The sequence below is a fragment of the Streptomyces sp. CY-1 genome (assembly GCF_047218265.1).
Classification (GTDB): Bacteria; Actinomycetota; Actinomycetes; order Streptomycetales; family Streptomycetaceae; genus Streptomyces; species Streptomyces niphimycinicus.
The window spans coordinates 9,081,564-9,195,927 of sequence record NZ_CP178393.1 but is presented as its reverse complement, the minus strand read 5'-3'; the positions used below and the strand labels follow the sequence as shown (position 1 = coordinate 9,195,927).

Genomic DNA, 114,364 nt, shown 5'->3' with positions numbered 1-114,364 from the left:
GGCGGTTCGCTGTAGCGCAGGGTCCGCGCCAGCGGCCAGGTGAGCTGGTAGCCGGGGACCTCGCGGGGCGGGTGGGACATCGGCACGTTGACCAGCCCGACGCTCCAGCCCTGCCGGGCGAACCACTCCCAGGCGGTGTCGCAGCCGTAGTCGCCGGTGCCGACCAGACGGTCCCCGTAGACCGGGTCCTGGGTGTCGAAGAATTGGTAGATGCCGTGGCCGCCGGGGCGGCGCGCGGTGACGAACGTGCTCCAGCCGGGCGCGGTGTGCGCCGGCCAGGTGGTGGTGGTCGGGCCGTGTGCGCTGTCGGCGAGCAGCCTGCCGAGCACCGGCAGCGCGCCCTCGGCGACCAGCGGCTCGATCAGATCGAGGCTGCCTCCGTCGATGCCGAGCACGACGGCCTTGGGTGGTGCGGTATGCGGCATGGTCGGTCCCCCCCTGCTCACCGCTTATGGAGCCACGGTATGCAGGTCGACAACTAAAGTCAAACATCCGCATTGACTTTGGTCATCACGCTCGCAATCATCGAGGTCATGAGCGCTACCTCCGCTGTCGTCTTCGACCTGGACGGCGTCCTGCTCGACACCACCGAGAACATGCGCCGCGCCTTCGCCGCCACCTGGCGGGCCGCCGGACGGCCGGGCGATCCGCCGTTCACCACGTTCCTGGCCCATATGGGCGCGCCGCTGCCCCGGATCCTCGAAGCGCTCGGCCTGCCCACCGAGTCGGCGGCGGTCTACGCGGCCGAGAGCACCCGCCATATCGAGCTGGTCACCGCGCACCCGGGCATCCCGGTGGTGCTGGCCTCGCTCGCCTCGGCCGGGGTGCCGACCGCCGTCGCGACCGGCAAGACCTACGAACGCGCCATGCAGGCGCTCAGCGCGGCCGGGATCGCCCACGGCCTGGACGTCGTGATCGGCAGCGACCAGGTGACGCGGCCCAAGCCCGATCCGGAGATCGTGCTGACCGCGCTCGCCGCACTGCCCGACGCCCCCGGCGCGGCACGGGCGTTCTTCGTCGGCGACAGCGTGCTGGACATGCGCTCCGGCCGGGCCGCGGGCGCCACCGTGGTCGCGGCGGGCTGGGGACAGACCGCCCCGCAGACGCTGCGCGCCGAAGGCCCCGACCACTACGCGGGGACCGCCCTCGACCTGCTCGCCGTGTTCGGCCTGCCCTCCCCCGTACGGGAGACGTCGACGGGAGCCCACGATGTCTGAGCCGCTGCCGCTCAGCGGCCCGGATCCGGCTCAACTCGGCCGGCGCCGCCCGGAGATCGCGCCGCCGGCCGAGATCGAGGGCTGATGCGCCGGGTCGTGGTGAGCCCGCATCCCGATGACGCCGTGTGGTCCTGCGGCGGGATGTTCGGCGCGTGGGCGGCGGGCGCGGACGCTCTCACCGTGGTCACGGTCTTCGACGGCGGCCCCGCGGCCGCCGTCCGCCGGGCCGAGGACGCCGCCGCGCTGGCCGCTTGGCCGGTCCGGGCGGTCGGCCTCGGCTTCCCCGACGCCGTGCACCGCGAGGACCGCTACCCGGGGCCGCTGTCGCGCCGCCGCGCCGTACACCCCGACGACGCGGGGACGGCCGAGGCGGTCGCGGCAGCGCTCGGCCCGTATCTGCGCGAGGCCGACCTGCTGCTGCTTCCCCTCGCGAGACGCACCCATGTGGACCATGTCATCGCGCGTGTCGCCGCCGAGCGCGCGGCGGCCGGGACCGGCGTCCAGATCGCGTACTACGCCGAGTTCCCCTATCGGCCGCCCCCGGCGGGCGGTCTGGGCATGGCGGTCACCGAGCACCGGGCCGACTTCTCCGCCTGGCTGCGCGGTGCCCTCGCCTACCGCTCCCAGGTGACGGAGATGTTCGGCGGGCCGCTGCGGTTCGGCCGGGCGCTGGCCGGGCACGCCCGCACCCCGGCGGTGTGGCGGGAGCACCGCCTGGCCGCTCAGGAAGGCTCCACGGCCGCGAAGTAGGCGGCCGGACTGCCCGTCAGCAGCAGCGGCAGGGCGCGGACGTCGGTGGTGTCGTGGAGCGAGGCGAACCGCTGGTGGGTGACTTCATGCTGCTCCCAGCGGTCGGGGCGGGCGTGGGTGAGATGGACGCCGGGCGCGGCCCGGTCCACCGTGGGCCGGTGCCCCGCCGCCAGCAGCCGCACCCCCAGTTCCAGGTCCTCACAGCCCCAGCGGGTGCCGAAGCCCTCGTCGAACCCGCCCGCCTGGTCGAACGCCGCCCGCGACAGCGACAGATTGGCGCCCACGCAGGCCAGCCAGCCCAGCCGGGCCGGGACCGTCCCGGCGGCCACGGCCAGCACAGTGGCCTCCAGGTTGTTGCGGACCAGCCGCTCGCCGCCGTTCAGCACGGCGGCGGCCGCGACCGGGTCGGGGCCATGGGCCGCCAGCCAGCGGCGCGCGGCGGGGAATTCCATCAGCGGACCGTGGACGAAACCGGGCCCGGTGCCGTGGGCGGCGTGCGCGGACAGGAAGCCGGGGCCGGTGAGGATGTCGTCGTCCACGAACAGCAGGCGGCTGCCGATGGCCGCTCGCGCACCGGTGTTACGGGCGGCGGCGCGGCCTCGGCGCGGCCCCTCGACGACGCGGACCGGCGCGTCCGCCGGGACGGCCATCGGGGCCTCACCGTCGTTGACGAGGACGATCTCGGCCGAGGGCGGTCCATCGGCCAGCAGACACGCCAGCGTGGCGCGCAGCGACTCCGGCTTGTCCTTCGTCGGGATGACGACGCTCAGCCCGTTCATACGGCCGTGCCCTCCGGCAGGGCCAGCGGACGGCCCGACGCCCGGTAGGCGGCCTCCAGCAGGTCCACCACGGCGGCGGATTCGGCCAGCTCCGCCGCCCAGTCCAGGGTCCCGGAGGCGAAGCCGACGATGGCCTCCACCTGCGCGTCGTACTCCCGCCCGACCGGGTCCGGCAGGGTGACGCGGCGGTAGGAGTCGGGCCCCCAGGCGGTCAGCGCGGGCTCGGCCACCCGGTTCGGGCTGAACCCGAACGTCCCGGTCAGCACCCGGCGCTCGCCGCCGCCCTCGACGGCGAACCGGGTGCGGTCGGTGGCGACCTCGCTCTCCCAGGCCGCCCGCAGCACCAGCCGGGCGCCGTCCTCGAACTCGGCGCGCACCGTGCCGTCCACCTCGACGTCCACCGGACCCGTACCGGCTCGGTCGCCGCGCCAAGTGGCCCGCCCGGGGGTGTGCCCACCGGGGTGCTCGCCGCCCGGTGTGCGCAGTTCGGCCGCCACCGCCACGAGCGGGGGCCGGCCCAGCAGCCCGAGCGCCACATCGGCCAGATGCCAGCCGAGGTCGAGCAGCGCTCCACCGCCCGCCGTGGCGCGGCCGGTGAACCACGAGCCGGGGCGCGGCACCCCGCCCGCGCGCAGCCAGCTCGCCCGTACGGTCAGCGGCCCGGGCGGCAGAGCACCGGCCAGGCGCCGCACATCCTCGCGGCGCACGGCGGCCCGGCTGACCAGCAGCCCGACTCCGCGCGCCCGCTCGGCCAGAGCGTCGAACTCCGCGCGGCTCAGGCACAGCGGCTTCTCCACCACCACGGGTATGCCGCGCTCCAGCACGGCGGAGGCCAGCGCGGCATGGGTGTGATTGGGGGTGCCGATCACGACCACGTCGGGGCGGGCGTCCAGGAGACCGGCCCAGGACGTGGCCGCCGGGACACCGGCGGCCTCCGGGTCGTGGACGGCCGCCAGTTCCAGGCGCGGATGGCGGCGGATCCGCGGCAGCCAGACCGTCCGGTTGACCCAGCCGTATCCGAGCAGGCCCACTCGCAGCGCTGCGGTCACCGCGTCACCACGGCGTCACCGGCCCGCGCGGCCAGGGCGGCGACCACGGTGGCCACGCGCTCCACCACCCGCGGTTCGGCCAGCAGCACCCGGTGGTGGATCCACAGGCCGTGGGCGCCCAGGTCCTCCGCCACCGCGCATCGCTCGGCCAGCTCCGGTACGGGCGTCGTGGGCACCGGGCCCGCGTGGAAGGACCCGGTGCGGTAGACGGGCGGGAAGTTGACGCACGCCGGGACGCCCGCCGCCGTCAGCCCCGCCACCAGCGCGTCGCGTGCCGCCCGGCCCGCCGACGGGTCGAGGGCCAGCAGGTACATGTAGTGCGGGTTGACGTCCATCCGCGGGTCGCGGGCCTGAAGGCGCAGCCCGGGCACCTCGGCCAGCAGCGCGTCGAGCAGGGCGGCGCGCTGCTCCCGGATCCGCGTCTGCCCGGCCAGCCGGGCGAGTTGGGCGCGCAGGATCGCCGCCGTGAACTCGCTGACGCGGTAGTTGGAGCCGCCCGTCATGTGCTGGTAGGTGGTGTCGCCGCGGGGCCGCCCGCAGGTGTGCATCAGATACGCCTGCTCGTACGTCTTCTCGTCGGGCAGGGTCAGCGCCCCGCCCTCCCCGGCGGTCATCAGCTTGCCGTTCTGGAAGCTGTAGCAGGCGACCGTGGGGAACGCGCCGACCGGCGTCCCGTCCCACACCCCGCCCTGGGCGTGCGCGGCGTCCTGGATGAGCGCCAGGCCGTGGTCGGCGGCCAGGTCCCCCAGCCCGTGCATATCGGCGAGATGGCCGGCCATATGGACGGGGATCACCGCGCGGGTCGCCGGGGTCAGCGCGGCACGGACGGCTTCGGGTGTCAGGCAGTACGTATCGGGGTCCACGTCCGCCGGGACGGGGATCGCGCCCACGTTCTGCACGGCCAGCGAGGTGCTGATGAACGTGAACGCGGGCACCACGACCTCGTCGCCGGGCCCGATGCCGTGCAGCCGGAGCGCCAGTTCGAGCGCGGCGGTGCCGTTGGTCACCGCGAGCGCGCGCGACGCTCCGTTGTACGCGGCGAACTCGCGCTCGAAGTCCTCGTTCTCGGTGCCCGCCGCCCGCCACCACTGTCCCTGCGCCAGGACACGGTCCAGCGCCGCGCGCTCCGTGTGGTCGTGCTGGGGCCACGGCGGCAGGTCGTCGGCGTCGATCGGGCGGACGGGGGCCGGGGGCGCGGCTGTCGGGTCGAGGGTCACGTCAGAGTCCTTTCGTCGCGGGAGTGCGTCCGGGCGTCACCATCGCGCGGCTCCGTCCACCAGCAGCGTCTGCCCGGTGATGTAGCCGGAGCGCGGCCCGGCCAGGAAGGCCACGGCGTCGGCGACCTCCTCCGGCGTGGCGAGGCGGCGCAGCGCGATGCGGTCGGTGACGGCGCGGTTCTCCTCCTCGGTGTAGAGCGAGGAGCCGGGGCCGGGCTGGACGGCGCCGGGCGCCACGACGTTGACGGTGACGCCGAAGCGGCCGAAGTCCCAGGCGGCCGACGCCGCCCACGCCGACAGCGCGGCCTTGGTGGCCGCGTACTCGGCCTGGCCGGGCATCCCGACGCTTCCGGCGCGGGATCCGACCAGCACGATCCGGCCGCCCCGCTGGCGCAGCATCCCCTTGCCGACGAGCCCGGCCAGCCGGGTGACCGAGTGGACATTGACGTCCCACAGGCCGTCGTCGTCGCCGGGGGTCAGGACCGAGCGGCGCAGTGTCCTGCCGTGGGCGCACACCAGGACGCCGGGCACGACCCCGCGCTCCCTGATCCGGCCCATCGCGGCGGCCGGATCGGTCAGGTCGGCCTGGACGGGGTCGAGCGCGCCGATCTTCGCGGCGAGTGCGACCGCCCGGTCCAGGCCCTGGTGGCATACGGGCAGGACGGTCATGCCCGCGTCGGCGAGGGCATGGCAGATCGCGGCGCCGAGCAGGCCGCTCGCGCCGGTCACCAGCGCCACACGCGGACCGGTCACGGCCGCTCCCGGGCGGCGAGCAGCAGTGTGCAGGCGGGGCGGCCGAGGTGCAGGGTCCGCCGGACGGTCAGCCCGGCGGCGGCGAGCCCGGCGGTGGCCGCCGCCTCGGTGGGCCAGGCAGTACCGCCGTGGGTGAGCCAGTCCAGCCGGGTCTCCGGGGGGACGCCCTCGGGCGCGTCCAGGAACACGTCGTCCACCAGCAGCCGCCCGCCGGGGGCCAGCCGCTCGGCGACGGCACGCAGGTCGGCCGCCGGGCCGTGGATCGCGTTGGCGAGCACCACCAGGTCGAAGACCCCCTCGGGCAGCGGCCCGCGCCCGGCGTAGGTGCCCTCGCCGGCGACGTGGCGGTAGACACCGGGCCCGGCGGACACCTCCAGGAGTCTTTGGCCCGCGGCGAAGCGGGCCAGCGCCAGGCCGCTGCGGGCGCGGCGGTGCGCGGCCTCTCCGTGCAGGGCCGTCTCATAGACCTCGCGCAGCCGCTCGGAGGGCCCCTCGCGGTCGAACGGGCGGAGCGCGGCCCCGGACCGGACGACCTCCGCCAGGGCCTCGCGGGTCACCCACGACCGCGACAGCTCCGCCTCCAGCGCGACCAGCGCCGTATCCGCGCCACCGGTGCCCCCACCGGCAGTGGGGACGGGGTCCTCGGGGCGCAGCAGCCCGGCGTCCTCGGCGGCGCGCAGCAACTCGGCGCAGGCCGCCTCGTCCAGGCCCAGCCGCGCCGCCAGTTCCGGCGCGGTCCTCGCTCCTTCGCCGAGCGCCTCGACGATGCCGAGGTCCACCAGGGTGAAGAGCAGTTCGCTGCGCTTGTAGGCGGTGGCGGCGGCGACCAGGGCGTCCCGGCCCGCCAGGGTGAGCGCGCGCGGCGGAAGGGGTTTGCCGACCCGGCCGCGCGGCACCTCGCCGACGCACCGGACACGGTCGGGCACCTTCTGCGGGCCGAGCAGCGCCTTCGCATGCTCGCCGAGGCCGGAGACATCCACGCCCGGTCCGCGCACATGCACCACCTCGGCCTGGAGCGCGACCGAGGTGCCGTGCCGGACGGGGTAGACGCGGGCGTCGGCGATGTCCGGGTGGCGGCACAGTGCGGCCTCGATCTCCTCCGGCGCGATCCACCGGTCCCCGCGCCGGATGGCCCGCGTGCGGCGGCCCAGCAGCCGCAGCCCGGTGGCGGGGTCGTAGGAGGCCAGGTCGCCCATGGGGTGCCAGGCGCCGCCGTCCACCCGCACCAGCAGCTCGCCCTGCGCACCGGGCCGCATATCGGCGCCGTCCGGGGCGACGACGCGGAACTCCACGCCGTCCAGCGGGAATCCGACGCAGCCGGGCGGGCTGCCGGGCGCGCCGCTGAACAGCGCCCCGGTCTCGGTGGAGCCGTAGTTGCGGGCCAGGCCGATCCCGAACGCGGATGTGAACCGCTCCTCCAGCGCCGCGTCGACCGGGCCGGCGCCGACCATGGCCAGGCGCAGCGCGTTGTCCGGCACCGCTTTGCCGGTGCGCCGCGCGAGCAGGCGCGCGATGGTCGGGACGAGCGCGAGCACGGTCGCCCCGGCGGCGATGTGCTCCGCGCAGCGGCCGAGCGCGGTCGGCGGGACCACGGCGATCGCGCATTCGGCCTCGAACGCGGCATGCGCCCAGCCGAGTGCGTAGGCATGCCACAGATGCAGCGGCAGCAGCAGCGTGTCATCCGCGCCCAGGCCCGCGTACCGCGCGTGCCGGCGCCCCTCCGCGCGCAGGGAGTCCGTCGAGCGCGGGACCAGCTTGGGCGCGCCGGTCGTTCCCGAGCTGGGCAGCAGTACGGTGCCCGGCGGGTGGCCCGAGGACGCGGGGGCGCCGGTGACCGTGAGGCGGTCGCCGTCCACGACGACGAGGCGTCCGCCCCCGGCCGCGTCCAGGAGTCTGCGGTGCTCGGCGGGCGGCGCGTCGCGGTCGAGAAGCAGCACCACGGCCCCGGCGTCGATCAGCGTGCGGTAGGCCGCGAGCCATGGGCCGCCGTTGGCCCCGGCGAGCGCGACGGTCGTCGCGGGCTCGACGCCGTCGAGCCCGTCGAGCCCGTCCACTCCGTCGCGGCCGCCCGCGGTGATCGCCAGGTCAGCCACCGCAGCTCACCCCGTCGCGCCCCTCCTTGTAGAGGCGCTTGCGCTCGGCGATCAACTCCCGGATCACCGGCGGGGCGTAGGTGGGGGCCTGACACAGCTCGTCGAGGGTGATCTCGTCCTCGAAGTACATCGACAGGGTGTCCCAGGGCGTGAAGCAGCCCTTGCACGCGTTGAGCCGGGGCCGCTCGGCCAGCAGCGCGGTGTACAGACCGGTCTCGCCGACCCGCCGCAGCGACTCGGGGTGGTCGTCCTCCAGCAGATTGCCCATATTGGAGAACCAGATGTTCGGGCACGGGGTCACCATGCCGTCGCTGAAGGTCGAGATGACCAGGCGTGGCAGATGGCAGCGGAAGGTCCGCTCGCCCTCCCGCAGGAACGACAGCAGCCGGTCGAAGTAGGGGCGGGGCGGCAGCACCGCCGCCAGCTCGTCGTAGCGGTCGACCAGCTCCTCGATATGGACGATCTGGTCCGGCCGCATCGCGAACCGCTCGGAGTCGGGGCCCCGCACCGGGAACGGGAAGAAGGTCGGCGGGCGCTCCCGGTCCGCGAGCCAGCGGGCGAACGCCGGCGCCTCGGGGGCGCTGCGGTCGTTCAGCACGCCGTAGATCTCCACCGGCAGACCGCTGTCGAGGATCGTCTCGATCCGGCGCAGCACCTTGCCGTGCAGCGATTCGGTCTGCACCCGGTGTGAGTTGCCGGAGAACAGGTGGCTGTCCAGCGACACCTGAAGCACCACGTTCTTCCAGCCGCGCAGCTCCTCCAGATGCTCCTCGCGGACCAGCACCCCATTGGTCTGGACGATGAGCACCTCGTGCCGGGCGGCCTGCTCGCGCAGATAGTCCATGATCCCGGCGACCAGGAAGATCTCCCCGCCGGTGACCTTGAGCATCGGCGCGCGGAATGTGTCGTCGATGCGCCCGGCGATGAGCGGGAGGCGGCGGCCGAGGAGGCTGCCCTCGGCGTAGCGGTCCCGGGTCGGCGGCCCGAATATGAGCTGTGCGTGGTGCGACTGCTTGAGGTTGCTCTGGCCGGTGAGGCAGTACGTGCAGCTCAGATTGCACGAGTCCTCATTGATGACCAGGTCGTTTCCGAGGAGTGTGTCGATCACGGCGCGTCCTTCCGGCAGCGGACACCCAAACGATAACTTTAGTTGGTGACTATCGTCAATACACCGAACTGCCTCCATCCCCCGCAGGTCAAAGGATGGCCAGGGGGCGAGAATCCGGCTACAATAGTCACAGCCATGAGAGCCGAACACAGTCAGCAGCCAGAGTTCGGTCAGCGTGTCCGGCGGCGACGCGAGGAGTTGGGCTTCTCCCAACGCCGACTCGCTGGCGACATCGTGACCGCCAGCTATATCTCCCTCCTGGAGTCCGGTCAGCGCTCCCCCACACTCGACCTCGTGCTCCATCTCTCCGAGGTGCTCCAGATGCCGCTGGAGGAGCTGACCGGCCGTGACAGGTCCTCCGCCGCCCCTGCCGAGCCCGGCGGCCTCGACCTGGTGATCGCGCGCTCCGCCGCACGCGGCGCCGCCGAGCTGGGCGACCACGCCCACGCGGCCGAGCTGCTCGCGACCGCCTACACCACCGCGGTCGAGCGCGGCACGACCGCCCTCCAGTTCGACCTCGGTCTGGCGCTCCAGGAGGAGCTGCGGTCGGCCGGGCGGCAGCCCGACCGGCTGGCGCTGCTTGAGCGCCTCGCCGATCAGGAGTGGGCCAGGACCGATCCGCATCTGCGCGTCGTCCTGTTCACCGAGCTGGCCACCGCGCAGCGCGACACCGGGCGGCTGACGGACGCGCGCAAGTCGGCCTATACGGCGCTGGGCGAGATCGGCCCGGCCGAGCTCACCGGCGCGTTCGAGCATGTCCGGCTGCTCGGCATCCTGATCTCGGTGCTCTGTGAGCTCAATGACCTCGGCCAGGTCGAGCTGCTGCTGAAAGAGATGCTCTCGCTCGCCGAGGGCCACCGGCCGCCCGTGCGCGGCCGGGCCCACTGGGTCTCCAGCATCGCGTACTCCCAGCTCGGCATGGCCACCGCCGCGCGCCGCCATCTGGACCTGGCCCGCGCCCAGCTCACCACGCCCGACACTCCGGTGCGCGACTGGCTGCGCTTTATGCGGTCGGCCAGCAATGTCCTGCTGGACGACGGCGACCCCGGCGCCGCCCTGCCCTGGCTTCAGGCCGCCGAGCAGGTCGGCCCCATGGTCAACGCCCCCGACGAGACCACCCGGATCGTCGCGCTGCGCGCCCGCTATGAACTGGCCGTGGGCGCCGCCGCCGAGGTCGTCGAGGTCTACCCCCGGCTCAGCGCGGGCTCCGCGCCGCTGACCGGCCCCGATCTGGTCCGCGCCAATCTCATCCAGGCCGAGGCGCTGGCCGAATTGGGCCGTACCGAGGAGGCCCAGGCGCTGCTGCGCCGGACCGCGGCCCTCTGCGACGAACTGACCGCCTATGAGCTGGCCGTCCGCGTCTGGAAGCGCATCGACACGCTTCGCTCATGAGGATATGCGTCACCGATGGCGCGGTGAGCGGATCGCGTGCCGCCCGGCGGCGGGCGGCACGCGTCCCGTTCGGCGGGCGCCCGCTCAGCGGATGCCGAGTTCGCCGAGCACCCGGCGCTGGGCGGAGCTGGGCTTGGCCGGGAAGTAGAGGTAGCAGACGCCTCCGGTGCCCGAGACCACCTTGCCGTTCGCGTCGTAGCGCTTGGTCCGCAGCCAGATGTTCTCCCACTGGCGCCGCTTGTAGATGTGGCGGACCGCGTCGTTGCTGGGCGAGGCCGGGTCGTTGGCGATGATGTCGCCGTCCGCCGTGAAGCCGATGACGGTCATCAGATGGCCCGAGGTGCCGTATCCCGCGCCGTCCAGCTCCGTCTTGAGGAAGGACTGCGAGGTGATCACCGGAATGCCGGCGCCGATCAGCTTCTCGGCGTCGGCGAGCGAGCCGAGCCGGGTGACCACGCCCTGCATGTCGCGGTAGGTGGCGGCGTAGGCGGCGTTGAACGGCCAGTTGCCGCAGCCGTCGTACTGGTAGTCGAAGGTGGCCCGGGCGGCGTGGCAGACCTGCGGATCGGCGTAGTCGGGGTTGACCCAGGACAGGTCGGCGGCGGAGGGCTTACGGCCCCAGTACTCGATGATCATCTGCGAGGAGGTGGGGCTGCACCATGCCTCGCCGCCGTTGTCGTACTCCGGGTACTGGCCCTTGTGGATCTCCTGCGAGTAGCGCGGTACGCCCAGTTCGCGCCCCTTGGGCAGGCTCGGTGTGGAGGCGGGCACCTCGAACCGGTCGGGGACGTCCGAGCCCATCGCGCCGATGCGCCACACCGTGGGGGTGAGCTTGGTGCCGGGCTTGCGGTAGAGGGTCAGCCGCACCTGGTACTTCGCCAGCCGCAGCCCGCTCGCCGGGTCGTCGATGGAGAAGGTGTCGGTCCACACCGAGCTCTTGTCGTCGCTCTGGTCGTCCACCGAGGTGCGCCGGATGGAGGAGGCGCCGTCGTCGGAGGCCCAGCGGCCCATGACGTACCAGGGGGTCGCGGTGCCGTCGGTGTAGGTGCCCTTCAGCTCGATCTGGATCCAGGTGCCGGCGGGGGTGCGGGCGTTCCAGGAGACGATGGCCTCGGTGGCGGGCACGGAGAGCGTGCGCACCGGGGAGGTCCAGGTGGCGTACTCCCAGGCGGCCTTGGTGCCGGTGTGCGGATCGGTGTAGTCCACGCTGCCCAGCGGGCGGGCGAGCACGATGCCGGGGCGGGCCCCGGCCTCGGCGCGCACCCCCTTGGCGGCACCGGCCAGCCAGTCGGCGTGGCCGCTCCAGCCGTGGTACTCCGCGACCCGGGCGGCCTTCGAGCCCGCCGGGGCCGCGGCGGCCCCCTCCGAGCTCGGTGTCGCGGCGGCGGCCGGGCGGGCCGTCCCGGCGGTCGCGGCCGCCGTGGTGACGGCGGCGGCGCCGGCGACGCCGAGCGCGGCGGCGAGCACGGAGCGGCGAGGCGTGGATCCAGATCTGGTCATGCGGGGTTCCCCCAGTCGTCGTCCAGTCCAGTGGGCGGCGGGTGCGCGACAGTCGCACAACTATGGCCGCTGCGAGTGGTCTCAGGCCAGTGATTCCCCCGCTACCCGCGCCATCAATATTGGTGTGAACCAATGGAGTGAACGAACCGGAAGGGCCGTATGGTGGTCCCCGATGCGAACATACCCACCGGTTGGCGGCCTGGACGCGCTGGCGCGGCGCCTGCGTGCGCTGCCGCCGTCCTGCGGACCGGTCCGGCTGGTCGCGGTCGACGGTCACGCCGGCTCCGGGAAGACCACCTTCGCCGGGCGGCTCGCCGAGGCACTCGGCGGCGCCCCCGTGCTGCACACGGACGACTTCGCCACCCATGAGCAGCTCTTCGGCTGGGCCGGGCGGCTGCGGAACGAGGTCCTCGCCCCGCTGGCCCGGGGCACGGCCGCGCACTACGCCCCGTACGACTGGGTGGAGCGCCGCTTCGCCACCGCCCGGCGGCGGCTCGATCCCGCGCCGGTCGTGCTGCTGGAGGGCGTGGGCAGCGGCCGCCGGGCGGTGCGCCCGCGGCTGGCACGGCTGTTGTGGATGGATCTGCCGGAGCGGGACTCCTGGCAGCGCGGACAGTTGCGGGACGGCCCGGAGCTGTCCGCATTCTGGGACGGATGGCTGCCCGCCGAGCGTGCGCACTTCGCCGCCGACCCCTCCCGCCCGTACGCCGGAACGTTGGTCGTGCAGCGAAAGGAGGGGTATGAGGTGCTACCGGGACCCGCGGCGAACGACGGAGACGCGCCCTGGCCTCACACAGCGTGAACCGGCGCTCCCGACCGGGCCCGAGGCCCGCACCCGACGCATGACGCGTACCCCAACTCGGCTTGACCTGGGGCCCATACAGGTCTTACGTTCTCAATGTGCGACTCGTACGAGTCGTCCCACAACGCGAAGCCCCCGGTTGTTCCCCCGTGATCGGGGGCTTCGTCCTGTCCGGGGCCGGTTTTCCGCTGCTTTGCGCCGCCGCCCCGTCACCCTGGGTGACGAACCGTTCCGGTCCCTGTGCGCCCCTTACACGCCTCCGCGCACACCTACCCGGCCTTGTGTGATTGCGACGAACAACAGTGCGGCACCCTCGGCCCATGCGCGCTGCGCAGGTACGATGCGAAAGGGGCATTCGCCCCTGCGGCATCCACGGGGGCTGGGGTTGTGGGGGACGTGATGGATTTCGGCACGCAAGGTTCGCACGCCCCGGCCGACCTCGCCTGGCTGCGAGCCGTCGACGCCTACACGATGGGCGCGTACGCACAGGCCGAGGAGGAGTTCCGGGCCGCTACCCGGCTCGATCCCGGAATGGCCGACGCCTGGCTCGGACTGCACGCGCTGCGGGCCGACACCGCGGCCGCGCTGCTGCGGATGTACCGGCACCGCGACCGCTTCGGCGAGCAGCGCGCCCGCCACCGCCGCACCCTCAACTCCTGGTACTGGCTCGGCTGGTGGGTCCAGCCGGTGCTGGAGACCAGCCGGGACCTGCTGCTGGCCCACGCCTCGCACTGGCTCGACGGCCGCCATGTGCCCGAGCTGGACCGGGCGCTGGCCGGCTGCCCGCCGGTGGAGGCCGATCCGCAGGCCCGCTTTCTGCACGCCTGCCGCGCCTATCTGGTCAAGGACTGGGAGCAGTTGGTGCGCCACACCGAGCCGCTGCTGGACGATCCGTTCCTCGGCATCGAGGCGGGTCTGTTCGCCGGGATGGCGCGGGTCCGGCTGGAGATGTACAGCCAGGCAGAGCCGCTGCTCGCCGCCGCCTTAATGCGCTGCCGCAGCGAACAGCCCCAGCGCAAGGAGCTGCGCTACTGGCTCGCCCGCGCACATGAGGGCACCGGGCGCAGCGCCGCCGCGCTCCCCCTCTACCGCGCGGTGCACCGCATCGACTCCACCTTCATGGACACCTCGGCCCGGCTCGCGGCGATAGCCGAGTCCGACGGGCTGGACGAGCCCGCGGATCTCGCCGCCGTCTCGCTGGCCGGGGCCGGTGGCCAGGACGCCGGCGACGGCCGGGACACCACCACCGACCCCGCCGATACGCTGCCCGCCGACGGCCGCGATCCGCGGGCCGCGGCCGAGGGGCCCGAGGGCCCGCCGCTGATGGGACCCGCCGTGGTGGGCGCGGGCGGCACCCGCGCCCGGGCCGGTCTGCCCGCCCAGCCCGGCCCCTCGGATCCGGTACTGCTGGAGAGCGCGCTCCAGGAGCTGGAGCGCATGGTCGGCCTGGAGCCGGTCAAGCGGCAGGTGCGGGCGCTGTCGGCGCAGCTCCATATGGCGCGGCTGCGCGCCGGGCAGGGCCTGCCGGTCCAGCCGCCCAAGCGGCACTTCGTCTTCTCCGGCCCCTCCGGCACCGGCAAGACCACCGTGGCCCGCATCCTCGGCCGGGTCTTCTACGCCCTCGGGCTGCTCGGCGGCGACCATCTGGTGGAGGCCGGGCGCGCCGATCTGGTCGGCGAGTACCTGGGCCAGACGGCGGTGAAGGCCAATGAGCTGATCGACTCGGCGCTCGGCGGGGTGCTCTTCGTCGACGAGGCGTACTCGCTGTCCAACTCGGGCTACAGCAAGGGCGACGCGTACGGCGACGAGGCGCTCCAGGTGCTGCTCAAGCGCGCCGAGGACAACCGCGACCGGCTCGTGGTGATCCTCGCCGGCTACCCCGAGGGCATGGACCGGCTGCTGGCCGCCAACCCCGGCCTCGGCTCCCGCTTCACCACCCGCGTCGACTTCCCCAGCTACCGCCCGCTGGAGCTCACCCGCATCGGTGAGGTGCTGGCGGCGGAGAACGGGGATGTGTGGGACGAGGAGGCCGTGGAGGAACTGCGCAGCATCAGCGGCCATGTGGTGGACCAGAGCTGGATCGACGAGCTGGGGAACGGGCGGTTCCTGCGCACGCTGTACGAGAAGAGTTGCGCGTATCGGGATCTGCGGCTCTCCGGGTGGAGCGGTACGCCCACGCGCGACGACCTGGCGACGTTGCGGCTGCCGGATCTGATGCAGGCGTACGGGGAGGTCCTGTCCGGTCGCGGTCCGATGTACCGCGACCCCCAGGACCCGCCCCTGGGGTAGCGCGCGCCTGCGACGGGCGGGGCTCCGCCCCCTGGACCCCGGAGCTGAAATCAGCCCCTCCGGCGATTGAGGAGCGGGGTCCGGGGCGGAGCCCCGGTTGTGGGAAGGGGCGGGTAGGGGAAAGGCCCGCCGCAGGCGCTAGCGCGCGGTCAGCCGACCATCGCCCGCTCCTCCTTGGACAGGGCGGGCGCCGCCTCACCCCTGGGCTCGGCCACCCGCTCCCGGGCCCCACCCCGATGCGCGGGGTCATGCACCTCGCCCACCAGCTTCTCCAGGACGTCCTCCAGAGCCACCAGCCCCAGCACGGCCCCCGACCCGTCCGCGACGGCCGCCAGATGGGAGGCGGCCCGGCGCATCGCGGTCAGGGCGTCGTCCAGCGGCAGCTCCGCCCGGAGCGTCTCGATCGGATGCCAGACCCGCTGCGGCACCGCCCGCTCCGGGAACTCCAGCTCCAGGACGTCCTTCACATGCAGATAGCCCATGAAGGCGCCGCCGGGGCCGCGCACCGGAAAGCGCGAGTAGCCGGTGCGCACGGTCAGTTCCTCGATCTCCCGGGGGGTGACCGAGGGGTCGACGGTGACCAGGCCCGCCGGGTCCAGGAGGACGTCGGTGATCGGGCGGCTGCCCAGCTCCAGGGCGTCCGCGAGCCGCTCGTGCTCACCGGGGTCGAGCAGCCCGGCCTGCCGGGAGTCCTCGACCAGATGGGTGAGCTGCTCGCTGGTGAAGACGGCCTCGACCTCGTCCTTGGGCTCCACCCGGAACAGCCGCAGCACCAGCCGGGCGCACGCCCCCAGCAGCGCGGTGACCGGCCGGCACAGCCGTGCGAAGCCGACCAGCCCGGGGCCGAGCCACAGGGCGGTCTTGGCCGGCGCCGCCATGGCCAGGTTCTTCGGCACCATCTCGCCGATGAGCAGATGGAGGCAGACGACCACGGCGAGCGCGATGGCGTAGCCGAGGGGGTGCACCAGTTGCTCGGGCAGATGGACGGTGTGGAAGACCGGCTCCAGAAGCTGGGCGACGGTCGGCTCGGCGACCGCGCCGAGGGTCAGCGAGCAGATGGTGATGCCGAACTGGGCGGCCGCCATCATCTGCGGCAGGTTCTCCAGGCCCGTCAGGACCGTACGGGCGCGCCCGGAGCCCTCGGCCGCGCGCGGTTCGATCTGGCTGCGGCGCACCGAGACCAGGGCGAACTCGGCGCCCACGAAGAAGCCGTTGGCCAGGACCAGCAGGGCTGCGAAGAGAAGCTGTACCACACTCATCGTCCGGTCCCCTCCCCGGCCGCGGCGCCGGCGCTCACCTTCAGCGGCGTACCCGGCTTCGTACGGACGATGCGCACCAGCTCCGCCCGGTGGTGGCCGACCTGGCGGACGGCCAGTTTCCAGCCGGGCAGCTCGGCGGTGTCGCCGGGGACGGGGATCCGCGCCAGCAGATCGGCCACCAGCCCGGCCACGGTCTCGTACGGCCCGTCGGGCGCGTCGAGGCCGATCCGGCGCAGGGTGTCGACGCGGCAGCCGCCGTCGGCGTCCCAGGCGGTGCGGCCGTCCTCGGTGAGGGCCTGCACCAGGTCCGGGGTCTGCGCGGCCTCGTCGTCGTGCTCGTCGCGCACCTCGCCGACCAGCTCCTCGACGATGTCCTCCAGGGTGACCACCCCGGCCGTGCCGCCGTACTCGTCGACGACCACGGCTATCGGCTGTTCGCTGCGCAGCCGCTCCAGCAGCGGCTGGACCGGCAGCGTCTCGGGGACCAGCAGCGGCGGCTGGGCGATCCGGCTGACGGAGGTGCGCAGCCGGTCCCCCGCGGGCACCGCGAGGGCGTCCTTGAGGTGCACCATCCCGATGACCTCGTCCAGCCGGTGGCGGTAGACGGGGAAGCGGGACAGCCCGGTGGCCCGGGTGAGGTTGAGCACATCCACGGCGGTCGCCGAGGAGTGCAGGGCGCTGACCCGCACCCGCGGGGTCATCACATGCTGGGTGGTCAGCTCGCCCAGGGACAGGGTGCGGACGAACAGATCCGCCGTGTCCTGCTCGATCGCGCCCGCCCGCGCCGAATGGCGGGCGAGTGAGACCAGCTCACCGGGGGTGCGGGCGGAGGCCAGCTCCTCGGTGGGCTCGACGCCCAGCGCCCGCACCAGCCGGTTGGCCACGGTGTTGAGCAGGGCGATCACGGGCCGGAAGAAGCGGGCGAAGGCGTACTGCGGGCCCGCGACGAAGCGGGCGACCTGTAGCGGCCGGGAGACCGCCCAGTTCTTGGGCACCAGCTCACCGATGACCATCTGGACCGCGGAGGCCAGCAGCATGCCGAGGACGACGGCGATGCCGGAGACGGCGCCGTGCGGCAGTCCGACCGCCTCCAGCGGCGCGGTCAGCAGATGGCCGAGCGCGGGCTCGGCCAGCATGCCGACGATCAGCGAGGTGATGGTGATGCCGAGCTGGGTGCCGGAGAGCTGGAAGGACAGCTCGCGCAGCGCCTCGACGACGGTACGGGCGCGCTTGTCGCCCTCGTCGGCGGCTCGCTCGGCGTCCGGCCGCTCGACGGTGACCAGGCCGAACTCGGCGGCCACGAAGAAGCCGTTGGCGAGGATCAGGACAAGTGCCGCACAGAGCAGCAGGAGGGACAGGGTGGTGCTCATGCCGCCGCCTTGTGGTCGGCGGCGGCGCAGGTACTACAGGACGATCCGTCCATCTGCGGAGGGAGTCACTCCTCGGGTCGCAGGGGAGCCCGCCGGGGCGCACGGGGTGCGTGCGCACAGGGAGAGGCGGGGCGGGGCACCGTTCGGCCCCGGCAACAGGGTAATCAAGGATGGGGCGTGACGGGCAGGCCCCTCACGCCGTTGGAGTGCCGATCAGTTTCCCGGCCGGTCCGGCGGGACCCGCCCAGCAGGGGCGGAAACGGGCGAAAAGGGGCAGCTCAGCACTGCTGGGGCCGGGCAGCCCGGCCGGGCGGCTCAGTCCATGGCACGGCCCGTGCCGTGTTGCTCGGCGAGGGCGCGCAGGGCCCGCGCGTCGCTGATGGCCCGGGCCTTGGCGATGCCCGGCTGGATGCCCATCGCGGGCAGGCTGGTGCCGTCGGCGAGGTCCAGATAGACCCAGGGGTCGCCGGGGCGCAGATTGACCCGGAGCACCTCCGCCCACTCCAGCCGCCGCTTGGTGGTGAGGTTGACGACGGTCACGCCGCCCTCCTCGGCCACCACCTTGGGGCGGCTGAGCAGCGTCAGCACCCCGAAGAACAGCAGCCCGGTGATGATGAAGCTGGCCTTCTCCCCCGGCCCCAGCCGCTCCAGCAGCAGCGCGACGACCGTGAGGACGACCAGGACGGCGACGCCGACGGTCATCAGGACGGCGCGGGTCCTGGTCGGCCGGAAGGTGACGGGCAGGGCGGGCGGGGGCGCGGCGGCGGACACGTGGGTCGGCCTCTCGGATGAGAAGGGAACGGGAGGGAGGGCGGGGCGGGCCGTCAGAGGCGGCAGGCGTGGATGCCGGTGGTGAGGATGGCCCGGGCCCCCAGGTCGTAGAGCTCGTCCATGATCCGCTGGGCGTCCTTGGCGGGGACCATCGAACGGACCGCGACCCAGCCCTCGTGGTGCAGCGGGGAGACGGTGGGCGACTCCAGGCCCGGGGTGAGCGCGACGGCGCGCTCCACCTGCTCCACCCGGATGTCGTAGTCCATCATCACGTACCGCCGGGCGACCAGGACGCCCTGCATCCGGCGGAGGAACTGCTGGACCTTGGGGTCGTCGCCGGGGGCGCCGGTGCGGCGGATGACGACCGCCTCGGACTCCAGGATGGGCTCGCCGATGATCTCCAGCCCGGCGTTGCGCAGAGTGGTGCCGGTCTCGACCACATCCGCGATGATCTCGGCGACACCGAGCTGGATGGCGGTCTCGACGGCGCCGTCGAGGTGGACCACGGCGGCGTCCACCCCGTTGTCGGCGAGGTGCTTGGTGACCAGTCCGGCGAAGGAGGTGGCCACGGTCATCCCGCCGAACTCGCTGACGTCCTTCGCGGTGCCGGGACGGGTGGCGTAGCGGAAGGTGGACCCGGCGAAGCCGAGCTGCATGATCTCCTCGGCCTTGGAGCCGGAGTCCAGCAGCAGATCACGGCCGGTGATGCCGATGTCGAGCCGGCCGGAGCCCACGTACACGGCGATGTCGCGGGGGCGGAGGAAGAAGAACTCCACCTCGTTCTCCGCGTCGACGAGGACCAGCTCCCGGCGGTCCTTGCGCTGCCGGTAGCCCGCCTCATGGAGCATCGCCGACGCAGGCTCGGACAGTGAACCCTTGTTGGGGACGGCGATGCGCAGCATGAGTGCTCTTTCCTTCGGTTGCGAGGGTGAGGGTGTGCGGGGGGGGTGTCAGAGGTGGGCGTAGACGTCGTCGAGGGTCAGCCCCTTGGCGACCATCATCACCTGAAGGTGGTACAGGAGCTGGGAGATCTCCTCGGCGGTCGCCTCGTCGCTCTCGTACTCGGCGGCCATCCACACCTCGGCGGCCTCCTCCACGACCTTCTTGCCGATGGCGTGCACACCGGAGTGGACCAGTTCGGCGGTGCGGGAGGTGGCGGGGTCGGCCGTGGCGGCCTTCTGCTGGAGCTCGGTGAAGAGCTCCTCGAACGTCTTCTTGGGCATGGTGTGCGTCATCCTACTTGGGCCGTGCGACACCCCTCAGCGCCAGGGTTCGGCGACCGACCGCAGAGTGGTGGCGGTGGCGACGGCCGCGGTGACCGCCTCATGGCCCTTGTCCTCGCTGGAGCCCGCGATCCCGGCCCGGTCCAGGGCCTGCTCCTCGGTGTCGCAGGTCAGCACCCCGAAGCCGATGGGAACGCCGGTGTCCACGCTGACCTGGGTCAGCCCCTGGGTGACGCCCTGGCACACATAGTCGAAGTGCGGGGTGCCGCCGCGGATGACGACGCCCAGGGCCACGATCGCGTCATAGCCGCGGCCCGCGAGCACCTTCGCGACCACCGGCAGCTCGAAGCTGCCCGGCACCCGCAGCACGGTGGGCTCGTCGATGCCCAGCTCGCCGAGGGCGCGCAGGGCGCCGTCGAGCAGCCCGTCCATCACCTTCTCGTGCCACTGTGCGGCGATGACGGCGACGCGCAGGTCCCCGCAGTTCTTCACGGACAGTTCGGGGGCGCCCTTACCGCTCACGTCTCTCCTCGGTGCTTTCGCTGATGTGCTGGTGTACGGGGGTATTCGAGGTGGTCACTGGTTGCCGCAGGCGGAAACGGGCTCGGCGCGGTCGCCGTCCAGCCAGGGCAGGTCATGCCCCATCCGGTCCCGCTTCGTCCGCAGATAGCGGAGATTGTGCTCCCCGGCCTGGACGGGCATCGGCTCCCGGCCGGTGACCCGCAGCCCGTGCCGGACCAGCCCGGTGGTCTTGTCCGGGTTGTTGGTCATCAGCCGCAGCGAGCGCACGCCGAGGTCGGCGAGGATCTCCGCGCCCGCGGCGTAGTCCCGCGCGTCGGCAGGCAGGCCGAGCTCCAGATTGGCGTCCAGGGTGTCCCGGCCCAGCTCCTGAAGCTCGTACGCGCGCAGCTTGGACAGCAGCCCGATACCGCGCCCCTCGTGGCCGCGCAGATACAGGACGATGCCGCGGCCCTCGGCGGTCACCCGCTCCAGCGCGGCGTGCAACTGGGGGCCGCAGTCACAGCGCAGCGAGTGGAAGACATCGCCGGTGAGGCATTCGGAGTGGACGCGGACCAGCACGTCCTCGCCGTCCCCGATCTCGCCCTGGACCAGCGCGATGTGCTCCACGCCGTCGGACGCGCGGTAGCCGAACGCCCGGAAGTCGCCGAAGGCGGTGGGCAGCCGGGTCTCGGCCTCGCGCCGCACCAGCGGCTCGGCGGGCTTGCGGTACGCGATCAGATCGGCGATGGAGACGATCGCCAGGTCGTGCTTGCGGGCGAAGGCGACCAGGTCGGGCAGGCGCAGCATCACCCCGTCCTCCCCTGCGATCTCGCAGATCACGGCCGCCGGGCGCAGTCCGGCGAGCCGGGCCAGGTCGACCCCGGCCTCGGTGTGGCCGTCGCGGGCGAGCACGCCGCCGGGGCGGGCGCGCAGCGGGAAGATATGGCCGGGGCGCACGAGGTCGCCGGGGACGGTGCCCGGGTCGGCCAGCAGCCGCAGGGTGGTGGCCCGGTCGGCGGCGGAGATCCCGGTGCTGACGCCGTGCTCGGCGGTGGCGTCGACCGAGACGGTGAAGGCGGTCCGCATGGACTCGGTGTTCTCTTCGACCATCTGGGGAAGCCGGAGCCGGTCGAGGTCGGTGCCCTCCATGGGCGCGCAGATGAGTCCCCGGCACTCGTTCATCATGAACGCGACGATCTCCGGGGTGATCATCTCGGCGGCGGCGACGAGGTCGCCCTCGTTCTCCCGGTCCTCGTCGTCCACGACGACGACGGGGCGGCCCGCGGCGATGTCGGCGATGGCCCGCTCGATGGGGTCCAGGGCCAGTTCGTCGGGCCAGTGCGCGGCTCGCAGGGGAGCGGCCGGGGCGGCCGGACCGCTCGGGTGCGGGTCTGTGACCGCGTATGCCTCGCTCATGCTGTGGCCTCCTTGTCCTGCGTGCCGTTGCCCTGCGGGCCGTTGTTCCGCGGGTTGTTGCCCTGCGGGCCGTTGCCGTTGTCCCGTCCCAGCAGCCGTTCGACGTACTTGGCGAGCACGTCCACCTCGAGGTTGACCGGGTCTCCGGCCTGTTTGACGCCGAGCGTGGTGAGCGCGAGGGTCGTCGGGATGAGGCTGACGGTGAAGTAGTCGGGGCCCGCGTCGACGACGGTCAGGCTGATGCCGTCGACCGTGATGGAGCCCTTCTCGACGACATAGCGGCTCAGCTCGGCGGGCAGCGAGATCTTCACGATCTCCCAGTGCTCGGAGAGCTTGCGGTCCACGATGGCGCCGGTGCCGTCCACATGGCCCTGCACGATGTGGCCGCCGAGCCGTCCGCCCAGCGCCATGGGGCGCTCCAGGTTGACCCGGGAGCCGATGTCGAGCGCGCCGAGGCTGGAGCGGTCCAGGGTCTCGGCCATGACGTCGGCGCTGAACCGGGTGCCCTCCGCGTCCTCCATGAGGTCGACGACGGTGAGACAGACCCCGTTGACGGCGATGGAGTCGCCGTGCTTCGCCCCCTCGGTGACGACGGGGCCGCGCACCTGGAAGCGGGAGGCGTCGCCCAGGTGCTCGATGGCGACGATCTCACCCAGTTCTTCGACAATTCCGGTGAACACTTCAGTTCTCCTCGGCGAGGGGGGCGGGGGCGACGGGGGCGGCGGTGACGCGCAGATCGGGGCCGAGCCGGGTGACGTCGGCCGTCTCGAGGCGCAACGCCTGCGCGATGGTGGTGATTCCGGCGTCGGCGAGGGCGGCGGGGCCCGCGCCGAGCAGGACGGGAGCGAGATAGCCGACGACCTTGTCGACGGCGCCCGCGGCGAGGAACGCGCCGGCGAGGGTGGGCCCGCCCTCCAGCAGGACGGAGCGCACCCCGCGGCCGTGCAGCTCGGCCAGGAGCGCGGGGATCGCGAGGCCGCCGTCCGCGCGCGGCAGCCTTACGGTCTCCACGCCCGGCCGCCGGGGCAGATGGGCGGTACTGGCGTCCTCGGCGACGGCGAGCAGCGTGGGCGCGGCGTCGTCCAGGATCCGGGCGCCGGGCTTGATGGTCGCGGCCGTGTCCACGACGACCCGCAGCGGCTGGGTGACTCCCTCCCGGTCCCGTACGGCCAGGTGGGGGTCGTCGGCACGCAGGGTGCCGGAGCCGACGACGACGGCGTCGGCCTCCGCGCGCAGCCGGTGCACATCGGCGCGGGACTCGGGGGAGGTGATCCAGCGGCTGGTGCCGTCGGCGGCGGCGCTGCGGCCGTCGAGGGTCGCGGCGAACTTCCACAGTACGAAGGGGCGGCCGCGGCGCATCGCGGTCAGCCAGGGCTCGTTGACCGCCTCGGCCTCCTCGGCCAGCAGCCCCGCCTCGACCTCGACCCCGGCGGCGGCGAGGGTGGCGGCGCCGCCCCGGGCCTGTGCGGTGGGGTCGCCGACGGCGTAGTGGACGCGGGCGATCCCGGCGGCGATCAGAGCCTGGGAGCAGGGGCCGGTGCGGCCGGTGTGGTCACACGGTTCGAGGGTGACGAGGGCGGTGCCGCCACGGGCCCGCTCCCCCGCGGCGCGCAGCGCGTGGACCTCGGCATGCGGACCACCGGCCCGCTGGTGCCAGCCCTCGCCGACGACGCGGCCACCGGCGTCGAGGATGACGCAGCCGACGACGGGGTTGGGGCTGGTGTGGCCGAGGCCGCGGGCTGCGAGCGCGACGGCATGGCGCATCGCTTGGGCTTCGGCTGCGGTGGCCACCGGGTCCTCCTGCCTCTTCGGGCACGGACTCCGGGGCTGTCGAGATGACAAGGAAACGGGAACGCCGCCGCCGGCACGCCAGGTTCGACAAAGGCCCGCCCCGCATACGCGAGAACGGACCGCCGAGGCGGCGCACCGGTGATGTCGCTACCGCCGCGCACTGCCTCCCATCCGGACTTTCACCGTCGGTCCAGGAATTTCACCTGGTCAACCGGCCGCTGGCGGCGGACGGGTCGCGGACTGTAACCGCCGGTTCGGATTTTCACCGACCCCGGAGTGCGCTGACGTCACTGGTACGCCCTTAGTGTGCCATGGCCATCGGCGCAGGTGGGAGGCAGGACCAATGTGGCCTCCCTCACCCGCCCCGGGCCGGGGGGCGTTTCCCCTACCCCATCCCTTCCCGAACCGGGGGCAGGCCCCGGGCCCCCGGCAGCCCCGGACCGACGCGTCCACCACCGGCGACCGGGCGCGGACCCACACCTGCCCCGGTCACCTCAGAGGCGCCGGGACCTCAACGGACTCATCGGCGTCCAGACCGGCCCCGAACGGGTCCACAACCCCGGCCCCGGGGGCCCGGACCAGCGCCTCCGCGACCGCCGGTCCGAGGACCGCCGCGGGGACGCCCTGCCCCTGGCGCCTGTCGGACGCCGGGGCAGGGCGGCATGCGCGGCGTTCAAACTGGTCCCGAACGGGAGCCGGGGGCCGGGGGCCCCGGTTCGGGGAGGGGTGGGGTGGGGTGGGGGAGAAAGCCCGTTGCCCCACTACCCCTGCGCGATGCTGTCCAGTTGTTCCACCGCCGGCCGCAGGGCCCACAGGTCGCCGCCGGGCGGGGCCTGGAGCTTGTCCACCGCCGCGCGGGCCTTGCGGTCCCCGGCGTCGGCCGCCGCGTGGACGATGTCGCTCGCCGCGTAGGCGCGAAGGTCGAGTTCCGGATACGGCCAGGGCGCGCCGCCGGTGGCCGCCGGGAGCAGGACGTCGACCGCCTTGAAGAGGTTCGCGCCGCCGGGCCCGGTGTAGTGCCACAGGTCCACACCGACATGCTTGCCGATGGCGGCCATCCGCGTGTACGCGACGAGGTTGAACGTCGAGTAGTGGAAGCTGCGGGTGCGCTCGAGCTCCTGCGGCTGCGTGCCGTCGGCCGCGATCTGGGTGTCGATGCGCTTGGTGCGGGCGTCGCGGAGCACCTGGCGGGCGCGGTCCCGGTCGCCCACGGCGGTGGCGATGGCCGCGACCTGCATGTCGTAGAAGGTGCCGTGGTTGTTCTCGGCGGCGCCTTCCTCCTTCCCGAAGTCGCTGTTCACCAGCCAGTCCAGGAACTGCTTGTTCCAGGTGCGGAAGCCGTCGTGGTCGCTCTTGGACCAGCCGGGGGCGCCGGTGTCTAGCAGGGCGGCGGCGTCGAGGAGGCTGGTGAAGCCCTGGGAGAAGTCGATGATCCCGATCGAGCGGCCGTCGTACATGCAGGGGATGAACTGGGCGTGGTTCAGGCTCGGGTTCATCCGGGTCGCCGGAGTGACGAACCAGGTGCGCAGGATGTCGGCGGCGTGCTCGGCGTAGGCCCGCTTACCGGTGTAGTACCAGGCCAGGGAGAGCTCGTAGGCGGATTCGAAGACCTTGCCGACCTCGGGACGGTCCGTCATCTTGTCCACGTCGGGGTTCCGTTGGCCATCCTTCTGAACGTAAGGGCAGCCGTACGGATTGTCGTCGGTCTTGGGCTTACTGGGCCACCAGTAGGGGGCCTGGCTGAAGTAGTCGTGTTTGTCGCCGCTGGGCGGCATCTGGTCCTTGTCGGTGACGGTCCAGGGGCCCTGCTTCATCCACTGGTCGGCCTGGGCGGTCAGATCGCGTACCGTCCGCCGCAGATTCCGGTCTCCCAACTGCAATTTCAGCTTGGTGAGGGACAGTCGGGGCCCGTCGAGCACCACCGTCCGGGGCACCGAGCCGGAATGCCGCACGGACTCGGCGCCCTGCGCGGAGGGCGCGGCGGGGATCGCCAGGACGGCCAGGAGGGCGGAGGCGGTGACGAGCGCCCGGGCGAACCGCCCGCGTCCCGCTGGAGGTGCACCCATTGAGCACTCCAATCAGATATCTGAACGCTATTCAGACTTGAGATCGGGCTCAGAGTAGGGCGGCTCCATGGGCACGACAAGAGATCGCACAGAATGCCCTCACCCCGGGAGGGCGCCGGCCGGCGGGCCAGCCCCTGTCCGGCGGATCGTCGCGCCGGCCTCAAGGGGCTGCCGCCGCAGGATCCGCGGGGTAGGGGCTACGGCGCGCCGAACAGCTCGTTCTGCGCCGCGTCCAGCGCCGTCAGCACCGCGCCCCGCAACACCCCGCCGCCGCCGACGACCCCCGCGCGCACCCGCGTCCGCAGCGGCGACAGCCGCGCGACATGGTCCTCCACGCGGCGGGCGAGCCCGTCGCCCCCGGCCCGGCCGACCTCACCACCGAGCACCGCGCACCCCGGGTCGAGCACCGCGCAGATCGCCGCGACGCCCAGCGCGATACGGGCCGCCAGCGCGTCCAGGAACGCCTCGCCGCGCTCCCCCGCGTCGAGGGCCGCGCGGATTGCCGCCTCGGCCGCGCCGGAGCCCTCCGTCCCCGCCCCGCGTTCGCCGCCCGCCGCGGTCTCCAGACCGTGCTCCTGGGCGAGTTCGCAGACCGCGCCGCTGCTCACCAGGGAGTGGAACCCGCCGTCGCAGCCGGTGGCGGAGGGCAGCCCCGAGGTGCCCGGCACCGGCAGAAAGCCGATCTCCCCGGTGCCGCCGGACGCCCCGCGCCGCAGCACCCGGTCGAGCACCACGGCCGCCCCGATGCCGTGGCCGAGCCACAGCAGGACGAAGGTGTCGCGGTCGCGCACCGTGCCCATCCGCTGTTCGGCGACGGCCGCGAGATTGACCTCGTTCTCCAGCAGCACCGGTGCCGCGAGGTCGGCGTGGAGCGCGGTGGCCAGCTCGCGGTGCCAGGAAGGCAGTCCGCCGGTGGAGTTGAGCTCCCCGGTGGCGGGGTCGATGAGACCGGGCACCCCGATGCCGATGTGATGCAGCCGCGCCGCCCCGGCCCGCTCGGCGGCCCGCTCCACCAGGGCCACCGCGGCCGCCACGGTACGCGCCGGATCCCCGTCCGGGGCCACCGGAAGCGACTCCTCCGCCTTGGTCCGGCCCAGCAGATCGGCCACGCATACGGCCACGCTGTCCGTACGGACGTCGACCCCGGCCACATGCGCGCTGTCGGCCACGATCCCGTACACCCGCGCGTTGGGCCCCCGGCGCTCCGCGCCCGACTCCCCCACGACCGCCACCAGCCCGGTCTGCCGCAGCCGCTCGACCAAGTCCGCGATGGTGGGACGGGACAGCCCGGTCAGCGACTTGAGCTGCCCCGCGGTCAACGGCCCCTCGTCCTTGAGCAGATGCAGGGCGAGGCGGTCGTTGATGGCCCGCGCCGTACTCGGTGAGGCGGTGCGGCCCGCCACGGACACGCTCGTCGACGTCATGCCGGGATCCTTCCAGAAGGCCACGGGAAAAGCCCTATCTATCAGGGACCCTTCCTGATAGTTTCCCGTGGACCACGGCACGGGCCGGCGCTACGGGGAGGGTGCGACAAGCATGGGCAGGCTCAAGGAAGCGGGGGCGTCCGAGATGCGCCCCGTACGGCGGGCGCGGATCGCCGTGGCCGCGGTGTTCGCCGTGCACGGCGCGGTGACCGGCAACTTCGCCACCCGTATCCCCTGGATCCAGGAGCGGCTGGACCTCAGCGCCGGTCAGCTCGGCCTCGCGCTCGCCTTTCCCGCCATCGGCGCCTCGGTCGCGATGCCCCTGGCCGGGCGGATCAGCCATCGCTTCGGCGCCCGCGCGGCGCTGCGCGGCCTGCTCGCCCTGTGGACGGCCTGGCTGGTGATGCCGCCGCTGGCGCCAGGGCTGGTCTGGCTGTGCGGGGTGCTGTTCGTCTTCGGCGCGACGGCCGGGACGTCCGACGTCGCCATGAACGCCCTCGGTGTGGAGGTCGAGAACCGCCTCGGCCGTTCGATCATGTCCGGGCTGCACGGCATGTGGAGCGCGGGAGCGCTCACCGGCTCGGCGGCGGGCACGATCGCCGCGCACGCCGAGGCCGACGCCCGGCTCCACCTCGGTATCGCCGCCGGGATCCTCACGGTGCTCGGGGCGGTGGCCTGCCACTGGGTGCTCGACCTGCGCAGCGCCCCCGAGGAGCACCCGCCGCCCCGGTTCGCCCTCCCGCCCCGCTCCGCGCTGATCATCGGCGCGGTGGGATTCTGCGCGGTCTTCGCCGAGGGGGCGAGCCTGGACTGGTCGGCGGTCTATCTGCGCGATGTCATGGACTCCTCCCCCGGTGTCGCCGCCGCCTGCACCACCGCCTTCTCCTGCACGATGGCCGGTGCCCGGCTCATCGGGGACGCGGTGGTGGGCCGCTTCGGGCCGGTGCGGACCGTACGGACCGGCGGCCTCCTCGCCACCGTCGGCGGCATCCTGGTGGTCACCGCCCCCGGCGCCGGCCTCGCCATCGCCGGATTCGGCCTCATCGGCCTGGGCATCGCGGTCGTGGTGCCCCTGGCCTTCGCCGCCGCCGGGCGCAGCGGCCCGGCCCCGAGCCAGGCCATCGCGGGCGTCGCCACGATCACGTACACCTCGGGGCTGATCGCTCCGGCGGCGATGGGCTCGATCGCGGACCTGACCTCGCTGACGATCTCGTTCTGCCTGGTCACGACGTTGACGCTGGGGCTGGTGGCGGGGGCGGGGGTGCTGCGGACCCCGGCGGAGACGGACGCCGCGGGCCCCGCCGTGGACCCCGATCCGTCCGCGTCCCGGGCCTCGCTTCCCTGACCGGAAGGGAGGGCAGGCGCGCCGGTCCCGGGCGGCGCCACTGTTCGGTGAGCGCCGAAGTGATCCGGCTCTACGGTCGGTGATATGAGCGACATGAGCGGCGCCCCGGCGCCCGACCGCCACACCGCCTTCCACCGGCTCCACCACGGCGAGCGCCCCCTGCTGCTGCCCAACGCCTGGGACCACGCCTCCGCCGCCGCCCTCGTCCGGCGCGGGTTCCCCGCCATCGGCACCACCAGCCTCGGCGTGGCCGCGGCGGCCGGGCTGCCGGACGCGACGGGCGCCGCCCGCGATGTGAACCTCGCCCTCGCCCGCGGCATCGCCCGACTCCCGGCGCTGGTGAGCGTCGACATCGAGGGCGGGTTCGGCGAGCGGCCCGAGGAGGTCGCGGCGCTCGCGGCCGAGCTGGACCGGGCCGGGGTGGTCGGCGTGAACATCGAGGACGGCCGCCCCGACGGCACCCTCGCGCCGCTGGCCCACCAGTGCGCGGTGCTCGCGGCCGTCAAGGAGCGGGTGCCCCGGCTGTTCGTGAACGCGCGGACCGACACCCACTGGCTCGCCGCGATCGGGGGCGGCACCCCGCCCTCGCTGTCCGCCGCCGCCGAGCGCATCGAGGGGTATGTGCGAGCGGGCGCGGACGGGATCTTCGTGCCCGCGCTCACCGATGAGTACGACATCGGCGCACTGGCCGACGACCTCGGTCAGATCCCGCTGAACATCCTCTTCACCCCCGGCCGCCACACCTATGAGCGGCTCGCGGAGCTCGGGGTGCGGCGGATCAGTTGCGGTTCGCTGCTCTTCCGGGCCGCCCTGGACCGCGCCGTCGAACTGGCCTGGACGATCGCCCACCCCGACGCCCCCGCCCCCGCCCATCAGGCCGCCGACCTGCCCTCCTACGCCGAGGCCCAGTCACTGGCCGAGGACTTCACCGAGGACGTCACCGAGAGCACCGCCACATAGCTGCAAGGCACACATTTTCGGCCAACTAACATTGCTGCGAATTCCCCGTAGCGATGAAGTGGAGCAGTCATGGGCCTCGGCGTGCGCTGGACCCTGCACGGTGATGGGCGTACCCCCGCCCCCCGCGCCGTCGTCAGGCCGGATGAGCGGCTGTCATGGCCGAGGACGGCGGGACTCGGCGCACAGCATGTCGTGGCCATGTTCGGGGCCAGCTTTGTCGCCCCGGTGCTGATGGGGCTCGACCCCAATCTCGCGATCATGATGTCCGGCGTCGCGACCATCCTCTTTCTGCTGGCGACCCGCGGCCGGATCCCCAGCTATCTGGGGTGCAGCCTGTCGTTCGTCGGGGTGGCCGCCGCGATCAGGGCGCAGGGCGGCGGCAGTGCCGCCGTCACCGGGGCGATCCTGGTGGTCGGCGGGGTGCTGCTGCTGAGCGGTCTGGCGGTACGGAAGTTCGGCGCCCGGATCATTCACGCGGCGATGCCGCCGGTGGTGACCGGCGCGGTGGTCATGCTGATCGGGTTCAATCTCGCACCGGTGACCGCCGGTACGTACTGGCCCGCCGATCAGTGGACCGCGCTGCTGACGATGCTGCTCACCGGGGCGGCGGTGGTCTGTCTGCGGGGCTTCTGGTCGCGTATCGCGATCTTCCTGGGGCTGGTCTTCGGCTATGCGGTCTCCTGGGTCTTCGACCGCGTCTTCGGCAGGATCCACTCGATCGACGGCAGCGGACGGGTCACCGACCACTGGCGGCTGGATCTGTCCGGTGTGGGCAAGGCGGACTGGATCGGTCTGCCGTCCCTGCACGCGCCCAGCTTCCACTGGTCGGCGGTGCTGGTGGCGCTGCCGGTGGTGATCGCGCTGATCGCCGAGAACGCCGGGCATGTGAAGGCGGTCGGCGAGATGATCGGCGATCCGCTCGACGACCAGCTCGGTACGGCGATCGCCGCGGACGGCGCCGCGACCATGATCTCCACCTCGGTCGGCGGCCCGGCCAATACGACGTACTCCGAGAACATCGGGGTCATGGCGGCCACCCGGGTGTACTCCACCGCCGCCTACTGGGCGGCCGCGGGCTTCGCGCTGCTCTTCGGGCTCTGCCCGAAGTTCGGCGCGGTGGTGGCGGCGGTACCGGGCGGGGTGCTGGGCGGGATCACCGTCATCCTCTACGGCATGATCGGGCTGCTCGGTGCGCAGATCTGGGTGCACAACAAGGTGGACCTGCGCAATCCGCTCAATCTGGTGCCGGTCGCGGCGGGCGTCATCATCGGCGTCGGCGGCGTCAGCCTGAAGATCGGCCAGAACTTCGAGCTGGGCGGGATCGCCCTCGGCACGATCGTGGTGCTGCTCGGCTACCACGTCCTGCGCGCCCTGGCCCCGGCCCATCTGAAGCCGCAGGAGCCCCTGCTGGACGCGGGCACCAGCGGATACGACGACGACCGGCCCGCCTGATAGCTGGAGGACTTACCCCCGCGGGGCGAGGTCCTGAAGGCCCACCACCCGGAGCAGTTCGAGCCGCTCGGCGGACTCGCTGCCCGGGCGGGCCGTGTGGACGATCAGCCGCTGGGCGTGCTCCGAACTCAGCAGGACCTCGCAGTCCAGCTCCATCACGCCCACCACCGGGTGGACGAACCGCTTGACCGAGGAGTGCCGTACGGCCACCTCATGGGCCTCCCACAGCGCCGCGAACTCCGCGCTCACCGACAGCAGTTCGGCCACCAGGGCCGCCGGGCCCGGGTCGTCGGGGCGGGCCGCGAACACGGCGCGGAGGTTGGCCACATGCAGCCGGGCGTGCTCCTCGATCTCCTCGCTCGGGAAGATCCCCGGGGCGCCGGAGGCGGCGTCGGGCCGGGTGAAGAAGCTCCGGACGATATTGCGGTCGCCCAGCGGCCGCGCCGTGATGTCGCCGACCAGCGCCGCCGCCATCGCGTTCTGCGCCAGCACCTCGCCCCAGTCGGTGATCACCTGGGCCGGGGTGTCGTACAGCCGGTCCAGCACCCTGAGCAGACCGGGCCGCACATGCTCCGAGGTGCGGCGGTCGCGCGGCGGCTCCTCCCCCACCAGGTGGAAGAGATGGTCGCGCTCGTCATCGGTGAGCCGCAGCGCCCGGGCCAGCGCGGTCAGCATCTGGCGGGACGGGCGCGGGCCGCGGGCCTGCTCCAGCCGGGTGTAGTAGTCCGGCGACATGCCCGCGAGCTGGGCCACCTCCTCCCGGCGCAGTCCGGGCGTACGGCGCCGGGGGCCGGGTGTCAGACCCACCTCTGCGGGGCCGAGACGGGCACGGCAGCGGCGCAGGAAGTCCGCGAGTTCCGATCGATGCACGCTCCCATGGTCGCCGGGCCCGCGCCGCGTATCCAGGGTCTGCCGATCCCTGGATGAGGAGGTCTCTCCCGGCCCCGCCGATGCCGCCGCAGGCTGAGGCCGAGCGAACGAGACGAAAGGCGGATGCTGATGCCCTTGATTCTGGTGACGGGTGCGACCGGCCAGGTGGGACGGCGGTTCACCAAGCGGCTGCTGGAGCGGCCCGCGGCCGGTACCGAGGTACGGGTGCTGGTGCGCGACGAGGAGCGCGGTGCGCCCTTCGCCGCCCAGGGCGCCCAGCTCACCGTGGGTGATCTGCGCGAGGAGAAGGATCTGCGGAGGGCCATGGAGGGGGTGCACGCCGTGGTCAACATCGCGGCGGCCTTCCGCGGGGTGCCGGACGAGGAGGCGTGGGCGGTCAACCGGGACGCGGCGGTCGCTCTCGGGCGGGCCGCGGTCGAGGCCGGGACGAGCCGGTTCCTCCAGGTCAGCACCAATCTGGTGTACGGCGCCTCGCGCGGGCGGCCGTTCACGGAGGATGACGAGAGCGTGCCCGGCGGGCTGCTGTGGGGCGCCTACCCCGCCTCGAAGGCGGAGGCGGAGCGGGAGTTGCTGGCGCTGCACCGCGAGCACGGCCTCGACCTGCGGATCGGCAGCCTGGCCTTCGTGTACGGGGACGGCGATCCGCATGTGGCGAACTTTCTGCCGCACGCGGCGAACTGGGCCGGGAGCAAGCGGCTCGCCATGGTCCACCACGCGGATGTCATCCAGGCGCTGCTGCGGCTGCTGCGCGCACCGGGCGGCACGGCCGGCGGCTCGGTGTCGGGCCGCAAGTACAACATCGTCGACGACGCCCCGACGACCGCCGCCGAACTGCACCAGCTCATGGGCGCGCCGCTGCCCGAGGGCATGACCGGGCGGACGGACGACGACCCCTGGTCCGGGATCACCTCCAACCTCCGGCTCCGCGACGAGCTGGGCTGGCGGCCGCTGTACCCGTCGATCTGGACGGCCCGCGACGCGGGGGTGCTGTGATACGGCGGTTGACGGGGCGTTAGACCGTCCAGGGGAAGCGGCGGCGTACGGCAGGGACCGTACCGGTCCGGCCTGCCACTCTGGCGTCCATGACGATGCCCACGCACGCGCGGCTCGCGCCGCGCACCGTGAGAAGCGTTCTGGCGCGCATGAGCGCGCTCGGCGCGGCGCTGCCGCCGGGAGACGGGGTGGCGGTCTTCAACGGGGTGTATCTGTCGGTCACCGAGGAGGTCGGCCGCCGGCTCGCGGACGGGTACTTCCACGACCCGTCCGCCACCGAGGAGCTGGACGTGCGGTTCGCCGGGCGCTATCTGGCGGCGGTCGACGCGGTGGCCACGGGCGGGCGGCCGCCCGCCTGCTGGCGGCCGCTGTTCCAGTTGCGGGGCCATCCGGCGGTCCGCCCGGTGCAGTTCGCGCTCGCCGGGATCAACGCCCATATCGGCCATGACCTGGCGCTCGCGCTGCTGGACACCTGCCGGGCCCGGGATCTCGAACCGGACGCCCTGGAGGGCGACTTCGACCGGATCGGCGCGCTGCTCACGGGGATCGAGGAGCGGATCCGGGAGGAGCTGATGCCCGGCCCCGACCTGCTGGACGTGGCCGATCCGCTCACCCATCTCCTGGGCTCCTGGAGCCTGGAGAAGGCGCGGGACGCCGCATGGGCGGCGTTCCGCGCGCTGTGGGGGCTGCGCGGGGTGCCGGAGCTGGCGGAGGAGTTCGCGGAGCGCGTCGATACGACCGTGGGCCTGGTCGGGCGCTTTCTGCTCACTCCTCTGCCGGCGACGTAGGCGGCCCGCCGACGGCGTAGGCGGCCCGCCGACGGCGTAAGCGGCCCGCCCACGGCGTAAGCGGCCCGCCGACGGCCTCATGACCTGCCGTCGGCGTCACAGTCCTGGGACCGGCTCAGTCCTCGGGGAGTTCGACGGGCGCGATCTCGTCGTACAGATCGCCCGGCCCGGGGTTCTTCGGGTCGGTGCCGCCGCCGAACTGGTGCATGACTCCCCACACCGCGTTGAGCGCGGTCTGGATGGCACCCTCGGCCCAGCCCGCCGTCCAGGAGATGTCGTCGCCCGCGAGGAAGATGCCGCGCTTGTCGGCGGGCAGCCGGTCCTGCATGAAGTGGGTGAACAACCGGCGCTGGTAGCGGTAGTGGCCGGGCAGATTGGCCTTGAACGCACCCATGAAGTAGGGCTCGTTCTCCCAGGACACGGTGACCGGGCTGCCGATGATGTGCTTGCGGATGTCGACGTTCGGATAGATCTCCGAGAGCGACTTGAGCATGACCTCCATCCGCTCGTTCGCCGACAGCGGCAGCCACTTGAGGCTGTCGTCGCACCAGGTGTAGGAGAGGCAGATGACGGCGGGCCGGTCCGGGCCGTCGTCCAGCAGATAGGTGCCGCGGGTCATCCGGTCGGTGAGCGTCATGCTCATCGTGTCCCGGCCGGTGATCTCGTCCTTGTCCAGCCAGAACGGCCGGTCCACCGGCACGAAGAGCTTGCTGGACTCCATGTAGTGGGTGCGCTCGATCGCCGTCCAGTGGTCGATCGGGAAGAGCGAGTCATCGCAGTCGATCTTGGAGAGCAACATCCAGGACTGCGCGGTGAAGACCACCGCCGGGTACGAGCGGATGTCGCCGCTCGCGTCCGTCACCACGACGCGGTCGCCCGCGGCCCGGTGCAGCCGGGTCACGGCCGGGCGGGGCGCACCGCCGTGCAGCGAGGACAGCGAGGTGCCCTGGGGCCAGTGGACGATCTTCTCGGGCTCGCGCTCCCACAGCCGCAGCGGCAGTTGCTGGCTGCCGCCGACGATGCCGCGGTGGTGGTCGTCGGCCTCGGTGTAGACGACCCGCAGGATCTCCAGGATGGAGTTGGGGAAGTCGGTGTCCCAGCCGCCGGTGCCGAAGCCGACCTGGCCGAAGATCTCCCGGTGGCGGAAGGAGGTGAAGGCCGCGGAGTCGCAGAGGAAGCCGTAGAAGGTCTGGTTGTCCAGCTTCTCGACCAGCCGCGACCAGATCTCCCGGATCCGGGGGACGTCGCGCTCGCGGATGGCGCGGTTCATGTCCGAGAAGTCCGCGCCCTCCTCCAGGCAGGCGTTCCAGGCGTCGGCCACCTCGCGGTAGACCGGCGGCAGATCGTCGATGGTGCGGGCGTAGTGGGACTCGCCCTTGAGGTCGACGACGGTCGAGGGGGTGTCGGGGGCGAGCGGGTTGGGGAACGGCTGGGTCTTCAGGCCCACCAGGTCGATGTAGTGCTGGAGGGCGGTGGAGGACGGCGGGAAGCGCATCGCGCCCATCTCGGCGGTCAGCGTGTCGTCACAGCCGTCGAAGCCGACGGTGCGCAGCCGTCCGCCGATCCGGTCGGCCTCGTAGACCACCGGCCTCAGGCCCATCTTCATCAGCTCGTACGCGGTGACGAGGCCGGAGAGACCGCCGCCGACGACCGCGACCTCGGCGCCGTGCTCGGTCGCGGGTATCTGTCCCAGGCCCGCCGGGTGGGCGAGGAAGTCGTCGTAGGCGTAGGGGAAGTCCGGGCCGAACATGGTCATGGGTGGAAGGGCCTGCTGGGCCCGCGTTTCCTGCTCGTCATGGACGGCGGTGGGCACCGTGGACGTCATGGGGTACGGATTCCTTGCTGGTTGGTGCTCAGAGCGTGTTTCGGGTACGGCGGGGGGCCGGGCTGATCAGGTGAGGAGGGATCGGCCGAGGACGGTTCAGCCGAGGGAGGAGTACAGACCGGGGCGGCGGTCGCGCAGATACGGGTTGATCCGGCGCGAGGTGCTCAGCAGCTTGGGGGCGACATCGCCGAGGAGGAGTTCCTCGCCGCGGCCGGCGCGCAGACAGGTGGCGCCGTCGGGCCCGGCCAGACAGCTCAGGCCGACGAAGTCGAACTCGCCCTCGACACCACTGCGGTTGACGTAGGCGATATACATCTGGCTCTCGAAGGCCCGCACCGGAATCACCGATTCGGCGACGAACTCGAAGGGGTGCATCTGCGCGGTGGGCACCAGCAGCAGATCGGTCCCGGCCAGGGCATGGGCCCGTACGTTCTCCGGGAACTCGACGTCGTAGCAGATCAGGATGCCGACGGTCAGCTCGCCGAGGGTGGCCTGGACGACGGGGACCTCACCGGGGGTGAACGACCCCCGCTCGAAGCAGCCGTAGAGATGGGACTTTCGGTAGTTGGCCAGCTCGGCGCCGTCCGCGCCCACGAGCCGTGCGGAGTTGTACACCGCGCCCTCGTGGCTCTCGGGGTAGCCGTAGAGGATGGCGAGACCGTGCGTCGCGGCGATCTCGGCCACGGCCCGGCCGCTGGGCCCGTCGGCGGGCTCGGCCAGCTCCCGTACACCGCCGCCGCCGATCGCGTATCCCGTGAGGAACATCTCCGCGGTGACCAGCAGCCCGGCCCCGTCGGCGGCCGCACTGGCGGCGGCCTCGTCGAGGACCTTGAGGTTTCCGGCGGGATCGCCGGGGTGACCGGAGTTCTGGAGCAGGGCGGTGCGCAGCGGCGACATGGCAGACCTTGAGGGGAGGGGTACGGGCATAAAAACAGTACGTTGCCTCCGGATCGCCCAACAAGACGGCTTCGTTGCGTCCGGCGTCGATTCATGACGCATGGGGATCGGTGCGCGTCGATTCATTGCGCATGCCCCACGATGGCGCCGCGGACGATCAACGGCACATCACGGCACGTCCAGCGGAGCGCCTACGTCGGCGCACCCGAGCTGAACCGCCGCAGCAGGGGCGAGAGCACCAGTACGGACTTGGTGCGCTCCACGAACGCCTCCCCCGCGATCCGCTCCAGCACCCGCTCGAAGTGGCGCATATCGGAGGCGAAGACCTGGACGACGGCGTCCGCGTCGCCGGTGACGGTCGACGCGGACACCACCTCGGGATAGCGCGACAGGCCCCGGCGGATGGCGTCCGGCGAGGTGTTGTGGCGGCAGTACAGCTCGATGAAGCCCTCGGTCTCCCAGCCCAGCGCCACCGGGTCGACCCGCACCGTGAAGCCGGTGATGGCTCCCTCCGCGCGCAGCCGGTCCACCCGCCGTTTGACGGCGGGCGCGGACAGTCCGACCAGCTCGCCGATGTCGGCGTAGGAGCGGCGGGCGTCCTCGGCGAGGGCGTGGACGATGCGTTCGTCGAGATCATTCAGTCGCACTGGGGGGCAATCACTTCTCTGCTGTGGCCAGTCGGGATCGGCGCAAGCCGTATGCGAAGTACAGCACAAGGCCGACGGCCATCCAGCAGCCGAACACCACCCAGGTCACGAACTGGAGGCTGCCCATCATCCACAGACACAGCGCGAAGCCGATCACCGGGAAGAGCGGGGACAGCGGCACCCGGAAGGTGCGGGGCATTTCGGGCCGGGTCCGGCGCAGCACGATCACGGCGATGTTGACCAGCGCGAAGGCGAAGAGGGTGCCGATGCTGGTGGCGTCGGCGAGCTGGCCGAGCGGGATCGCGGCGGCCAGGACCCCGCAGAAGAGCGAGACGATCACGGTGTTGGCGCGGGGCACCCCGGTCCTGGCGTGGACGGTGGAGAAGACCTTGGGCACCAGCCCGTCCCGGGACATCGCGAAGAGGATGCGGGTCTGGCCGTAGAGCACGGTCAGCACCACGGAGGCGATCGCGACGACCGCTCCGGCGGCCAGCAGCACGGCCCAGACGTCCTGTCCGGTGACATCCTTCATGATCGAGGCGAGCGCGGCCTCGGAGCCGGAGAACTTCTTCCACGGCAGGGCGCCCACCGCGACGGCGGCGACCAGGCAGTACAGCGCGGTGACGATGATCAGCGAGAGCATGATCGCGCGGGGCAGGTCGCGCTGGGGGTTCTTGGCCTCCTCACCGGCGGTGGAGGCGGCGTCGAAGCCGATGTAGGAGAAGAAGAGGGTGGCGCCGGCGGCGCTGACGCCCGCCATGCCCAGCGGCATGAACGGGGTGTAGTTGCCGGCCCGGATGCCGGTGAAGGCGACGGCGCAGAAGAGGATCAGTGCCGTGATCTTCACGGCCACCATGACCGTGTTGGCGCGGGCGCTCTCCTTGGCGCCGCCCAGCAGGAACGCCATGGCCAGCAGCACCACGAGCAGGGCGGGCAGATTGAAGATCCCGCCGTCGCCGGGCGGGGCGGCCAGGGCGTCGGGGATGGTGACGCCGAGCGTGCCGTCGAGCAGTTCGTTGAGGTACTCGCCCCAGCCGACGGCGACGGCCGCCACCGAGACGCCGTACTCCAGGATCAGACACCAGCCGCAGACCCAGGCGATCAGCTCGCCCATCGTGGCGTAGGCATAGGAGTAGGAGGAGCCGGAGACGGGGATGGTGCCCGCCAGTTCGGCGTACGAGAGCGCGGAGAACAGCGCGGTGAGCCCGGCGATGACGAACGACACGACGACCGCGGGACCGGCGTCCGGCACGGCCTCGCCGAGCACCACGAAGATGCCGGTGCCCAGGGTGGCCCCGATGCTGATCATGGTGAGCTGCCACATGCCCATGGAGCGCCGCAGACTGCCGCCCTCGCCCCGGCCGCCCTCGGCGACCAGCCGCTCCACCGGCTTGCGCCGCATCAGCCGGGCGCCCAGCCCGCCGACCGGAGGGTCTGGTTCCGGTTGCTGGGTGGCGGACGGTGCTGCGCCGTGCTCCAACACAGGGGTGGCTCCTTAATCGCTGCCATCGGGTGGTGGGCGACCGACTGCGGACATACGGGTGCCCGAAGAGCAAACCCGCAGGTGGGAATCGCCGAGCAGTCGGTCCCCGCCACTCCACGTCAGCGCAAGACCCTATGAGCCGTCCGCCGACGGCCGTAATGCACCATGGTTGCGCATCCCCGTGGCAACGTTGCGCGCGGGGGCGCTCGGCGGGGAATCGTTGCGAGACACTGCGCGAGTCAGCGCTCGTTTCACCCGAATGCCGCGATACTGCACCATTTTAGCGGTCGTTGGTGGGGACGTGACCACTGACAGCCTGCAACCACCCGATCACTCCCGCCTCAGTGCCGAACCCGTGTTCCGGCCCCCAAACCAGGGGGGTGACAGCGAGCGCTATCCGCTCGAATACTGCGCGAGAGTCTGGGAGGACTTCCTCCGGGCGCTGGGCCGGATCGAGGCGGACTTCCTCCAGCGGTCCGATACGCCGGAACCGGGCGTCAAGGCATGACGTACACCGAGCCGAGGCCGGGCGGCTACGGGCCCCCACCCACCGGCCACCGGCACGCCCCCCCGCCCCCTCCCGGGGAGCGTTACGAGGCGGCAGCCGATTATGAGATGAATCCTTTCCCCCTGCCCGACCCGGAGAGCATCGAGGGCCGCTGGGACCTGGAGGGAGACCTGGCCCGGCTGCTCCAGACGACCTCCCCCGAGGAGCCGGTGCACACCACCGGCCCCATCGGACCGGTCGCCCCGCTCCACACCCCCTCCCCCACGCATGTGCGGGGGCGCGGCAAGCGCCGCCGGGTCCGCTTCCGGCTGCCGACGCTGCCGTGGCTGCATGTGATCAGCCTGATCTTCGCGGCGGTCACCACGGTCATCGTCGCCATGCTGAGCGTGCTCGGCGGAATGATCTCCTACCGCCCGCTGCGCTATCTGGCCTCCCCTAGCACCTCGGAGTCCATGGCGGCGTGGTGGCCCCTGCTGGTCTACGGGCCCTGGCTGGTCGCCTCGCTGTCGGTGCTGCGGGCCGCCCTGCACCGCCGGGGCGCGGCGCACTCATGGGCCGTGGTGGTGCTCTTCTCCACCATCGCGGTGTTCCTGTGCGTCGCACACGCCCCGAGGAACGCGCCCAGCATGGCCGTGGCCGGTCTTCCCCCGGTCGCCGCGCTGGTCTCGTTCCACCAGTTGGTCCGGCAGATCACCCTCACCAGCCCGCCGCGCCACGCGCTGCCCCGCACCCGGGGTGAGCGCGGACTGGCGAGGTGAGACCGCGTCGCGACACACCACCACAGCCCCCACTCACCCGAGCCGAGTGGGGGCTGTGGTGTTTGGGGGCTCGGTCCGCCTCCGGAGCGGGCCGAACTCCTGAGCCTCAGTCCCAGCTTGCGTGGAGCGGCTTGCCCTCCGCGTAGCCCGCGGCGCTCTGCACGCCCACCACGGCCCGCTCGTGGAACTCCTCCAGCGACCCGGCGCCCGCGTAGGTGCAGGAGCTGCGCACACCCGCGATGATCGAGTCGATCAGGTCCTCGACTCCCGGCCGGGCCGGGTCCAGGAACATCCGCGAAGTGGAGATGCCCTCCTCGAACAGCCCCTTGCGGGCCCGCTCGTAGGCCGACTCGTCGCTGGTGCGGTTGCGCACCGCGCGTGCCGAGGCCATGCCGAAGCTCTCCTTGTACGGCCGGCCGTCGGCGGTGTGCTGGAGGTCGCCGGGCGATTCGTACGTGCCCGCGAACCAGGAGCCGACCATGACGTTGGACGCCCCGGCGGCGAGCGCCATGGCGACGTCGCGGGGGTGCCGGATGCCGCCGTCCGCCCAGATGTGCTTGCCGAACTTCCGTGCCTCGGCGGCGCATTCCAGCACCGCGGAGAACTGCGGCCGGCCCACGCCGGTCATCATGCGGGTGGTGCACATCGCGCCCGGCCCGACGCCGACCTTGATGATGTCGGCACCGGCCTCGATGAGGTCGCGCACGCCCTCGGCGGCGACCACGTTGCCCGCCACCACCGGCACCCGCGGACCAAGGCTCCGGACCGCCTTGAGCGCGGTGATCATCGACTCCTGGTGGCCGTGGGCGGTGTCCACGACGAGGGCGTCCACCCCGGCGTCCAGGAGCGCCTTCGTACGGCCCTCCAGATCGCCGTTGACCCCGACGGCGGCCGCGATCCGCAGTCGGCCGCCCGCGTCCACCGCGGGCTTGTAGAGCGTCGCGCGCAGCGCGCCCTTGCGGGTCAGGATGCCCGCCAGCTTCCCGTTCGCGTCGACGGCGGGGGCGAGCTTGCGGTGGGCGGCGTCGAGGCGGTTGAACGCCTCCTGGGGGTCGATGGCGGCGTCGAGCACCATCAGCTCGCGCGACATCACCTCGGAGAGCTGGGTGAAGCGGTCCACGCCGGTCAGGTCGGACTCGGTCACCACGCCCACCGGACGCCCGTCCTCGACCACCACACCCGCGCCGTGTGCCCGCTTGGGCAGCAGCGACAGCGCGTCGGCGACGGTGCCGGTCGGAGCGAGGACGATCGGGGTGTCCAGCACCAGATCGCGGCTCTTGACCCAGCGGACCACGTCGGTGACGACGTCGATCGGGATGTCCTGCGGAATGACGACGAGGCCGCCGCGACGGGCGACCGTCTCGGCCATGCGGCGGCCGGCGATCGCGGTCATGTTGGCGACGACGAGTGGAATGGTGGTGCCGGTGCCGTCGGGTGAGGCCAGGTCCACGCCCTGGCGGGAGCCGACCGCGGAGCGGCTCGGCACCATGAACACATCGTCGTACGTCAGGTCGTAGGGAACCGGGGAAGATTCCACGTGGCGCCCCGTACCGGGCTCGAGGAAACGCATGAGCCTCACATTTTCACGCGAAACGACGCAGGTCACTCCCATGGCGACACAACAAAACACCCCCGCATTCGTAGACTCCTCCAAAGAGGCGCTGCGGGGGCTGCTCCGGTGCCGACAGGCAACCTGCCTTACATCGAAACGCTACCCGAGCGCCCGCTCAAGGGCGAGTGACCCCATGCGGCGGAGCACCGCCGGGGCGCGCCCCTGAGCGGTCGGGGCCCGGCCAGGAGCCATGGGAGGCGAGCGGCGGGCCGCTCGCCGTTTCCCTCTCGCCCGCCGTTTCCCCTCGCCCGCCGTTCCCCCTCGCCCGCCGCGTCCGGTCCGCTACGCGCCGTCCGGGTCGGCGCGGTCCAGGGCGGGGTGGGCGGCCGGGGTGGTCTCGGCGAGCAGATAGTCCGCGGCGGCCGTGTCCGTCACCAGGCTGGTGACCAGGCCGGACCTCAGCACCGCCCCGATCGCCTCGGCCTTACGGCGGCCACCGGCGATGGCCACCACCTCGGGGATCCGGCGCAGCCGGTCGGCCTCCACGGTGATGCAGCGCTCGCCCAGGTCACGGCCGATGCGGCGGCCCTCGGCGTCGAAGAGGTGGGCCGACATCTCGGCGGCGGCGCCCAGGCTCTCGTAGTGGGCCCGCTCCTTCTCCGTCAGCATGTCGTAGACCGTGGAGATCCCGGCCTCCCATGAGCCGATGGAGACGCAGGCCACGGTCACCTTGTCGAAGTACTCGAAGGCGCGGGCGATACCGGTCTGGCCGCGCAGGGCGTCCGCGGTGGCCGTATCCGGCAGCAGCATCGGCGCGTAGATGGGGTGCGCCTCACCGCCCGAGACGGCGGCGGCGCGGCGCACCGCCTCGACCGAGCCGCGCTCGGCCGTGCCCGCGTCGTACACGCCGGTGAGCTGGACGACGGTGCACGGGGGCAGCCGGTGCAGCGCGGCCGCCATGTGGATCGTGGACCGGCCCCAGGCCAGCCCCAGCACATCGCCCTCGGTCACCAGCTCGCCCAGCAGGTCCGCGGCGACCTCGCCGAGGTTCTCCGGGTCCGGGGTGTCCGCCTCGGCGTCCGCCGGGGACTCCACGACGACCGCGTGGCGCAGCCCGTAGCGGGCGCGCAGGGCGTCGGAGCGCTCCGCGTCGAGTTCGGCGGGAACCCGGATCTCGATGCGCACCAGATCGCGCTCGAGCGCCGTCTCCAGCACCCGCGCGACCTTGAAGCGGCTGACGCCGAACTCCTCGGCGATCTGAATCTTGGACTTGCCCTCGAGGTAGAAGCGGCGCGCCATGGCCGCCGCCTGCACCAGTTCGGCGGGTCCCATCCGCGTGGCTGAACGGCCCGTCGACACCGCGGTCTCCTCACTATTCACTGTCCGGACTCACCGTTCATCCTGTCAGAAACGGCGGAGTTGGTTCGCCCTTCACCCTTGAGTTCACCGACCGGTAGCTACGCCGCCTCATGTTCCGGGGGTACCGGTTGCCTTCTCGGCCAGCCTCCGCAGCGCCTCTACGGCCTTGGCCGGGTCGTCGGCGCCGTAGACGGCGGAGCCCGCCACGAACACATCGGCGCCCGCCTCGGCGCACCGCTCGATGGTGTCGGCCGAGACCCCGCCGTCCACCTGGAGCCACATCTGGAGTCCATGCTTGTCGATGAGCTGCCGGGTGCGGCGGATCTTCGGCAGCATGATGTCGAGGAACGCCTGGCCGCCGAAGCCGGGTTCCACGGTCATCACCAGCAGCATGTCCAGCTCGGGCAGCAGATCCTCGTACGGCTCGATGGGCGTGGCCGGCTTGAGCGCCATCGAGGCCCGCGCGCCCTTGGCCCGGATCTCGCGCGCCAGCCGCACCGGCGCGGCCGCGGCCTCCACATGGAAGGTGACGGAACCGGCGCCCGCCTCGATGTACTGCGGCGCCCAGCGGTCCGGGTCGTCGATCATGAGATGGCAGTCCAGCGGGGTTTCCGTGGCCTTGCCCAGCGATTCGACCACCGGTACCCCGAGGGTGAGGTTGGGGACGAAGTGGTTGTCCATGACGTCGACGTGGAGCCAGTCGGCACCCTCGACCGCCTTCGCCTCATCCGCGAGGCGGGAGAAGTCTGCGGACAGGATGCTGGGGTTGATCTGCAAGGCCATGCCACCAAGCCTCCCACGGTCCGTGCCGGTCCATGGAGCCGGGATCATCGCTACGGCCCGTACCGCCGTGATCACTTGGGTATCCGCTCCGATCGACGCACGGCGGCGGAGCCGGGACCATGAAGAAGTCGAAGGAAACCCCTAGACGTCACGTGCAAACAGGCAATCCACCATGACGAGAGATCGACTACCCCGGCAGCCGCGCACCGCGGTGTGCGCGGCGCTGACAGCGGCCGTCGTCGTATCGCCGGTCGCCGGGGCCGGACCCGCCTCCGCCTCTCCCGCGGCCACGGCACCGCGGCCGGTCTGTGTCTCGCACCAGTCCGGGCTGGCGGGCAAGCTGTCCAGGGACATCGCCGCGGCGCTGCGCGGCCGGTCCGGCAGCATCGCGATCAGCCTCCGCGACCACACCACCCACACCCGCTGCGCCCTGCGTGCGAACCAGCGGTTCGACTCCGCGAGCGTGGTGAAGGCGACGGTCCTGGCGACGCTGCTGTGGGACGCGCAGCGCCACCACCGGCCGCTGACCAAGGGCGAGAAGACCCTCGCCAAGGCCATGATCACCAAGTCGGACAACGCCTCGACCAGCAAGCTGTGGAAGAAGCTCGAAGCCTCCCGGGTCAAGGCGTTCCTGCGGGCGGCGGGCATGGACGCCACCGTGCCCGGCAAGGACGGCTACTGGGGCCTCACCGGGATCACCGCCAACGACCAGGAGCGGCTCCTGGACCTGATCACCCACCCGAACACGGTGCTGACCGACGCCTCCCGCCGCTACATCCTCTCGCTGATGGGCAAGGTCATCCGGGAACAGCGCTGGGGCACCCCGGCCGGTGCCCCGGGCGGGGTGCGGATCCAGGTGAAGAACGGCTGGCTGGAACGGTCCACCCACGGCTGGCGGGTGCACAGCATCGGCGCCTTCACCGGCGGCGGCCACGACTACACCCTCACCGTGCTCACCCAGGACAACCGGACCATGAAGGCGGGCGTGGCCACCATCGAGGCGGTGGCGCGCGCGGTCCACAAGGACCTCAACCCCACCGCCCGCACGGCCACCGTCTACGCCCCGACCGACCGGCCCCAGGAAGCGCTTCCGGCGGTCCCGAAGGACTGACGCACCCGCCCACGGCGGCCGTGCGATGCCCGCTCACGGCGGCCGTGCGATGCCCCGGGGCGCTCGCTCCGGGAACCCGCGAGAAGAACGCGCGCGGTCAGCCCGTGCGGCGCAGCAGGGCCAGATACATGGCGTCCGTACCGTGCCGGTGCGGCCATAGCTGGATGTCCGGGCCGTCGCCCAGCTCCGGCACCCCGGGCAGCAGCGGACGGGCGTCGATCCACTCCGCGGAGACGGCCGGGCCGCCGCGCCCCTTGAGGACGTCCTCGACCACGGCCCTGGTCTCGGCCGGATGCGGGGAGCAGGTCGCATAGCCGACCACGCCGCCGATCCGCGCCGAGGCCAGGGCCTCCCGCAGCAGCCCGCGCTGAAGCGGGGCGAAGCCGTCGAGGTCCTCGGGGCGGCGCCGCCAGCGCGCCTCGGGGCGGCGGCGCAGCGCACCGAGCCCGGTGCACGGCACATCCACCAGCACCCGGTCGAAGGCGCCGGGCCGCCACGGCGGGCGGGTGCCGTCCGCGGCGATCACCTGGTACGGGCCGGGGTTGCCCGCCAGGGCCCTGGCCACCAGCCGGGCCCGGTGCGGCTGCTTCTCGGCGGCCAGCAGCGCGGCGCCGCGCTCCGCGGCGAGCGCGGCGAGCAGCGCGGCCTTGCCGCCGGGGCCCGCGCAGCCGTCCAGCCAGCTCCGGTCCTCCCCCTCCAGCGGCGCGTTCGCCAGGGCGAGGGCCACGAGTTGGCTGCCCTCGTCCTGCACCCCGGCGCGCCCCTCGCGCACCGCCTCCAGCGCCCCGGGCTCGCCGCCCTCGGTGAGCCGCACCGCGTACGGGGACCAGCGGCCCGGTACCGCGGCCCCCTCGCCGACCGCGTCCAGCAGCTCCCCGGCCGTGGACCGGCCGGGCCGGGCGACGAGGGTGACCTCGGGCCGTTCGTTGTCCGCCGCCAGCAGCTCCTCGATCCCGGAACTGCCGCCGCCGAGGGCGTCCCACAGGGCGGAGACGACCCAGCGCGGATGCGAGTGGCGGACGCCCAGATGCTCCTCGGGGTCCTCGTCGTAGGGCGGGGCGACCCGCTCCAGCCAGCCGTCCAGGTCATGGGCGGCGATCCTGCGCAGCACGGCGTTGACGAACTTGGCCCGTCCGTCGCCGAGCACCACCCGGGCCAGCTCCACGCTCGCCGAGACGGCGGCGTGCGTGGGGATCCGGGTCCCCAGAAGCTGATGGGCGCCGAGGTTGAGCACATCGAGCACCGGCGGATCCACCTCGCGCAGCGGGCGGTCCACGCATTCGGCGATGATCGCGTCGTAGGTGCCCTGGTGGCGCAGGGTGCCGTAGACCAGCTCGGTGGCGAGCGCCGCGTCCCGGGCGTCGAACCGCGGCCCACCGGCCTCCGCGCTCTCCCTCGCCTTGCGCAGCAGCGGCGGGAGAACGAGGTTGGCGTACGCGTCCCGTTCGTCGACCGCCCGCAGCGCCTCGAAGGCGAGGATCCGCACGGGGTCCTTCTGCGGGCGGCGGTAGGGCTTGCCAGGCCGGTTCGGGGCGTGGGGACGGCGACGACGGGGCTGGTCGGTCACGGGAAATGTGCTCCGGGGGACGGATCGGGCTTGAAGGGACCAGCCTACGTCGCCGGGGCCTCGGCGGCCGTGGGGCCGCCGTCCAGGGCCGTGACCTCGGCGCTGGTGCCGCTGGCACTCGCTGCGTCCGCGGCGGATCCGTCGCCCATCGCCTCGGTCGGCTGCTCGAACTGGGTGCGGTACAGCTCCTCGTAGCGCCCTCCGGCGGCCAGCAGCGCGGTGTGCGTACCGCGCTCCACGATCCGCCCGCCCTCGACGACGAGAATGAGATCCGCCGCCCGAACCGTGGACAGCCGGTGGGCGATCACCACCGCGGTGCGCCCGTCCAGCGCCTCGCCGAGCGCCTCCTGCACATCCGCCTCCGAGGTGGAGTCCAGATGTGCGGTGGCCTCGTCGAGGATCACCACCCGGGGCCGGGCCAGCAGCAGCCGGGCGATGGTCAGCCGCTGGCGCTCACCGCCGGAGAGCCGGTAGCCGCGCTCGCCCACGACGGTCTCGAGCCCATCCGGCAGGGAGGCGATCAGCCCCTCCAGCCGGGCCCGGCGCAGCACCTCCCACAACTCCTCGTCGGTGGCCTCCGGCCGGGCCAGCAGCAGATTGGCGCGGATCGAGTCATGGAAGAGATGGCCGTCCTGCGTGACCATGCCGAGGGTGGCGCGGATCGAATCGGCCGTCAGATCGCGGACGTCCACCCCGGAGAGCCGTACGGCGCCGCCATCGGCGTCGTAGAGCCTGGGCAGCAGTTGCGCGATGGTGGACTTCCCGGCGCCGGAGGAGCCCACCAGCGCGACCATCTGGCCCGGTTCGGCGCGGAAGGACAGCTCGTGCAGGACCTGGACGCCGCCGCGGGTGTCCAGGGTGGCGACCTCCTCCAGGGAGGCGAGGGAGACCTTGTCCGCGGCCGGGTAGCCGAAGTCGACGCGGTCGAACTCGACGGACACGGGCCCGTCGGGCACCTCGCGGGCGTCCGGCTTCTCCTTGATCAGCGGCTCGAGGTCGAGCACCTCGAAGACCCGCTCGAAGCTGACGAGCGCGCTCATCACCTCGACCCGCGCCCCGGCCAGCGCGGTCAGCGGCGCGTACAGCCGGGTCAGGAGCAGCGCGAGCGCGACGACGGCGCCGGGGTCGAGCCGCCCGCGCAGCGCGAACCAGCCGCCGAGGCCGTAGACCAGGGCGAGGGCCAGGGCGGAGACGAGGGTCAGGGCGGTCACGAAGGAGACCTGGACCATCGCGGTCCGCACCCCGATGTCCCGCACCCGCCGGGTCCGCGCGGCGAACTCGGCGGACTCGTCGGCGGGCCGGCCGAAGAGCTTGACCAGGGTCGCCCCGGGCGCGGAGAAACGCTCGGTCATCTGGGTGCTCATCGCGGCGTTGTGCGCGGCCGCCTCGCGACGCAGCTTCGCCAGCTTTCCGCCCACCCGGCGCGCGGGCAGCAGGAAGAGGGGCAGCAGCACCAGCGTCAGCAGGGTGATCTGCCATGAGATCCCGATCATGACGACCAGGGTGAGCAGCAGCGTCACCATATTGCCGACCACTCCGGAGAGGGTGTCGCTGAACGCCCGCTGCGCGCCGATGACGTCGTTGTTGAGCCGGCTGACCAGCGCACCGGTGCGGGTCCGGGTGAAGAACGCCACCGGCATCCGCTGGACGTGGTCGAAGACGGAGGTGCGCAGATCGAGGATCAGCCCCTCGCCGATGTTCGCCGACAGCCAGCGGGTCAGCAGCCCGAGGGCCGCCTCCGCCACGGCGATCGCGGCGATGAGCCCGGCCAGCCCGAGCACCGTGTCCTGTCCCGAATGGTGGACGATCGCGTCCACCACCCGGCCCGCCAGCAGCGGTGTCGCCACCGCGAGCACCGCCGTGACCGTGCTCAGCACCAGGAAGAGCTGAAGCCGACGGCGGTGCGGACGGGCAAAGGCGCCGATGCGGCGCAGCGTCTCGCGGGAGAAGGGCCGCCGGTCGTCGCTGGCATGGGATGCCTGATACAGGGAATGCCAGGCGGTCACTTCGATATCCATCACGTACCTCCGAGGTCTCGTGAGGAACGTAGGACTTCAACTGAGGTTGAAGTCAACATCCACCGCCCGGCGCGCCCGATGGCCGCCTTTCAGCCCTGTGGACCTGTCCAGGCGTCAGCCCTGTGCACCTGTCCAGGCGTCAGCCCTGTGCACCTGTCCAGGATCGCCGTGCCACTGGAGCGGCTTCAGCCCCGCGGCCCCGCTCAGGCTCCGAGCCGCTCAGGCTCCGAGCCGCTCAGGCTCCGAGCCGCTCGCCCTCCGCGATCCGCACCCCGCGCGCCCAATCCGCCGCGAGCATCGGCTTCTTGCCCTGCGGCCGCACCCAGGTCAGCTCGACGGCATGGCTGCCCGTGCCCACGTACACGGCCTTCTTGGTCGCGGCCAACCGCCCGGGCTCCAGATCCGTACGGTCCGCCACCGGCCGCGCCGAGACGACCTTCAGCCGCTCCTCGCGGAAGGTGGTCCACGCGCCCGGGGCAGGGGTGCACGCCCGCACCAGCCGGTCGACGCGCAGCGCGGGCGCCGTCCAGTCGATCTCCGCGTCCTCGACGGTGATCTTCGGGGCGAGCGAGATGCCCTCGGCAGGCTGCGGCACCGGGAGCAGGGTGCCGTTCTCGATGCCGTCCATCGTCGCCTCGAGCAGCCCCGCACCGGCGAACGCGAGCCGGGTCAGCAGATCGCCGCTGGTGTCGGAGGCCCGCACCTCCTCCGTCACCACCCCGAACACCGGCCCGGAGTCCAGCCCTTCCTCGATCTGGAAGGTCGAGGCGCCGGTCATCTCGTCGCCCGCGAGCACGGAGTGCTGCACGGGTGCCGCGCCCCGCCACGCGGGGAGCAGCGAGAAGTGCAGATTGACCCAGCCGTGCGCGGGGATCTCCAGCGCTGCCTTGGGCAGCAACGCGCCGTAGGCCACCACCGGGCAGCAGTCGGGGGCGATCTCCCCGAGCCGGGCGAGGAACTCCGGATCGCGCGGCTTGGCCGGCTTGAGCACCTCGATACCCGCCTCCTCGGCCCGTTCGGCGACCGGGCTGGCCACCATCCGGCGACCGCGCCCGGCGGGCGCGTCGGGACGGGTCACGACGGCCACCACCTCGTGCTTCTCCGACGCGATCAGCGCGTCCAGAGCGGGCAGGGCGACCTCGGGGGTACCGGCGAAGACGAGCCTCATGGGTGGCGAACTACCTCTCACACAGCGGATACGGCGAACGTCGCAAACAGCCCCTGAAGTCTATGGTCCGCCGGCCGAGGGGGCGTACGGGCGGACTCCCGCACGCCCCGGACCGTGACCGACGGGCGGGTGCCGCGTTGGTCAAGGCAGATTGACCGCATCGGGCCGCTGCCGCGGCCCGATGCGTTTCCCGCCGTACGCTCGACTTCCCCCTCCACCCCCCCAATCCCAAATCCCCCCATCCCCCGTCAACGCCCGTTCGAGAGGCTTGTACATGGCCGACCACGCAACTCATGACGCCCAGGCACGGGCCAGCCTGCACCTCCTGGTCCGGGACATCGAGCGGGTCCGCCGGCAGGTGGACGCGCTGCGCACGCTCACCGCCCAGCTCGGCAACGTCTACCGCCCCCGGCGCACCGGCCCGTCCGCCGGTTTCGTGGTCTACGGACGGGCTCCGGCCCCCACCGTGCGGCTCGCCCAGGAACTGCGCGACAGCGTCGAGACACTGGTCACCGCCGCCGTCGACTTCGACCGCTCGCTGGGCTTCTCCTGGGACGCGGTGGGCTCCGCGCTCGGCGTCACCAAGCAGGCGGTGCACCGCCGTTACGGCTCGCGCCGGGCCACCGCGCAGAACGCGCCCGAGGGCGGCGAACCGTCCCCGGGCCGCCCGGCCGAGCCCGCCGCCGTACCCTCGGTGCCCGCCGCGCGCACGGTCCCGCCGCAGTCGACCCCGTCCCTCCGCGAGGACCCCCGCCCCAGCCCTTTCCCCAGCCCCCGCCACGGCTGAGCGCCCCCCCTTTTTGGTCAGCCAATGTCCAAGGGATCCACCCGCACCGCGGGATCCTTCTCCCCCCTCGCCAGGCGGCCCGCCTTCGCCTCCTTGAGGGCCGCCGCGAGGGCGCTGCCCTGGCCGGGGCGGACCCGTAGCAGCGCGCGTTCCCAGACCTCGCCCGGCGGCGGGTCTCCGGGGCGGCGCGGACGTCCCGGCGGCGCCGGGGGCAGCGGAACCGGGCCCAGTGTCTCGGCCCCCTCGGGGAGCCCGGCCGAGGCGATCAGCTCGGCCACCGCCTCCGCGGGGCCGGTCACCGCCGCCATCCGGGAGATCGGCGGAAAGCCCAACTGGGACCGCTCGGCCAGCTCGCGCGCCGCATAACCGGCCGGGTCCCAGCGCACCAGCGCCTGAACGGGCCGCTGCGTCGGCTCGGCCATGATCACCACGGTGCCGCCCCGGCCGTCACCCCCCTCGCCCCCGCCCCCATCTCCATGGCCGCGGACCAGCGAGGCCGCCTCCAGCCAGTGGTGCAGCGCGTCCTCACCGGCGCGCAGATCGGGGCGGCCGAGCAGGGCCCAGCCGTCGAGCAGCAGCGCCGCGGCGTAACCGCCCTCGGCGACCGGCTCGGCGCCCGGCGTGCTCACGACGAGCGCCGGACGGTCGGGTACGGACGTCAGCACATGGTCACGGCCGGAGGTGCGCACGGGCACGGCCGGAAAGGCGCGGCCCAGTTCCTCGGCGGTGCGCCGGGCCCCGACTATGGACGCCCGCAGCCGGACGCCCCCGCATTCACGGCAGTGCCAGGCGGGTTCGTCCCGCCCGCACCATCCGCACACCAGGTGCTCCGCGTCCCGCGCCTCCAACGGGCCCGAGCAGTGCGCACAGCGCGCGGGCTCCCGGCAGCGCTCACAGGCCAGCTTCGGGACGTAGCCCCGGCGCGGCACCTGCACCAGCACCGGGCCCCGGGTCAGCGCCTCCCGTACGGTCTGCCAGGCGAGCGTGGGCAGCCGGGCGGCACGGGCCTCCGCGTCCCGGGCCACCTCGCCCTCGTCGACCGTACGGATCAGCGGGGCGGCCGCCCGGACCTGCTCGCGGTCGGCTTCGAGCGGCCTGGCCCAGCCGTTCTCCACCAGTTGGGCGGCCTCGACGGTGCGGCCCAGGTCGCCCAGCAGAAAGCCCGTCTTCTCATGAACGGCGCGCAGCAGCAGCACATCGCGGGCATGCGGCTGGGGCAGCCGGTCGTCGCTGTGGCTGCGGTCCCCGTCGTCCCAGACCCCGACCAGCCCGAGCTCCCGGACCGGTGCGAACATCGCCGCCCGGGTGCCCACCACGGCCCGGACCGAGCCCCGGCTGACCGCCAGCCAGCGGCGGTAGCGCTCCTCGGGCCCGAGGTCGGCGGTGAGCAGCACATGCCGCCCCGGACCGCCGAGCACCGCCGTGAGCGCCGCGTCCACCCGCTCGGCGGTCCGCCCGTCCGGCACGACGACGAGCGCGCCGCGCCCGGACGCGAGCGTGGCGGCCACGGCGGTGGCCCACTCCCGGGGCCAGTGCGGCCCGGGCAGCGCGGTCCATACGGCCCGCGGCCGGTCACCACGGGCAAGCGCCTCCAGAAACCCGGGCCCGGCCGGATACCGCGCCCAGCTTCCGGGCGCGGGCGGCTCCGGCGGGGGCAGCGGCGGCGATGACGGCTCGCCCTCGGCGCGAGCGTTGCGCTTGGGCAGGGCAAGCTGCAACACATCGGCGAGCGATCCGGCATACCGGTCGGCCACCGCCCGGCACAGCGCCAGCAGCCCCGGCCCCAGCACCGGCTCCGGGGACACCACCTGCGCGAGGGCGGCCAGCGGGCCCCGGTACTCGGACTCGGCGACGCGCTCGATGATGTACCCGTCGAGCAGCCCACCGCCCTCGCGCCGCCCCTCGCGCACCTTCCCCGTCCCGGCCCCGAACCGCACCCGCACCCGCACCCCGGGCCGGGCCTCGGCGGCCATCTCGGCCGGCACCGCGTAATCCCACAGCTTGTCGAGGTGGACCGGCCCCTTGTCCACCAGCACCCGCGCCACGGGCAGCTCCCCGGCCAGCTTGGCCCCCCGCCAGGTCCGCGGCCTGGCCCGCTCCCCCTTGGCCTTGCGCACGGTCTCCCGAATGAGCGCGAGCTGCTCCCCCTCCGACGCCTCCGCCGGATCCTTCGGCCGCTCGTTGTCCCTGCTCACAGATCAAGTCTTAGCAGACCGCACGGACAGCGAGGCACGCGAAGGCCCGGACGCCGAGGGGCGTCCGGGCCTTCGCGGAATCCGTGACCGAAAGCGGGGGTCCTACAGGCCCGCCGCCGCGCGGAGGGCGTCGACGCGGTCGGTGCGCTCCCAGGTGAAGTCGGGGATCTCGCGGCCGAAGTGGCCGTACGCCGCGGTCTGGGCGTAGATCGGGCGCAGCAGGTCGAGGTCGCGGATGATCGCGGCCGGGCGGAGGTCGAAGACCTCGGAGATGGCCTTCTCGATCTTCTCGGCGTCGACCGCGGCGGTGCCGAAGGTCTCGACGAAGAGGCCGACCGGCTCGGCCTTGCCGATGGCGTACGCGACCTGCACCTCGCAGCGCTGGGCGAGGCCGGCGGCCACCACGTTCTTGGCGACCCAGCGCATGGCGTAGGCGGCGGAGCGGTCGACCTTGGACGGGTCCTTGCCGGAGAAGGCGCCGCCGCCGTGGCGGGACATGCCGCCGTAGGTGTCGATGATGATCTTGCGGCCGGTGAGGCCGGCGTCGCCCATCGGGCCGCCGATCTCGAAGCGCCCGGTCGGGTTGACCAGCAGGCGGTAGCCCTCGGTGTCGAGCTTGATGCCGTCCTCGACCAGCTCGTTCAGCACATGCTCGACCACGAATTCCCGGATGTCGGGGGCCAGCAGCGAGTCCAGGTCGATGTCGGAGGCGTGCTGCGAGGAGACGACGACGGTGTCCAGGCGGACCGCCTTGTGGCCGTCGTACTCGATGGTGACCTGGGTCTTGCCGTCGGGGCGCAGGTAGGGGATGGTCCCGTTCTTGCGGACGTCGGACAGCCGGCGGGAGAGCCGGTGCGCCAGGTTGATCGGCAGCGGCATCAGCTCGGGCGTCTCGTCGCAGGCGTACCCGAACATCAGGCCCTGGTCGCCCGCGCCCTGCTTGTCCAGCTCGTCTTCCTCTTCACCTGCGGCGGTACCCTCGACCCGCAGCTCGTAGGCGGAGTCCACGCCCTGGGCGATATCGGGGGACTGTGAGCCGATCGACACCGAGACACCGCAGGAGGCGCCGTCGAAGCCCTTCTTCGACGAGTCGTAGCCGATGTCGAGGATCTTGTTCCGCACGAGCGTCGCGATCGGGGCGTACGCCTTGGTGGTCACCTCGCCGGCCACATGCACCAGGCCGGTGGTGATCAACGTCTCGACGGCGACCCGGGAGGTCGGGTCCTCCTTGAGAAGGGCGTCGAGGATGGTGTCGCTGATCTGGTCAGCGATCTTGTCGGGGTGACCCTCGGTCACGGATTCCGAGGTGAACAGGCGGCGGGACACATCGCTCCCTGGGGTTGCAGCGGCTGCTGGCTGATCATGGTCGGACCGCTCGGGAGCTGCGCCCGGTGCGGTTCCTGGGCCAGTTTATCCGGCAAGTCCACCGGTCAAGCATCCCCGTCCCACAGAACGGGCAGGCCCGTGACCGGGAACATACCTTGCCTCAAGCCGAAATACAGCCCCACCCCGCCGTGGCAGGCACGTGTCATGAGCCCGATCGGCCGCAGTACGGGCCCCGCCGAGGGCGTCCGCCGGGCCCTGTACGAGGCCCGCCGGACGCCGCCCGAGGCCCGGGGTCCGGGCTCATCCCAGGCGGTCGGCCACCAGATCCCAGACGGTGTCGGCGAGCGCGCCCTTGGGGCCGTACGGTACGGGCGTCTCGGTGCCGTCGGCGCCGAGCACCACGGCCTCGTTGGTCTCGGCGCCGAATGTCTTGTGCTCCCCGACCTCGTTCACCACCAGCAGATCGCAGCCCTTGCGGGCGAGCTTGGCGCGGCCGTTGGCGAGCACATCGTCGGTTTCGGCGGCGAAGCCGACCACGATCTGGCCGGGGCGGGCGCGCTCGGCGGAAATCTCGGCGAGGATGTCCGGATTCCGTACCAGGGCGATCGGCTCGGGCTCCTGGCCGTCGCGCTTCTTGATCTTCCCCTCGGCGTAGTGCGCGGGGCGGAAGTCGGCGACGGCGGCGGCCATCACCACGGCGTCGGCGTCCGCGGCGGCCTTGAGCACGGCCTCCCGGAGCTGTGCGGCGGTGCCCGCGCGCAGCACATCGGCGCCGGCCGGGTCGGGCAGCTCGCTGTTGGCCGAGACAAGAGTCACTCGCGCGCCCCGGGCGACGGCGGCACGGGCCAGGGCGTACCCCTGCCGGCCGGTGGAGCGGTTGCCGAGGAAGCGCACCGGGTCCAGCGGCTCGCGGGTGCCGCCGGCGCTGACCACGACATGGCGGCCGGCCAGATCGGTGGTGTGCGCCCCGGCGCCGCGGGCCAGCACCCGGCGGCAGACCTCGAAGATCTCCCCGGGGTCCGGCAGCCGCCCCTTGCCGGTGTCCACACCGGTGAGCCGCCCCACGGCGGGTTCGATGACGATCGCGCCGCGACGGCGCAGGGTCGCCACGTTCTCCTGGGTGGCGGGGTGCTCCCACATCTCGGTGTGCATCGCGGGCGCGAAGACGACCGGGCAGCGCGCGGTGAGCAGGGTATTGGTGAGCAGATCGTCCGCCAGGCCATGGGCGGCCTTGGCGAGCAGATCGGTGGTGGCGGGGGCGATCACGACCAGATCGGCGGACTGGCCGATGCGGACGTGCGGCACCTCGTGGACGGAGTCCCACACCTCGGTCGCCGCCGGCTGCCCGGACAGCGCCGACCAGGTCGCCTCGCCGACGAAGTGCAGCGCCGAGGCGGTCGGCACGACGCGTACGTCATGGCCGGACTCGGTGAGGCGGCGCAGCAGCTCGCACGCCTTGTAGGCGGCGATCCCGCCACTGACGCCCAGGACCACTTTGGGCTTGTCCATCGCTCGGCTCCCCACCGGGTACGTCGTCCGTCGTACGTCCAGTCACGGTACGCCGGGTCGCGTCACGTACCCATGACACACCACGAGCCCGGCAGTCACTGCCGGGCCGTGGGTGAAGCGATCGAAACCTACTGGGCCGGGCCCTCGATGGCCTCGGAGGTCAGCAGGCCCGCGTTGATCTCGCGGAGCGCGATCGAGAGGGGCTTCTCGTGGACGTGGGTGTCCACGAGGGGACCGACGTACTCGAGCAGGCCCTCACCGAGCTGCGAGTAGTACGCGTTGATCTGCCGCGCGCGCTTGGCCGCGTAGATCACCAGGCTGTACTTGGAGTCGGTGGCCTCGAGCAGCTCATCAATCGGAGGGTTGATGATCCCCTCGGGCGCGGTCATGGGAGAGGACACTCTCTAGCCTTCCTTATTACGCCTCATGGCAAGAGTGAATCGAAGATCAAGCCACTCGCATCAAGGCTAGCAGCTCATTCGCCACGTCCTCGACGGAGGTATTGACCAAGGTCGTATCGAACTCGGACTCGGCGGCCAGCTCGGTCCGAGCGGCCGCCAGGCGCCGCTCGATGACCTCGGGCGCCTCGGTGCCCCGGCCGGTGAGCCGGCGCACCAGCTCCTCCCAGCTCGGCGGAGCAAGGAAGACGAGCTGCGCCTCCGGCATGGACTCGCGGATCTGCCGTGCGCCCTGTAGGTCGATCTCCAGCAGCACCGGCTCGCCCGCGCCGAGGCGCTCCATGACCGCCTCGCGCGGGGTGCCGTAGCGATTGCCCGCGAATTCGGCCCACTCCAGCAGCTCACCATTGGCTATGAGCTTGTCGAACTCCCCGTCGTCCACGAAGAAATAGTGGACGCCGTCCCGCTCGCCGGGGCGCGGTCGGCGGGTCGTGGCGGAGACCGAGAGCCAGACCTCGGGATGTTCTTTGCGCATATGAGCGACGACCGTGCTCTTACCGACCCCTGAGGGGCCGGAGAGCACGGTCAGTCGCGGTCGTGCGGAGTGTGCTGCCATGGAGCGATTATCCAGGTTCCCGGGAGTGCCTGGAAACGCCGGGCGGCGTCAGCCTGCGGCGCCGCCGAACTCACGCTCGAGCGACGCGATCTGGTTGGAGCCCAGACCCCGCACACGACGGCTCTCGGAGATGCCGAGCCGCTCCATGATCTGCTTGGCGCGGACCTTGCCGACGCCGGGCAGGGACTCCAGGAGAGCGGACACCTTCATCTTGCCGATGACGTCGTTCTCCTGGCCCTGCTTGATGACCTCGTGCAGGGACGCGCCGGAGTGCTTGAGTCGATTCTTGACCTCGGCGCGCTCCCGGCGAGCCGCGGCGGCCTTTTCGAGCGCGGCTGCGCGCTGTTCAGGGGTAAGGGGCGGAAGAGCCACGCCTACGTCACCTCGGATGTCGAACTGTCGGATATGGACCGGTGAGGAACCTAGTCGCCCCTCACCTGGGGAGCAACGCGCAACGCAGCAGCGCGTTCGCTCTCGTCGGAGACTAGCGGCCGATCCCGCTCCAGTCAGCGAGAACAGACGAAAAGTCCTGGTCAGACTCGCTCGACTCGGACATTTACGGACAAAGTAGCCGGGTTATTCGGCCACGGCCCGCACTTCCTCAGCCATTCGGGAGGCCGCCGCGACCAGCGACGCGGCGTCCGGACCGTGCCGGAGCACCCCCCTGCTGACGCTCGGAACGACATTTTTGATCGCCGGGCCGAAGACCGCCGGAAGATCGGCGGGGGTCGCGCCCTGGGCGCCGATGCCGGGGGCCAGCAGCGGCCCGTCGATCGTCAGATCGACACACGCCTCCTCCGGGGCCCTGCCCAGCGTCGCGCCGACGACCGCGCCGTACGAGCCGAGGCGGCCCTCGGCGGCCTCGGCGGCGTTCTCGTCCTTGAGCGCCCTCAGCACGGTGGCCGCGACGGTCGAGCCGTCGGGCCGTACCGCGTGCTGCACCTCGGTGCCCTCCGGGTTGGAGGTCAGCGCCAGCACGAAGACGCCCGCCCCCGCCGCCCGCGCCGCGTCCAGCGCCGGGCGCAGCGAGCCGAAGCCGAGATAGGGGCTGAGGGTGACCGCGTCCGAGAACAGCGGGGAGGCCGGATCCAGATAGGCGGCGGCGTACGCGGCCATGGTCGATCCGATGTCGCCGCGCTTGGCGTCCATCAGCACCAGCGCCCCGGCGGCCCGGGCGTCGGCGACGGCCCGCTCCAGCACCGCGATGCCGCGCGAGCCGAACCGCTCGAAGAAGGCCGACTGCGGCTTGAGGACGGCGACCCGCTCGGCGAGGGCGTCCACGACGGTCCTCGTGAACCGCTCCAGACCCGCGACATCGTCCCCCAGGCCCCAGTCGGCGAGCAGGGAGGCGTGCGGGTCGATGCCGACGCACAGCGGGCCGCGGGCGTCCATGGCGGCGCGCAGCCGCGCACCGAAGGGGGTGGGGGTCGTCATTGGTCTCTCCTCAGGAAATTCAGCCCCTCCGGCACCTCCCGGGCCCCTCAGGGGGCACCTCCCAGCGGTAGCCGGGGGAGTTCGAGGAGCGGGGTCCGGGGCGGAGCCCCGGCGGGGGCCCGGCGGGGGCCCGGGGGCTCGCCCCCGGTTCGGGAAGGGGCGGGGTGGGGAACAACGCCGCCGGAGGCGTTACGCGGATGTCTTCGCGCCGACGGCCTCGGCGAGGGTGGCGTACGGGCTCGCGGCGAGCCGCTCCGCGAGGCCGCGGTGGATCTCACGGCACCAGAACGGGCCCCGGTAGATGAAGGCGCTGTAGCCCTGCACCAGCGTGGCACCGGCCAGAATCCGCTCCCAGGCGTCCTCCGCGGTCTCGATCCCGCCGACCCCGACGAGGGTCAGCCGGTCGCCCACACGGGCGTACAGGCGGCGCAGCACCTCCAGGGAGCGCGCCTTGAGGGGGGCGCCGGACAGGCCGCCGGTCTCGGCGGTGAGCCGCGCGTCGGAGACGAGGCCGAGGCCGTCGCGAGCGATGGTCGTGTTCGTGGCGATGATGCCGTCCAGGCCCAGCTCGACCGCCAGATCGGCGACCGCGTCCACGTCCTCGTCGGCGAGATCCGGCGCGATTTTGACCAGAAGTGGCACCCGGCGATCGGTGACCGTACGGTCCGCGGCCTCGCGGACCGCGGTCAGCAGCGGCCGCAGATGGTCCACGGCCTGGAGATTCCGCAGTCCGGGGGTATTGGGCGAGGAGACGTTGACGACGAGGTAGTCGGCGTGGGCGGCGAGCCGCTCGGTGGAGGTCACATAGTCGGCGACGGCCTCCTCCTCCGGGACGACCTTGGTCTTGCCGATGTTGACGCCGAGCGTCGTGGCGAAGGCCGGGCGCCGGGCCGCGAGACGGGCCGCGACCGCCGCCGAGCCCTCGTTGTTGAAGCCCATCCGGTTGATCAGGGCCCGGTCGGCGACCAGCCGGAAGAGCCGCCGCTTGGGGTTGCCGGGCTGCGGCTGGGCGGTGACCGTGCCGATCTCGACATGGTCGAAGCCCAGCATGGCCATGCCGTCGATTCCGGCGGCGTTCTTGTCGAATCCGGCGGCGAGCCCGAAGGGCCCGTGCATCCGCAGGCCCAGCGCCTCGGTGCGCAGCGCCTTGTGGCGGGGGGCGAGGACGGCGGCGGCGAACGTCCGCAGCACGGGGATGCGGGCGGCCAGCCGGATCCAGGAGAAGGCCAGGTGATGGGCCTTCTCCGGGTCCATGCGCCGGAAGATCAGGTTGAACAGGAGCGCGTACATGAGGGGCTTTCTGCGGCAGTGAGCGAGCGGATTCATGAAGAAGGGCGGGCTCATGAAGAGGGGGACACCGGCCGGTGTCCCCCTCCCTCGCCTCACTCCTCGCGGGCGGCGGTCAGATGTTCCGCGTGTTCCTGGAGCGATCGGACGCCGACCGCGCCCCGGCCCAGCGCCTCGATGCCCTGGACGGCGGCCGCGAGCGCCTGGACGGTGGTCAGGCAGGGCACCCCGCGGGCGACGGACGCCGTACGGATGTCATAGCCGTCCAGCCGCCCCCCGGTGCCGTACGGGGTGTTGACGATCAGGTCGACCTCGCCCTCGTGGATGAGCTGGACGATGGTCTTCTCGCCGTTCGGGCCCTCGCCCTCGCTGTGCTTGCGCACCACGGTCGCGCTGATCCCGTTGCGCTTGAGCACCTCCGCCGTGCCCGAGGTGGCCAGCAGCTCGAAGCCGAGGCCGACCAGCTCCCGGGCCGGGAAGATCATCGAGCGCTTGTCGCGGTTGGCGACGGAGACGAACGCGCGCCCCTTGGTCGGCAGCGCCCCGTACGCCCCGGCCTGCGACTTGGCGTAGGCCGCGCCGAAGACCGAGTCGATGCCCATGACCTCGCCGGTCGAGCGCATCTCCGGGCCGAGGATGGTGTCCACCCCGCGCCCGGAGGCGTCCCGGAACCGCGACCACGGCATCACGGCCTCCTTGACGGAGATCGGCGCGTCCAGCGGCAGCGTGCCGCCGTCGCCGCTGGAGGGCAGCAGCCCCTCGGCGCGCAGCCCGGCGATGGTGGCGCCCAGCGAGATCCGGGCGGCGGCCTTGGCCAGCGGTACGGCGGTGGCCTTGGAGGTGAAGGGGACGGTACGGGAGGCGCGCGGGTTCGCCTCCAGTACGTACAGAATGTCCCCGGCCAGCGCGAACTGGATGTTGATCAGCCCACGGACGCCCACACCGCGTGCGATGGCCTCGGTCGAGGCGCGCAGCCGCTTGATGTCGAAGCCGCCGAGGGTGATCGGGGGCAGGGCGCAGGCCGAGTCGCCGGAGTGGATCCCGGCCTCCTCGATGTGCTCCATGACGCCGCCGAGGTAGAGCTCCTCGCCGTCGTAGAGCGCGTCCACGTCGATCTCTATGGCGTCGTCGAGGAAGCGGTCGATGAGCACGGGGTGCTCGGAGATCAGCCCGGCGTGCCGCTCCAGGTACGCGGCGAGCGAGGGCTCGTCGTAGACGATCTCCATTCCGCGGCCGCCGAGGACGTAGGAGGGGCGGACCATGACCGGGTAGCCGATCTCCGCGGCGATGCCCTTGGCCTGCGCGAAGGAGAAGGCGGTGCCGTACTTGGGCGCGGGCAGCCCGGCCTCGGTGAGTACCCGGCCGAAGGCGCCGCGCTCCTCGGCGAGGTTGATCGCCTCGGGCGAGGTGCCGACGATCGGCACACCGTTGTCCTTGAGCGCCTGGGCGAGGCCCAGCGGGGTCTGGCCGCCGAGCTGGACGATCACACCGGCGACCGGGCCCGCCTGCTGCTCGGCGTGGACGATCTCCAGCACGTCCTCCAGGGTGAGCGGCTCGAAGTAGAGCCGGTCGGAGGTGTCGTAGTCGGTGGAGACGGTCTCCGGGTTGCAGTTGACCATGACGGTCTCATAGCCCGCGTCATGCAGCGCGAAGGAGGCGTGGACGCAGGAGTAGTCGAACTCGATGCCCTGGCCGATGCGGTTGGGGCCCGAGCCGAGGATGATCACCGCGGGGGTCTCGCGCGGGGCGACCTCGGACTCCTCGTCGTAGGAGGAGTAGAAGTACGGGGTCCTGGCGGCGAACTCGGCGGCGCAGGTGTCGACCGTCTTGTAGACGGGCCGGATGCCCAGCGCGTGCCGCACCTCGCGGACCACGTCCTCGCGCAGCGAGCGGATCCCGGCGATCTGGGCGTCGGAGAAACCGTGCCGCTTGGCCTCGGCGAGCAGCTCGGGGCCGAGCTTGTCGGCGGCGGCGAGCTCGTCCGCGATCTCGTTGATCAGGAAGAGCTGGTCCACGAACCACGGGTCGATCCGGGTGGCGTCGAAGACCTCCTGCTGGGTGGCCCCGGCGCGGATCGCCCCCATCACGGTGTTGATCCGCCCGTCGGTCGGGACGGCGGCCTTGGTCAGCAGCTCGGCCTTGGTCCCGGGCTCCCCGGTGAAGTCGAACTGGCTGCCCTTCTTCTCCAGCGAGCGCAGCGCCTTCTGGAGCGCCTCGGTGAAGTTGCGGCCGATGGCCATGGCCTCGCCGACCGACTTCATGGTGGTGGTGAGCCGGGCGTCGGCGGCCGGGAACTTCTCGAAGGCGAAGCGCGGCACCTTGACCACGACGTAGTCGAGCGTGGGCTCGAAGGACGCGGGGGTCTGCTCGGTGATGTCGTTGGGGATCTCGTCCAGGGTGTAGCCGACGGCCAGCCGGGCGGCGATCTTGGCGATGGGGAAGCCGGTGGCCTTGGAGGCGAGCGCCGAGGAGCGGGAGACGCGCGGGTTCATCTCGATGACGATGACCCGGCCGTCCTCGGGGTTGACCGCGAACTGGATGTTGCAGCCGCCGGTGTCGACGCCGACCTCGCGGATGACGGCGATGCCGATGTCCCGCAGGATCTGGTACTCGCGGTCGGTGAGCGTCATCGCCGGGGCCACCGTGATCGAGTCACCGGTGTGCACGCCCATGGGGTCGAAGTTCTCGATGGAGCAGACGACCACGACATTGTCGTTGCGGTCGCGCATCAGCTCCAGCTCGTACTCCTTCCAGCCGAGGATGGATTCCTCCAGGAGCACCTCGGTGGTCGGCGAGAGGGCCAGGCCCTGGCCGGCGATCCGGCGCAGCTCGTCCTCGTCGTGGGCGAAGCCGGAGCCCGCGCCGCCCATGGTGAAGGAGGGGCGGACCACGACGGGGTAGCCGCCGAGCCGCTCGACGCCCGCGAGGACGTCGTCCATGGAGTGGCAGATCACCGAGCGGGCGGACTCACCGTGGCCGATCTTGGCGTGGACGGCCTCGACGACCGTCTTGAACTGGTCGCGGTCCTCGCCCTTGTGGATCGCCTCGACATTGGCGCCGATCAGCTCGACGCCGTACTCGTCGAGGGTGCCCGCCTGGTGCAGGGAGATGGCGGTGTTGAGCGCGGTCTGGCCGCCGAGGGTGGGCAGCAGCGCGTCGGGGCGCTCCTTGGCGATGATCTTCTCGACGTACTCCGGGGTGATCGGCTCGACATAGGTGGCGTCGGCGATCTCCGGGTCGGTCATGATCGTGGCCGGGTTGGAGTTGACCAGGATGACCCGCAGGCCCTCGGACTTCAGCACCCGGCACGCCTGGGTGCCGGAGTAGTCGAACTCGGCGGCCTGGCCGATGACGATCGGGCCGGAGCCGATGACCAGGACGGACTGGATGTCGGTGCGCTTAGGCACGCTGGCCCTCCATCAGGGACACGAAGCGGTCGAAAAGGTACGCGGCGTCATGCGGACCTGCGGCGGCTTCGGGGTGGTACTGGACGCTGAACGCGGGGCGGTCGAGCAGCCGCAGCCCCTCGACCACGTTGTCGTTGAGGCAGACATGGGAGACCTCGGCGCGGCCGAAGGGGGTGTCGGACGGCGCGTCGAGCGGGGCGTCCACGGCGAAGCCGTGGTTGTGGGCGGTGACCTCCACCTTGCCGGTGGTGCGGTCCTGCACCGGCTGGTTGATCCCGCGGTGGCCGTACTTCAGCTTGAAGGTGCCGAAGCCGAGCGCGCGGCCGAGGATCTGGTTGCCGAAGCAGATGCCGAACAGCGGCGTGGAGCGCTCCAGCACGGCCCGCATCAGGGCGACCGGGTGGTCGGCGGTGGCCGGGTCGCCCGGGCCGTTGGAGAAGAAGACCCCGTCCGGGCCGACCGCGTAGATGTCCTCGGCGGTGGCGGTGGCGGGCAGGACGTGCACCTCGATGCCGCGCTCGGCCATCCGGTGCGGGGTCATGCCCTTGATGCCCAGGTCGATCGCGGCGACGGTGAACTTCTTGGTGCCGATCGCCGGGACGACATAGGTCTCGGTGGTGGCGACCTCGCCGCTGAGGTCGGCGCCCTTCATCTGCGGGGCGGCCCGCACCTTCGCGAGCAGGGTGGCCTCGTCGGCTACGGTCTGGCCGGAGAAGATGCCCACCCGCATGGCGCCGCGCTCGCGCAGATGGCGGGTGAGGGCGCGGGTGTCGATCCCGCTGATGCCGACGACGCCCTGGGCGGTGAGCTCCTCGTCGAGCGAGCGGCGGGAGCGCCAGTTGGAGGGCGTACGGGCCGGGTCGCGCACCACATAGCCGGAGACCCAGATCCGCTTGGACTCCGGGTCCTCGTCGTTGACGCCGGTGTTCCCGATGTGCGGGGCGGTCATCACGACGACCTGGCGGTGGTAGGAGGGGTCGGTCAGGGTCTCCTGGTAGCCGGTCATTCCGGTGGAGAACACGGCCTCGCCGAAGGTCTCCCCCACGGCCCCGTAGGCCCGGCCGCGGAAGGTGCGGCCGTCCTCCAGGACGAGTACGGCAGGGGCGCTGGCGCCCCGGGTGGAGGTCGTCATCGTTCGGCACCTTCCGTCTGGTTGGTGGGGTGGTTCTGGTCGCTGTCGGGGGTGGTGAGGGCGTCGACCCAGGCCGGGTGCTCGGCGGCGTGGTCGGAGCGGAAGCCCGAGTCGATCAGCTTCTCGCCCAACTGCCAGGTGATCACCAGCAGCCCGCCCTCGGCGAGGACCTTGCCCGCGATGCCCTTGTCGAGCCGGGCGCCGCGCAGCTCGGCGGCGGGGATGAAGAAGTCCCTGGCGCCCGGCCGGACCACGCTCACGCCCTGGTCGGTGAGGGTCAGCTCGACCCGGCTGCGGGTGCCCAGCCCATGGGCGACGATCCGGTCCAGCCACTGCCCGGCGGTGGTGGAGCCGTGGTAGCGGCCGCTCATCGTCAGTCGCGGCTCACCGGGGTCGGACGGGGCCTGGGGCAGCTCGGGGAGGTCGCCCTGGAGGGTGCCGCGCCACTTCCAGCCCTCGCGCATCAGCCAGTAGACCAGCGCGATGACCAGCAGCAGCCCGACGACCCAGCCGATCCGGGCGGCCCAGTCCGTCACGTCCTGCGATTTCTGCTCGGCGGCGAGGCCCGCGAATCCCGCGAGGCCCGCCACCGGATGGCTCTCAGATGTCACGCCAGCTTCCCGTCCACAACCGTCGCCCGGCCCCGCAGGAAGGTGTACGTCACGCGGCCCGGCAGTTCGCGGCCCTCGTAGGGGGTGTTGCGGCTGCGGGAGGCGAAGCCCGCGGGGTTCACCACACCACGGTAAGCGGAGTCGAGCAGGGTGAGGTTCGCGGGCTCCCCGGCGGCGATGGGACGGCCGTGGCCGGTCAGCCGGCCGATGGCCGAGGGCCGCACCGACATCCGGTCGGCGACGCCCGTCCAGTCCAGCAGCCCGGTGTCGACCATGGTGTGCTGGACCACGGACAGCGCCGTCTCCAGGCCGACCATGCCCATGGCCGCGGCGCCCCACTCGCAGTCCTTGTCCTCGTGCGGATGCGGGGCGTGGTCGGTGGCCACGCAGTCGATGGTGCCGTCGGCGAGCGCCTCGCGCAGCGCCATCACATCGGCCTCGGTGCGCAGCGGCGGGTTCACCTTGTAGACGGGGTCGTAGGAGCGTACGAGCTCGTCGGTGAGCAGCAGATGGTGCGGGGTGACCTCGGCGGTGACGTTCCAGCCCTTGGACTTGGCCCAGCGGACGATCTCGACCGAGCCCGCGGTGGACAGATGGCAGATGTGCACCCGGGAGCCGACGTGCGCGGCGAGCAGCACATCGCGGGCGATGATCGACTCCTCGGCGACGGCCGGCCAGCCGCCCAGGCCCAGTTCGGCGGAGACGATGCCCTCGTTCATCTGGGCGCCCTCGGTGAGCCGGGGCTCCTGGGCGTGCTGGGCGATGACGCCGTCGAACGCCTTCACATACTCCAGCGCGCGGCGCATGATCACCGCGTCGTCCACGCATTTGCCGTCGTCGGAGAAGACCCGCACCCCGGCGGCGGAGTCGTGCATCGCGCCCAGCTCGGCGAGCTTCTTGCCCTCCAGGCCCACGGTCACCGCGCCCACCGGCTGGACGTCGCAGTATCCGGATTCCCGGCCCAGCCGCCACACCTGCTCCACGACGCCCGCGGTGTCCGCGACCGGGAAGGTGTTGGCCATGGCGTGGACCGCGGTGAAGCCGCCGACCGCGGCGGCCCGGGTGCCGGTGAGGACCGTCTCGGAGTCCTCCCGGCCGGGCTCGCGCAGATGGGTGTGGAGGTCGACCAGGCCCGGCAGCAGGATCTGTCCGGCGACGTCGAGCACGGTGGCGCCGTCCGCGTCCAGCCCGGTGCCGACCGCGGCGATGCGCTCCCCCTCGATCAGCACGTCCCGCGGCTCACCCCCGAGCACCTTCGCCCCGCGAAGCAGCGTCTTGTGGGTGTCGCTCATGGTCACTTGCTCTCCTCGGTGCGGGCGGTGGCGACGGCGGACTCGTTCCCGCCGAGCAGCAGATACAGGACGGCCATGCGGATCGAGACGCCGTTGGCGACCTGCTCGACGGCGGTGCAGCGGTCGGAGTCCGCGACCTCCGCGGTGATCTCCATACCGCGGTTCATGGGGCCGGGGTGCATCACGATGGCGTGCTCCGGCATCCGCGCCATGCGGTCGCCGTCCAGGCCGTAGCGGCGGGCGTACTCCCGCTCGGTGGGGAAGAACGCGGCGTTCATCCGCTCGCGCTGGACGCGCAGCATCATCACGGCGTCGGTCTTGCCGACCACCGCGTCCAGGTCGTAGGAGACCTCGCAGGGCCAGCTCTCCACGCCGAAGGGGACCAGCGTCGGCGGGGCGACCAGGGTGACCTCGGCGCCGAGGGTGGCCAGCAGATGGACGTTGGAGCGGGCCACCCGGCTGTGCAGGATGTCGCCGACGATGGTGACCCGGCGCCCGGCCAGGTCCTGTCCGACGCCGGAGGCGTCCGGGATCAGATGGCGGCGCATGGTGAAGGCGTCGAGCAGCGCCTGGGTGGGGTGCTCATGGGTGCCGTCGCCCGCGTTCACCACAGCGCCGTTGATCCAGCCGGAGGTGGCGAGCCGGTGCGGGGCGCCGGAGGCGTGGTGGCGGATGACGACGGCGTCGGCGCCCATCGCCTCCAGGGTGAGCGCGGTGTCCTTCAGGGACTCGCCCTTGGAGACCGAGGAGCCCTTGGCGGAGAAGTTGATGACGTCGGCGGACAGCCGCTTGGCGGCGGCCTCGAAGGAGATGCGGGTGCGGGTGGAGTCCTCGAAGAAGAGGTTGACGACGGTACGGCCGCGCAGGGTCGGCAGTTTCTTGATCGGCCGGTCGGCGAGCCGGGCCAGTTCCTCGGCGGTGTCGAGGATCAGGACGGCGTCGTCGCGCGAGAGGTCGGCGGCCGAGATGAGGTGGCGCTTCATCCGGTTGCTCCGTGGGTGAAGGAGGTGTGCGGGCGTACGGGCGGGCAGGCGCGGGGACCGGTGTCATGGCGGCACCGGTGGTCTCTCGGACGAGTTCCCCGGGGTCGCCGGGGCGGCACTCGCCGTCGGTGAGGGGCGCTACTTCCCGTCCGCGGGGGTGGTCTCGCGCAGCCCGAGGAGCACGCTGTCGCGGCCGTCCTCCTCGGTGAGCTGGACCTTGACCGTCTCCCGCAGCGACGTGGGGAGGTTTTTACCGACATAGTCGGCGCGGATCGGCAGTTCACGGTGACCACGGTCGACGAGGACCGCGAGCTGCACCGCGCGCGGGCGCCCGATGTCACCGAGGGCGTCGAGCGCGGCGCGGATGGTGCGGCCGGAGAAGAGCACATCGTCGACGAGGACCACCAGACGGCCGTCGATGCCGTCGTCGGGGATCTCGGTACGGGCGAGTGCGCGGGCCGGGCGCAGCCTCAGGTCGTCGCGGTACATCGTGATGTCGAGCGAGCCGACCGGGATCCGGCCGGGCTTGCCGGTGATCTCTTCGAGCCGGGCGGCCAGCCGCCGGGCGAGATAGACACCACGGGTGGGAATGCCGAGCAGCACCACGTCATCGGCGCCTTTGGCGCGCTCGACGATCTCGTGGGCGATGCGGGTGAGAACGCGCGCGATATCCGGTGCTTCCAGCACGGGGCGCGCGGCGTCCGAGGTACGGGCGTCCATAAGAAACGGACCTCCTTCTCCGCCTCACGGGACGGACCTTAAAGGACGGTCGGATTTGCGCCATTCACACTAGCAGGGGTCCGCCGTACTCCTGCCATCACCCCTGGCCGGAGCCCCTCCGCTCCGTTCGGCTTGACGAATGGAAATTACGCTGCGTAACCTCACAGTGAGTGACCAGCCGCGCGGCACAGCCGCACGTCGATACAGCGTCCGGGGAGCTTTATGTCCAGCGAATACGCCAAACAGCTCGGGGCCAAGCTCCGCGCCATCCGCACCCAGCAGGGCCTCTCCCTCCACGGTGTCGAGGAGAAGTCCCAGGGCCGCTGGAAGGCCGTGGTGGTGGGATCGTACGAGCGCGGCGACCGCGCCGTGACCGTGCAGCGTCTCGCCGAGCTGGCCGACTTCTACGGCGTCCCGGTGCAGGAGCTGCTTCCGGGCACAAGCCCGGCCGGGGCCGCCGAGCCGCCGCCGAAGCTGGTACTGGACCTTGAGCGACTGGCCCATGTGCCGGTCGAGAAGGCAGGCCCGCTTCAGCGGTATGCCGCGACGATCCAGAGCCAGCGTGGCGATTACAACGGCAAGGTGCTCTCGATCCGCCAGGACGACCTGCGCACCCTCGCCGTTATCTACGACCAGTCGCCGTCCGTGCTGACCGAGCAGCTCATCAGTTGGGGCGTGCTGGGCGCCGACGCCCGCCGCGCGGTCCAGCACGAGGACGTCTGAGTCCGCGTCCCCTTTTCGCTCTTCACCAGCAGAAACGTGCCGCCGGGGGCGGTGGGGCCCTTCTGGGTCCTCCACCGCCCCCGGCGGCTTTGTCGTATGACGCGCCTGTGCGGCCTCTGACGCGCCTGTGTGGCGTCCGTCGTATGGCCCGGCGGTCCGGCTCGTAGTCCGGTGTGACGGCCCCGTCGCGGTTATGCCCGGTGCTCCGGGTGCTCCTGATCGCGACGCAGACTCGGCTTCAGCTCCTTGATACGGCCCAGCAGACCGTTGACAAAGGCCGGCGAGTCGTCGGTGGAGAACTCCTTGGCGAGCTGCACCGCCTCGTCGATCACCACCGCGTCCGGGGTCTCGTCCTCCCACACCAGCTCATACGCGCCCAGCCGCAGGATATTCCGGTCGACGACCGGCATCCGGTCCAGCGTCCAGCCCACCGCATAGGTGGCGATCAGCTCGTCGATCCGGTCGATGTGCTGCGCATATCCCTCGACGAGCTGCATCGTGTATTCGCTGACCGGCGGCTGCCGGTCGTCGGTCCGGGCGAGCCGGATCCAGTCCGCGAGCACGATCTGCACGGTGGTGCCGCGCTGATCGGCCTCGAAAAGGATCTGAAAGGCACGCTTACGGGCCTTGTTGCGGGCAGCCACGGTTAGTTGTTCACCCGACCGAGGTACTCGCCGGAGCGGGTGTCGACCTTGATCTTCTCACCGGTGGTGATGAACAGCGGCACACCGATCTCGTAGCCGGTCTCCAGCTTGGCGGGCTTGGTGCCACCGGTGGAGCGGTCGCCCTGGACGCCCGGCTCGGTGTACTCGATCACCAGCTCGACGGCGGCGGGAAGCTCGACGTACAGCGGGTTGCCCTCGTACATCGCCACGACGGCCTCGAAGCCCTCCAGCAGATAGCGGGCGTTGTCGCCCACGACCTCGGGGGTGATGTAGATCTGGTCGAAAGTGTCCATGTCCATGAACACAAAGCTCTCGCCGTCCTTGTACGAGAACTGCATGCCGCGCTTGTCGACATTGGCCGTCTCGACCTTCACGCCGGCGTTGAAGGTCTTGTCGACCACCTTGCCGGACAGCACGTTCTTGAGCTTGGTGCGCACGAAGGCGGGGCCCTTGCCGGGCTTGACGTGCTGGAACTCGACGACGGACCAGAGCTGGCCGCCTTCGAGCTTGAGCACCAAGCCGTTCTTGAGGTCGTTCGTGGATGCCACGGTTGCGGGTTCTCCTGGACTACGCTGGCGGAGACCAGAAAGCCGCCGACGCGCCCTGATCTTCAGAGTGCGAGCAGCTCTTTGGTCGTGATGGTGAGTAGCTCGGGTCCGCCGTCCGCCTCGGGGCGGACGACGAGCGTGTCATCGATCCGGACACCGCCCCGTCCCGGGAGGTGGACCCCCGGCTCGACGGTGACCGGCACACAAGCGTCCAGTTTACCCATGGCGGACGGTGTGAGCCGAGGGTCCTCGTCGATTTCCAGGCCCACACCGTGTCCGGTGCACGATTCGAGGGCGTCTCCATAGCCCGCCGCGGTCAGCACCTGGCGGGTCACCCGGTCCACATCGCAGTACGCCCGGCCCGGCAGCAGCGCCTCCCGACCGGCCCGCTGGGCGGCGAAGACGGCGTCGTACAGCTCGACCTGCCAGTCCGCGGGCGAGGGCCCGATGACAAAGGTACGGCCCACCTGGCAGCGGTAGCCGCGGTAGTCGGCGCCCAGGCAGATGGTGAGGAAGTCGCCCTCCTCGACCCGCCGGTCGGTGGGCAGATGGCCGGGGCGGCCCGCGTTGGGCCCCGCCGCGACGACGGTGGGGAAGGCCGGGCCGTCCGCGCCGTGGTCCACCAGCCGGCGCTCCAGCTCCAGCGCCAGATGACGCTCGGTGCGGCCCACCAGGATCGACTCCAGCAGCTCGCCGAGCGCCTGGTCGGCCAGCTCCCCGGCGATCCGCATACAGGAGATCTCCTCGTCGTCCTTGACGAGCCGCAACTGCTCGACGGCGCGGTCCAGATCGGCCAGGCGGAGCCGGGGCGCGGCGGCGCCGAGCGCCCGATGGCGGGCGACGGTCAGATCGTGCTCCTCGACGGCCAGCGAGTCGGCGCCGTCCGCCGCGGCCAGATCGGCGGCGGCCACCACCGGATCGCCGTCCGCGCCCGGCAGGATGAGCAGCCGGGGCTCGTCCGAACGCGCCGGACCGGAGGAGAGGGACGGGGAGAGCGGTGGGGCGGAGGGGACTTCGGCGGCCACCAGCACATCCTGGACGGGGCCGAGCAGCAGCACCGCCCCGGGCGGCACGGCGCCGCACAGATAGCGCACATTGGCGGGCCGGGACACCAGCGCCGCCGCGCTCCCGGCCGCGGTGCACTGATCGTGCAGACGGGCACGTCGGGCCGCGTACACCTCGGACATGTCCCCGAGCGTACGCACGCTCGGGGAGGACGGCTCCTCCAGTGGCTCCGGCGAGTGAGCCGAAGGGGCGCGTCGCTGTCGAAAGGGAGAGCGCGCGCAGGCCCCTGAGGAACGAAGGGGCCGAGCACGGTCGACCGTCGACAGGGGGCACCTCCCAGCGGTAGCTGGGGGAGACTTATGCGCCCCGGAGGCGAACCGAGCCTCAAAAAAAAGGGGGCGCCTACCAGCTCGGTGGGCTGGCGATGGAGCGGGTGACCACCTCGTCGAGCATGCGGGCCGTGGTCTCCACGTCGTAGGTGGAGTTGTCGATGATCGGCAGGCCGGAGCCGTACCACCCGGCCATCCGGCCGTGGATCCGCGCCACCTCCTCGTCGCTGAGGCGGCGATTGCCGGTGCGGGCCGCGTTCCGCTCCAGGACGATCTCCAGGCCCGGAAGGACCACCACCGGCAGCAGACCGGGTCCGACATGGCGCTTCCAGCCGCCGAGGCCGACGACCGGGCGGTCGGGGAAGACGGCGTCGTCGAGGATGCAGGAGATCCCGTTGGCCAGAAAGTTACGGGCGGCGAAGCCGCAGGTGCGGCGGGCCAGACGATACTGCGCCTCGGAATTCTCGTTCCACCCCGACTGGGGGTTGGCGAAACCGGACCGGACCCACTCCCGCACATCGTCCAGGCTGATATGCGCGGTCGGCACCCGGCGGCGATCGGCCCAGTGGCGCGCGACCGTCGTCTTGCCCGCACCGGCCGGTCCGATCAGCAGCACCGCCACCGCCGCCTGCGAGACATCGGCGACCGACGGGTCCGCCGGGGGGTGCGGCAGCGGCACCGGACCGCCGGGCGGCAACTGGATATGGCCGGTGGTGTTCACCGTCTCCAGCGGCGCCCCGGGATGCGCGGGCGGAGCCGGTGGCGGCGATACCGGATGCTGCGCGGGCGGTGCGGGGTGCTGCGCGGGCGGTGCGGGGTGCTGCGCGGGGGGTGCGGGATGCCCGGGCACCGGAGGCGCGGGCGGGGCGGGGGGATTGGGGTGAGGTCCCGGGTGATGGTTCGCACTCGCGCCCTGGGCCCAGCCCGCACCCTGCGGACCGGGCACCGGCCCCGGCTGGTGGGGCGGTGGCAGCGGAGCTCCCACTGCATGCTGCATCCGGTGGCACTCCGTCTCGTACAGGCAGTTCTCATCCGACAACTGTCACGTTGATACGGCGGTGAGGCCGCTCCTACCGAACGGTACCTGCCCAGAGCGCCGCTGTGTGAACGCCCCGCAAACCCATTGTGTGCCCGTCGCCCCTTGCCGGCCAGGCAATTCGTCCGGCAAGGGCCGCAACTGCGAGGGGCCGGGGAGCTGTTCGAAGCCCGCGGCGGTGCCGCGGGCTTCGAAGGCGATGACAGAGTTGTGACGCGACGACAACCGCGACGCCATCGGCGACGACGGATGCCTAGCGCGTCAGCGGGAGACCTCGGCGTACGCGGCGAGCAGCACCGCCGGGTCCGGGCCCTCCAGGACAGTGGGCTTGGCGAGGCCGTCCAGGACGATGAAACGCAGCAGGTCACCCCGGGACTTCTTGTCGACCCTCATGGTCTCCAGCAGCTTGGGCCACTGGTCGCCACGGTAGGTGAGCGGCAGGCCCACGGATTCCAGGACGGCGCGGTGGCGGTCGGCCGTGGCGTCGTCCAGACGGCCCGCCAGCCGCCCCAGCTCGGCGGCGAAGACCATGCCCACGGAAACGGCCGCGCCATGGCGCCAGTTGTAACGCTCGTTCTTCTCGATGGCGTGGGCGAGCGTATGCCCGTAGTTGAGGATCTCCCGCAGTCCGGACTCCTTGAGGTCGCTGGAGACGACCTCGGCCTTGACCCGGATGGAGCGCTCGATGAGCTCGGCGGTGTGCTGCCCTGCGGGGGTACGGGCGGCGGCCGGGTCCCGCTCGATCAGCTCCAGGATCTCCGGGTCGGCGATGAAGCCCGCCTTGATGATCTCGGCGAGCCCGCTGATGTAGTCGTTGACCGGCAGCGAGTCCAGCGCGGCCAGATCGCACAGCACCCCGGCCGGGGGGTGGAAGGCGCCGACGAGGTTCTTGCCCTCGGCGGTGTTGATGCCCGTCTTGCCGCCGACGGCGGCGTCGACCATGGCGAGCACGGTCGTGGGGACGGCGATCCAGCGCACACCGCGCAGCCAGCTCGCGGCGACGAATCCGGCGAGATCGGTGGTCGCGCCGCCGCCGACGCCGACGATCACATCGGTGCGGGTGAAGCCGGTCTGCCCGAGCGCCTTCCAGCAGTACGCGGCGACCTCGGCGGTCTTGGCCTCCTCGCCGTTGGGCAACTGGATCGCGACGGCGTCGTACCCCTGCTCGGCGAGGTCCTGGCGGATGGCCTCACCGGTCTCGGCCAGCGCCTCGGGGTGCAGGACGGCAACGCGCTTGGCTCCCTCGCCGATCAGGCCGGGGAGTTCGCCGAGGAGCTGCCGGCCGATCAGCACCTCGTACGGCGCGGTGCCCGCGGTGCCTCCGACCTGGATGCGCGTAGGGGTCTCGGCCACAGGGGGTGTCATGCGTTCTTCAGCTCCAGTACGTCCAGGACGGCCTCGGCGACGTCCTCGGGGGTGCGGTCCTCGGTCGACACGACGGCGCGGGCGACCTCGGTGTACAGCGGGCGGCGCTGCTCCATCAGCTCACGCCAGCGCTGGCGCGGGTTGACCGTGAGCAGCGGGCGCGGGGCGTCAAGACCGGTGCGCTTGACGGCCTCGGCGACGCCCATCTCCAGGAAGACGACCGGGAGGCCGACGAGCAGCTCACGGGTGCCCTCGTCGAGGACGGCGCCGCCGCCCAGCGCGAGCACGCCCCGGTGCTCGGCGACGGCGGTCCGTACGGCCTGCCGCTCCAGCTCACGGAAATGCGGCTCGCCCTCGTCGATGAAGATCTCCGAGATCTCCTTGCCCGCCGTCGCGACGATATCGGTGTCGCTGTCGCGGAAGGTGGTGCCGAGCCGCTGCGCGAGCGCCTGCCCGACGGTGGTCTTCCCGACGCCCATGGGCCCGACCAGCACGACGACCGGCCCCTCGCCGACCTGCCGGCTCACCGAATGGCCAGGTTCTCGAGGAAACTCCGTACGTTACGTCGCGTCTCGGTGACCGAGTCGCCGCCGAACTTCTCCGCGACCGCGTCCGCCAGGACCAGCGCGACCATCGCCTCGGCGACGATCCCGGCCGCCGGAACGGCACAGACGTCGGAGCGCTGGTGGTGGGCCTTGGTCGGCTCGCCGGTGGTCACATCGATCGTGGCCAGCGCCTTCGGCACGGTGGCGATCGGCTTCATCGCGGCCCGGACGCGCAACAGCTCGCCGGTGGTCAGTCCGCCCTCGGTGCCACCCGAGCGGCCCGAGGAGCGCCGGATGCCCTCGTCCGTGGAGACGATCTCGTCATGGGCCTTGGAACCGGGCACCCGCGCGAGGTCGAAGCCGTCGCCGACCTCGACGCCCTTGATGGCCTGGATGCCCATCAGCGCACCGGCCAGCCGTGCGTCGAGCCGGCGGTCCCAGTGCACATGGGAACCGAGGCCCACCGGCACGCCGTAGGCGAGCACCTCGACGACGCCGCCGAGGGTGTCGCCGTCCTTGTGGGCCTGGTCGATCTCGGCCACCATCGCCTTGCTCGCGTCGGCGTCCAGGCAGCGCACCGGGTCGGCGTCCAGCCTCTCGACGTCGGAGGGCTTGGGGTAGACGCCGTACGGCGCCTTCGCGGCGGCCAGCTCCACGACATGCGAGACGATCTCGATCCCGGCCGTCTCCTTGAGGTAGGAGCGGGCGACGGTGCCAAGGGCCACCCGGGCGGCGGTCTCCCGGGCGCTGGCGCGCTCCAGGATCGGCCGGGCCTCGTCGAAACCGTACTTCTGCATCCCGGCCAGGTCCGCGTGGCCGGGGCGCGGGCGGGTCAGCGGGGCGTTACGGGCGAGTCCCTCGAGGATCTCGGGGTCCACCGGGTCGGCGGCCATGACCTGCTCCCACTTCGGCCACTCCGTATTGCCGACCATGATCGCGACCGGGGAGCCGAGGGTCAGGCCATGGCGTACGCCGCCGAGGAAGGTGACCTCGTCGCGCTCGAACTTCATCCGGGCACCGCGGCCATAGCCGAGCCGCCGTCGGGCCAGGGCATCCGCCACCATGTCGGTGGTGATCGGCACCCCGGCGGGCAGCCCCTCCAGCGTCGCCACGAGTGCGGGGCCGTGCGACTCCCCCGCGGTCAGCCAGCGCAACCTGCTCAACGGTGCTCCCTCATGCGCGTGCCTCGACGTCTTGCGGCGCGACCCGGTCCGCGCGACTCCGGCCCGCACCTCCGATCCTCCCACGACCCGGGAGTCTCATCGGTGCGTGGTCCATGGGGTGGACGGTCGCGGCGGGCCGGAGACGGGCCGGGGACGGTCGCGCAGGGCCCGGCGGGGGCCGCCGAGGGGCCCGTGAGGCAGGTCAGCGGGCCGCCAGCGCCTCGCGCATCGCGGTCAGGGGCGCGGGGGCTCGGCCCGTCATCTGCTCGACCTGGAGTACCGCCTGGTGGACCAGGAGGTCCAGGCCGCCGACCACCGAGCCGCCGCGCGCCGACCAGGCGGCGGCGAGCGGGGTCGGCCAGGGCTCGTAGAGGACGTCGAAGAGCGCGCCGGGGCGGTCCGGTACGGACGCCGCGAGCACGTCCGTGGTGCCCGCGGGGGTGGTGGCGATCACCAGGGGCGCGCCGAGCGCCTCGGCCGCGTCGCCCCAGTCCGCCGTGCGCACCGCGACGCCCAGCCGCTCGCCCCACTGCCGCATCTCGGCGGCGCGGGCCTCGCTGCGGACGTATGCGGTGACCTCGCCGTCGCAGATCCGGGAGAGCGCGGCCAGCGCCGAGGAGGCGGTGGCACCGGCACCCAGCACGGCGGCGCGCTCCACGCGCCCGACACCGCGCTCGCGCAGCGCCGCCAGCATGCCCGGGATATCGGTGTTGTCCCCGTGCCCGCGGCCGTCGTCGGTGAAGACGACCGTGTTGACGGCCTCCACCGATGCCGCGGTGTCGCTGATCTCGTCCAGCAGCGGGATGACGGCGCGCTTGAGCGGCATGGTCAGGGAGAGTCCGGCCCAGGCCGGTCCCCCGTCCTCGCCGAGGTGTTTGAAGAAGTCCGGCAACGCGGTCTCGTCCACCTCGAAGCGGTCGTACGTCCAGCCGCTCAGGCCCAGTTCCCGGTAGGCCGCGCGGTGCAGCACCGGTGACAGGGAGTGGGCGATCGGCGAACCGAGCACCGCTGCCCTGCGGTTTTCCGACATCTTTCCTCAGCCGTTGTTCGTGCGCTGCTTATTGAACTTGTCGACCCACTTCTGGTGATCCGCGTAGGTCTTGGAGAACTGGCTCGTCTTGCCGTCGAGCGAGATGAAGTAATACCAGCCGTCGCTGGTCGGGTTCATCGCCGCCTTCAGCGCGTCATGGCCCGGGTTTCCGATCGGACCGGGCGGCAGTCCCTTGTAGAAGTACGTGTTGTACGGGTTGTTGTACTGCTTGATCTCATTGATCGGGATATCGATCTTGCTCTGATTCTTGATGTAGTTGTACGTGGAGTCGAATTCCAGCTTGCCGTAGGTCTCCGGATTCGCGGGCTTGAGCCGGTTGTAGATGACCTCGGACATCTTCCGGAAGTCGTCGTGGGTGACACCCTCCGCCTGGACCAGGCTGGCCACGGTGATGAGCTGGAGCGGGGACTTGAGGCCCAGCTCCTTCGCCTTGCCCTCCAGGTCCTGGCTGCCGTAGTTCCGGTTGGCCTCGGCGACCATCTTCCGCAGCACGTCCGCGGGCTTGGCGCCCTTGCCCACGCTGTAGCGGGACGGATACAGGAACCCTTCCAGCGGATCCTTGATCTTGCTGTTGTCGTCGGCCCAGGAGGGCAGCCCGAGGTTCTTCGCCTCCTTTTTGGCGATGCCCGCGGTGGTCCCCGCCTTGACGCCGACCTTCTTGTCGATCGCCGCGTAGATCGTGGCGTCGCGCATGCCCTCGGTGACGATCAGGGCGTTGCTGCTGGTGGGGTCGAGCATCAGCTTGACCGCCGCCGCGCCGGACATCTCCTTGCGCAGGCTGTAGGTGCCCGGCTGGACGAACTTGCCGCTGTCCTCCACGGCCTTGACGAAGGCGCCGCTGCTCTTGACCACGCCCTTGTCGGCGAGGATCGAGCCGATCTCGGCATTGCCGGAGCCGGAGGGAACCTCCACCTCGATCCGGCCGGTGCCGTCGCCGGAGTAGTCGGGTGCGGGGCCGAAGCGGGTCTGCCAGAAGTCGTAGGCGTAGTAGCCGCCTCCGCCGACGGCGCCCACCAGGACGACGGTGACGAAGAGGCATGCCACACCGCTGCGGCGCTTCTTGGGCTGCTTGCCCTTGCCCTTCTTGCCGCCGCGCGCGCCGGGCTCGTCGTCGTCATCGTCGTCGTCCGCCGCGTCGTCCGGGCCCCGGCCGCCGCCGTCCGTGAAGAACGGGTGGTCGTCCTCGTCATCCGCCCGGGCGGGCGGGTCCTCGGGGGCCTCGCGCTGGCGGGGCACCTGGTGCTCCGCGGGGACCGTGGGCATCTGTTGCGTCTGCGGGGGCACATGGGGGCCCCGGGGTCCCGAGGGGGCCTGCGGTGACTGCTGTTGTCCCTGGTAGGGGTCCTGCGTCGGATAGGAACCGCTGTGGCTCCCGTAGGGATCCTGCGGGTCCATGCCCCCGTACGAGCCGTCCTGGGGCGGGTAGGGAACGCCCTGGCCGGGGTACTCCTGCGGGTGCCGCTGATGCGGGTAGCCGGGGTCCTGGCCGTCCCACTGGGGCTGCTGGTGCTGCTGGGGCTGGTGCTGCTGGGGATCCTGCTGATATCCGTGCGGATACTGCTGGTGCCCATAGGGATCCTGGGCGTACGGCTCCTGCCCGTAGGAGCCCTGACCGTACGGACCCTGGCCGTAGGCGTCCTGCGCATAGGGGTCCTGTGCGTACGGCTCCTGAGCGTAGGGGGCCTGCGCATAGGGATCCTGACCGGCCACCGTGGGCTGGCCGCTCCATTCCCGGTCCCCGTACAGCGGATCCTCGGGATGCCACGGTTGGGAGCCGGGTCCCCGGCCGTACTCAGTCATCGATCCCCTAGCGACGGAGGTGGTCACCGCTCGGCGTGTTCGTGGCACGGGTGGCGGCGGCCATGTCGCGCGGAACGTTACCGTACCGCGATCAGATGACCACTTCGACGGCCTCTCCGGGAGCCCTGCCCGAGACCCGCTCGGTCTCCAGCGCGCTCTGTAGGATCACCACGGCGGCCGCCTGGTCAACCACCGAGCGGCCCTTCTTCGACGTCACCCCGGAGGCGCGCAGCCCCTGGGACGCTGTGACAGTGGTCATACGCTCGTCGACGAGCCGTACCGGCACCGGGGCGACCCGCCGCGCCAACTCACGCGCGAAGGTGCGCACTTTGGCCGCGGCCGGCCCCTCGCGCCCGCTGAGCGAGCGCGGCAGGCCGACCACCACTTCGAGCGGTTCGTACTCCTCGACGAGCGCCGCGAGCCGCTTGTGGGCGGCCGGGATGTCGCGTCCCGGCACGGTCTCCACGGGTGTGGCGAGGATCCCGTCGGGGTCGCACGAGGCGACCCCGATCCGGGCGTCCCCGACGTCGATGGCGATCCGCCTGCCGCGTCGCACGGCGATCAGACCGCTTCCGCGACAAGCCGCTCGACGGCCTCGATGGCCTCGCCGACGGCGTCCGGGTTCTGGCCGCCGCCCTGGGCCACGTCCGGCTTGCCGCCGCCTCCGCCGCCGAGTGTCTTGGCGGCGGTGCGGACCAGGTCACCGGCCTTGAGACCGCGCTCACGGGCGGCCTCATTGGTGGCGATCACGGTCAGCGGACGGCCGCCCGCCACGGTGAAGAGGGCGACGACGGCGGGACGGTCACCAGGGATGCGTCCGCGTACGTCCAGGACCAGCTTGCGCAGATCGTCGGCGGAGGTGCCGTCCGGCACCTTGGCGGCGACCAGGGCCGTGCCCCGGACGTCCTTGGCGCCCTGGGCGAGACCGGCGGCGGCCTGGAGCACCTTCTCGGCGCGGAACCGCTCGATCTCCTTCTCGGCCTCCTTGAGCTTGCTCAGCATGCCGGAGATCTTCTCCGGGAGCTCCTCGGGGCGGCCCTTGACCAGGTCGGTGAGCTGGGAGACGACCGTGTGCTCACGGGCGAGGAAGTTGTAGGCGTCCACGCCCACCAGGGCCTCGACCCGGCGCACACCGGAGCCGATGGAGGATTCGCCGAGCAGCTTCACCAGACCGAGCTGGGCGGTGTTGTGCACATGCGTGCCACCGCACAGCTCCTTGGAGAAGTCGCCGATGGTCACCACGCGCACCCGGTCGCCGTACTTCTCGCCGAACTCGGCGATGGCGCCCTGCTTCTTGGCCTCGTCCATGCTCATCACCTCGGCGGAGACGTCGAGTTCCCGCGAGAGCACTTCGTTGATCTTCTGCTCGACGTCCATGAGCACCCCGCCGGGCACGGCGGCCGGCGAGCCGAAGTCGAAGCGGAAGCGGCCGGGCGAGTTCTCCGAACCGGCCTGGGCGGCGGTCGGGCCCAGGGCGTCGCGCAGCGCCTGGTGGGTGAGGTGGGTGGCGCTGTGGGCGCGGGCGATGGCGCGGCGGCGCGTGACGTCGATCCGGGCGTGGACACCGGCGCCGACCGTCACCTCGCCGACCTGGACGACGCCCTTGTGCACGCTGACGCCGGGCACCGGCTGCTGGACGTCCCGGACCTCCACCACGGCGCCGGTGTCCAGCTTGATCCGGCCGGTGTCGGCGAGCTGGCCGCCGCCCTCGGCGTAGAACGGGGTGCGGTCCAGGACGACCTCGACCTCGTCGCCCTCGGTGGCGGCGGGCGAGGACACCCCGTCGACCAGCAGGCCCACGATGGTGGACTCGCCCTCGGTGTGGCTGTAGCCGGTGAACTCGGTCAGGCCGGAGCTGTCGGCCACCTCGCGGTAGGCGGACAGGTCGGCGTGGCCGGTCTTCTTGGCCTTGGCGTCGGCCTTGGCGCGCTCCCGCTGCTCCTTCATCAGCCGGCGGAAGCCCGCCTCGTCCACCGAGAGGCCCTGTTCGGCGGCCATCTCGAGGGTGAGGTCGATCGGGAAGCCCCAGGTGTCGTGGAGCAGGAACGCCTTGTCACCGGCGAGCACGCTGCCACCGGCGGCCTTGGTGTCGGTGACGGCGGTGTCGAGGATGTTGGTGCCGGCCTTGAGCGTCTTGAGGAAGGCCGACTCCTCGGCGAGGGCGACGGTCTCGATGCGCTTGCGATCGGTCAGCAGCTCCGGGTACTGCTGGCCCATCGTCTTGAGGACGACGTCGACCAGCTCGCCGACGACCGGCTCGGTGGCGCCGAGGATGCGCATATTGCGGATGGCGCGGCGCATGATGCGGCGCAGCACATAGCCGCGGCCCTCGTTGCCGGGGGTGACGCCGTCGCCGATGAGCATGACGGAGGTGCGCATATGGTCGGCGACCACGCGCAGCGAGACGTCGGAGTCATGGGCGGCGCCGTAGGCGACCCCGGTCAGCTCGGTGGCCTTGTCCATGACGACGCGCAGGGTGTCGGTCTCGTACATGTTCCGCACGCCCTGAAGGATCATCGCGAGGCGCTCGAGGCCGAGGCCGGTGTCGATGTTCTTGCTGGGCAGCTCGCCGAGGATGGGGAAGTTCTCCTTGCCCTCACCCGCACCGCGCTCGTACTGCATGAAGACCAGGTTCCAGATCTCCACGTAGCGCTCGTCGTTGACGGCCGGGCCGCCCTCCTCGCCGAACTCCGGACCACGGTCGTAGTTGATCTCGGAGCAGGGGCCGCAGGGGCCGGGGACGCCCATGGACCAGTAGTTCGGGCCCATGCCCAGGCGCTGGATCCGCTCGGCGGGGACGCCGATCACCTCGCGCCAGATGCGCTCGGCCTCGTCGTCCTGCTCATAGACGGTGATCCACAGCCGCTCGGGGTCGAGGCCGTAGCCGCCCTCCTCCTGGGGGCTGGTCAGCAGCTCCCAGGCGTACTTGATGGCGCCTTCCTTGAAGTAGTCGCCGAACGAGAAGTTCCCGCACATCTGGAAGAAGGTGCCGTGGCGGGTGGTCTTGCCGACCTCTTCGATGTCCGGGGTGCGCACGCACTTCTGCACGCTGACGGCCCGGTCGAAGGGCGGCTTGACCTCGCCGAGGAAGTACGGCTTGAAGGGGACCATGCCCGCGGGGACCAGCAGCAGCGTCGGGTCGTCCGCGATGAGCGACGCCGACGGCACGACGGTGTGCCCGCGCTCCTCGAAGAAGCGCAGCCAGCGGCGGCGGATTTCAGCCGACTCCATCAGTGGTCCTCATTTCCGGCTTTGTGGAGCTTGTGGGGAGTGGTGTGGGTGAGCTGGGCCCGGCCCCGCTGGGCCGGAAGCTGCTTGCGGTCGTCCGGCGGGGGCGCCGAGAGCCCGAGCGCGTCCTTGAGCGCGGCCTCGCGGTCGGCCATGCCGTCCCGTACGTCGAGGGCGAAGACCTTGATCCGCCGGCCCGCCAGCACCGCCCGGTCGGCGGCCTGCGCCGCCAGACTCTCCGGGGTGAGCTGGTTGAGCTTGCGGTTGACCTTGGTGGTGGCCCACACCCCGGCGGCGACGCCGGTGGTGAACCAGAATGTGCGGCGGAACATCCGGTCTGTCAGCCCTTCGATCCACGGTTGCGACGGCCGCCCCAGCGGGCGGACGGCAGGGTCTTGCCGATGACGACGGTGCGCGCGGGCGCGGGCTCGTCCTGCTCCCGTCCCTTGCGGCCGATCGCCCGCCGGACGCCGTAGCCGAACGCGGCCACCTTGACCAGCGGACCGCCGAAGGCGGTGGAGACGGTCGAGGAGAGCGCGGAGGCGTTGGAGGTGACCTCCTGGACGTCGGAGGCGATCGAGTCCACCCGGGCGAGCTGGGTGTTGGCCTCGCGCACGGTCGCGGACGCCTCGCTGAGCAGCGGAACCGCCTGGTCGGTGACCTCCGCCAGCAGCCTGGTGGCCGCCTTGAGCGTCTGGGCCAGCCTCACCAGCGCCAGGGCGAGGAAGGACACCAGGATCGCCCAGAAGACGGCCACGAGGATCCCGGCCACCTCTCCACCGGACACGTCGCACCGCTCCCTGTCGCCGCTCGTCGTCGTTGTTCGTGCTCGTTCGTGATGGTTGTGCTCGTCGTTCGTCGCCCGCCGCTCTCGGGCGGTATCCGGGCGCGGGCGGCAGGTATCGACCTTATCGCGCCGCGGACGCGCACCCGAAACGGATAACGGCCGCCGGGCCCGCTCCCGGGCCCGCCATCGGACAAGCCCGCGGGTTCCCCGTCGACCGGCGTCGAGGGGAACCCGCGGGCTTGGCTGGGTACTGCGCGCTCCGCCGAATCAGCGGGCGTAGTACTCGACGACGAGCTGCTCGTCGCAGATGACCGGGATCTCCTTGCGGTTGGGGTCCCGGTCGAGGCGGAAGGCGAGCGCCATCAGGTTGACCTGGAGGTAGCGCGGGGTCTCGCCGTCGGGGGCGTAACCACCCTCGCGCGCCACCTGGAAGGGGTGCTTGTCGCGGCTGCGCTCGCGGACCATCACCACGTCGTCCGGGCGGACCCGGAAGGACGGCTTGTCGACCTTGCGGCCGTTGACCTCGATGTGGCCGTGGGTGACCATCTGGCGGGCCTGGTAGATGGTGCGGGCGATGCCCGACCGCAGCACGAGCGCGTCCAGACGGCGCTCGAGCTCGATGACCAGAGCCTCGCCCGTCTTGCCGCCGGCCTTCCGAGCGCGGTCATAGGCACGGGCCATCTGGCGCTCGCTGATGTCGTACTGGGCGCGCAGACGCTGCTTCTCCAGCAGCCGGACCTTGTAGTCACTGGTCTGCTTGCGGCCACGGCCGTGCTCGCCCGGCGGATACGGGCGGGCCTCGAAGTACTTGACGGCCTTCGGGGTCAGAGCGATGCCCAGCGCCCGCGACTTCTTGACCTTGGGACGCGACTGGTTCACGGGGAACGAACCTCCATGTAAGTTAGGTGAGCCTTACCTTAGCCGAGGAGAACGCATGTTTCGACCTGGGATCCCCCTGCCCAGCACTGGTCAGAGCCCCGAGGAGGGTCAGCCGCGTCCCATGGAAGACGCCCTGCGGCCATCGGCGGCAGAGCGCGTACGTACTCTCGTTGAATCCAAGGCTACGGCTTCGTTGACGATTCCCGGAATCGAGGCCCTGGATGACCTGGGGGCCGACTGTCCGGCCGCCCGGACGGTCGCTCCGGACGGAGATGTGCTGCTGCTGGTTCCCAGCGGCTCCCCCGCCGCCCGGGCCGCCGCACACGCCCAGGACGACGAGCTGACCTGCGTGATGGAGATCACCGATGTCGCCCCGGTCGCGATGCCCCAGCGGATCCGCGGCCGCGCCTGGGTGGCCGGCTGGCTCACCCCCGTCCCCTGCGGTGAGCGCACGCGCACCGCGGCGGCGCTGCTGGCCGAGCGGCATCCGGTGGGCGAGCTGCTCGGCTTCGACCAGGCACCGCGACCCCGGCGGTCCGGTGAGCCGGCCACCGGCGTGGGGCCCGCCGGACGAGCCGCCTGGACGCTGCTGCGGCTGGAGGTCGGCGAGGCGTGCGTGGACGACCTGTGGGGCGCGGACGGCGTCGAGCCGGACGACTTCACGACCGCCGACCCCGATCCGCTCGTGCGGCACGAGGCCGATCTGCTCCAGCATCTGCACGCCGCCCACAGCGAGCAGATGCGCGGGCTGTGCGCCCTGCTCGGCGACCGCTCCGACGTGGTCTGCACCCGGGGCGCGGCCACCCCGGTGGCGCTGGACCGCTTCGGTCTGCGGGTGCGCTTCACGGACGAGGCGGACCGGCCGTTCGACGCGCGCTTCGACTTCCCCGGTCCGGTGCGGAACGTGACCGAGCTGCGGTACGCGATGCACGCCCTGTTCGACGCGGCCACGAGCTGAGCCCGCGAGTGACGGGCTGAGTCCGCGGGTGGGGGTGATCGGCGCGGGTGCGGCGGCCGCCGGCCAGGCCGCTACGACGTTACGACGAGGCCGGGGCCGGACCGTCGGCGGACGGCGGCGGGTCGCCCCGCAGCCGCGCCCGCACCCGCTCCACCACATCCGCGTACCGCGCCTCGGCGCCGTACCGCGTGGGCTCGTAGTACCGCTTGCCGTGGATCTTGTCCGGTGCGTACTGCTGCGCCGCGATCCCGCCCGGCAGATCGTGCGGGTAGAGATAGCCCTGTGCGTGGCCGAGCTTCTTGGCGCCCTGGTAGTGGCCGTCGCGCAGATGCGGTGGCACCGGCCCTGCCAGGCCCGCCCGCACATCCGCCAGCGCCGCGCCGATCGCCGTGGTCGCGGCGTTCGACTTGGGCGCGAGCGCCAGGGCGATCGTCGCATGGCTCAGGGTGAGCGCGGCCTCCGGGAAGCCGATCAGGGCGACCGCCTGCGCCGCGGCCACGGCGGTGGGCAGGGCGGTCGGATCGGCGAGGCCGATGTCCTCGCTCGCCGAGATCATCAGCCGGCGGGCGATGAACCGCGGGTCCTCCCCCGCCTCGATCATCCGGGCCAGATAGTGCAGCGCGGCGTCCACATCCGAGCCGCGGATGGACTTGATGAGGGCACTGGCCACGTCGTAGTGCTGGTCGCCCGCGCGGTCGTACTTCACCGCGGCCCGGTCGACCGCCTCCTCAAGCGAGGTGAGGGTGACCTCGGCCTCGCCCTTGTCCAGGGCCGCCCCGGCACCCGCCTCCAGCGCGGTGAGCGCCCGCCGGGCGTCGCCGCCCGCTATGCGCAGCAGATGCGCCTCGGCGTCCTCGGGGAGGGTGACCGCTCCGCCGAGCCCGCGCTCGTCGGTGAGCGCGCGCCCCAGCAGCCCGCGCAGATCGTCGTCGGTCAGCGGCTCCAGGGTGAGCAGCAGCGAGCGGGAGAGCAGCGGGGAGATCACGGAGAAGTACGGATTCTCGGTGGTGGCCGCGATCAGCGTCACCCAGCGGTTCTCCACGGCGGGCAGCAGCGAGTCCTGCTGGGCCTTGCTGAAGCGGTGGATCTCGTCCAGGAAGAGGACGGTGTCCCGCCCGTAGGCCCCGGAGGAGCGGCGCGCGCCGTCGATGACGGCCCGGACCTCCTTGACCCCCGCGGTGATGGCCGACAGCTCGACAAAGCGCTTCTGGGTGGCCTGGCTGACCACATACGCCAGCGTCGTCTTGCCGATACCCGGCGGGCCCCACAGGATCACCGACGACGGCCCGGCCGGACCGCCGCCGCCCTCGCCCACGAGCCGGCGCAGCGGCGATCCGGGGCGCAGCAGATGCTGCTGGCCCACGACCTCGTCGAGGGTGCGCGGGCGCATCCGCACGGCCAGCGGGCTGCTGGCCGGATCCTTCTCCTGGCGGTCCTCTGCGGCGGCGGTGAACAGGTCTGGCTCCACGACGGGAAGCCTATGCCAACCCTCCGACAACGCCGCCGGGCCCAGCGTTCGGCAAGTGCGGGCTTCAGCCCTGAGCGCCCGTCCAGAAGTCCCACCAGCGGGTCAGGATCAGCATCCCGATGACCCCGATCCACATCACCGGGACCACCCAGTGGAACTCCATGAGCCCGCGCCGGAGCCCGTCGGGGGCGGGAAGGTATCCGTGCTTGAGGTTGTGGCCGGTGACGTAGCAGAACATCACGATGGTGGCGACCCAGGCGAGGCAGCACCACAGGCACAGCGAGCCGATGACGTACAGCGACTCGTACTGGAGCCAGGTCACGAAGCCGACGCCGAAGAGCGTGCCCGCGTTGAAGGTCAGCCAGTACCAGCGCGGGAAGCGCGCCCCGGTCAGCAGGGACATGCCGACGCAGATGACGATGCCGTAGGCGACCAGGCCGAGCATCGGGTTCGGGAAGCCGAACGCGTGCGCCTGGTCGCTCTCCATGATGTTGCCGCAGGAGACGACGGGGTTGAGGCTGCAACCGGGCGTGAAGACCTTACCGTCGGCCTTGTACTCGAGGATCTTGTTCTTGTCGATCGTGATGACCCAGGCCGCGAGGAGCCCCAGCGCACCGGTGATCACGAGCAGCAGGGCGAAGACGCGACTGCCCCCCGTCCCGGTCCGCACGCCCTCCCGCGCCTCGCCGGACTCCACGTCGTCCATCACTGTCGTCGCCATACTCGCCGTCCGTCGCTCTCCACCGTGTCCAGCCCCGTCGGGCACGGCCATTGTGCCGCACCCGCCCCCGCCGTACGGCCCGCTTATCCAGGCCATGCCATGGTGCCCTGTCCCCCGTTCGGAGGACATAAGACGGGCTTCCCGGTCGTCCCCGGGACGGGCGCGGCACCGTCGCGCTCAGGGGATATGGCGGACGAAACCCACGGTGGAGATCCTCCAGGGCCGTCGGAGCCGGGACCCGGGAGAGGTCACGGTGCTGGGCCGGGACCCCGTCTGCGGGGACGGGAATGGCGTTCCCGGATCGGCACCGTTTGGCGGGATGAATCCGCCCCGGCCGAGTTGACGGTGCGGCGGCTGCGGTAGGGCCGGACAAGACGAAAGGGGGCCCGGGGAATCCCCGGGCCCCTCTTCGAGCTTCGCTCAGGCGAGGCGCGAGTGGATCGCCTCGACCACCTCGGCCAGGGGCACCGGCGCCTGCTCGCCGGACTCCATGTCCTTGAGCTGGACCACGTCCTCGGCGAGGTCGCGCTCGCCCGCCACGATCGCGTAGCGCGCACCGCTGCGGTTGGCCGCCTTCATCGCGGCCTTGAGGCCCTTGCCGCCGTAGGCGAAGTCCGTTGCGACACCCGCCGTACGGAGCTCGCCGACCACGCCGAAGAGGACCTTCCTGGCCTCCTCCCCGAGCGGCACCGCGAAGACGCTGACGGCGTCGGGGAGGTTCAGCTCGATGCCCTCGGCCTCCAGCGCCAGCACCGTACGGTCGACGCCGAGCGCCCAGCCCACCGAGGGGAGCGCCGGGCCGCCGATCATCTCGGACAGCCCGTCGTAGCGGCCGCCGCCGCCGACCGCGGACTGCGAGCCCAGCCCGTCGTGGACGAACTCGAAGGTGGTGCGGGTGTAGTAGTCCAGGCCGCGCACCAGCTTCGCGTCGTCCTCGAAGACCACGCCGCGCGCGGTGATCAGCTCGCGCACCTCCGCGTGGTACGCCTTGCACTCCTCGCACAGGTAGTCGCGCAGCAGCGGGGCGCCGGTCAACTGCTCGCGCACCGCCTCGCGCTTGTCGTCCAGCACCCGCAGCGGGTTGATCTCGACGCGCGCCCGGGTGTCCTCGTCCAGGTCGAGGCCGCGCAGGAAGTCCTGGAGGGCGGCCCGGTAGACGGGGCGGCAGGTGGCGTCGCCCAGCGAGTTCAGCAGGATGCGGAAGTCGCGCAGCCCCAGCGAGCGGTAGGCGTCGTGGGCCAGGATGATCAGCTCGGCGTCCAGGGCCGGGTCCTCGGCGCCGATCGCCTCCGCGCCGACCTGCGAGAAGTGGCGGTAGCGGCCCTTCTGCGGGCGCTCGTAGCGGTAGTAAGAGCCCGAGTACCAGAGCTTGACCGGCAGGGATCCGGCCTTGTGCAGATTGGCCTCCAGGGCGGCGCGCAGCACCGAGGCGGTGCCCTCGGGGCGCAGCGCGAGCTCGTCGCCGCCCTTGGTGGTGAGGGTGTACATCTCCTTGGTCACGATGTCGGTGGACTCGCCGACGCCGCGCGCGAACAACTCCACGTTCTCGAAACCGGGGGTCTCGACATAGCCGTAGCCGGAGCGCTTGAGCGGTGCGGCGATCGCCTCGCGCACCGCCAGGTACGCCGCGGAGGCCGGCGGGATCAGGTCATACGTGCCCCGGGGGGCTTTGAAGGTGCTCAACGGAAGTCTCTCGTCACATTCCTCGTCGCGGAGCCGGGCGCTGCGCGCCGTCTCCCAGGCCGGCGGCCACCTCGCGCAGATACGGGTTGGTGGCGCGCTCACGGCCGATGCTGGTCTGGGGGCCATGGCCGGACAGCACCACGGTCGAGTCGTCGAGCGGCAGGACCACACGGGCCAGCGACTCGAGTATCTCGGCGTGGTCGCCGCCGGGCAGATCGGTGCGTCCGATGGAGCCGGCGAAGAGCAGATCGCCCGCGAAGAAGACGGACGGGACGTCCGCCTGCTCGGGCATCCGGAAGGTCACCGACCCCTTGGTATGGCCCGGGGCGTGCGCGACGGTGAGGTCGAGACCGGCCAGCTTCAGCTCGGCGCCGTCGGCCAGCTCCCTGACGTCGTCCGGCTCGCCCACGGTCAGCTCGCCCATCAGCGGCATGCCGATGGAGCGCCCGAACGCCTTCTCGGGGTCGCTCATCATGTAGCGGTCGGACGGGTGGATCCAGGCCGGTACGTCATGCGCGCCGCAGACCGGGACGACCGAGGCGACATGGTCGATATGGCCGTGGGTGAGGACGACGGCGACGGGCTTGAGCCGGTGCTTGGCAACCGCCTCCGCGACGCCTTGGGCCGCCTGATGGCCCGGGTCGATGATCACGCACTCCTCACCGGCGGCGGGGGCGACCAGATAGCAATTGGTCCCCCAGGCCCCGGCGGGGAACCCGGCAATGAGCACGATCGTCCTTAGAAGTCGTCCGGTGGAAGATTGTCGGCGGCTTCAGAGCCTACCGGCGGCGCCCCCACCACAGCGAACCCGTATACGGTACGGCCGAGCCCTCACGCACAACAGCAGGACACTGACGGCACACGCCTTGAGGAGACGACCCGGTGGTCAGTAACGAGCAGCGGCGGCGGCAACTCGCCCGGGAGAAGTACCTTCGCCAGCAGCAGCGGCGCGAATCCGCCCGGCACAAGACGCGCCAGCGCAATGTCGTGATCGCCGCCGTACTGGCCGTGGTCCTGGCCGGTGGCGGTGCCATCGCGGCCACGGGCGCGCTGTCCGGGAGCGACAAGGACAAGACGAAGGACGACGCCGCGGCGTCCGGCACCCCCTCGGCCGCCCCCACCAGCAAGGCGCCGGACCCCTGTGCCAAGGAGGCGAAGGCGGTCGCGGGCAAGAAGCCGAAGAAGCTGTCGTGGAAGAAGGAGCCGGCGCTCACGGTCGACAAGTCGGCCTCGTACACGATGAAGCTGGAGACGACCTGCGGGGACATCTCCGTGGCCATGGACGCCGGCAAGGCGCCGCACACGGTCAACTCCTTCAGCTTCCTGGCGGGCGAGGGCTACTTCGACCACACCAAGTGCCACCGGCTGGTGAACTCGGGGATCTACGTGCTTCAGTGCGGTGATCCGCAGGGCACCGGCGCGGGCGGCCCCGGCTACACCCTCCCGGACGAGAACCTGAAGGACCCCTCGATCAAGGGCGGCAAGTACCCGGCCGGGACCGTCGCCATGGCCAACCAGTACAACCCGCAGACCAAACAGGGCAAGAACACCGGCGGCAGCCAGTTCTTCCTGGTCTACAAGGAGAGCCAGCTCCCGCCGTACTACACGCCCTTCGGCAAGGTGGACGAGGCGGGGATGAAGGTCCTGAAGAAGATCGCCGACGCCGGGGCCGGAGCCCCGGACCAGACGATGAACACCGCCCCCAACGCCAGCGTCGTGATCAACAAGGCGACGGTCGGCAAGTCCTGAGGTCGCCGACGCGCGTACTGCGAAATTTCGGTCGCGCAGGATACGGACAGCCGGGGCACCGGTCGCCTATGTTGGCGTTGTGTAGGGTGCCTGCCCCGGAGGCCGCCACCCTGCCGTGAGACCGGCCAGGGCGCATCCCGGCCGGAAGAAACTGTGGACGATGCCGGCGGGCCGCGCGCCCGCCCCGGCATCATGTGGAGGAGGCGCTGTGAGCAGCGAGCCTTGGGGCCGCGTCGACGAGGCGGGGACCGTATACGTGCGTACGGCCGACGGTGAGCAGGTCGTCGGATCGTGGCAGGCGGGATCGCCGGAAGAGGCCCTCGCCTACTTCGAGCGCAAGTACGACGGTCTGGTCGTCGAGATCGGTCTCCTCGAGCGCCGGGTCAAGACCACCGATCTGTCGGCCAAGGACGCGACGGCGGCCATCGACCACATCCGGCACCAGGTCGACGAGCATCATGTGGTCGGCGATCTGGAAGCGCTGAAGAAGCGGCTCGACAAGCTCGCCGGGGACGTCGAGGCCCGCCGCGAGCAGCGCAAGGCGGCCAAGGCGGTCCAGGCCGACGAGGCCCGCAGGGCCAAGGAGGACCTGGTCGCCGAGGCCGAGCAGTTGGCCGCCAGCGAGCAGTGGCGGGCGGCCGGGGAGCGGCTGCGCGCCCTGGTGGACACCTGGAAGGGCCTGCCGCGCCTGGACCGCAAGACGGACGACGAGCTGTGGCACCGCTTCTCGCACGCCCGCTCGGCGTTCTCCAAGCGCCGCAAGGCGCATTTCGCGGCCCTGGACGCACAGCGCGAGGAGGCCCGGCAGACCAAGGAGAAGCTGGTCGCCGAGGCCGAGGCGCTCTCCGGCTCCACCGACTGGGGTCCGACCGCGGCCCGGTACCGGGAGCTGATGGCGGACTGGAAGGCCGCGGGCCGTGCGCAGCGCGAGGCCGAGGAGGACCTGTGGAACCGCTTCCGCGGTGCGCAGGACATCTTCTTCCAGGGACGCAGCGAGGTCTTCGCGGAGCGCGACGCCGAGCAGCGGGAGAATCTCACCCGTAAGGAGGAGCTCGTCGTCGAGGCCGAGAAGCTGCTGCCGATCTCGGACCTCAAGGCGGCCCGCGCGGCCTTCCGCTCGGTCAACGAGCGGTGGGAGGCCGTCGGCCATGTGCCGAGGGACGCTCGGGCCCGGATCGAGGGCCGGATCCACGCGGTGGAGCGCGCCATCCAGGAAGCCGAGGAGGCGGAGTGGCGGCGCACCAACCCCGAGGCGCGGGCGCGTGCCCAGGGGCTCACCGGGCAGCTTCAGGACGCCGTCGACAAGCTGCGTACGCAGATCGACGCGGCCCGCGCGGCGGGGAACAACGCGAAGGCCGACAAGCTCTCCAAGGAGTTGGAGGGCCGGCAGGCGCTGCTGGACCAGGCGCTGAAGGGTCTCCAGGAGTTCGGCGGCTGATGTTCCGCTGATCCGGCCGATACGACGGCGGCGGCCCCCGGTGCGAAGGCGCCGGGGGCCGCCGTTGTCGTGTGGTCGGCGGGCGCGGGTTCTCAGCGGGCGCGGGCCGAGGTGACCCGGTAGACGTCGTAGACGCCCTCGACGCCCCGTACGGCCTTCAGGACGTGGCCCAGGTGCTTGGGGTCGCCCATCTCGAAGGTGAAGCGCGAGGTGGCCACCCGGTCGCGGGAGGTCTGCACGGCCGCCGAGAGGATGTTGACGTGCTGGTCGGACAGGACGCGGGTGACGTCCGACAGCAGCCGGGACCGGTCCAGCGCCTCGACCTGGATGGCGACCAGGAAGACCGACGACTGGGTGGGTGCCCATTCGACGTCGAGGATGCGCTCGGGCTGCTGGGAGAGCGAGTCCACGTTGACACAGTCGGCGCGGTGCACGGAGACGCCGCTGCCGCGGGTGACGAAGCCGATGATGGGGTCGCCGGGGACCGGCGTACAGCAGCGGGCCAGCTTGACCCACACATCCTCGACGCCCTTGACCACGACGCCCGGATCGGCGCTGGAGCGGCGCTTGGTGCGGCGGATGGGCGGGGCGGTCTCGGCGATGTCCTCGTTGGCCGCCTCCTCGCCGCCGAGCGCCTGGACGAGCTTTTGCACCACGTTCTGCGCGGAGACATGGCCCTCGCCGATGGCCGCGTAGAGCGCGGAGATGTCGGGGTAGCGCATCTCATGGGCGAGGGTGACCAGCGAGTCTCCGGTCAGGATCCGCTGGATGGGCAGGTTCTGCTTGCGCATCGCCCGGACGATCGCGTCCTTGCCCTGTTCGATGGCCTCGTCGCGGCGCTCCTTGGAGAACCAGGCGCGGATCTTGTTACGGGCGCGGGGCGACTTGACGAAGCCCAGCCAGTCGCGGGACGGTCCGGCGCCCGCCGCCTTGGAGGTGAAGACCTCCACCAGATCGCCGTTGTCGAGGGTCGACTCCAGGGGCACCAGCCGCCCGTTGACCCGTGCCCCGATGGTGCGGTGGCCGACCTCGGTGTGCACGGCGTAGGCGAAGTCGACCGGGGTGGCACCGGCCGGAAGCGCTATGACGTCGCCCTTGGGCGTGAAGACGAAGACCTCGTTGCGGGACAGGTCGAAGCGCAGGGACTCCAGGAATTCGCCCGGGTCCTCGGTCTCCTTCTGCCAGTCCAGAAGCTGCCGCAACCACGCCATGTCGTTGATGGCGTCGTCCTTGCCCGCCTTACGGGGCACATCGGTGCGCACCTTGGAGGCGCCGGCCACCGCCTCCTGCTTGTACTTCCAGTGCGCGGCGATGCCGTACTCGGCGCGGCGGTGCATGTCGAAGGTGCGGATCTGAAGCTCGACCGGCTTGCCGCTGGGCCCGATGACCGTCGTGTGCAGCGACTGGTACATGTTGAACTTGGGCATCGCGATGTAGTCCTTGAACCGCCCGGGCACCGGGTTCCACCGCGCGTGGATGGTCCCCAGCGCCGCGTAGCAGTCGCGGACGGTGTCGACGAGCACCCGGATGCCCACCAGGTCGTAGATCTCGGCGAAGTCCCGGCCGCGCACGATCATCTTCTGGTAGACGGAGTAGTAGTGCTTCGGTCGGCCGGTGACGGTCGCCTTGATCCGGGCCGCCCGCAGATCGCCCTGGACCTGGTCGGTGACGACGGCCAGGTACTCGTCGCGCTTGGGGGCCCGCTCGGCGACCAGCCGCACGATCTCGTCGTACATCTTGGGGTAGAGGATCGCGAAGGCGAGGTCCTCCAGCTCCCATTTGATGGTGTTCATGCCCAGGCGGTGGGCGAGCGGGGCGTAGATCTCGAGGGTCTCGCGGGCCTTCTTCTCCTGCTTCTCCCGCTTGAGGTAGCGCATGGTGCGCATGTTGTGCAGCCGGTCGGCCAGCTTGATGACCAGCACCCGGGGGTCCCGGGCCATGGCGACGACCATCTTGCGCACGGTCTCGGCCTGGGCCGCCTCGCCGAACTTGACCTTGTCCAGCTTGGTGACGCCGTCGACGAGCAGCGCGACCTGATCGCCGAAGTCCCGGCGCAGGGTGTCCAGGCCGTATTCGGTGTCCTCGACGGTGTCATGCAGGAGCCCGGCCATCAAAGTGGCCGGATCCATACCCAGCTCGGCCAGGATCGTGGTCACCGCGAGGGGGTGGGTGATGTACGGATCGCCGCTCTTGCGCTTCTGCCCGCGGTGCCAGCGCTCGGCCACCTGGTACGCGCGCTCGATCTGGCGCAGCGTCGAGGCTTCCGCCTTGGGGTCGTTGGCGCGCACGATCCGCAGCAGCGGCTCCAGCACCGGGTTGTACGGGCTGGAGCGCTGGACGCCCAGGCGCGCCAGGCGGGCCCGGACGCGGTTGGAGGAGCCGGAGCGGGGCGCGGGGCTCTGTACGGGGCGCGCGGGGGGCGTGGTGGCGGGCAGGTTGCTGGAGCGGCCCGCGGCGGGCTTCGGGCTCGTCTGCTCGGGGCCGCGCCGGACCGGGCTGTCGCCGCTGTTCCTGGGCACGCCGGAGGCCGCCGTCGGCTCGGCGGCGGTGGGCGCGTCCGGCTGTGCGGAGGGGGTTCCGCCCGGACGGACTTTGGGCGAGAGCGGCTGGGCCTCGTCTGGCAAGAGCACTCCTCAAGCGGTCCGGACCTCGAAAGGTCAGACTGCCATGGTATCGATCCCGCCACTCCGCTTGCCTGCCGACTGCCAAGCCGGGCATGACGGGGCCATGTGGCGGCATGACGGGGGCATGTGGCGGCATGGCGGAGGGCGGGGACCGGTGGTGCGCGGTCCCCGCCCTCCGGCGGTCTTCTCGGCCCGGTGTGCGGGCCTCGGCCCGGTGTGCGGGCCTCGGCCCGGCCTGCGGGCCCGTGATCCGGCTCAGACCGTGATCAGGGCCTCCAGCGGGGCGCTGTCCAGCGCGGCCAGCAGACGGCCGCGGCCGTCGAGGAAGCCGAGCTCCAGCAGCACGGCGACCCCGGCGATCTGGGCGCCGGCCCGCCGGATGAGCCGCAGGGACGCCTCGGCGGTGCCGCCGGTGGCCAGTACGTCGTCGATCACCAGGACCCGGTCGCCGGGCTCCAGCGCGTCGGCGTGTATCTCGATCTCGGCGGTGCCGTACTCCAGCTCGTACGCCTGGCCGAGCGTCGCCCCGGGGAGCTTGCCGGCCTTGCGGACCGGTACGAAGCCGATTCCGGCGCGGACGGCGGCCGGGGCGGCGAGGATGAAGCCGCGTGCCTCCAGGCCCACCACCTTGTCCGCCCGGTGCCGGACGCACAGCTCGGCGAGGGCTTCGGTGAGCGCGCCGAAGGCGGTGGCGTCGGCGAGCAGCGGGGTGATGTCCTTGAACATCACGCCCGGCTGGGGGTAGTCCGGCACGTCCTGGATCCGGCTGAGCAGCAGGGTGCGCAGCTCCTCGGCGGCGGCCGCGCCGAATCCGTCGGGCCTGCCGTCGGGACTGTCCGCCGCGGTCCGCGTCGTCTCGGTCATCGTCGGGCTCCCCCGCTCATCGCCGCTTGCCCGACGGGCGGCCGCGCCCCCGGTTACGGGCGGCGGGCTGGCGGCGCTGGCCGACGACCCCGGCGGGCGCCGCGGCGGCGTCCTCCAGGTCGGGGGCGTCCTCCTCGTCGGACGACGACCCGGCGGCCTCGGCCTTGGCGGCCGCGGCACGCTTGGCCTTGACCCGCTTGGCCAGGGCCTTCATCTTCGGGTCGCGCTCCTTGAGATCGGCGACCAGCGGGGTCGCGATGAAGATCGAGGAGTACGCACCGGCGGCGAGGCCGACGAAGAGCGCCAGGGAGATGTCGTTGAGCATGCCCGCGCCGAGCAGACCGCCACCGATGAACAGCAGCGCGCCGACCGGCAGCAGCGCCACGATCGTGGTGTTGATGGACCGCACCAGGGTCGAGTTGAGGCTGCGGTTGGCGATTTCGCTGTAGGTGAAGCGGGTCTGCTTGGTGAGGTCCTTCGACGCTTCCTTGAGACCGTCGAAGACCACGACGGTGTCGTAGAGCGAATAACCGAGGATGGTCAGCAGACCGATCACGGTGCCCGGGGTGACCTCGAAGCCGACCAGTGCGTAGACACCGACGGTGATGGTGAGGTCGTGGATCAGGGCGATCAGGGCGGCCAGCGCCATCCGCCATTCGAAGGCGATGGCGAGATAGATCACCACCAGCACCATGAAGATCGCCAGACCCTGCCATGCCTTGCTGGCGATCTGCTCGCCCCAGCTCGGACCGACCAACTGAGTGTCGATCTTGCTGGTCTTGACGCCCAGCTCCTTGGCGAGGTTCTCCTGGACCGGCAGGGCCTCCTTGGTGCCCAGCTCGCTGATCTGGATGCGCAGGCCGCCCCGGCCGAGCTCCTGGACCACGACGGTGTGACCACCGGACGCGTCCTCCGCCGTCTTGCGCAGGTCGGAGGCCGAGACCTTGGTGTTCGGAGTGGTGAAGACCGCGCCGCCGGAGAACTCGATGCCCATGTTCAGGCCGCGCACCGCCAGGCCCACGATGGCCGTGATGGTGATCAGTATCGAGATGCCGTACCAGATCTTCCGCTTGCCGACGAAGTCGTAGCCGACCTCGCCTCGGTAGAGCCTGGCGCCGAGAGTGCCGAGTCGCGACATCTCACGCCTCCTTAGTGTCGGCGGGGCCGGGGGCGGCGGAACGGCGACGGCGCAGCGGCGGCGTGACCCCGAGGCGCTTGGGGTCCAGTCCGGACCACGAATGGCCGTTCCCGAAGAACGGGCGGCGGGCGAGGATCGTCATCAGCGGCTTGGTGAAGAGGAACACCACGGCGACGTCGAGCAGCGTGGTGAGCCCCAGGGTGAAGGCGAAGCCCTGCACCTTGCCGACGGTGACGATGTAGAGCACCGCGGCGGCCAGGAACGACACGAAGTCCGACACCAGGATGGTGCGCCGGGCCCGCGGCCAGCCGCGCTCGACGGCGGGGCGCAGCGAGCGGCCCTCCCGGATCTCGTCGCGGATCCGTTCGAAGTAGACGATGAACGAGTCGGCGGTGATACCGATGGCCACGATCGCACCGCAGACCGCCGGCAGGTTCAGCGCGAAGCCGATGCCCGGGCCGAGCAGCACCATGATCGTGTAGGTCAGGATCGCGGAGACGCCGAGGCTGGCCATGGCCACGAGGGCGAGACCGCGGTAGTAGACGACCAGGTAGATCACGACGAGCGCGAGGCCGATGGCACCGGCGATCAGACCGGCGTCGAGCTGCTCACCGCCGAGCGCGGCGGAGACGGTGGTCTCGTCCGCGATGTCGAAGGACAGCGGGAGCGCACCGTAGGACAGCACGTTGGCCAGGTCCTCGGAACTCTGCTGGGTGAAGCCACCGGAGATGGTGGCCCGGCCGCCGGTGATGGCGCCCTGGGTGACCTCGGGGTCGGAGACGACCTCGCCGTCCAGAACGATCGCGAAGCGGTTCTGCGGGGACTGCTTGGTGGTGAGCTCGCCGGTGGTCTTGGCGAACTTCTTGGAGCCCTTGCCGTTGAAGTCGAGCTGGACGATCCAGCCCGCTCCGTTCTGGCTCTCGAAGACCGCGGAGGCGTCGTCCACGTCGGTGCCCTCGACCTCGGAGGGGCCGAGGACGAACTTGGAGTCGCCCTTCTCGCTGCACGCCAGCACGGGGTCGCTCGGCTTGGCGTTGGCCGCCCTGTCGGCGGCCGCGGCGCGGGCGGCCGGCTTGGTGCAGTCCAGGGCCGCGAACTGCTTGGCCAGCTTCTGCTGGGCGGCGGAGACGGGCGGGGTCTTGGACGGGTCGGGCTTCGGGGTGTTCGACGGCGAGGGGGTCTCGCTGGGCTTCTTGTCGGCCTTCAGCCCCTCGGAGAGGGCCCGCCCCTGGGTGCTGGGACTGGCGGAGGAGGAAGCCGACGAGGAGCCCGACGGCTTGCCGCCCTTGTCGTCACCCTTGCCGCCGGCGGTGGCCGACGGGCTGGGGGTGGAGCTGGGGTCGGGGGTCTTCTGGCCGCTGGTGGTCGTGGTCACCGGCCGGAAGTAGAGTTGGGCGGTGGTGCCGACCTGCTGCCGGGCCTGCTTCGCGTTCGTCCCCTTGGGGATGTTCACGATGATGTGCTTCGCGCCCTGCGTCTGGACCTCGGCCTCGGACACGCCCAGACCGTTGACCCGCCGCTCGATGATGCTCACGGCGGTGTTCATATTGTCCGTGTTGATCGCGTTGGGCTTGCCCGGTTGGTTCTTGGCCTCCAGCGTGAAGCTGGTGCCGCCCGCGAGATCGATACCCAGTCGCGGCGTGGTGTGACCGGAGACGAACATGCCTCCGGTCAGCGCCACGATGGCGATCAGGATGACCGCCAAGGCGCGCCCGGGCCTGCCCTGTGACCCGGAGGACCTGCGGCCCTTCTTCGGTGCTGCCACCTTCTCGTATCTCCCTGTCCAACCGCCCCGCATCGGGTGTGCGCGGAGCGGCCACGAAGTCTTGTGGGGACGAGCCCCCGCCGGAGCCTAGACCGTTCAGGGAACCGCGGCGCACCAAGCGGGGGCGCGCCGCGGTTTCCCGTATGACGGACTTACTTCGCGTCGGTGCCGCCGTCCCGCTTCTCGTCCTCGGAAGTGCTCGCCGTCGTGGCGTCCGCCGCGGCGTCGTCCTTGCCGAGGTCGATCTTCTTGACGTCCGTCTTCCCGGCCTTCTCGTCCGCCTCGTCGGCCGCGTCGGCCGCGTCGGCCTTGTCGGCGGAGGAGTCGCCATCACCGGCGTCGGCGGCCTCGGTCAGCGAGGAGGCGTCGTCGGGAACGACAGGGGTGTCGGCGGCGTCGACGTCCTCGTCGGGCTCGATGCCGTGCACGATGCGGTTGTACTCGGCGTCCTCCAGGACGGCTCCCACCGCGTTCTTCGCGTAGATCGCGTGCACGCCGGGGGCCACCTCGAGGAGGACCGTCTCGTCGTGGACCTCCTTGACCGTCGCGTACATGCCGCCAATGGTCCGCACGCCGGTGCCCGGGTGCATGTCATTGCGCATCTGCTGGGCCTGGCGCTGCTTGTTCTTGGCCGAACGAGTCATCAGGAACATGGCCCCGATGAGCACGATGAACGGCAGGAGAGTTACGGGATTCACGGGACGGAAATTCCTTCACACGACCGCCGGGGGGCGGCCTGGTCTACGGGGGTGGGTATACCGCACAGTGAGCGGACGGCATACGGACGGCATCGGCGGAGTCTAAGCGAGCCCACGCCAATGGAACAACGCCCGGCGCGGTACCGGGGTTCCTGACCCCGCCATTATTGGTCCTCTACGCCATGATGCCGGGTTAAGCGGGCGCTTATGCCTCGGCATGGCCCCTCATGCGTCGAAGAGCCCCGTCTGGCCGCCGCCGGATGGCTGCGGCGGCGGGGTCAGCCCCAGATGGGCCCAGGCCGCCGGGGTGCCGATCCGCCCCCGGGGCGTACGGGCCAGCAGCCCCTCCCGGACCAGGAAGGGCTCGGCGACCTCCTCGACCGTCTCACGCTCCTCCCCCACGGCGACCGCCAGGGTCGACAGCCCCACCGGGCCGCCGCCGAACAGCTTGAGCAGGGCGCTGAGCACCGCCCGGTCCAGCCGGTCCAGACCGCGCTCGTCCACGTCGTACACGGCGAGGGCGCTGGCGGCGATCTCGCGCGTGATCACGCCGTCGGCCTTGACCTGGGCGTAGTCGCGAACCCGGCGCAGCAGCCGGTTGGCGATCCGGGGGGTGCCGCGGGAGCGGCCCGCGATCTCGGCGGCGCCCTCGGCCTCGATGGTCACATCGAGCAGCCCGGCGGAGCGGTGGATGACCCGCTCCAGCTCGGCCGGGGCGTAGAACTCCATATGGCCGGTGAAGCCGAAGCGGTCGCGCAGCGGGGGCGGCAGCAGCCCGGCCCGGGTGGTGGCGCCGACCAGCGTGAACGGCGGCAGCTCCAGTGGGATGGCGGTGGCCCCGGGCCCCTTGCCGACGATGACGTCGACGCGGAAGTCCTCCATCGCCATGTACAGCATTTCCTCGGCGGGCCGGGACATCCGGTGGATCTCGTCCAGGAAGAGCACCTCGCCCTCGGCGAGGGAGGAGAGGATCGCGGCCAGATCGCCGGCGTGCTGGATGGCGGGGCCCGAGGTGATCCGGATCGGGGCGGCCATCTCGGCGGCGATGATCATGGAGAGGGTGGTCTTGCCCAGTCCGGGCGCGCCGGAGAGCAGCACATGGTCGGCGGTGCCGCCGCGCTGCCGGGCCGCCTTGAGCACCAGGTCCAGTTGCTCGCGCACCCGCTCCTGCCCGACGAACTCGCCGAGGTCCTTCGGGCGCAGCGCGGCCTCCACCGCCTGGTCGTCGCCGTCGGCGTCGGCGCCCACCAGCCTGCCGCCCGGGCCGGGCGGGGCGTCGTCGGCGGTGGCCGATGGGGTCTCGTCCCAGTTCACTGCGTTTCGCCTCGCGATGTCGTCTGGAGTGGTGCCGCCGGTCGCGGCCGGCCGCGGCCGCGGTGGCTCACCGTGTGCGGTTCAGGGTCTGAAGAGCGGCCCGCAGCAACTGCGCCACCTGGGGCTTGCCGCCCGCGGCCACCGCCTCCTCGGCCTGCGGGGTGACGGCGGCCACCGCCTCGTCGGCCTCCCGGGTGGCGTAGCCGAGGCCGACCAGCGCGGTGTGCAGTTGGTCGCTCCAGCCGGGGGCGGCCGCGGAGCGGGCGCTGGGCACGGCGGAGCCGAGCGGCTCGCCGAGCCGGTCCTTCAGCTCCAGCAGCAGCCGCTGCGCCCCCTTCTTACCGATGCCGGGGACGGCGGTGAGCGCCTTCTCGTCCCCGGTGGACACCGCGAGCCGCAGCGCGTCCGGGGAGTGCACCGCCAGCATGGCCTGGGCCAGCCGGGGGCCGACCCCGCTGGCGGTCTGGAGCAGCTCGAAGACCTGGCGCTCGTCGTCGTCGGCGAAGCCGTAGAGGGTCAGCGAATCCTCACGGACGACGAGGGAGGTGGCCAGCCGGGACTGCTGGCCGACGCGCAGCCCGGCCAGGGTGGCGGGGGTGCACTGGAGCGCCATCCCGATCCCGCCGACCTCGATCACGGCGGTGTCCGGGGCGACGGCCGCCACCGGACCGGAGACGAACGCGATCATGAGATACGGCCTTTCGTGGTGCGCGCGGTGCTCGTGGGGCGGGCGGGACTCGTCGTGGGGGCCTGATTCGCGGTGCGGGCGCTATTCGTGGTGCGGGCGCTATTCGTGGTGCGGGCGCTATTCGTGGTGCGGTGGGCGGCGACGGCCTGCTGGAGGCGGTTGGTCGCGGGGGCCCGCCAGATATGGCAGATGGCGAGCGCCAGGGCGTCCGCCGCGTCGGCCGGTTTGGGCGGTGCGTCCAGCCGCAGCAGCCGGGTCACCATCGAGCCGACCTGCGCCTTGTCGGCCCGCCCGGAGCCGGTCACGGCCGCCTTGACCTCGCTGGGGGTGTGCAGCGCGACCGGGAGCCCGCGGCGGGCCGCGCACAGCATGGCGACGGCGCTGGCCTGGGCGGTGCCCATGACGGTGCGCACATTGTGCTGGCTGAACACCCGCTCCACGGCGACGAATTCGGGCCGGTGAGCGTCCAGCCACTCCTCTATGCCGCGCTCGATGAGGACGAGCCGGTCGCCGATCGCGAGATCCGCCCCGGTCCGGACGACGCCCACGCCGAGCATCCGCAGCGGGCGGCCCGCGACCCCCTCGACCACGCCGACGCCGCACCGGGTCAGCCCCGGGTCCACGCCCAGCACCCGCACCGCGCCCCTCCCCTCACCGCTGCTTCGGTCACCTGTTCTTGCAGGCTAGCGGCTGCCGCCGACAACACCGGCGCGGACAACGCCGACGGGCCGGTGGGGTGGTGCCCCGCCGGCCCGTCGGCTTGGCCGAAGGCGTTGACCGCCGTGCCGATCCGCCCTCAGGCGTCCACCTTGGCCATGACCTCGTCGGAGACGTCGAAGTTGGCGAAGACGTTCTGCACGTCGTCGCTGTCCTCCAGAGCGTCGATCAGCTTGAAGATCTTGCGCGCGGCGTCTTCCTCGAGCTCGACCTGCATCGTGGGCACGAAGTTGGCATCGGCCGAGTCGTAGTCGATGCCCGCCTCCTGAAGGGCGGTACGGACCGCGACCAGGTCGGTGGCCTCGCTGATCACCTCGAAGGACTCACCGAGGTCGTTGACCTCCTCGGCGCCCGCGTCCAGGACCGCGCCCAGCACGTCGTCCTCGCCGAGCTCGCCCTTGGGGACGATGACGACGCCCTTACGGTTGAACAGATACGACACGGAGCCCGGGTCGGCCATCGAACCGCCGTTGCGCGTCATCGCGACGCGGACATCGGAGGCCGCGCGGTTGCGGTTGTCGGTCAGGCACTCGATGAGCACGGCCACGCCGTTGGGCCCGTAGCCCTCGTACATGATCGTCTCGTACTCGGCGCCACCGGCCTCGAGACCTGCACCGCGCTTGACCGCACTGTCGATGTTCTTGTTCGGAACCGACTGCTTCTTCGCCTTCTGGATGGCGTCGAAGAGCGTCGGGTTGCCCTCCGGGTCGGAACCGCCCATCCGGGCCGCGACCTCGATGTTCTTGATCAGCTTCGCGAAGAGCTTGCCGCGCTTGGCATCGATCACGGCCTTCTTGTGCTTCGTCGTAGCCCATTTAGAGTGGCCGGACATCCGCCTGTCTCCTTCGCGTTACCCAATGCTGTACCAACGCCTGAGATCCTACCGGGATCGCCTCAGCCCGCGGCGCGGACCAGATCCACGAAGAGCTTGTGCACCCGGTGGTCACCCGTCAGCTCGGGGTGGAACGAGGTCGCCAGGACATTGCCCTGCCGGACGGCGACGGTGTGCCCGTCGAACGTCGCGAGCACCTCGGCTCCACCGCCCACGGACTCGACCCACGGCGCGCGGATGAAGACCCCCTCGACCGGGCCGCCCTCGATGCCCTCGATGTCGACCCGGGCCTCGAAGGACTCGTTCTGACGGCCGAAGGCGTTGCGGCGCACGATCATGTCGATGCCGCCGATGGTCTCCTGGTCGTCCCGGCCGTCGAGGATCTTGTCCGCGAGCATGATCATGCCCGCGCACGTACCGTACACCGGCATTCCGGCCCGGACCCGCTCGCGCAGCGGCTCCAACAGTCCGAAGATGACCGCCAGCTTGGACATGGTGGTCGACTCGCCACCCGGGATCACCAGGGCCGCGACCTCGGCGAGCTCCTCGGGGCGGCGGACCTGCCGGGCCGTGGCACCGGCAGCGGTGAGCGCGGCGAAATGCTCGCGGACATCGCCCTGGAGGGCGAGCACACCGATCACGGGCGCGTCGGGCGCGGACTCGGTCGGCGGGGAAGCAGTGGACGACGTAGTCACGGAAGCGAAGACCTCTCGAACGTCAGGAGCACCACGCGCCGGGCCGGGACGCCGGGCGCGTGGTGCCATGTGGTGCCGTACGGGCGCCGGTTACCAGCCGCGGCTGGCGTAGCGCTCGGACTCGGGGAGGGTGTCGCAGTTGATGCCGACCATGGCCTCGCCGAGGTCCCGGGACGCGTCCGCGATGACCTTGGGGTCGTCGTAGAAGGTGGTGGCCTTCACGATCGCGGCGGCGCGCTTGGCGGGGTCGCCCGACTTGAAGATGCCGGAGCCCACGAAGACGCCCTCGGCGCCGAGCTGGCGCATCAGGGCTGCGTCGGCCGGGGTGGCGACACCGCCGGCGGAGAACAGCACGACCGGCAGCTTGCCGGTCTGCGCGATCTCGGCGACCAGCTCGTACGGGGCGCGGATCTCCTTGGCGGCCGCGTACAGCTCATGGTTGTCCAGGCCGCGCAGGCGGGCGATCTCGCCCTTGATCTGGCGCAGGTGGCGGACCGCCTCGACGACGTTGCCGGTACCGGCCTCGCCCTTGGAACGGATCATGGCCGCACCCTCGGCGATCCGGCGCAGCGCCTCGCCCAGGTTGGTGGCTCCGCAGACGAACGGGGTGGTGAAGGACCACTTGTCGCTGTGGTTGACCTCGTCGGCCGGGGTGAGGACCTCGGACTCGTCGATGTAGTCGACGCCGAGCGCCTGGAGCACCTGCGCCTCGACGAAGTGGCCGATCCGCGACTTGGCCATGACCGGGATGGAGACGGCGCCGATGATGCCCTCGATCATGTCCGGGTCGGACATCCGGGCCACACCGCCGTCCTTACGGATGTCGGCCGGCACCCGCTCGAGTGCCATGACCGCGACGGCACCGGCGTCCTCGGCGATCTTGGCCTGCTCGGGGGTGACGACGTCCATGATCACGCCACCCTTGAGCTGCTCGGCCATACCGCGCTTGACGCGGGCGGTGCCGGTCGCGGGGGCGTCGGAGTTGGGCGTGCTGGCGGGCGTGATGGACACGGTTTGACCTCACTCGATAATGAAAAGTGCGATGAGCCCATCGTAGGGCCGTTCGATACCGGAACATGACCCGGCCATCTGGTCCAGGTCGCGAGCGTGTGTGCTACACGAATGACAAAAGCGGCTCGGGCCGGGGCACGGCAAGGGCCAATCGAAGGCCGGTGGCTCGAAACAGCCGGTGAATCCTCAGTGCGCGGAAGGTGTCAGGGGGCGGGCTCCGCTACCGGCGCACCGCACGGCTTCCATCAGCGCTCGGCCTCCTCGGCGCCGGGCACCCGCCCAAGCGCCGTCGGAGGCTCGTCGTCCATCTCGAAGGCCAGCGGAAACGGGGCATGACCCGCCAGCCGGAACCAGCGCACCGTGCGATGGCGGCGCAGCGCCCGCGCCGCGCGCACCGCGTCGTTGTGGAACCGCCGGGCCATCGGCACCCGCCTCACCGACTCCGCGAGCTCCCCCAGCGCGTCCTCACCGCCCGGCGCCTGCCGTACCGCCTCGGCCTGTGCGCTGTCCTGGAAGACGGCCCGCAGCGCCTGGCTCAGCTCGCTCTCGGCGACCTCGCGGTGCTCCTCCTCGGACTGCCGGGCGGCGTGCGCGGCCTGGTACAGCACGATCGAGGCGGCCGGGTCGAGCACTCCGGCGGTGGCCAGCTCCTGTGCGATGGAGGCTCGCCGCAGCAGTTGCGCGTCGAGTGCGGCCCGCGCCGCGTCCAGCCGGCTGTGCAGCCGGTCGAGGCGTCCGGCGGTCCAGCTCAGGTAGACGGCGATGACGACCAGCGCGACCGCGATCCAGATCAAGGTGCTCACGGCCCGCCACGCTACCGCCTGGCGCCCCGGGAGTCCGGGGTGGAGCCCGCACGCCGGGGCCGCTCGTAGCGGCCTTGTACGGCGCCGTACGCCCCTCCCGGGCGGCCCCGGGGCCGCCAGCCCCCGGGGCCGCTAGGGCCTGGCGAGCCCCAGACGCGCCCACAGCCGCGTACGGTCGTCCGCGGCCACGGACGCCGCCCCGTCCGTCACCGTCTCGTAGACCGCGAGGATGTCGGCCCCCACCGTGGACCAGTCGAAGCGCCGTACGTGCCGGCTGCCCCGCTCCCGCAGTTCGGCCAGCCGTTTGTCGTCGCCCAGCAGCCGCACCGCGGCCGCCGCCAGGGCGTCGGCGTCTTCGTTGGCGAACAGCTCACCCGCCGCTCCCCCGTCCAGCACCTGGGCGAACGCGTCCAGATCGCTGGCGAGGACCGCGGCGCCCGCCGACATGGCCTCGACGAGGATGATGCCGAAGCTCTCGCCGCCCGTATTGGGCGCGACATAGACATCGACGCTGCGCAGCAGCCGGGCCTTGTCCTCGTCGCTGACCATCCCCAGGAACTCGACGCGCTCCCGCAGCGGCGCCGGCAGGGCGGCCACGGCCTCCTTCTCGTCGCCGCGCCCGGCGATCAGCAGCCGCGCCCCCGGCCGGGCCTCGAAGATCTTCGGCAGGGCGCGCATCAGCACCGGCAGCCCCTTACGGGGCTCATCGATCCGGCCCATGAAGCCGATCGTCTCCCCCTGCCACTCCTCCTTCGGCTCGGCGTCGGCGAAGAAGTCCACGTCGACGCCATTGGGGATGACGACCGCGTCGCCGCCGAGGTGCTCCACCAGCGTCCGGCGCGCGTACTCGCTCACCGCGATGCGCGCGCTGATCTTCTCCAGCGCCGGCTGAAGGATCGGATACGCCGCGATCATGGCCCGGGAGCGCGGATTGGAGGTGTGGAACGTCGCGACGATCGGCCCCTGGGCCGCCCAGCAGGCCAGCAGGCCGAGCGAGGGCGAGGTGGGCTCGTGGATGTGGATGACGTCGAAGCGGCCGTCGTGCAGCCAGCGGCGCACCCGCGCGGCCGACAGGAAGCCGAAGTTCAGCCGGGCCACCGAGCCGTTGTACGGCACCGGCACGGCGCGGCCCGCGGAGACCACGTACGGCGGCAGCGGGGTCTCGTCGTCCGCCGGGGCCAGCACGGAGACCTGGTGGCCGCGCCGGATCAGATGGTCGGCCAGATCGCGGATATGGAACTGGACGCCGCCTGGGACATCCCAGGAGTACGGGCAGACGATCCCGATCCTCAAGGCTTCTCCATTCCAGGACTGCCGGGACTGCCAGGACTTCCGGGAGTTCCAGGGCTTCCGGGACCGCGATCCAGATCCGCGAGCCACAGCCGCTGGAGCATGTGCCAGTCCTCCGGGTGCTCGGCGATCCCCGAGGCGAAGGCGTCGGCGACTTCCTGGGTCATGACGGCGGTCCGCTCCGCGCGGTTCCCGTCCCCGGGCACCTCGACCGGCGGATGCACCCGCCCGCGCATCACCGGCGACTCGTCGTACCAGAGGGTCACCGGCAGCAGCAGGGCACCGGTCTGGAGGGCGAGCGCGGCGGGCCCGGCGGGCATCTTCGCCCGCTCGCCGAAGAACGACACCTCCACGCCCGAGGCCGACAGATCGCGGTCGGCGACCAGGCACACCAGACCGCCCGAGCGCAGCCGCCGGGACAGCGTCCCGAAGGCGCTCCCGCCCTGGTGCGGCAGCACCTCCATGCCCAGCCCCTCGCGATAGGCCACGAACCGGTCGTACAGCGACTCCGGCTTCAGCCGCTCGGCGACCGTGGTGAAGGGCACCCCCAGATGTGTGGTCACCCAGGCCCCGGCGAGGTCGTAGTTGCCCATATGCGGCAGCGCCAGGACCACGCCCCGGCCCTCGGCCAGACCGTCCACCAGATAGTGCACGTCCTTGACGTCGAAGCCGCTCTGTATGCGCTCGGAGCTCCACGCCGGAAGCCGGAAGGACTCCATCCAATAGCGCAGATACGAGCGCATGCCCACCCGCGACAGCTCGGCCAGCCGCCGGGGCGAGGCGTCCGGCACCACCCGCGCCAGATTGGCCTCCAGCCGCAGCACGCCCTTACCGCGCCGCTTCCAGGTCTCGTCTGCGATGCGCTGCCCGAGGCGCACGGCGACCGGCTCCGGGAGCTTCTTGACCGCGCTCCAGCCGAGCCCGTACAGCGCGTCGGTCAGCCTGTCCTTCACCGCGTCTCGCCCCCCTGGGGCACCGCCCGCTCCTCGGCGTCGGCCTCGGCGGCCTCCCGGCGCACGGTCACCACCCGCTGGACGAGGGTCACCGCGCTGCCGACGGCCACGATCCACAGCGCGATCGGGAGCAGGATGTCGATATGCGGCACGCCGAACTTGTGCAGCCCCGAGAAGCCGCAGGCCACCAGGGAGATCACCAGTCGCTCGGCGCGCTCCACCAGCCCGTTGACGTTCACCGGCAGCCCGATGCTCTCGCCGCGTGCCTTGGTGTACGAGACCACCTGGCCGCTGGCGAGGCAGAAGATCGTCACCGCACACAGCACATTGTCGTCCCCGCTGCCCGCGTACCACAACGCCAGACCACCGAAGATCGCGCCGTCGGCCACCCGGTCCAGTGTGGAGTCGAGGAAGGCGCCCCAGCGGCTGGAGCGCCCGAGCTGCCGCGCCATATTGCCGTCGACCAGGTCGGAGAAGACGAACAGCGTGATGACGACCGTTCCCCAGAAGAACTCCCCCCGGGGGTAGAAGACCAGTGCGCCCGCGCACACGCCGGCGGTGCCGGTGAGGGTCACCGCGTCGGGGCTGATCCCCAGACGGATGAGCAGGGCGGCGAACGGTGTGAGAACACGCGTGAAGAATGCACGCGCGTACTTGTTCAGCATGGCCTTCCCGGGGGGTCGATACGGGCCGGGTGACCAAGAGGCCACCGGAGCGCCCATCGTAGCCACGCCCCGGAGGGGCGCCGTGCACCTGTCGGACAGCTCCGTGACCACCCGCGCGCTACGGCCGCATGTGTGACGTATGGACGCACCGTTACAGCGGTGGAAAGCTCGAAGTATCGCAAGGTGTCGACCGGGAGGCGAGACACATGGGCGACAAGACGAGTACACACCCAGGGGCCGCCGGAAGGGCAGCGGCGGCCGACCGGCCCAGCTCCCTGCGGAATGTGGTTCTGGTCGGCCACAGTGGGACGGGAAAGACGACGCTGGTGGAGGCCCTCGCACTGGCGACCGGCGCGGTCAACCGGGCGGGCAGAGTCGAGAACGGCGGCTGCCTCTCCGACTACGACGAAATCGAGCACCGGCAGCAACGTTCGATTCAGCTCTCCCTGGTCCCCGTCGAATGGGGCGGGATGAAGATCAATCTCCTGGACACCCCCGGCTATGCCGATTTCGTCGGGGAACTCAGGGCCGGTCTGCGAGCGGCGGACGCGGCCCTTTTCGTTGTCTCGGCCGCCCAGGACGCCCTGGGCATCACCGGGGCCACCCGCATGATCTGGGACGAGTGCGCCGCCGTCGGCATGCCGCGCGCCATCGTGATCACCCACCTGGAAGCGGCCCGCGCCAGCTTCGAGGAGATGACCGAGCTGTGCCGGGACAGCTTCGGCGGCGACGACCCCGACGCGGTACTGCCGCTGTACCTGCCGCTGCGGGGCGAGCCGGGGCCCGACGGGCACGCCCCGGTGACCGGCCTCATCGGGCTGCTCACCCAGCGGGTCTTCGACTACTCCTCGGGGACGCGCACCGAATCGCCGCCCCGGGAGGACCAGCTTCCGCTGATCGAGGAGGCCCGCGGCCGGCTCATCGAGGGGATCATCGCCGAGAGCGAGGACGAGACCCTCATGGACCGCTATCTCGGCGGCGAGGAGATCGACGTCAAGACGTTGATCGAGGACCTGGAGAAGGCCGTCGCACGCGGGAGCTTCCACCCCGTACTGGCGGCGGCGCCCGCCGTCGAGGGGTCCAAGCAGGGCCTGGGCACCATCGAGCTGCTGGACCTGGTGACCGGGGGCTTCCCGTGCCCGCTGGAGCGCGAGACGCCCGCCGTCACCACCCCGCAGGGCGCCGCACACCCGCCGCTGAGCTGCGATCCGGACGGTCCGCTGGCCGCCGAGGTGGTCAAGACCTCCTCCGATCCGTACGTCGGCCGGATCTCCCTGGTGCGGGTCTTCTCCGGCACGCTCCGCCCCGACGAGACCGTCCATGTCTCCGGCCACGGTATGGAGGACCGCGGCCATGAGGACCACGACGTGGACGAACGGGTCGGCGCCCTGTCCGCGCCCTTCGGCAAGCAGCAGCGCACCCTCGCCCAGGCCATCGCGGGCGATCTGGCGTGCGTGGCCAAGCTGACCCGCGCCGAGACCGGGGACACCCTCTCGGCCAAGGACCAGCCGCTCCTCATGGAGCCCTGGCAGATGCCCGATCCGCTGCTGCCCGTCGCCATCCGGGCACACAGCAAACCGGACGAGGACAAGCTGTCGCTGGGCCTGTCCCGGCTGGTCGCCGAGGACCCGACGATGCGCCTGGAGCAGAACCCGGACACCCATCAGGTGGTGCTGTGGTGCCTGGGCGAGGCGCATATGGACGTCGCGCTGGAACGGCTGCGCAGCCGGTACGGAGTCCAGGTGGACGCGGTGCCGTACAAGGTCTCGCTGCGTGAGACCTTCGCGGGCAAGTCGGCCGGGCGCGGCCGCCATGTCAAACAGTCCGGGGGCCACGGCCAGTACGCGATCTGCGAGATCGAGGTGGAGCCGCTGCCGGAGGGCTCGGGCATCGAGTTCGTGGACAAGGTCGTCGGCGGCGCGGTGCCCCGGCAGTTCATCCCGTCCGTCGAGAAGGGCGTGCGCGGCCAGGCGGCGCGCGGCGTCGCGGCCGGCTACCCCCTGGTCGACGTGCGGGTCACGCTGCTGGACGGCAAGGCACACTCGGTGGACTCCTCCGACGCCGCCTTCCAGACGGCGGGCGCGCTCGCGCTGCGCGAGGCGGCCGCCGATGCCCGGATCGACCTGCTGGAACCGGTGGTCGAGCTGGGCGTGCTGGTCTCGGACGACTATGTCGGCGCCGTCATGAGCGATCTGTCCGGCCGGCGCGGCCGGGTCGTCGGCACCGAACAGTCGGGCGGTGGACAGACCCTGATCAAGGCGGATGTGCCGGAGATCGAAATTGGCCGGTACGCGGTCGATCTGCGATCGCTGTCGCACGGCACCGGACGGTTCAACCGCTGCTACGCCCGGCATGAGGCGATGCCCCATCAGTTGGCCGAGCAGATGCGCGAACAGGTGTCCGCCGAGGCGTAGTTCACGGCCCGCCCGTGGCGTATCTCACGGTCGGTCCAGGGCGTATTTCACGGCCCGCCCGCCCCACCGCGCCGGGGCGGGCGGGCCTTTGCCTTCCGTCGCCCGGCGGCGGGCCTGCGGGCGGTCTTCTCCACCAGGGTTTTCCACAGGCCGCACACGCACTGGCGACAGGTGGTGCACACCCCGGATACGCTGAGGTCGCAGCGCAAGAGCGTGCCGTATTGGGGGCGTTGGTGACGGACGGATTCGACTTCAGTCCCGGGGCGCAGGTTCCCCTGTCGGGAGCGGCGGGACAGACGGCAGCGACCCAGGCACTCGCCTCGGCCGCCTACCGCGACGACCCCGTGGCAAAGTTGCTCGACGCCAATTCGGAGTGGACGGTCTCCGAGGTCAAGGCACCGAGAATGTCGCTCTTCGAGCCGAATCTGGGCGAGGCGTTCGCGCGCGCCGTCCAGATGAGAATGCTCGGCGGCGGCCGGGGCCAGGTGATCCAGTCCTTCGGCATAGAGCCCCAGACGGTCGTCGAGCACTGTCTGGCCGCCAACCGCATCCGCAAGACCCGTGACGCCCGGCTCACCGCCGTCATGGTGATCTTCGGGGTGCTGTTCCTGCCCGGGACACTGCTCTGGCTCGGCGTCTTCCAACTGCGCCGCTCGATCGCCGGGGCCCAGGACAAGCGGATGGGGGCACTGGGCACCGCGCTGCTGGTGGCGCTCGGCGTGATGGTCCTCATCTTCCTGATCAAGCTGCCCTTCAGCGGCTTCTGGGGGATATATCTGCGCGGTGTCGTGGTCGCCCCCGTGATCGGCTGGTACATCGCCAAGCAGATCTGCGAGCGCACCGCCAAGGAGCTCCGGGACTCCTGGGGCGGGTTGCTCTCCGGCGGCGGCATCGGCGCCAAGGTGCCCGAGACGGTGCCCAACCACCCGGGCCAGACCGCCGCCGAGGAGCTGCGCAAGGCGCTTCACAAGCTCACCGCCGAGCAGCACAGCAATGTGGTCTTCTACGCCGGCCCCAAGGGCATATTGGGCATGGGCACCCGCTGGGGAAGCTGGCAGCTCGCCGAGGACCTGGTCTCGGCCGACCCCGACAAGGAGATCGACCCCTTCCGTAGCTGGGACGTCATACGGGCGATCCATGACCAGTTGCGCATGCTGGAGCGCACCCCGCTGCACACCGGCGGCTTCCCCAAGCCCTCCGTGCGCCACTGGGTGGTCTCGCCGATCGGCGAGGGAGCCAAGGCCGTCGAGCGCGGCGGCACCTCCGAGGAGGAGGGCTTCCAGATAAAGGGCGTCGAGCTCCAGCGGATCTGCGACAAGCAGCAGTTCGGCGCCGGGGACCGGCACTACCTGGGTGTGCAGTTCGTGCTCTGGGACGGCCAGTTGGTGATCACCCTGATGATCACGGTGACCCTCCTGCACAAGACGCTGCGGATCGAGGTCACCGGGCATGCGCTGGGGCCGATCCATCCGCTGTTCCACAACAAGCCGTCGGCGCCCAGCAAGACGGTCTCCAAGACCTTCCGGTTCTGGGAGACCAAGTCCATCCCGCTGCCGCTGGTGAACGCGAAGGAGGTCGTGCGGCTGACCGCGCGCGCCCCCTTCACCTGGTATCCGCCGATACTGGACTACCTCGGGGGCAAGCTGGTCCTGCCCGAGCCGTTCGGTCTGCGGCACGCCTGGGCGGACAAGCCCTGGCGGCACCGCTTCATGGCGGACGACGCGCTGCGCACCGCCACCCCGGTGCTGCGGGTGGTCCATGAGGCGGCCCTCGGGGTGCTCAAGCACCACGGCGTGGACACCGAGCGCTTCGGCAACCGCTCGCTGGCCCTCAGCGGCCAGATCCAGGAGGCGGCCCCGAAGAAGGCCGACCTGTACGACGCGTAAGCCGCCGTACGCACCGTATGAGGAAGGCCCCGGCCGCGTGGCCGGGGCCTTCCTCATACGGCATACGGCATACGGCTCGGTGGCTATCCCTGGGCCTGCGGCCAGGCGTCGGCCAGCAACTGGCGGGTGTCGGCGAGGAGTTGCGGCAGCACCTTGGTGTTGCCGATGACCGGCATGAAGTTGGTGTCCCCGCCCCAGCGCGGCACCACATGCTGATGCAGATGCGCCGCGATCCCGGCTCCGGCGACGGTGCCCTGGTTCATGCCGATGTTGAAACCGTGCGCACCCGAGGCGGTACGGAGCGCGGTCATGGCGGCCTTGGTGTACTCCGCCAGCTCGATCGTCTCCTCGGCGGTGAGCTCGGTGTAGTCGGCGATGTGCCGGAACGGGACGACCATGAGATGGCCGCCGGTGTACGGGTACAAATTGAGCACGGCGTACACGGAGGCGCCTCGAGCGATGATCAAGCCATCCTCGTCCGACTTCTCCGGAATGGAGCAGAACGGACAGCCATCGCCCGCGCCCGGGCCGGTCGGCTTGTTCTCCCCCTGGATGTAGGCCATCCGATGGGGCGTCCACAGGCGCTGGAACGCGTCAGGCGTCCCCACTCCGATCTGCTGTTCCGGCTCACTCGTCATGCGGGCCAGCATATTCGCCCGGCCGCGGTGAGGAAGAGCCGAGGGGCGGCCCTGGTCAGGGCCGCCCCTCGGAATCCCGGCCTCCATGGGAGACCGCAGTGGATCAGACCTGGATCCGGCGCTCCACGGCGTCGGCGATCTCGGCCAGCGCCTCGTCCATCGGGATGCCGTTCTTCTGCGAGCCGTCGCGGTAGCGGAAGCTCACGGCGTTGTTGGCCACGTCCTCGTCACCGACGATCACCATGAACGGGATCTTGGACTTCTGCGCGTTGCGGATCTTCTTCTGCATCCGGTCCGAGGACGAGTCCACCTCCATCCGCAGGCCCTTCGCCTTGGCCTGCGCGGCGAACTGCTCCAGGTACGGCACATGGCCGTCGCCGATCGGGATGCCAACCGCCTGCACCGGGGCCAGCCACGCCGGGAAGGCGCCCGCGTAGTGCTCCAGCAGCACCGCGAAGAAGCGCTCGATCGAACCGAAGAGCGCCCGGTGGATCATGACGGGCTGCTGACGCGAGCCATCGGCCGCGGTGTACTCCAACTCGAACCGCTCCGGCTGGTTGAAGTCGACCTGGATGGTCGACATCTGCCAGGTACGGCCGATCGCGTCCCGGGCCTGGACCGAGATCTTCGGGCCGTAGAAGGCCGCGCCGCCCGGGTCCATGACCAGCTCCAGGCCCTGCTTCTCGGCCGCCTTGCGCAGTTCCTCGGTGGCCTCTTCCCACTGCTCCGGCCCACCGATGAACTTGTCGGAGTCGTCCCGGGTGGACAGCTCCAGATAGAAGTCGTTCAGGCCGTAGTCGCGGAGCAGGTCCAGCACGAAGGTGAGCAGATTGTCCAGCTCATCGGCCATCTGCTCCTTGGTGCAGTAGATGTGCGAGTCGTCCTGGGTGAAGCCCCGGGCCCGGGTCAGACCGTGGACGACGCCGGACTTCTCGTACCGGTAGACCGTGCCGAACTCGAAGAGCCGCAGCGGCAGCTCGCGATACGACCGTCCGCGCGCCCTGAAGATCAGGTTGTGCATCGGACAGTTCATGGCCTTGAGGTAGTAGTCCTGGCCCTCGAACTCCATGGGCGGGAACATGCCGTCCATGTAGTGCGGCAGATGGCCGGAGGTCTCGAAGAGCTTGGCCTTGGTGATGTGCGGGGTGTTGACGAACTCGTACCCCGACTCCTCGTGCCGCTTCCGCGAGTACTCCTCCATCTCCTTGCGGATCACGCCGCCCTTGGGATGGAACACCGCGAGGCCCGAGCCCAGCTCGTCGGGGAAGGAGAACAGGTCAAGCTCGGCGCCCAGCTTGCGGTGGTCGCGCTTCTCGGCCTCGGCGAGGAAGTCCAGGTACGCCTTCAGCTCGTCCTTGGTCGGCCAGGCGGTGCCGTAGATCCGCTGGAGCTGGGGGTTCTTCTCGCTGCCCCGCCAGTACGCGGCGGCGCTGCGCATCAGCTTGAAGGCCGGGATGTTCCGGGTGGTCGGCAGGTGCGGACCGCGGCACAGGTCCTTCCAGCACAGCTCGCCGGACTTGGCGTCGAGGTTGTCGTAGATGGTCAGCTCGCCCGCGCCGACCTCGGCCGACGCACCCTCGGCGGCGTCCGCGGCCGACCCCTTGAGCCCGATCAGCTCCAGCTTGTAGGGCTCGGCGGACAGCTCCTCGCGCGCCTCGTCGTCGGTGACCGCGCGGCGGGAGAACCGCTGCCCCCTCTTCTGGATCTCCTGCATCTTCTTCTCGATGCGCTTGAGATCGTCGGGGTGGAACGGGGTCTCGACGTCGAAGTCGTAGTAGAAACCGTCCTTGATCGGCGGGCCGATGCCCAGCTTCGCGTCGGGGAACAGCTCCTGCACCGCCTGGGCCATGACATGCGCGGTGGAGTGGCGCAGGATGTCCAGGCCGTCCTTGCTGGTGATCTCCACGGGCTCGATCTCGTCGCCCTCGGCCGGCTGGTACGCCAGGTCCTTGAGCTGCCCGGCCACGCGTACGGCGACGATCGAGCGGTCGCCGGAGAAGAGGTCCGCCGTCGTAGTGCCCGTGGCCACCACGCGTTCTTCCCGCTCGGAATCGCGTTGGATGATCACACGGACGTCTGACACCGGTCTCTCCTGACTGATGGATGGCTCACCGCGGCGAATGCGGCGCAGCGTGAATCGTACCGAGCCGACGGGTGGGACCGCGAAACGGTTGTGCACGCCGTCACCGCGCGGGACGACCACCGTCACGGACCCGGACGATCGCCGTCACCGCGCGGGACGATCGCCGTCACGGACCGGGACGACCGCCGTCACGGCCGGGGCGGCCGGTCAGGGGCCGCCGCCGCATGCCTCCTCGAAGAAGTCCAGGTTCTCCTGGAGCGATTTGACCAGCCGGTCCCGCTCGGCCTCGTCCACCTGGACCGGGGTGACGCCGGTGGCCCCGCTGAGCCGCCGGAAGCCGCCGCGGCTCTCCAGCCGCCCCCGCACCCGGATCGGCAGCCCCACCAGATGGGCGTGGCCGGCGATCCGGTAGTCCTCCTCGTCCAGGGTGATCCGCACCTGTGCGACATCGGCCCCGGAGAGCACCCGCAGCCGCACCGTCCCGGGACCGCCGGGGCCGGTACGGCGCAGCCGCACCACCGCACCGGTGAGGCATACGGGCACCGCCGGCTCGTCCCGGACATAGCGGGCGCCCGCCTCCCGCAGCCCCGGCAGATCGCCGGGCGAGAACTCCACCGGATCGGGCCGGGCGGCGAACCCCGGCGGCGGACCGGCGGCCGGTGACCACTCCAGCGCCACCCTCGCCCCCTCCGTGCCCTGGACCAGCGCGACCACCGCCTCGGTCAGCTCCCGGCAGGCCCCGGCCGCGACCGCCGCGTCGTACACCTCCATGCCGCCGGTCGTCCGGTGGTAGTCGGCGGCGTCACGGAGGGCGTACAGCGCGCGCAGCAGGGTGACGGCGGTGGCGCGGCCGTCCTCCTCCACGGGCACGAAGACGGTCAGCTCGCGGCCGCCGGAATCCGCGCCCGGGGGCCCGGTCAGCACCCGCTCCAGGGATGCCTCGGCGGCGCGGCGGTGCCGGGCGCCGTAGTAGCCCGCCCGGCCCCGGGCGGCGAGCGCCGCGGCCAGCAGGGTGCCGCGGGCGGCGGCGCGCAGCCGCTCCTGCGCGGACCAGGCGGAGGTGCCGCCGGGCGATTCGGGCACCTCGCGCCGCCAGCGGATCTCATCGCTGGGCACGGCGAGGCCGGTGAGCACCTCGCGGGCGGAGGGGGCGGCGCTTCGGCTGAGCGCCGTCAACGCCTCGCCGAGCAGATCGCCGCTGTCGGGGAAGTCCCGGCTCTCGGGCACCAGCAGGCTGGTGGCGCCCGCGGTCCGGCCCGGCGGCGTCCAGCGGGCGTAGCGCCCCGGGGTGCCGCCGCGGCGGCGCCAGCCGTGCCGGGCGAGCAGGGCGCCGAGGACGGCCGGATCGGTCTCGTCGGGGTGCGGGACGGTCGGGGGTGCCGGGTCGTCCTGGGGCCACGGTCGGTCCATCACGGTCTCCCTCCCGCCCCGACCCGGGTCATGATCTCGCAGAGCGCGCGGTCGTCGAAGACCCGCGAGGTCGGGATCCGCACGGTGGTCCGGCGGCGGCCCGTGATCGAGTGGCCGGCCAGGTTGATCCAGTAGCAGCAGTGGCGCAGGGACAGTCGGTCAT

The 114,364-nt window shown here is 71.8% G+C and carries 101 protein-coding genes, 1 pseudogene and 1 riboswitch (2 of these 103 only partly in view); of the genes and pseudogenes, 21 read left to right on the top strand and 81 right to left on the bottom strand.

Annotation, left to right across the window (positions count from 1 at the left end):
- Positions 1-425: the 5' portion of an alkaline phosphatase family protein gene (locus ACK1X7_RS39565; RefSeq protein WP_390793485.1), read on the bottom strand. Its footprint begins 1,126 nt before the window's first position; the window shows 425 of its 1,551 coding nt (coding positions 1-425); it begins with the start codon at positions 423-425; the stop codon falls past the left edge of the window.
- 108 nt (positions 426-533) lie between these two features.
- On the opposite strand from ACK1X7_RS39565, the gene ACK1X7_RS39560 reads away from it, so the two are divergent.
- Both ACK1X7_RS39560 and ACK1X7_RS39555 read left to right on the top strand, forming a co-directional pair.
- A complete protein-coding gene (locus ACK1X7_RS39560) occupies positions 534-1,217 on the top strand; it encodes an HAD family hydrolase (RefSeq protein ID WP_385157753.1) in 684 nt (227 codons plus the stop codon).
- Between the two features lie 84 nt (positions 1,218-1,301).
- Positions 1,302-1,967 (top strand): PIG-L family deacetylase, encoded by a 666-nt coding sequence (locus ACK1X7_RS39555; RefSeq protein ID WP_385157750.1) that lies wholly within the window; start codon positions 1,302-1,304, stop codon positions 1,965-1,967.
- Here the strand turns inward: ACK1X7_RS39555 and ACK1X7_RS39550 are convergent.
- Genes ACK1X7_RS39550 through ACK1X7_RS39525 form a run of 6 tightly spaced genes read right to left on the bottom strand, consistent with a single transcriptional unit; the run spans position 1,940 to position 8,966 of the window.
- On the bottom strand, positions 1,940-2,746 hold the full coding sequence (locus ACK1X7_RS39550) for a glycosyltransferase family 2 protein (protein ID WP_385157747.1): 807 nt from the start codon (positions 2,744-2,746) through the stop codon (positions 1,940-1,942). The genes ACK1X7_RS39555 and ACK1X7_RS39550 overlap by 28 nt on opposite strands.
- Entirely contained in the window at positions 2,743-3,795 is a 1,053-nt protein-coding gene (locus ACK1X7_RS39545; RefSeq protein ID WP_385157745.1) for a Gfo/Idh/MocA family protein, read from the bottom strand. The genes ACK1X7_RS39550 and ACK1X7_RS39545 overlap by 4 nt, the downstream gene beginning before the upstream one ends.
- Entirely contained in the window at positions 3,792-5,012 is a 1,221-nt protein-coding gene (locus ACK1X7_RS39540; RefSeq protein WP_413116395.1) for a DegT/DnrJ/EryC1/StrS family aminotransferase, read from the bottom strand. Before ACK1X7_RS39540 ends, ACK1X7_RS39545 begins: the two co-directional genes overlap by 4 nt.
- 36 nt (positions 5,013-5,048) lie before the next feature.
- Positions 5,049-5,765, bottom strand: coding sequence for an SDR family NAD(P)-dependent oxidoreductase (locus tag ACK1X7_RS39535; RefSeq protein WP_390793488.1), 717 nt, complete (start codon positions 5,763-5,765; stop codon positions 5,049-5,051).
- Positions 5,762-7,858: an AMP-binding protein gene (locus tag ACK1X7_RS39530; RefSeq protein ID WP_413116394.1), complete on the bottom strand. Its 2,097-nt coding sequence runs from the start codon at positions 7,856-7,858 to the stop codon at positions 5,762-5,764. Before ACK1X7_RS39530 ends, ACK1X7_RS39535 begins: the two co-directional genes overlap by 4 nt.
- On the bottom strand, positions 7,851-8,966 hold the full coding sequence (locus tag ACK1X7_RS39525) for a radical SAM protein (RefSeq protein WP_382955168.1): 1,116 nt from the start codon (positions 8,964-8,966) through the stop codon (positions 7,851-7,853). Before ACK1X7_RS39525 ends, ACK1X7_RS39530 begins: the two co-directional genes overlap by 8 nt.
- A gap of 135 nt (positions 8,967-9,101) precedes the next feature.
- Between ACK1X7_RS39525 and ACK1X7_RS39520 the strand changes: the two genes are divergently transcribed.
- Positions 9,102-10,358 (top strand): helix-turn-helix domain-containing protein, encoded by a 1,257-nt coding sequence (locus ACK1X7_RS39520; protein ID WP_413116393.1) that lies wholly within the window; start codon positions 9,102-9,104, stop codon positions 10,356-10,358.
- Positions 10,359-10,442: 84 nt separating this feature from the next.
- Here the strand turns inward: ACK1X7_RS39520 and ACK1X7_RS39515 are convergent, their stop codons facing one another.
- The gene (locus tag ACK1X7_RS39515; RefSeq protein WP_390793491.1) at positions 10,443-11,858 is read right to left on the bottom strand and encodes a peptidase C39 family protein; all 1,416 of its coding nucleotides are present in this window, start codon (positions 11,856-11,858) and stop codon (positions 10,443-10,445) included.
- 172 nt (positions 11,859-12,030) lie between these two features.
- On the opposite strand from ACK1X7_RS39515, the gene ACK1X7_RS39510 reads away from it, so the two are divergent.
- Both ACK1X7_RS39510 and ACK1X7_RS39505 read left to right on the top strand, forming a co-directional pair.
- Positions 12,031-12,660 (top strand): uridine kinase family protein, encoded by a 630-nt coding sequence (locus ACK1X7_RS39510; protein WP_385143070.1) that lies wholly within the window; start codon positions 12,031-12,033, stop codon positions 12,658-12,660.
- A gap of 399 nt (positions 12,661-13,059) precedes the next feature.
- Entirely contained in the window at positions 13,060-14,949 is a 1,890-nt protein-coding gene (locus ACK1X7_RS39505; protein ID WP_390793493.1) for an AAA family ATPase, read from the top strand.
- 149 nt (positions 14,950-15,098) lie between these two features.
- Here ACK1X7_RS39505 and ACK1X7_RS39500 read toward each other — a convergent pair whose 3' ends face one another.
- From ACK1X7_RS39500 to ACK1X7_RS39450, 11 genes are all read right to left on the bottom strand, one after another.
- A complete protein-coding gene (locus ACK1X7_RS39500) occupies positions 15,099-16,208 on the bottom strand; it encodes a hemolysin family protein (protein WP_361505615.1) in 1,110 nt (369 codons plus the stop codon).
- Complete coding sequence (locus ACK1X7_RS39495) at positions 16,205-17,578, bottom strand: hemolysin family protein (protein WP_385143064.1); 1,374 nt, start codon at positions 17,576-17,578, stop codon at positions 16,205-16,207. Before ACK1X7_RS39495 ends, ACK1X7_RS39500 begins: the two co-directional genes overlap by 4 nt.
- Before the next feature lie 315 nt (positions 17,579-17,893).
- A complete protein-coding gene (locus ACK1X7_RS39490; RefSeq protein WP_382955182.1) occupies positions 17,894-18,349 on the bottom strand; it encodes a PH domain-containing protein in 456 nt (151 codons plus the stop codon).
- A gap of 53 nt (positions 18,350-18,402) precedes the next feature.
- Positions 18,403-19,251: an ATP phosphoribosyltransferase gene (gene hisG, locus ACK1X7_RS39485; RefSeq protein WP_382955184.1), complete on the bottom strand. Its 849-nt coding sequence runs from the start codon at positions 19,249-19,251 to the stop codon at positions 18,403-18,405.
- Positions 19,252-19,299: 48 nt separating this feature from the next.
- Positions 19,300-19,584 (bottom strand): phosphoribosyl-ATP diphosphatase, encoded by a 285-nt coding sequence (locus ACK1X7_RS39480; RefSeq protein ID WP_216346679.1) that lies wholly within the window; start codon positions 19,582-19,584, stop codon positions 19,300-19,302.
- A 24-nt stretch (positions 19,585-19,608) separates the two neighbouring features.
- On the bottom strand, positions 19,609-20,094 hold the full coding sequence (gene ribH / locus ACK1X7_RS39475; protein ID WP_059145759.1) for a 6,7-dimethyl-8-ribityllumazine synthase: 486 nt from the start codon (positions 20,092-20,094) through the stop codon (positions 19,609-19,611).
- Between the two features lie 54 nt (positions 20,095-20,148).
- On the bottom strand, positions 20,149-21,489 hold the full coding sequence (locus tag ACK1X7_RS39470) for a bifunctional 3,4-dihydroxy-2-butanone-4-phosphate synthase/GTP cyclohydrolase II (RefSeq protein ID WP_385143059.1): 1,341 nt from the start codon (positions 21,487-21,489) through the stop codon (positions 20,149-20,151).
- A complete protein-coding gene (locus ACK1X7_RS39465; protein ID WP_385143056.1) occupies positions 21,486-22,169 on the bottom strand; it encodes a riboflavin synthase in 684 nt (227 codons plus the stop codon). The genes ACK1X7_RS39470 and ACK1X7_RS39465 overlap by 4 nt, the downstream gene beginning before the upstream one ends.
- Before the next feature lies 1 nt (position 22,170).
- Positions 22,171-23,280 carry a bifunctional diaminohydroxyphosphoribosylaminopyrimidine deaminase/5-amino-6-(5-phosphoribosylamino)uracil reductase RibD gene (ribD, locus tag ACK1X7_RS39460; RefSeq protein ID WP_390793495.1) on the bottom strand — a complete coding sequence of 370 codons (1,110 nt, stop codon included), beginning with the start codon at positions 23,278-23,280 and terminating at the stop codon, positions 22,171-22,173.
- Between the two features lie 153 nt (positions 23,281-23,433).
- Positions 23,434-23,564: riboswitch (FMN riboswitch) on the bottom strand.
- A 477-nt stretch (positions 23,565-24,041) separates the two neighbouring features.
- Positions 24,042-25,346: an alginate lyase family protein gene (locus tag ACK1X7_RS39455; RefSeq protein ID WP_413116392.1), complete on the bottom strand. Its 1,305-nt coding sequence runs from the start codon at positions 25,344-25,346 to the stop codon at positions 24,042-24,044.
- A 197-nt stretch (positions 25,347-25,543) separates the two neighbouring features.
- A complete protein-coding gene (locus ACK1X7_RS39450) occupies positions 25,544-26,770 on the bottom strand; it encodes an ROK family transcriptional regulator (protein WP_385143047.1) in 1,227 nt (408 codons plus the stop codon).
- Between the two features lie 112 nt (positions 26,771-26,882).
- Here ACK1X7_RS39450 and ACK1X7_RS39445 point away from each other — a divergent pair, with 112 nt between their 5' ends.
- From ACK1X7_RS39445 to ACK1X7_RS39435, 3 genes are all read left to right on the top strand, one after another.
- Entirely contained in the window at positions 26,883-28,115 is a 1,233-nt protein-coding gene (locus ACK1X7_RS39445) for an MFS transporter (RefSeq protein ID WP_385143044.1), read from the top strand.
- Between the two features lie 84 nt (positions 28,116-28,199).
- Positions 28,200-29,075, top strand: coding sequence for an isocitrate lyase/PEP mutase family protein (locus tag ACK1X7_RS39440; RefSeq protein ID WP_385143041.1), 876 nt, complete (start codon positions 28,200-28,202; stop codon positions 29,073-29,075).
- Positions 29,076-29,144: 69 nt separating this feature from the next.
- On the top strand, positions 29,145-30,527 hold the full coding sequence (locus ACK1X7_RS39435; protein ID WP_390793497.1) for a uracil-xanthine permease family protein: 1,383 nt from the start codon (positions 29,145-29,147) through the stop codon (positions 30,525-30,527).
- Between the two features lie 12 nt (positions 30,528-30,539).
- On the opposite strand, the gene ACK1X7_RS39430 is transcribed toward ACK1X7_RS39435, so the two are convergent.
- Positions 30,540-31,397: a helix-turn-helix transcriptional regulator gene (locus ACK1X7_RS39430; protein ID WP_390793498.1), complete on the bottom strand. Its 858-nt coding sequence runs from the start codon at positions 31,395-31,397 to the stop codon at positions 30,540-30,542.
- Between the two features lie 129 nt (positions 31,398-31,526).
- On the opposite strand from ACK1X7_RS39430, the gene ACK1X7_RS39425 reads away from it, so the two are divergent.
- Positions 31,527-32,411, top strand: a complete 885-nt coding sequence (locus ACK1X7_RS39425; RefSeq protein ID WP_413116391.1) for an NAD-dependent epimerase/dehydratase family protein — start codon at positions 31,527-31,529, stop codon at positions 32,409-32,411.
- 89 nt (positions 32,412-32,500) lie between these two features.
- Positions 32,501-33,199, top strand: a complete 699-nt coding sequence (locus ACK1X7_RS39420; RefSeq protein ID WP_385143031.1) for a DUF5995 family protein — start codon at positions 32,501-32,503, stop codon at positions 33,197-33,199.
- A gap of 115 nt (positions 33,200-33,314) precedes the next feature.
- Here the strand turns inward: ACK1X7_RS39420 and ACK1X7_RS39415 are convergent, their stop codons facing one another.
- The 4 genes from ACK1X7_RS39415 to ACK1X7_RS39400 form a co-directional block, all read right to left on the bottom strand.
- Positions 33,315-35,024 (bottom strand): flavin monoamine oxidase family protein, encoded by a 1,710-nt coding sequence (locus tag ACK1X7_RS39415; RefSeq protein ID WP_413116390.1) that lies wholly within the window; start codon positions 35,022-35,024, stop codon positions 33,315-33,317.
- 96 nt (positions 35,025-35,120) lie between these two features.
- A complete protein-coding gene (locus tag ACK1X7_RS39410; RefSeq protein WP_390793499.1) occupies positions 35,121-35,921 on the bottom strand; it encodes a carbon-nitrogen hydrolase family protein in 801 nt (266 codons plus the stop codon).
- Between the two features lie 191 nt (positions 35,922-36,112).
- Positions 36,113-36,568, bottom strand: a complete 456-nt coding sequence (locus ACK1X7_RS39405; RefSeq protein WP_059145749.1) for an Lrp/AsnC family transcriptional regulator — start codon at positions 36,566-36,568, stop codon at positions 36,113-36,115.
- 10 nt (positions 36,569-36,578) lie between these two features.
- Complete coding sequence (locus ACK1X7_RS39400) at positions 36,579-38,051, bottom strand: amino acid permease (RefSeq protein ID WP_385143022.1); 1,473 nt, start codon at positions 38,049-38,051, stop codon at positions 36,579-36,581.
- A 301-nt stretch (positions 38,052-38,352) separates the two neighbouring features.
- On the opposite strand from ACK1X7_RS39400, the gene ACK1X7_RS39395 reads away from it, so the two are divergent.
- Entirely contained in the window at positions 38,353-38,559 is a 207-nt protein-coding gene (locus ACK1X7_RS39395; RefSeq protein WP_385143019.1) for a hypothetical protein, read from the top strand.
- A gap of 107 nt (positions 38,560-38,666) precedes the next feature.
- Positions 38,667-39,317 carry a DUF2637 domain-containing protein gene (locus ACK1X7_RS39390; protein ID WP_385143016.1) on the top strand — a complete coding sequence of 217 codons (651 nt, stop codon included), beginning with the start codon at positions 38,667-38,669 and terminating at the stop codon, positions 39,315-39,317.
- Positions 39,318-39,423: 106 nt separating this feature from the next.
- Here ACK1X7_RS39390 and ACK1X7_RS39385 read toward each other — a convergent pair whose 3' ends face one another.
- The 3 genes from ACK1X7_RS39385 to rpe all read right to left on the bottom strand — a co-directional run bounded on the left by ACK1X7_RS39385 (position 39,424) and on the right by rpe (position 43,011).
- A complete protein-coding gene (locus tag ACK1X7_RS39385; RefSeq protein WP_413116389.1) occupies positions 39,424-40,887 on the bottom strand; it encodes a GuaB1 family IMP dehydrogenase-related protein in 1,464 nt (487 codons plus the stop codon).
- A gap of 324 nt (positions 40,888-41,211) precedes the next feature.
- Positions 41,212-42,201, bottom strand: a complete 990-nt coding sequence (locus ACK1X7_RS39380) for a sugar-binding transcriptional regulator (RefSeq protein ID WP_185930076.1) — start codon at positions 42,199-42,201, stop codon at positions 41,212-41,214.
- Positions 42,202-42,336: 135 nt separating this feature from the next.
- Positions 42,337-43,011, bottom strand: a complete 675-nt coding sequence (gene rpe, locus ACK1X7_RS39375; RefSeq protein WP_385143010.1) for a ribulose-phosphate 3-epimerase — start codon at positions 43,009-43,011, stop codon at positions 42,337-42,339.
- A 172-nt stretch (positions 43,012-43,183) separates the two neighbouring features.
- Between rpe and ACK1X7_RS39370 the strand changes: the two genes are divergently transcribed.
- Entirely contained in the window at positions 43,184-44,122 is a 939-nt protein-coding gene (locus tag ACK1X7_RS39370) for a serine hydrolase (protein ID WP_385143008.1), read from the top strand.
- Between the two features lie 97 nt (positions 44,123-44,219).
- Here ACK1X7_RS39370 and ACK1X7_RS39365 read toward each other — a convergent pair whose 3' ends face one another.
- The 3 genes from ACK1X7_RS39365 to fmt form a co-directional block, all read right to left on the bottom strand.
- The gene (locus tag ACK1X7_RS39365) at positions 44,220-45,689 is read right to left on the bottom strand and encodes an RsmB/NOP family class I SAM-dependent RNA methyltransferase (RefSeq protein WP_385143006.1); all 1,470 of its coding nucleotides are present in this window, start codon (positions 45,687-45,689) and stop codon (positions 44,220-44,222) included.
- 44 nt (positions 45,690-45,733) lie between these two features.
- The gene (locus ACK1X7_RS39360; RefSeq protein WP_385143003.1) at positions 45,734-47,707 is read right to left on the bottom strand and encodes an ABC transporter ATP-binding protein; all 1,974 of its coding nucleotides are present in this window, start codon (positions 47,705-47,707) and stop codon (positions 45,734-45,736) included.
- A 235-nt stretch (positions 47,708-47,942) separates the two neighbouring features.
- Positions 47,943-48,875, bottom strand: a complete 933-nt coding sequence (fmt, locus tag ACK1X7_RS39355) for a methionyl-tRNA formyltransferase (RefSeq protein WP_385143000.1) — start codon at positions 48,873-48,875, stop codon at positions 47,943-47,945.
- A gap of 274 nt (positions 48,876-49,149) precedes the next feature.
- On the opposite strand from fmt, the gene ACK1X7_RS39350 reads away from it, so the two are divergent.
- Positions 49,150-49,662 (top strand): hypothetical protein, encoded by a 513-nt coding sequence (locus tag ACK1X7_RS39350; RefSeq protein WP_361493681.1) that lies wholly within the window; start codon positions 49,150-49,152, stop codon positions 49,660-49,662.
- A gap of 17 nt (positions 49,663-49,679) precedes the next feature.
- Here the strand turns inward: ACK1X7_RS39350 and ACK1X7_RS39345 are convergent, their stop codons facing one another.
- From ACK1X7_RS39345 to pyrR, 14 genes are all read right to left on the bottom strand, one after another.
- A complete protein-coding gene (locus ACK1X7_RS39345; RefSeq protein ID WP_385142997.1) occupies positions 49,680-51,857 on the bottom strand; it encodes a primosomal protein N' in 2,178 nt (725 codons plus the stop codon).
- Between the two features lie 102 nt (positions 51,858-51,959).
- Positions 51,960-53,183, bottom strand: a complete 1,224-nt coding sequence (metK, locus tag ACK1X7_RS39340; protein ID WP_385142994.1) for a methionine adenosyltransferase — start codon at positions 53,181-53,183, stop codon at positions 51,960-51,962.
- 300 nt (positions 53,184-53,483) lie between these two features.
- On the bottom strand, positions 53,484-54,692 hold the full coding sequence (gene coaBC / locus ACK1X7_RS39335; protein WP_385142991.1) for a bifunctional phosphopantothenoylcysteine decarboxylase/phosphopantothenate--cysteine ligase CoaBC: 1,209 nt from the start codon (positions 54,690-54,692) through the stop codon (positions 53,484-53,486).
- Between the two features lie 128 nt (positions 54,693-54,820).
- Positions 54,821-55,081: a DNA-directed RNA polymerase subunit omega gene (gene rpoZ / locus ACK1X7_RS39330; protein WP_020867048.1), complete on the bottom strand. Its 261-nt coding sequence runs from the start codon at positions 55,079-55,081 to the stop codon at positions 54,821-54,823.
- A 58-nt stretch (positions 55,082-55,139) separates the two neighbouring features.
- The gene (gene gmk / locus ACK1X7_RS39325) at positions 55,140-55,706 is read right to left on the bottom strand and encodes a guanylate kinase (RefSeq protein WP_216343653.1); all 567 of its coding nucleotides are present in this window, start codon (positions 55,704-55,706) and stop codon (positions 55,140-55,142) included.
- 48 nt (positions 55,707-55,754) lie between these two features.
- Positions 55,755-56,078, bottom strand: coding sequence for an integration host factor (locus tag ACK1X7_RS39320; RefSeq protein WP_009713618.1), 324 nt, complete (start codon positions 56,076-56,078; stop codon positions 55,755-55,757).
- 204 nt (positions 56,079-56,282) lie between these two features.
- Positions 56,283-57,140: an orotidine-5'-phosphate decarboxylase gene (pyrF, locus tag ACK1X7_RS39315; RefSeq protein WP_385143076.1), complete on the bottom strand. Its 858-nt coding sequence runs from the start codon at positions 57,138-57,140 to the stop codon at positions 56,283-56,285.
- Positions 57,141-57,329: 189 nt separating this feature from the next.
- The gene (locus ACK1X7_RS39310; RefSeq protein ID WP_385145809.1) at positions 57,330-58,430 is read right to left on the bottom strand and encodes a quinone-dependent dihydroorotate dehydrogenase; all 1,101 of its coding nucleotides are present in this window, start codon (positions 58,428-58,430) and stop codon (positions 57,330-57,332) included.
- 92 nt (positions 58,431-58,522) lie between these two features.
- Entirely contained in the window at positions 58,523-61,834 is a 3,312-nt protein-coding gene (carB, locus tag ACK1X7_RS39305) for a carbamoyl-phosphate synthase large subunit (RefSeq protein WP_385145807.1), read from the bottom strand.
- On the bottom strand, positions 61,827-62,966 hold the full coding sequence (gene carA, locus ACK1X7_RS39300; RefSeq protein ID WP_385145805.1) for a glutamine-hydrolyzing carbamoyl-phosphate synthase small subunit: 1,140 nt from the start codon (positions 62,964-62,966) through the stop codon (positions 61,827-61,829). Before carA ends, carB begins: the two co-directional genes overlap by 8 nt.
- Entirely contained in the window at positions 62,963-63,577 is a 615-nt protein-coding gene (locus tag ACK1X7_RS39295) for a hypothetical protein (protein WP_385145803.1), read from the bottom strand. The genes carA and ACK1X7_RS39295 overlap by 4 nt, the downstream gene beginning before the upstream one ends.
- Entirely contained in the window at positions 63,574-64,869 is a 1,296-nt protein-coding gene (locus tag ACK1X7_RS39290) for a dihydroorotase (RefSeq protein WP_216343659.1), read from the bottom strand. Before ACK1X7_RS39290 ends, ACK1X7_RS39295 begins: the two co-directional genes overlap by 4 nt.
- 2 nt (positions 64,870-64,871) lie before the next feature.
- Complete coding sequence (locus ACK1X7_RS39285; protein ID WP_351897734.1) at positions 64,872-65,852, bottom strand: aspartate carbamoyltransferase catalytic subunit; 981 nt, start codon at positions 65,850-65,852, stop codon at positions 64,872-64,874.
- Between the two features lie 138 nt (positions 65,853-65,990).
- Positions 65,991-66,572, bottom strand: coding sequence for a bifunctional pyr operon transcriptional regulator/uracil phosphoribosyltransferase PyrR (pyrR, locus tag ACK1X7_RS39280; RefSeq protein WP_361502427.1), 582 nt, complete (start codon positions 66,570-66,572; stop codon positions 65,991-65,993).
- A 222-nt stretch (positions 66,573-66,794) separates the two neighbouring features.
- Here pyrR and bldD point away from each other — a divergent pair, with 222 nt between their 5' ends.
- Positions 66,795-67,295: a transcriptional regulator BldD gene (bldD, locus tag ACK1X7_RS39275; RefSeq protein WP_014056259.1), complete on the top strand. Its 501-nt coding sequence runs from the start codon at positions 66,795-66,797 to the stop codon at positions 67,293-67,295.
- Between the two features lie 191 nt (positions 67,296-67,486).
- Here bldD and nusB read toward each other — a convergent pair whose 3' ends face one another.
- From nusB to rpsD, 14 genes are all read right to left on the bottom strand, one after another.
- A complete protein-coding gene (gene nusB / locus ACK1X7_RS39270; protein ID WP_137968331.1) occupies positions 67,487-67,939 on the bottom strand; it encodes a transcription antitermination factor NusB in 453 nt (150 codons plus the stop codon).
- 2 nt (positions 67,940-67,941) lie between these two features.
- Positions 67,942-68,508, bottom strand: a complete 567-nt coding sequence (gene efp / locus ACK1X7_RS39265; protein ID WP_059146782.1) for an elongation factor P — start codon at positions 68,506-68,508, stop codon at positions 67,942-67,944.
- A 62-nt stretch (positions 68,509-68,570) separates the two neighbouring features.
- Positions 68,571-69,695 carry a M24 family metallopeptidase gene (locus ACK1X7_RS39260; protein WP_385145799.1) on the bottom strand — a complete coding sequence of 375 codons (1,125 nt, stop codon included), beginning with the start codon at positions 69,693-69,695 and terminating at the stop codon, positions 68,571-68,573.
- A 220-nt stretch (positions 69,696-69,915) separates the two neighbouring features.
- Positions 69,916-70,839, bottom strand: a complete 924-nt coding sequence (locus tag ACK1X7_RS39255; protein WP_385145797.1) for a Pro-rich N-terminal domain-containing protein — start codon at positions 70,837-70,839, stop codon at positions 69,916-69,918.
- Positions 70,840-71,139: 300 nt separating this feature from the next.
- Positions 71,140-72,243, bottom strand: a complete 1,104-nt coding sequence (aroB, locus tag ACK1X7_RS39250) for a 3-dehydroquinate synthase (protein ID WP_385145795.1) — start codon at positions 72,241-72,243, stop codon at positions 71,140-71,142.
- Positions 72,240-72,722 carry a shikimate kinase gene (locus ACK1X7_RS39245; protein WP_361504404.1) on the bottom strand — a complete coding sequence of 161 codons (483 nt, stop codon included), beginning with the start codon at positions 72,720-72,722 and terminating at the stop codon, positions 72,240-72,242. The genes aroB and ACK1X7_RS39245 overlap by 4 nt, the downstream gene beginning before the upstream one ends.
- A 44-nt stretch (positions 72,723-72,766) precedes the next feature.
- Positions 72,767-73,951 (bottom strand): chorismate synthase, encoded by a 1,185-nt coding sequence (gene aroC / locus ACK1X7_RS39240; protein ID WP_385145793.1) that lies wholly within the window; start codon positions 73,949-73,951, stop codon positions 72,767-72,769.
- A gap of 202 nt (positions 73,952-74,153) precedes the next feature.
- Positions 74,154-74,981 (bottom strand): shikimate dehydrogenase, encoded by an 828-nt coding sequence (locus tag ACK1X7_RS39235; RefSeq protein WP_385145791.1) that lies wholly within the window; start codon positions 74,979-74,981, stop codon positions 74,154-74,156.
- A gap of 6 nt (positions 74,982-74,987) precedes the next feature.
- Entirely contained in the window at positions 74,988-76,802 is a 1,815-nt protein-coding gene (gene mltG / locus ACK1X7_RS39230; protein WP_390793503.1) for an endolytic transglycosylase MltG, read from the bottom strand.
- Between the two features lie 91 nt (positions 76,803-76,893).
- Positions 76,894-77,358: a Holliday junction resolvase RuvX gene (ruvX, locus tag ACK1X7_RS39225; protein ID WP_014056249.1), complete on the bottom strand. Its 465-nt coding sequence runs from the start codon at positions 77,356-77,358 to the stop codon at positions 76,894-76,896.
- 5 nt (positions 77,359-77,363) lie between these two features.
- Positions 77,364-80,033: an alanine--tRNA ligase gene (gene alaS, locus ACK1X7_RS39220; protein WP_385145787.1), complete on the bottom strand. Its 2,670-nt coding sequence runs from the start codon at positions 80,031-80,033 to the stop codon at positions 77,364-77,366.
- Positions 80,033-80,362, bottom strand: coding sequence for a DUF6167 family protein (locus ACK1X7_RS39215; RefSeq protein WP_093466156.1), 330 nt, complete (start codon positions 80,360-80,362; stop codon positions 80,033-80,035). The genes alaS and ACK1X7_RS39215 overlap by 1 nt, the downstream gene beginning before the upstream one ends.
- Positions 80,363-80,370: 8 nt before the next feature.
- Positions 80,371-80,817 (bottom strand): DUF948 domain-containing protein, encoded by a 447-nt coding sequence (locus tag ACK1X7_RS39210; protein ID WP_385145785.1) that lies wholly within the window; start codon positions 80,815-80,817, stop codon positions 80,371-80,373.
- 267 nt (positions 80,818-81,084) lie between these two features.
- A complete protein-coding gene (gene rpsD, locus ACK1X7_RS39205; RefSeq protein WP_059146792.1) occupies positions 81,085-81,696 on the bottom strand; it encodes a 30S ribosomal protein S4 in 612 nt (203 codons plus the stop codon).
- Positions 81,697-81,751: 55 nt separating this feature from the next.
- Between rpsD and ACK1X7_RS39200 the strand changes: the two genes are divergently transcribed.
- Positions 81,752-82,654, top strand: a complete 903-nt coding sequence (locus ACK1X7_RS39200; RefSeq protein ID WP_390793505.1) for a DUF2470 domain-containing protein — start codon at positions 81,752-81,754, stop codon at positions 82,652-82,654.
- 79 nt (positions 82,655-82,733) lie between these two features.
- Here ACK1X7_RS39200 and ACK1X7_RS39195 read toward each other — a convergent pair whose 3' ends face one another.
- A complete protein-coding gene (locus tag ACK1X7_RS39195; protein WP_383148815.1) occupies positions 82,734-84,122 on the bottom strand; it encodes a replication-associated recombination protein A in 1,389 nt (462 codons plus the stop codon).
- Positions 84,123-84,186: 64 nt separating this feature from the next.
- Entirely contained in the window at positions 84,187-84,843 is a 657-nt protein-coding gene (locus ACK1X7_RS39190; RefSeq protein WP_385145781.1) for a vitamin K epoxide reductase family protein, read from the bottom strand.
- Between the two features lie 202 nt (positions 84,844-85,045).
- On the opposite strand from ACK1X7_RS39190, the pseudogene ACK1X7_RS39185 reads away from it, so the two are divergent.
- A pseudogene (locus tag ACK1X7_RS39185) lies at positions 85,046-85,191 on the top strand (ABC transporter ATP-binding protein); the annotation flags it as partial.
- Positions 85,192-85,263: 72 nt separating this feature from the next.
- Here the strand turns inward: ACK1X7_RS39185 and hisS are convergent.
- Together hisS and ACK1X7_RS39175 are read right to left on the bottom strand one after the other, a co-directional pair.
- Complete coding sequence (hisS, locus tag ACK1X7_RS39180; protein WP_382955263.1) at positions 85,264-86,526, bottom strand: histidine--tRNA ligase; 1,263 nt, start codon at positions 86,524-86,526, stop codon at positions 85,264-85,266.
- Between the two features lie 13 nt (positions 86,527-86,539).
- Positions 86,540-87,256 (bottom strand): MBL fold metallo-hydrolase, encoded by a 717-nt coding sequence (locus tag ACK1X7_RS39175; RefSeq protein WP_216343847.1) that lies wholly within the window; start codon positions 87,254-87,256, stop codon positions 86,540-86,542.
- A gap of 152 nt (positions 87,257-87,408) precedes the next feature.
- Here ACK1X7_RS39175 and ACK1X7_RS39170 point away from each other — a divergent pair, with 152 nt between their 5' ends.
- The gene (locus ACK1X7_RS39170; protein ID WP_385145777.1) at positions 87,409-88,275 is read left to right on the top strand and encodes a peptidylprolyl isomerase; all 867 of its coding nucleotides are present in this window, start codon (positions 87,409-87,411) and stop codon (positions 88,273-88,275) included.
- Positions 88,276-88,483: 208 nt separating this feature from the next.
- Positions 88,484-89,713, top strand: coding sequence for a DUF349 domain-containing protein (locus ACK1X7_RS39165; protein ID WP_216343849.1), 1,230 nt, complete (start codon positions 88,484-88,486; stop codon positions 89,711-89,713).
- Between the two features lie 92 nt (positions 89,714-89,805).
- Here ACK1X7_RS39165 and ACK1X7_RS39160 read toward each other — a convergent pair whose 3' ends face one another.
- From ACK1X7_RS39160 to pgsA, 15 genes are all read right to left on the bottom strand, one after another.
- Complete coding sequence (locus tag ACK1X7_RS39160; protein WP_385158204.1) at positions 89,806-92,337, bottom strand: RelA/SpoT family protein; 2,532 nt, start codon at positions 92,335-92,337, stop codon at positions 89,806-89,808.
- Between the two features lie 255 nt (positions 92,338-92,592).
- Positions 92,593-93,201 (bottom strand): adenine phosphoribosyltransferase, encoded by a 609-nt coding sequence (locus tag ACK1X7_RS39155; protein ID WP_385158202.1) that lies wholly within the window; start codon positions 93,199-93,201, stop codon positions 92,593-92,595.
- Positions 93,202-93,217: 16 nt separating this feature from the next.
- A complete protein-coding gene (gene secF, locus ACK1X7_RS39150; RefSeq protein WP_390793508.1) occupies positions 93,218-94,339 on the bottom strand; it encodes a protein translocase subunit SecF in 1,122 nt (373 codons plus the stop codon).
- Between the two features lies 1 nt (position 94,340).
- A complete protein-coding gene (gene secD / locus ACK1X7_RS39145) occupies positions 94,341-96,104 on the bottom strand; it encodes a protein translocase subunit SecD (RefSeq protein WP_413116388.1) in 1,764 nt (587 codons plus the stop codon).
- 152 nt (positions 96,105-96,256) lie between these two features.
- Entirely contained in the window at positions 96,257-96,802 is a 546-nt protein-coding gene (yajC, locus tag ACK1X7_RS39140) for a preprotein translocase subunit YajC (RefSeq protein WP_385149528.1), read from the bottom strand.
- 225 nt (positions 96,803-97,027) lie between these two features.
- Complete coding sequence (ruvB, locus tag ACK1X7_RS39135) at positions 97,028-98,116, bottom strand: Holliday junction branch migration DNA helicase RuvB (RefSeq protein WP_382955276.1); 1,089 nt, start codon at positions 98,114-98,116, stop codon at positions 97,028-97,030.
- Positions 98,117-98,183: 67 nt separating this feature from the next.
- Positions 98,184-98,804: a Holliday junction branch migration protein RuvA gene (gene ruvA, locus ACK1X7_RS39130; protein WP_385149525.1), complete on the bottom strand. Its 621-nt coding sequence runs from the start codon at positions 98,802-98,804 to the stop codon at positions 98,184-98,186.
- The gene (gene ruvC, locus ACK1X7_RS39125; protein ID WP_413116387.1) at positions 98,801-99,442 is read right to left on the bottom strand and encodes a crossover junction endodeoxyribonuclease RuvC; all 642 of its coding nucleotides are present in this window, start codon (positions 99,440-99,442) and stop codon (positions 98,801-98,803) included. The genes ruvA and ruvC overlap by 4 nt, the downstream gene beginning before the upstream one ends.
- A 158-nt stretch (positions 99,443-99,600) precedes the next feature.
- On the bottom strand, positions 99,601-100,353 hold the full coding sequence (locus tag ACK1X7_RS39120) for a YebC/PmpR family DNA-binding transcriptional regulator (protein ID WP_216343857.1): 753 nt from the start codon (positions 100,351-100,353) through the stop codon (positions 99,601-99,603).
- Between the two features lie 62 nt (positions 100,354-100,415).
- The gene (pdxT, locus tag ACK1X7_RS39115) at positions 100,416-101,048 is read right to left on the bottom strand and encodes a pyridoxal 5'-phosphate synthase glutaminase subunit PdxT (RefSeq protein ID WP_385149518.1); all 633 of its coding nucleotides are present in this window, start codon (positions 101,046-101,048) and stop codon (positions 100,416-100,418) included.
- A 90-nt stretch (positions 101,049-101,138) separates the two neighbouring features.
- Positions 101,139-102,059 (bottom strand): pyridoxal 5'-phosphate synthase lyase subunit PdxS, encoded by a 921-nt coding sequence (gene pdxS / locus ACK1X7_RS39110; protein ID WP_385149515.1) that lies wholly within the window; start codon positions 102,057-102,059, stop codon positions 101,139-101,141.
- A gap of 245 nt (positions 102,060-102,304) precedes the next feature.
- On the bottom strand, positions 102,305-102,862 hold the full coding sequence (locus ACK1X7_RS39105) for a hypothetical protein (RefSeq protein WP_385149512.1): 558 nt from the start codon (positions 102,860-102,862) through the stop codon (positions 102,305-102,307).
- A gap of 132 nt (positions 102,863-102,994) precedes the next feature.
- Positions 102,995-104,155 (bottom strand): glycosyltransferase family 4 protein, encoded by a 1,161-nt coding sequence (locus tag ACK1X7_RS39100; protein WP_385149509.1) that lies wholly within the window; start codon positions 104,153-104,155, stop codon positions 102,995-102,997.
- Positions 104,152-105,105, bottom strand: coding sequence for a phosphatidylinositol mannoside acyltransferase (locus tag ACK1X7_RS39095; RefSeq protein ID WP_385149506.1), 954 nt, complete (start codon positions 105,103-105,105; stop codon positions 104,152-104,154). Before ACK1X7_RS39095 ends, ACK1X7_RS39100 begins: the two co-directional genes overlap by 4 nt.
- Positions 105,102-105,827 carry a phosphatidylinositol phosphate synthase gene (gene pgsA, locus ACK1X7_RS39090; RefSeq protein ID WP_385149540.1) on the bottom strand — a complete coding sequence of 242 codons (726 nt, stop codon included), beginning with the start codon at positions 105,825-105,827 and terminating at the stop codon, positions 105,102-105,104. Before pgsA ends, ACK1X7_RS39095 begins: the two co-directional genes overlap by 4 nt.
- 149 nt (positions 105,828-105,976) lie before the next feature.
- Between pgsA and ACK1X7_RS39085 the strand changes: the two genes are divergently transcribed.
- Positions 105,977-108,184: an elongation factor G-like protein EF-G2 gene (locus tag ACK1X7_RS39085; RefSeq protein ID WP_390793512.1), complete on the top strand. Its 2,208-nt coding sequence runs from the start codon at positions 105,977-105,979 to the stop codon at positions 108,182-108,184.
- A gap of 233 nt (positions 108,185-108,417) precedes the next feature.
- Positions 108,418-110,070, top strand: coding sequence for a hypothetical protein (locus ACK1X7_RS39080; protein WP_361508888.1), 1,653 nt, complete (start codon positions 108,418-108,420; stop codon positions 110,068-110,070).
- Positions 110,071-110,153: 83 nt separating this feature from the next.
- On the opposite strand, the gene ACK1X7_RS39075 is transcribed toward ACK1X7_RS39080, so the two are convergent.
- The 4 genes from ACK1X7_RS39075 to ACK1X7_RS39060 form a co-directional block, all read right to left on the bottom strand.
- Entirely contained in the window at positions 110,154-110,720 is a 567-nt protein-coding gene (locus ACK1X7_RS39075; RefSeq protein ID WP_385149500.1) for an HIT family protein, read from the bottom strand.
- 91 nt (positions 110,721-110,811) lie between these two features.
- Positions 110,812-112,791 (bottom strand): threonine--tRNA ligase, encoded by a 1,980-nt coding sequence (gene thrS, locus ACK1X7_RS39070; RefSeq protein WP_385149497.1) that lies wholly within the window; start codon positions 112,789-112,791, stop codon positions 110,812-110,814.
- A gap of 207 nt (positions 112,792-112,998) precedes the next feature.
- Positions 112,999-114,201, bottom strand: coding sequence for a hypothetical protein (locus ACK1X7_RS39065; RefSeq protein ID WP_390793513.1), 1,203 nt, complete (start codon positions 114,199-114,201; stop codon positions 112,999-113,001).
- On the bottom strand, positions 114,201-114,364 hold the 3' end of the coding sequence (locus tag ACK1X7_RS39060) for a DUF4365 domain-containing protein (protein ID WP_385149537.1). Its footprint extends 319 nt past the window's final position; only the last 164 of its 483 coding nucleotides appear in the window; its start codon lies beyond the right edge, outside the window — the gene reads right to left on this strand; it ends in the stop codon at positions 114,201-114,203. The genes ACK1X7_RS39065 and ACK1X7_RS39060 overlap by 1 nt, the downstream gene beginning before the upstream one ends.

Excerpts from the sequence above, each read along its gene's own strand:
- ACK1X7_RS39560 (WP_385157753.1), top strand. The coding sequence starts at position 534 with ATGAGCGCTACCTCCGCTGTCGTCTTCGACCTGGACGGCGTCCTGCTC.
- ACK1X7_RS39555 (WP_385157750.1), top strand. The coding sequence starts at position 1,302 with ATGCGCCGGGTCGTGGTGAGCCCGCATCCCGATGACGCCGTGTGGTCC.
- ACK1X7_RS39550 (WP_385157747.1), bottom strand. The coding sequence starts at position 2,746 with ATGAACGGGCTGAGCGTCGTCATCCCGACGAAGGACAAGCCGGAGTCG.
- ACK1X7_RS39520 (WP_413116393.1), top strand. The coding sequence starts at position 9,102 with ATGAGAGCCGAACACAGTCAGCAGCCAGAGTTCGGTCAGCGTGTCCGG.
- ACK1X7_RS39515 (WP_390793491.1), bottom strand. The coding sequence starts at position 11,858 with ATGACCAGATCTGGATCCACGCCTCGCCGCTCCGTGCTCGCCGCCGCG.
- ACK1X7_RS39510 (WP_385143070.1), top strand. The coding sequence starts at position 12,031 with ATGCGAACATACCCACCGGTTGGCGGCCTGGACGCGCTGGCGCGGCGC.
- ACK1X7_RS39505 (WP_390793493.1), top strand. The coding sequence starts at position 13,060 with ATGGATTTCGGCACGCAAGGTTCGCACGCCCCGGCCGACCTCGCCTGG.
- ACK1X7_RS39500 (WP_361505615.1), bottom strand. The coding sequence starts at position 16,208 with ATGAGTGTGGTACAGCTTCTCTTCGCAGCCCTGCTGGTCCTGGCCAAC.
- ACK1X7_RS39495 (WP_385143064.1), bottom strand. The coding sequence starts at position 17,578 with ATGAGCACCACCCTGTCCCTCCTGCTGCTCTGTGCGGCACTTGTCCTG.
- hisG (WP_382955184.1), bottom strand. The coding sequence starts at position 19,251 with ATGCTGCGCATCGCCGTCCCCAACAAGGGTTCACTGTCCGAGCCTGCG.
- ACK1X7_RS39480 (WP_216346679.1), bottom strand. The coding sequence starts at position 19,584 with ATGACGCACACCATGCCCAAGAAGACGTTCGAGGAGCTCTTCACCGAG.
- ACK1X7_RS39470 (WP_385143059.1), bottom strand. The coding sequence starts at position 21,489 with ATGAGCGAGGCATACGCGGTCACAGACCCGCACCCGAGCGGTCCGGCC.
- ACK1X7_RS39455 (WP_413116392.1), bottom strand. The coding sequence starts at position 25,346 with ATGGGTGCACCTCCAGCGGGACGCGGGCGGTTCGCCCGGGCGCTCGTC.
- ACK1X7_RS39450 (WP_385143047.1), bottom strand. The coding sequence starts at position 26,770 with ATGACGTCGACGAGCGTGTCCGTGGCGGGCCGCACCGCCTCACCGAGT.
- ACK1X7_RS39445 (WP_385143044.1), top strand. The coding sequence starts at position 26,883 with ATGGGCAGGCTCAAGGAAGCGGGGGCGTCCGAGATGCGCCCCGTACGG.
- ACK1X7_RS39440 (WP_385143041.1), top strand. The coding sequence starts at position 28,200 with ATGAGCGACATGAGCGGCGCCCCGGCGCCCGACCGCCACACCGCCTTC.
- ACK1X7_RS39435 (WP_390793497.1), top strand. The coding sequence starts at position 29,145 with ATGGGCCTCGGCGTGCGCTGGACCCTGCACGGTGATGGGCGTACCCCC.
- ACK1X7_RS39425 (WP_413116391.1), top strand. The coding sequence starts at position 31,527 with ATGCCCTTGATTCTGGTGACGGGTGCGACCGGCCAGGTGGGACGGCGG.
- ACK1X7_RS39420 (WP_385143031.1), top strand. The coding sequence starts at position 32,501 with ATGACGATGCCCACGCACGCGCGGCTCGCGCCGCGCACCGTGAGAAGC.
- ACK1X7_RS39415 (WP_413116390.1), bottom strand. The coding sequence starts at position 35,024 with ATGACGTCCACGGTGCCCACCGCCGTCCATGACGAGCAGGAAACGCGG.
- ACK1X7_RS39410 (WP_390793499.1), bottom strand. The coding sequence starts at position 35,921 with ATGTCGCCGCTGCGCACCGCCCTGCTCCAGAACTCCGGTCACCCCGGC.
- ACK1X7_RS39390 (WP_385143016.1), top strand. The coding sequence starts at position 38,667 with ATGAATCCTTTCCCCCTGCCCGACCCGGAGAGCATCGAGGGCCGCTGG.
- ACK1X7_RS39385 (WP_413116389.1), bottom strand. The coding sequence starts at position 40,887 with ATGCGTTTCCTCGAGCCCGGTACGGGGCGCCACGTGGAATCTTCCCCG.
- ACK1X7_RS39380 (WP_185930076.1), bottom strand. The coding sequence starts at position 42,201 with ATGGGACCCGCCGAACTGGTGCAGGCGGCGGCCATGGCGCGCCGCTTC.
- rpe (WP_385143010.1), bottom strand. The coding sequence starts at position 43,011 with ATGGCCTTGCAGATCAACCCCAGCATCCTGTCCGCAGACTTCTCCCGC.
- ACK1X7_RS39370 (WP_385143008.1), top strand. The coding sequence starts at position 43,184 with ATGACGAGAGATCGACTACCCCGGCAGCCGCGCACCGCGGTGTGCGCG.
- ACK1X7_RS39360 (WP_385143003.1), bottom strand. The coding sequence starts at position 47,707 with ATGGATATCGAAGTGACCGCCTGGCATTCCCTGTATCAGGCATCCCAT.
- fmt (WP_385143000.1), bottom strand. The coding sequence starts at position 48,875 with ATGAGGCTCGTCTTCGCCGGTACCCCCGAGGTCGCCCTGCCCGCTCTG.
- ACK1X7_RS39350 (WP_361493681.1), top strand. The coding sequence starts at position 49,150 with ATGGCCGACCACGCAACTCATGACGCCCAGGCACGGGCCAGCCTGCAC.
- coaBC (WP_385142991.1), bottom strand. The coding sequence starts at position 54,692 with ATGGACAAGCCCAAAGTGGTCCTGGGCGTCAGTGGCGGGATCGCCGCC.
- rpoZ (WP_020867048.1), bottom strand. The coding sequence starts at position 55,081 with ATGACCGCGCCCGAGGGGATCATCAACCCTCCGATTGATGAGCTGCTC.
- gmk (WP_216343653.1), bottom strand. The coding sequence starts at position 55,706 with ATGGCAGCACACTCCGCACGACCGCGACTGACCGTGCTCTCCGGCCCC.
- pyrF (WP_385143076.1), bottom strand. The coding sequence starts at position 57,140 with ATGACGACCCCCACCCCCTTCGGTGCGCGGCTGCGCGCCGCCATGGAC.
- ACK1X7_RS39310 (WP_385145809.1), bottom strand. The coding sequence starts at position 58,430 with ATGTACGCGCTCCTGTTCAACCTGATCTTCCGGCGCATGGACCCGGAG.
- carA (WP_385145805.1), bottom strand. The coding sequence starts at position 62,966 with ATGACGACCTCCACCCGGGGCGCCAGCGCCCCTGCCGTACTCGTCCTG.
- ACK1X7_RS39290 (WP_216343659.1), bottom strand. The coding sequence starts at position 64,869 with ATGAGCGACACCCACAAGACGCTGCTTCGCGGGGCGAAGGTGCTCGGG.
- ACK1X7_RS39285 (WP_351897734.1), bottom strand. The coding sequence starts at position 65,852 with ATGAAGCGCCACCTCATCTCGGCCGCCGACCTCTCGCGCGACGACGCC.
- pyrR (WP_361502427.1), bottom strand. The coding sequence starts at position 66,572 with ATGGACGCCCGTACCTCGGACGCCGCGCGCCCCGTGCTGGAAGCACCG.
- bldD (WP_014056259.1), top strand. The coding sequence starts at position 66,795 with ATGTCCAGCGAATACGCCAAACAGCTCGGGGCCAAGCTCCGCGCCATC.
- ACK1X7_RS39260 (WP_385145799.1), bottom strand. The coding sequence starts at position 69,695 with ATGTCCGAGGTGTACGCGGCCCGACGTGCCCGTCTGCACGATCAGTGC.
- ACK1X7_RS39255 (WP_385145797.1), bottom strand. The coding sequence starts at position 70,839 with ATGCAGCATGCAGTGGGAGCTCCGCTGCCACCGCCCCACCAGCCGGGG.
- aroB (WP_385145795.1), bottom strand. The coding sequence starts at position 72,243 with ATGACACCCCCTGTGGCCGAGACCCCTACGCGCATCCAGGTCGGAGGC.
- ACK1X7_RS39245 (WP_361504404.1), bottom strand. The coding sequence starts at position 72,722 with ATGGGCGTCGGGAAGACCACCGTCGGGCAGGCGCTCGCGCAGCGGCTC.
- ACK1X7_RS39235 (WP_385145791.1), bottom strand. The coding sequence starts at position 74,981 with ATGTCGGAAAACCGCAGGGCAGCGGTGCTCGGTTCGCCGATCGCCCAC.
- mltG (WP_390793503.1), bottom strand. The coding sequence starts at position 76,802 with ATGACTGAGTACGGCCGGGGACCCGGCTCCCAACCGTGGCATCCCGAG.
- alaS (WP_385145787.1), bottom strand. The coding sequence starts at position 80,033 with ATGGAGTCGGCTGAAATCCGCCGCCGCTGGCTGCGCTTCTTCGAGGAG.
- ACK1X7_RS39215 (WP_093466156.1), bottom strand. The coding sequence starts at position 80,362 with ATGTTCCGCCGCACATTCTGGTTCACCACCGGCGTCGCCGCCGGGGTG.
- ACK1X7_RS39200 (WP_390793505.1), top strand. The coding sequence starts at position 81,752 with ATGTTTCGACCTGGGATCCCCCTGCCCAGCACTGGTCAGAGCCCCGAG.
- ACK1X7_RS39190 (WP_385145781.1), bottom strand. The coding sequence starts at position 84,843 with ATGGCGACGACAGTGATGGACGACGTGGAGTCCGGCGAGGCGCGGGAG.
- ACK1X7_RS39155 (WP_385158202.1), bottom strand. The coding sequence starts at position 93,201 with ATGACCGAGACGACGCGGACCGCGGCGGACAGTCCCGACGGCAGGCCC.
- secF (WP_390793508.1), bottom strand. The coding sequence starts at position 94,339 with ATGTCGCGACTCGGCACTCTCGGCGCCAGGCTCTACCGAGGCGAGGTC.
- ruvA (WP_385149525.1), bottom strand. The coding sequence starts at position 98,804 with ATGATCGCGTTCGTCTCCGGTCCGGTGGCGGCCGTCGCCCCGGACACC.
- ACK1X7_RS39120 (WP_216343857.1), bottom strand. The coding sequence starts at position 100,353 with ATGTCCGGCCACTCTAAATGGGCTACGACGAAGCACAAGAAGGCCGTG.
- pgsA (WP_385149540.1), bottom strand. The coding sequence starts at position 105,827 with ATGGGCGCTCCGGTGGCCTCTTGGTCACCCGGCCCGTATCGACCCCCC.
- ACK1X7_RS39085 (WP_390793512.1), top strand. The coding sequence starts at position 105,977 with ATGGGCGACAAGACGAGTACACACCCAGGGGCCGCCGGAAGGGCAGCG.
- ACK1X7_RS39075 (WP_385149500.1), bottom strand. The coding sequence starts at position 110,720 with ATGCTGGCCCGCATGACGAGTGAGCCGGAACAGCAGATCGGAGTGGGG.
- ACK1X7_RS39065 (WP_390793513.1), bottom strand. The coding sequence starts at position 114,201 with ATGGACCGACCGTGGCCCCAGGACGACCCGGCACCCCCGACCGTCCCG.